The 112,871-nt window shown below is 71.7% G+C and carries 105 protein-coding genes, 2 pseudogenes and 1 riboswitch (1 of these 108 running past the window's edge); of the genes and pseudogenes, 35 read left to right on the forward strand and 72 right to left on the reverse strand.

Features of this window, described 5'->3' with window-relative positions; genetic code table 11:
* Positions 1–151 precede the first annotated feature (151 nt).
* Positions 152–1,057 (reverse strand): peptidase inhibitor family I36 protein, encoded by a 906-nt coding sequence (locus ACIF8S_RS25085; RefSeq protein WP_400001885.1) that lies wholly within the window; start codon positions 1,055–1,057, stop codon positions 152–154.
* Between the two features lie 120 nt (positions 1,058–1,177).
* Between ACIF8S_RS25085 and ACIF8S_RS25090 the strand changes: the two genes are divergently transcribed.
* The 3 genes from ACIF8S_RS25090 to ACIF8S_RS25100 all read left to right on the forward strand — a co-directional run bounded on the left by ACIF8S_RS25090 (position 1,178) and on the right by ACIF8S_RS25100 (position 3,770).
* On the forward strand, positions 1,178–2,032 hold the full coding sequence (locus ACIF8S_RS25090; RefSeq protein ID WP_400001887.1) for an SDR family oxidoreductase: 855 nt from the start codon (positions 1,178–1,180) through the stop codon (positions 2,030–2,032).
* Between the two features lie 182 nt (positions 2,033–2,214).
* Positions 2,215–3,249: an EamA family transporter RarD gene (gene rarD / locus ACIF8S_RS25095; protein ID WP_400001889.1), complete on the forward strand. Its 1,035-nt coding sequence runs from the start codon at positions 2,215–2,217 to the stop codon at positions 3,247–3,249.
* 47 nt (positions 3,250–3,296) lie between these two features.
* On the forward strand, positions 3,297–3,770 hold the full coding sequence (locus tag ACIF8S_RS25100; protein ID WP_400001891.1) for a VOC family protein: 474 nt from the start codon (positions 3,297–3,299) through the stop codon (positions 3,768–3,770).
* Between the two features lie 22 nt (positions 3,771–3,792).
* Here the strand turns inward: ACIF8S_RS25100 and ACIF8S_RS25105 are convergent, their stop codons facing one another.
* Positions 3,793–5,310, reverse strand: coding sequence for a tetratricopeptide repeat protein (locus tag ACIF8S_RS25105; RefSeq protein ID WP_400001892.1), 1,518 nt, complete (start codon positions 5,308–5,310; stop codon positions 3,793–3,795).
* A gap of 159 nt (positions 5,311–5,469) precedes the next feature.
* On the opposite strand from ACIF8S_RS25105, the gene ACIF8S_RS25110 reads away from it, so the two are divergent.
* The 3 genes from ACIF8S_RS25110 to ACIF8S_RS25120 all read left to right on the forward strand — a co-directional run bounded on the left by ACIF8S_RS25110 (position 5,470) and on the right by ACIF8S_RS25120 (position 7,941).
* Entirely contained in the window at positions 5,470–5,979 is a 510-nt protein-coding gene (locus ACIF8S_RS25110; protein WP_400001893.1) for a DUF6668 family protein, read from the forward strand.
* Positions 5,976–7,130 (forward strand): amidase, encoded by a 1,155-nt coding sequence (locus ACIF8S_RS25115; protein WP_400001895.1) that lies wholly within the window; start codon positions 5,976–5,978, stop codon positions 7,128–7,130. The genes ACIF8S_RS25110 and ACIF8S_RS25115 overlap by 4 nt, the downstream gene beginning before the upstream one ends.
* Positions 7,131–7,356: 226 nt before the next feature.
* A complete protein-coding gene (locus tag ACIF8S_RS25120; protein WP_400002121.1) occupies positions 7,357–7,941 on the forward strand; it encodes a flavodoxin family protein in 585 nt (194 codons plus the stop codon).
* A 13-nt stretch (positions 7,942–7,954) separates the two neighbouring features.
* On the opposite strand, the gene ACIF8S_RS25125 is transcribed toward ACIF8S_RS25120, so the two are convergent.
* From ACIF8S_RS25125 to ACIF8S_RS25145, 5 genes are all read right to left on the reverse strand, one after another.
* Positions 7,955–8,545 carry a hypothetical protein gene (locus ACIF8S_RS25125; protein WP_400001897.1) on the reverse strand — a complete coding sequence of 197 codons (591 nt, stop codon included), beginning with the start codon at positions 8,543–8,545 and terminating at the stop codon, positions 7,955–7,957.
* 76 nt (positions 8,546–8,621) lie between these two features.
* Positions 8,622–9,488 carry an ABC transporter permease gene (locus ACIF8S_RS25130; RefSeq protein ID WP_400001899.1) on the reverse strand — a complete coding sequence of 289 codons (867 nt, stop codon included), beginning with the start codon at positions 9,486–9,488 and terminating at the stop codon, positions 8,622–8,624.
* Positions 9,475–10,605 carry an ABC transporter ATP-binding protein gene (locus ACIF8S_RS25135; protein WP_400001900.1) on the reverse strand — a complete coding sequence of 377 codons (1,131 nt, stop codon included), beginning with the start codon at positions 10,603–10,605 and terminating at the stop codon, positions 9,475–9,477. The genes ACIF8S_RS25130 and ACIF8S_RS25135 overlap by 14 nt, the downstream gene beginning before the upstream one ends.
* 42 nt (positions 10,606–10,647) lie before the next feature.
* Positions 10,648–11,886: an outer membrane lipoprotein carrier protein LolA gene (locus tag ACIF8S_RS25140; RefSeq protein WP_400001902.1), complete on the reverse strand. Its 1,239-nt coding sequence runs from the start codon at positions 11,884–11,886 to the stop codon at positions 10,648–10,650.
* 257 nt (positions 11,887–12,143) lie between these two features.
* Complete coding sequence (locus ACIF8S_RS25145; protein ID WP_215211918.1) at positions 12,144–13,154, reverse strand: polyprenyl synthetase family protein; 1,011 nt, start codon at positions 13,152–13,154, stop codon at positions 12,144–12,146.
* A 525-nt stretch (positions 13,155–13,679) separates the two neighbouring features.
* A riboswitch (cyclic di-AMP (ydaO/yuaA leader) is annotated at positions 13,680–13,849 on the forward strand.
* A 5-nt stretch (positions 13,850–13,854) separates the two neighbouring features.
* On the opposite strand from ACIF8S_RS25145, the gene ACIF8S_RS25150 reads away from it, so the two are divergent.
* Positions 13,855–14,331 carry a transglycosylase SLT domain-containing protein gene (locus ACIF8S_RS25150; protein WP_024883110.1) on the forward strand — a complete coding sequence of 159 codons (477 nt, stop codon included), beginning with the start codon at positions 13,855–13,857 and terminating at the stop codon, positions 14,329–14,331.
* Here ACIF8S_RS25150 and ACIF8S_RS25155 read toward each other — a convergent pair.
* Positions 14,295–15,167, reverse strand: a complete 873-nt coding sequence (locus ACIF8S_RS25155) for an HAD family hydrolase (protein ID WP_400001904.1) — start codon at positions 15,165–15,167, stop codon at positions 14,295–14,297. The genes ACIF8S_RS25150 and ACIF8S_RS25155 overlap by 37 nt on opposite strands.
* 315 nt (positions 15,168–15,482) lie before the next feature.
* Here ACIF8S_RS25155 and fahA point away from each other — a divergent pair, with 315 nt between their 5' ends.
* Together fahA and ACIF8S_RS25165 are read left to right on the forward strand one after the other, a co-directional pair.
* Positions 15,483–16,697: a fumarylacetoacetase gene (fahA, locus tag ACIF8S_RS25160; protein ID WP_400001906.1), complete on the forward strand. Its 1,215-nt coding sequence runs from the start codon at positions 15,483–15,485 to the stop codon at positions 16,695–16,697.
* 155 nt (positions 16,698–16,852) lie between these two features.
* Positions 16,853–17,791 carry a M56 family metallopeptidase gene (locus ACIF8S_RS25165; protein ID WP_400001908.1) on the forward strand — a complete coding sequence of 313 codons (939 nt, stop codon included), beginning with the start codon at positions 16,853–16,855 and terminating at the stop codon, positions 17,789–17,791.
* Positions 17,792–17,854: 63 nt separating this feature from the next.
* On the opposite strand, the gene recQ is transcribed toward ACIF8S_RS25165, so the two are convergent.
* The 15 genes from recQ to ACIF8S_RS25240 all read right to left on the reverse strand — a co-directional run bounded on the left by recQ (position 17,855) and on the right by ACIF8S_RS25240 (position 36,065).
* Positions 17,855–19,840 carry a DNA helicase RecQ gene (gene recQ / locus ACIF8S_RS25170; protein WP_400001910.1) on the reverse strand — a complete coding sequence of 662 codons (1,986 nt, stop codon included), beginning with the start codon at positions 19,838–19,840 and terminating at the stop codon, positions 17,855–17,857.
* A gap of 186 nt (positions 19,841–20,026) precedes the next feature.
* Positions 20,027–21,679, reverse strand: coding sequence for an NADH-quinone oxidoreductase subunit NuoN (gene nuoN / locus ACIF8S_RS25175; RefSeq protein WP_400001912.1), 1,653 nt, complete (start codon positions 21,677–21,679; stop codon positions 20,027–20,029).
* A complete protein-coding gene (locus tag ACIF8S_RS25180) occupies positions 21,676–23,247 on the reverse strand; it encodes an NADH-quinone oxidoreductase subunit M (RefSeq protein WP_400001914.1) in 1,572 nt (523 codons plus the stop codon). Before ACIF8S_RS25180 ends, nuoN begins: the two co-directional genes overlap by 4 nt.
* 5 nt (positions 23,248–23,252) lie before the next feature.
* The gene (gene nuoL / locus ACIF8S_RS25185; protein WP_400001916.1) at positions 23,253–25,217 is read right to left on the reverse strand and encodes an NADH-quinone oxidoreductase subunit L; all 1,965 of its coding nucleotides are present in this window, start codon (positions 25,215–25,217) and stop codon (positions 23,253–23,255) included.
* Between the two features lie 14 nt (positions 25,218–25,231).
* Complete coding sequence (gene nuoK / locus ACIF8S_RS25190; RefSeq protein ID WP_004927567.1) at positions 25,232–25,531, reverse strand: NADH-quinone oxidoreductase subunit NuoK; 300 nt, start codon at positions 25,529–25,531, stop codon at positions 25,232–25,234.
* Complete coding sequence (locus ACIF8S_RS25195) at positions 25,528–26,370, reverse strand: NADH-quinone oxidoreductase subunit J (protein WP_400001918.1); 843 nt, start codon at positions 26,368–26,370, stop codon at positions 25,528–25,530. The genes nuoK and ACIF8S_RS25195 overlap by 4 nt, the downstream gene beginning before the upstream one ends.
* Positions 26,367–27,008: an NADH-quinone oxidoreductase subunit NuoI gene (nuoI, locus tag ACIF8S_RS25200; protein ID WP_349791318.1), complete on the reverse strand. Its 642-nt coding sequence runs from the start codon at positions 27,006–27,008 to the stop codon at positions 26,367–26,369. Before nuoI ends, ACIF8S_RS25195 begins: the two co-directional genes overlap by 4 nt.
* Positions 27,001–28,374, reverse strand: coding sequence for an NADH-quinone oxidoreductase subunit NuoH (nuoH, locus tag ACIF8S_RS25205; RefSeq protein WP_349791316.1), 1,374 nt, complete (start codon positions 28,372–28,374; stop codon positions 27,001–27,003). The genes nuoI and nuoH overlap by 8 nt, the downstream gene beginning before the upstream one ends.
* Positions 28,371–30,875 (reverse strand): NADH-quinone oxidoreductase subunit G, encoded by a 2,505-nt coding sequence (locus ACIF8S_RS25210; protein WP_400001920.1) that lies wholly within the window; start codon positions 30,873–30,875, stop codon positions 28,371–28,373. Before ACIF8S_RS25210 ends, nuoH begins: the two co-directional genes overlap by 4 nt.
* A complete protein-coding gene (gene nuoF, locus ACIF8S_RS25215; RefSeq protein ID WP_400001922.1) occupies positions 30,872–32,218 on the reverse strand; it encodes an NADH-quinone oxidoreductase subunit NuoF in 1,347 nt (448 codons plus the stop codon). Before nuoF ends, ACIF8S_RS25210 begins: the two co-directional genes overlap by 4 nt.
* Positions 32,218–33,078 carry an NADH-quinone oxidoreductase subunit NuoE gene (gene nuoE, locus ACIF8S_RS25220; RefSeq protein ID WP_033272533.1) on the reverse strand — a complete coding sequence of 287 codons (861 nt, stop codon included), beginning with the start codon at positions 33,076–33,078 and terminating at the stop codon, positions 32,218–32,220. The genes nuoF and nuoE overlap by 1 nt, the downstream gene beginning before the upstream one ends.
* Entirely contained in the window at positions 33,075–34,394 is a 1,320-nt protein-coding gene (locus ACIF8S_RS25225; RefSeq protein WP_400001923.1) for an NADH-quinone oxidoreductase subunit D, read from the reverse strand. The genes nuoE and ACIF8S_RS25225 overlap by 4 nt, the downstream gene beginning before the upstream one ends.
* Positions 34,391–35,140: an NADH-quinone oxidoreductase subunit C gene (locus ACIF8S_RS25230; protein ID WP_400001924.1), complete on the reverse strand. Its 750-nt coding sequence runs from the start codon at positions 35,138–35,140 to the stop codon at positions 34,391–34,393. Before ACIF8S_RS25230 ends, ACIF8S_RS25225 begins: the two co-directional genes overlap by 4 nt.
* A complete protein-coding gene (locus ACIF8S_RS25235) occupies positions 35,137–35,691 on the reverse strand; it encodes an NADH-quinone oxidoreductase subunit B family protein (protein ID WP_006133126.1) in 555 nt (184 codons plus the stop codon). The genes ACIF8S_RS25230 and ACIF8S_RS25235 overlap by 4 nt, the downstream gene beginning before the upstream one ends.
* Positions 35,692–35,705: 14 nt before the next feature.
* On the reverse strand, positions 35,706–36,065 hold the full coding sequence (locus ACIF8S_RS25240) for an NADH-quinone oxidoreductase subunit A (RefSeq protein ID WP_003974383.1): 360 nt from the start codon (positions 36,063–36,065) through the stop codon (positions 35,706–35,708).
* Between the two features lie 839 nt (positions 36,066–36,904).
* On the opposite strand from ACIF8S_RS25240, the gene ACIF8S_RS25245 reads away from it, so the two are divergent.
* Positions 36,905–37,732, forward strand: coding sequence for a C40 family peptidase (locus ACIF8S_RS25245; protein WP_400001926.1), 828 nt, complete (start codon positions 36,905–36,907; stop codon positions 37,730–37,732).
* Positions 37,733–38,057: 325 nt separating this feature from the next.
* Here the strand turns inward: ACIF8S_RS25245 and ACIF8S_RS25250 are convergent, their stop codons facing one another.
* Both ACIF8S_RS25250 and ACIF8S_RS25255 read right to left on the reverse strand, forming a co-directional pair.
* Complete coding sequence (locus ACIF8S_RS25250; protein ID WP_400001928.1) at positions 38,058–39,755, reverse strand: hypothetical protein; 1,698 nt, start codon at positions 39,753–39,755, stop codon at positions 38,058–38,060.
* Between the two features lie 147 nt (positions 39,756–39,902).
* Positions 39,903–41,186 carry a geranylgeranyl reductase family protein gene (locus ACIF8S_RS25255; protein WP_400001930.1) on the reverse strand — a complete coding sequence of 428 codons (1,284 nt, stop codon included), beginning with the start codon at positions 41,184–41,186 and terminating at the stop codon, positions 39,903–39,905.
* A 98-nt stretch (positions 41,187–41,284) separates the two neighbouring features.
* On the opposite strand from ACIF8S_RS25255, the gene ACIF8S_RS25260 reads away from it, so the two are divergent.
* Together ACIF8S_RS25260 and ACIF8S_RS25265 are read left to right on the forward strand one after the other, a co-directional pair.
* Positions 41,285–41,791 carry a GNAT family N-acetyltransferase gene (locus ACIF8S_RS25260; protein WP_400001932.1) on the forward strand — a complete coding sequence of 169 codons (507 nt, stop codon included), beginning with the start codon at positions 41,285–41,287 and terminating at the stop codon, positions 41,789–41,791.
* 123 nt (positions 41,792–41,914) lie between these two features.
* On the forward strand, positions 41,915–42,268 hold the full coding sequence (locus ACIF8S_RS25265; RefSeq protein ID WP_145829828.1) for a PASTA domain-containing protein: 354 nt from the start codon (positions 41,915–41,917) through the stop codon (positions 42,266–42,268).
* Here ACIF8S_RS25265 and ACIF8S_RS25270 read toward each other — a convergent pair.
* Positions 42,255–42,950 carry a demethylmenaquinone methyltransferase gene (locus tag ACIF8S_RS25270; RefSeq protein WP_349791299.1) on the reverse strand — a complete coding sequence of 232 codons (696 nt, stop codon included), beginning with the start codon at positions 42,948–42,950 and terminating at the stop codon, positions 42,255–42,257. The two genes, ACIF8S_RS25265 and ACIF8S_RS25270, sit on opposite strands and share 14 nt — an antisense overlap.
* A 255-nt stretch (positions 42,951–43,205) precedes the next feature.
* Between ACIF8S_RS25270 and ACIF8S_RS25275 the strand changes: the two genes are divergently transcribed.
* Complete coding sequence (locus ACIF8S_RS25275) at positions 43,206–44,195, forward strand: chitinase (RefSeq protein WP_400002122.1); 990 nt, start codon at positions 43,206–43,208, stop codon at positions 44,193–44,195.
* A gap of 18 nt (positions 44,196–44,213) precedes the next feature.
* On the opposite strand, the gene ACIF8S_RS25280 is transcribed toward ACIF8S_RS25275, so the two are convergent.
* The 4 genes from ACIF8S_RS25280 to ACIF8S_RS25295 all read right to left on the reverse strand — a co-directional run bounded on the left by ACIF8S_RS25280 (position 44,214) and on the right by ACIF8S_RS25295 (position 49,824).
* Positions 44,214–44,813 (reverse strand): imidazolonepropionase-like domain-containing protein, encoded by a 600-nt coding sequence (locus ACIF8S_RS25280; protein ID WP_400001934.1) that lies wholly within the window; start codon positions 44,811–44,813, stop codon positions 44,214–44,216.
* A gap of 7 nt (positions 44,814–44,820) precedes the next feature.
* A complete protein-coding gene (mqnC, locus tag ACIF8S_RS25285) occupies positions 44,821–46,020 on the reverse strand; it encodes a cyclic dehypoxanthinyl futalosine synthase (RefSeq protein ID WP_400001936.1) in 1,200 nt (399 codons plus the stop codon).
* A 68-nt stretch (positions 46,021–46,088) separates the two neighbouring features.
* Positions 46,089–46,826: a prepilin peptidase gene (locus tag ACIF8S_RS25290; protein WP_400001938.1), complete on the reverse strand. Its 738-nt coding sequence runs from the start codon at positions 46,824–46,826 to the stop codon at positions 46,089–46,091.
* Positions 46,827–46,839: 13 nt separating this feature from the next.
* Complete coding sequence (locus ACIF8S_RS25295; RefSeq protein WP_400001940.1) at positions 46,840–49,824, reverse strand: BTAD domain-containing putative transcriptional regulator; 2,985 nt, start codon at positions 49,822–49,824, stop codon at positions 46,840–46,842.
* Between the two features lie 532 nt (positions 49,825–50,356).
* On the opposite strand from ACIF8S_RS25295, the gene ACIF8S_RS25300 reads away from it, so the two are divergent.
* Positions 50,357–50,707, forward strand: a complete 351-nt coding sequence (locus tag ACIF8S_RS25300; protein ID WP_400001942.1) for a hypothetical protein — start codon at positions 50,357–50,359, stop codon at positions 50,705–50,707.
* A gap of 30 nt (positions 50,708–50,737) precedes the next feature.
* Here the strand turns inward: ACIF8S_RS25300 and ACIF8S_RS25305 are convergent, their stop codons facing one another.
* The 14 genes from ACIF8S_RS25305 to ACIF8S_RS25370 form a co-directional block, all read right to left on the reverse strand.
* Complete coding sequence (locus ACIF8S_RS25305; RefSeq protein ID WP_215211892.1) at positions 50,738–50,971, reverse strand: hypothetical protein; 234 nt, start codon at positions 50,969–50,971, stop codon at positions 50,738–50,740.
* A 361-nt stretch (positions 50,972–51,332) separates the two neighbouring features.
* On the reverse strand, positions 51,333–51,527 hold the full coding sequence (locus ACIF8S_RS25310; protein ID WP_400001943.1) for a hypothetical protein: 195 nt from the start codon (positions 51,525–51,527) through the stop codon (positions 51,333–51,335).
* Positions 51,528–51,535: 8 nt separating this feature from the next.
* Entirely contained in the window at positions 51,536–51,805 is a 270-nt protein-coding gene (locus tag ACIF8S_RS25315) for a hypothetical protein (RefSeq protein ID WP_400001944.1), read from the reverse strand.
* A 270-nt stretch (positions 51,806–52,075) separates the two neighbouring features.
* The gene (locus tag ACIF8S_RS25320) at positions 52,076–53,392 is read right to left on the reverse strand and encodes a hypothetical protein (protein WP_400001945.1); all 1,317 of its coding nucleotides are present in this window, start codon (positions 53,390–53,392) and stop codon (positions 52,076–52,078) included.
* Complete coding sequence (locus tag ACIF8S_RS25325; protein ID WP_400001946.1) at positions 53,389–53,910, reverse strand: hypothetical protein; 522 nt, start codon at positions 53,908–53,910, stop codon at positions 53,389–53,391. The genes ACIF8S_RS25320 and ACIF8S_RS25325 overlap by 4 nt, the downstream gene beginning before the upstream one ends.
* A 153-nt stretch (positions 53,911–54,063) precedes the next feature.
* Positions 54,064–54,555 carry a Tad domain-containing protein gene (locus ACIF8S_RS25330; protein ID WP_400001947.1) on the reverse strand — a complete coding sequence of 164 codons (492 nt, stop codon included), beginning with the start codon at positions 54,553–54,555 and terminating at the stop codon, positions 54,064–54,066.
* Between the two features lie 14 nt (positions 54,556–54,569).
* Complete coding sequence (locus ACIF8S_RS25335) at positions 54,570–55,016, reverse strand: TadE/TadG family type IV pilus assembly protein (RefSeq protein ID WP_349791277.1); 447 nt, start codon at positions 55,014–55,016, stop codon at positions 54,570–54,572.
* Complete coding sequence (locus tag ACIF8S_RS25340; protein WP_400001948.1) at positions 55,016–55,465, reverse strand: TadE family protein; 450 nt, start codon at positions 55,463–55,465, stop codon at positions 55,016–55,018. The genes ACIF8S_RS25335 and ACIF8S_RS25340 overlap by 1 nt, the downstream gene beginning before the upstream one ends.
* Before the next feature lie 23 nt (positions 55,466–55,488).
* Positions 55,489–55,740, reverse strand: coding sequence for a hypothetical protein (locus tag ACIF8S_RS25345; RefSeq protein ID WP_215211883.1), 252 nt, complete (start codon positions 55,738–55,740; stop codon positions 55,489–55,491).
* 85 nt (positions 55,741–55,825) lie between these two features.
* On the reverse strand, positions 55,826–56,755 hold the full coding sequence (locus ACIF8S_RS25350; RefSeq protein ID WP_400001949.1) for a type II secretion system F family protein: 930 nt from the start codon (positions 56,753–56,755) through the stop codon (positions 55,826–55,828).
* Positions 56,752–57,708: a type II secretion system F family protein gene (locus ACIF8S_RS25355; protein ID WP_400002124.1), complete on the reverse strand. Its 957-nt coding sequence runs from the start codon at positions 57,706–57,708 to the stop codon at positions 56,752–56,754. Before ACIF8S_RS25355 ends, ACIF8S_RS25350 begins: the two co-directional genes overlap by 4 nt.
* A gap of 106 nt (positions 57,709–57,814) precedes the next feature.
* Positions 57,815–59,122 (reverse strand): CpaF family protein, encoded by a 1,308-nt coding sequence (locus ACIF8S_RS25360; protein ID WP_024883069.1) that lies wholly within the window; start codon positions 59,120–59,122, stop codon positions 57,815–57,817.
* Complete coding sequence (locus ACIF8S_RS25365; RefSeq protein WP_400001950.1) at positions 59,119–59,985, reverse strand: hypothetical protein; 867 nt, start codon at positions 59,983–59,985, stop codon at positions 59,119–59,121. Before ACIF8S_RS25365 ends, ACIF8S_RS25360 begins: the two co-directional genes overlap by 4 nt.
* Before the next feature lie 17 nt (positions 59,986–60,002).
* Positions 60,003–60,731, reverse strand: coding sequence for a hypothetical protein (locus tag ACIF8S_RS25370; RefSeq protein WP_400001951.1), 729 nt, complete (start codon positions 60,729–60,731; stop codon positions 60,003–60,005).
* A 585-nt stretch (positions 60,732–61,316) separates the two neighbouring features.
* Between ACIF8S_RS25370 and ACIF8S_RS25375 the strand changes: the two genes are divergently transcribed.
* From ACIF8S_RS25375 to ACIF8S_RS25410, 8 genes are all read left to right on the forward strand, one after another.
* Positions 61,317–62,237: a hypothetical protein gene (locus ACIF8S_RS25375; RefSeq protein ID WP_400001952.1), complete on the forward strand. Its 921-nt coding sequence runs from the start codon at positions 61,317–61,319 to the stop codon at positions 62,235–62,237.
* A gap of 53 nt (positions 62,238–62,290) precedes the next feature.
* Positions 62,291–63,007, forward strand: coding sequence for a hypothetical protein (locus ACIF8S_RS25380; RefSeq protein ID WP_400001954.1), 717 nt, complete (start codon positions 62,291–62,293; stop codon positions 63,005–63,007).
* A gap of 362 nt (positions 63,008–63,369) precedes the next feature.
* Positions 63,370–64,038, forward strand: coding sequence for a hypothetical protein (locus tag ACIF8S_RS25385; RefSeq protein WP_400001956.1), 669 nt, complete (start codon positions 63,370–63,372; stop codon positions 64,036–64,038).
* Entirely contained in the window at positions 64,035–65,114 is a 1,080-nt protein-coding gene (locus ACIF8S_RS25390) for a hypothetical protein (RefSeq protein ID WP_400001958.1), read from the forward strand. Before ACIF8S_RS25385 ends, ACIF8S_RS25390 begins: the two co-directional genes overlap by 4 nt.
* Positions 65,115–65,170: 56 nt before the next feature.
* Positions 65,171–65,476: a hypothetical protein gene (locus ACIF8S_RS25395; protein ID WP_400001959.1), complete on the forward strand. Its 306-nt coding sequence runs from the start codon at positions 65,171–65,173 to the stop codon at positions 65,474–65,476.
* Positions 65,473–66,810: a putative T7SS-secreted protein gene (locus ACIF8S_RS25400; protein ID WP_400001961.1), complete on the forward strand. Its 1,338-nt coding sequence runs from the start codon at positions 65,473–65,475 to the stop codon at positions 66,808–66,810. The genes ACIF8S_RS25395 and ACIF8S_RS25400 overlap by 4 nt, the downstream gene beginning before the upstream one ends.
* Positions 66,811–67,205: 395 nt before the next feature.
* Positions 67,206–67,841 carry a hypothetical protein gene (locus tag ACIF8S_RS25405; RefSeq protein ID WP_400001963.1) on the forward strand — a complete coding sequence of 212 codons (636 nt, stop codon included), beginning with the start codon at positions 67,206–67,208 and terminating at the stop codon, positions 67,839–67,841.
* Positions 67,838–68,431, forward strand: coding sequence for a hypothetical protein (locus tag ACIF8S_RS25410; RefSeq protein WP_400001965.1), 594 nt, complete (start codon positions 67,838–67,840; stop codon positions 68,429–68,431). Before ACIF8S_RS25405 ends, ACIF8S_RS25410 begins: the two co-directional genes overlap by 4 nt.
* Before the next feature lie 819 nt (positions 68,432–69,250).
* On the opposite strand, the gene ACIF8S_RS25415 is transcribed toward ACIF8S_RS25410, so the two are convergent.
* A complete protein-coding gene (locus ACIF8S_RS25415) occupies positions 69,251–69,550 on the reverse strand; it encodes a WXG100 family type VII secretion target (protein ID WP_006133193.1) in 300 nt (99 codons plus the stop codon).
* Positions 69,551–69,877: 327 nt separating this feature from the next.
* Between ACIF8S_RS25415 and ACIF8S_RS25420 the strand changes: the two genes are divergently transcribed.
* Entirely contained in the window at positions 69,878–74,572 is a 4,695-nt protein-coding gene (locus ACIF8S_RS25420; RefSeq protein ID WP_400001966.1) for an FtsK/SpoIIIE domain-containing protein, read from the forward strand.
* A gap of 126 nt (positions 74,573–74,698) precedes the next feature.
* On the opposite strand, the gene ACIF8S_RS25425 is transcribed toward ACIF8S_RS25420, so the two are convergent.
* The 3 genes from ACIF8S_RS25425 to ACIF8S_RS25435 form a co-directional block, all read right to left on the reverse strand.
* A complete protein-coding gene (locus ACIF8S_RS25425; RefSeq protein ID WP_400001968.1) occupies positions 74,699–75,184 on the reverse strand; it encodes a hypothetical protein in 486 nt (161 codons plus the stop codon).
* On the reverse strand, positions 75,160–76,677 hold the full coding sequence (locus ACIF8S_RS25430; protein ID WP_400001970.1) for a serine/threonine-protein kinase: 1,518 nt from the start codon (positions 76,675–76,677) through the stop codon (positions 75,160–75,162). The genes ACIF8S_RS25425 and ACIF8S_RS25430 overlap by 25 nt, the downstream gene beginning before the upstream one ends.
* Before the next feature lie 135 nt (positions 76,678–76,812).
* On the reverse strand, positions 76,813–77,661 hold the full coding sequence (locus ACIF8S_RS25435; protein WP_400001972.1) for a menaquinone biosynthetic enzyme MqnA/MqnD family protein: 849 nt from the start codon (positions 77,659–77,661) through the stop codon (positions 76,813–76,815).
* 332 nt (positions 77,662–77,993) lie between these two features.
* On the opposite strand from ACIF8S_RS25435, the gene ACIF8S_RS25440 reads away from it, so the two are divergent.
* Positions 77,994–78,197, forward strand: a complete 204-nt coding sequence (locus ACIF8S_RS25440) for a cold-shock protein (RefSeq protein WP_006133199.1) — start codon at positions 77,994–77,996, stop codon at positions 78,195–78,197.
* Positions 78,198–78,471: 274 nt separating this feature from the next.
* On the opposite strand, the gene ACIF8S_RS25445 is transcribed toward ACIF8S_RS25440, so the two are convergent.
* The gene (locus ACIF8S_RS25445) at positions 78,472–79,038 is read right to left on the reverse strand and encodes a helix-turn-helix domain-containing protein (RefSeq protein WP_400001974.1); all 567 of its coding nucleotides are present in this window, start codon (positions 79,036–79,038) and stop codon (positions 78,472–78,474) included.
* 68 nt (positions 79,039–79,106) lie between these two features.
* Between ACIF8S_RS25445 and ACIF8S_RS25450 the strand changes: the two genes are divergently transcribed.
* The 3 genes from ACIF8S_RS25450 (at position 79,107) to ACIF8S_RS25460 (ending at position 80,927) form a co-directional block, all read left to right on the forward strand.
* Positions 79,107–79,850, forward strand: coding sequence for an AzlC family ABC transporter permease (locus ACIF8S_RS25450; RefSeq protein ID WP_400001976.1), 744 nt, complete (start codon positions 79,107–79,109; stop codon positions 79,848–79,850).
* On the forward strand, positions 79,847–80,161 hold the full coding sequence (locus tag ACIF8S_RS25455) for an AzlD domain-containing protein (RefSeq protein ID WP_215211863.1): 315 nt from the start codon (positions 79,847–79,849) through the stop codon (positions 80,159–80,161). Before ACIF8S_RS25450 ends, ACIF8S_RS25455 begins: the two co-directional genes overlap by 4 nt.
* 82 nt (positions 80,162–80,243) lie before the next feature.
* Complete coding sequence (locus ACIF8S_RS25460) at positions 80,244–80,927, forward strand: class I SAM-dependent methyltransferase (protein WP_400001978.1); 684 nt, start codon at positions 80,244–80,246, stop codon at positions 80,925–80,927.
* Between the two features lie 3 nt (positions 80,928–80,930).
* Here the strand turns inward: ACIF8S_RS25460 and ACIF8S_RS25465 are convergent, their stop codons facing one another.
* Positions 80,931–82,853, reverse strand: a complete 1,923-nt coding sequence (locus ACIF8S_RS25465) for an AMP-dependent synthetase/ligase (RefSeq protein WP_400001980.1) — start codon at positions 82,851–82,853, stop codon at positions 80,931–80,933.
* A 322-nt stretch (positions 82,854–83,175) separates the two neighbouring features.
* Entirely contained in the window at positions 83,176–84,462 is a 1,287-nt protein-coding gene (locus tag ACIF8S_RS25470) for an acetyl-CoA C-acetyltransferase (RefSeq protein WP_400001981.1), read from the reverse strand.
* Positions 84,463–84,563: 101 nt separating this feature from the next.
* Here ACIF8S_RS25470 and ACIF8S_RS25475 point away from each other — a divergent pair, with 101 nt between their 5' ends.
* Positions 84,564–85,871 carry a 3-oxoacyl-ACP reductase gene (locus ACIF8S_RS25475; protein WP_400001983.1) on the forward strand — a complete coding sequence of 436 codons (1,308 nt, stop codon included), beginning with the start codon at positions 84,564–84,566 and terminating at the stop codon, positions 85,869–85,871.
* A 5-nt stretch (positions 85,872–85,876) separates the two neighbouring features.
* A complete protein-coding gene (locus ACIF8S_RS25480; RefSeq protein WP_400002125.1) occupies positions 85,877–86,746 on the forward strand; it encodes a MaoC/PaaZ C-terminal domain-containing protein in 870 nt (289 codons plus the stop codon).
* Here the strand turns inward: ACIF8S_RS25480 and ACIF8S_RS25485 are convergent.
* From ACIF8S_RS25485 to ACIF8S_RS25535, 11 genes and pseudogenes are all read right to left on the reverse strand, one after another.
* Positions 86,716–87,432 (reverse strand): TetR/AcrR family transcriptional regulator, encoded by a 717-nt coding sequence (locus ACIF8S_RS25485; protein ID WP_400001985.1) that lies wholly within the window; start codon positions 87,430–87,432, stop codon positions 86,716–86,718. The genes ACIF8S_RS25480 and ACIF8S_RS25485 overlap by 31 nt on opposite strands.
* Positions 87,433–87,455: 23 nt before the next feature.
* On the reverse strand, positions 87,456–88,781 hold the full coding sequence (locus ACIF8S_RS25490) for an SPFH domain-containing protein (protein ID WP_400001987.1): 1,326 nt from the start codon (positions 88,779–88,781) through the stop codon (positions 87,456–87,458).
* A complete protein-coding gene (locus ACIF8S_RS25495; RefSeq protein ID WP_400001989.1) occupies positions 88,778–90,460 on the reverse strand; it encodes an SPFH domain-containing protein in 1,683 nt (560 codons plus the stop codon). The genes ACIF8S_RS25490 and ACIF8S_RS25495 overlap by 4 nt, the downstream gene beginning before the upstream one ends.
* Before the next feature lie 166 nt (positions 90,461–90,626).
* Positions 90,627–91,946: a dicarboxylate/amino acid:cation symporter gene (locus tag ACIF8S_RS25500; RefSeq protein WP_400001991.1), complete on the reverse strand. Its 1,320-nt coding sequence runs from the start codon at positions 91,944–91,946 to the stop codon at positions 90,627–90,629.
* Positions 91,947–92,004: 58 nt separating this feature from the next.
* On the reverse strand, positions 92,005–92,106 hold the full coding sequence (locus ACIF8S_RS25505; protein ID WP_311709939.1) for a putative leader peptide: 102 nt from the start codon (positions 92,104–92,106) through the stop codon (positions 92,005–92,007).
* A 152-nt stretch (positions 92,107–92,258) separates the two neighbouring features.
* The gene (locus ACIF8S_RS25510; RefSeq protein WP_400002127.1) at positions 92,259–92,564 is read right to left on the reverse strand and encodes a DUF4229 domain-containing protein; all 306 of its coding nucleotides are present in this window, start codon (positions 92,562–92,564) and stop codon (positions 92,259–92,261) included.
* 119 nt (positions 92,565–92,683) lie between these two features.
* Positions 92,684–93,208: a GNAT family N-acetyltransferase gene (locus ACIF8S_RS25515; protein ID WP_400001993.1), complete on the reverse strand. Its 525-nt coding sequence runs from the start codon at positions 93,206–93,208 to the stop codon at positions 92,684–92,686.
* Between the two features lie 16 nt (positions 93,209–93,224).
* Positions 93,225–93,862, reverse strand: a pseudogene (locus tag ACIF8S_RS25520) (UdgX family uracil-DNA binding protein).
* A 497-nt stretch (positions 93,863–94,359) separates the two neighbouring features.
* A complete protein-coding gene (gene mqnE / locus ACIF8S_RS25525) occupies positions 94,360–95,523 on the reverse strand; it encodes an aminofutalosine synthase MqnE (RefSeq protein WP_145829674.1) in 1,164 nt (387 codons plus the stop codon).
* A gap of 49 nt (positions 95,524–95,572) precedes the next feature.
* Positions 95,573–96,031 (reverse strand): Lrp/AsnC family transcriptional regulator, encoded by a 459-nt coding sequence (locus ACIF8S_RS25530; RefSeq protein WP_024883040.1) that lies wholly within the window; start codon positions 96,029–96,031, stop codon positions 95,573–95,575.
* A 100-nt stretch (positions 96,032–96,131) separates the two neighbouring features.
* Positions 96,132–96,818 carry a UbiX family flavin prenyltransferase gene (locus ACIF8S_RS25535; protein WP_400001995.1) on the reverse strand — a complete coding sequence of 229 codons (687 nt, stop codon included), beginning with the start codon at positions 96,816–96,818 and terminating at the stop codon, positions 96,132–96,134.
* 92 nt (positions 96,819–96,910) lie between these two features.
* On the opposite strand from ACIF8S_RS25535, the gene ACIF8S_RS25540 reads away from it, so the two are divergent.
* Together ACIF8S_RS25540 and ACIF8S_RS25545 are read left to right on the forward strand one after the other, a co-directional pair.
* Entirely contained in the window at positions 96,911–97,516 is a 606-nt protein-coding gene (locus ACIF8S_RS25540) for a rhomboid family intramembrane serine protease (RefSeq protein ID WP_400001997.1), read from the forward strand.
* A gap of 188 nt (positions 97,517–97,704) precedes the next feature.
* Positions 97,705–97,890, forward strand: a pseudogene (locus ACIF8S_RS25545) (aldo/keto reductase); the annotation flags it as partial.
* 8 nt (positions 97,891–97,898) lie between these two features.
* On the opposite strand, the gene mqnP reads toward ACIF8S_RS25545, so the two are convergent.
* Entirely contained in the window at positions 97,899–98,804 is a 906-nt protein-coding gene (gene mqnP / locus ACIF8S_RS25550) for a menaquinone biosynthesis prenyltransferase MqnP (RefSeq protein WP_400001998.1), read from the reverse strand.
* A complete protein-coding gene (locus ACIF8S_RS25555; protein ID WP_400002000.1) occupies positions 98,801–100,258 on the reverse strand; it encodes a menaquinone biosynthesis decarboxylase in 1,458 nt (485 codons plus the stop codon). The genes mqnP and ACIF8S_RS25555 overlap by 4 nt, the downstream gene beginning before the upstream one ends.
* A gap of 67 nt (positions 100,259–100,325) precedes the next feature.
* Between ACIF8S_RS25555 and ACIF8S_RS25560 the strand changes: the two genes are divergently transcribed.
* The 3 genes from ACIF8S_RS25560 to ACIF8S_RS25570 all read left to right on the forward strand — a co-directional run bounded on the left by ACIF8S_RS25560 (position 100,326) and on the right by ACIF8S_RS25570 (position 102,628).
* Complete coding sequence (locus tag ACIF8S_RS25560) at positions 100,326–100,658, forward strand: PLD nuclease N-terminal domain-containing protein (RefSeq protein WP_400002001.1); 333 nt, start codon at positions 100,326–100,328, stop codon at positions 100,656–100,658.
* A gap of 91 nt (positions 100,659–100,749) precedes the next feature.
* Positions 100,750–102,015: a hypothetical protein gene (locus tag ACIF8S_RS25565; RefSeq protein ID WP_400002003.1), complete on the forward strand. Its 1,266-nt coding sequence runs from the start codon at positions 100,750–100,752 to the stop codon at positions 102,013–102,015.
* A gap of 163 nt (positions 102,016–102,178) precedes the next feature.
* Entirely contained in the window at positions 102,179–102,628 is a 450-nt protein-coding gene (locus ACIF8S_RS25570; protein WP_400002005.1) for a nucleoside deaminase, read from the forward strand.
* 66 nt (positions 102,629–102,694) lie between these two features.
* Here the strand turns inward: ACIF8S_RS25570 and ccsB are convergent, their stop codons facing one another.
* From ccsB to hemL, 7 genes are all read right to left on the reverse strand, one after another.
* Positions 102,695–103,804 (reverse strand): c-type cytochrome biogenesis protein CcsB, encoded by a 1,110-nt coding sequence (gene ccsB, locus ACIF8S_RS25575; protein ID WP_400002007.1) that lies wholly within the window; start codon positions 103,802–103,804, stop codon positions 102,695–102,697.
* The gene (locus tag ACIF8S_RS25580; protein WP_400002009.1) at positions 103,801–105,579 is read right to left on the reverse strand and encodes a cytochrome c biogenesis protein ResB; all 1,779 of its coding nucleotides are present in this window, start codon (positions 105,577–105,579) and stop codon (positions 103,801–103,803) included. Before ACIF8S_RS25580 ends, ccsB begins: the two co-directional genes overlap by 4 nt.
* A 3-nt stretch (positions 105,580–105,582) precedes the next feature.
* On the reverse strand, positions 105,583–106,356 hold the full coding sequence (locus tag ACIF8S_RS25585; RefSeq protein WP_215213359.1) for a cytochrome c biogenesis protein CcdA: 774 nt from the start codon (positions 106,354–106,356) through the stop codon (positions 105,583–105,585).
* Position 106,357: 1 nt separating this feature from the next.
* Positions 106,358–107,017, reverse strand: a complete 660-nt coding sequence (locus ACIF8S_RS25590) for a TlpA family protein disulfide reductase (protein WP_400002011.1) — start codon at positions 107,015–107,017, stop codon at positions 106,358–106,360.
* A 77-nt stretch (positions 107,018–107,094) separates the two neighbouring features.
* A complete protein-coding gene (locus ACIF8S_RS25595; RefSeq protein WP_400002129.1) occupies positions 107,095–108,372 on the reverse strand; it encodes a hypothetical protein in 1,278 nt (425 codons plus the stop codon).
* Positions 108,373–108,527: 155 nt separating this feature from the next.
* Complete coding sequence (locus ACIF8S_RS25600; protein ID WP_349791352.1) at positions 108,528–109,175, reverse strand: histidine phosphatase family protein; 648 nt, start codon at positions 109,173–109,175, stop codon at positions 108,528–108,530.
* Positions 109,176–109,222: 47 nt separating this feature from the next.
* Positions 109,223–110,539, reverse strand: coding sequence for a glutamate-1-semialdehyde 2,1-aminomutase (hemL, locus tag ACIF8S_RS25605; protein ID WP_400002013.1), 1,317 nt, complete (start codon positions 110,537–110,539; stop codon positions 109,223–109,225).
* Between the two features lie 328 nt (positions 110,540–110,867).
* Here hemL and ACIF8S_RS25610 point away from each other — a divergent pair, with 328 nt between their 5' ends.
* Positions 110,868–111,476: a hypothetical protein gene (locus ACIF8S_RS25610; RefSeq protein ID WP_400002015.1), complete on the forward strand. Its 609-nt coding sequence runs from the start codon at positions 110,868–110,870 to the stop codon at positions 111,474–111,476.
* Between the two features lie 95 nt (positions 111,477–111,571).
* Here the strand turns inward: ACIF8S_RS25610 and ACIF8S_RS25615 are convergent, their stop codons facing one another.
* A protein-coding gene (locus ACIF8S_RS25615) for an NAD(P)-binding domain-containing protein (protein ID WP_400002017.1) crosses the window boundary here: on the reverse strand, positions 111,572–112,871 show its 3' portion. Its footprint extends 98 nt past the window's final position; 1,300 of the gene's 1,398 nt are visible here — the last part of the coding sequence; its start codon lies off the right edge, out of view; the stop codon is at positions 111,572–111,574.

Consider the following 112,871-nt stretch of genomic DNA (forward strand, 5'->3'; position numbering starts at 1 on the left):
TCTCCCCCCCCGCCCCCCCCCCCGCCAGGGGCCCCCCCCCCCCCCCCCCCCCCGCAACCCCCCGGGGGGCCGCCGGGGGCCCCCCCCCCCGGGGGGGGGCCCCCGGCCCCCCGGGGGGGGGCGGGGCCCCCCCCGCGTCAGCCGGGTGCGCTCAGCAGAAGTCGCTGAGGCCCCACCACTCGCTGTGGGTCCGCTGGGGTCCGTACAGGGTTCCGCCGGCCCGGCCGCGGTAGGTGATCAACTGGCCCGGATGGCCCTCGACGCCGTAGATCCTGTACTTCTCGTTGGTCACGGTGGCCAGGTCGGGTCGCCCGTCGCCGCTGAAGTCACCGACCGGGATCAGGTGCTCCATCGTCTTCCAGCCGCCGCTGCCGACGAGCCGGCGGGCGCCGAGCCGGGCGGTGGAGGTGCCCGGGTACAGCCACAGCTTGCCGGTGGCCTTCTCCCGGGCGACGACGTCCTCGCGGCCGTCGCCGCTGAAGTCGCCGTGCCGGGTCAGGGTGTCCATGGCGTTCCAGCCGCCCGCGCCGATGAGCCGCCCGGTGTCGTCGCCCGGGGTGAACCAGAGGCGCCCGACCATGTCACGGGTGATGACGTCGGCCCGGCGGTCGCCGTTCATGTCGCCGAAGCCGGCGGCCGTGGGGGACGGCTCGGAGTACCAGCCCGGGTAGGCGGGCCGGTCGCACTCACGCTCGGTGCGGACGAACCTGATGGAGCTGATCGTCGCTGTAGGGGAGCTGCTGTACTCGCCAGGCGTGTTCGGGTTTTGAGGGAAGTAGCCACCCCACGAGTCGTAGTTCAAGTCGTCGTACAGGCAGGCGATCAGGCTCGTGCGGTTGACATACGAACGGATCTTGTCGTCCCAGCTGCCCAGGCCCGCGACGTCCTTGTTCGTCTTCCACATCGAGCCCCTGGTGCTCTCGCCCGACCACCCGCAGAAGTAGCCGGACGGGCAGTCGTAGGAGCTCGCCGCCGCCGGGGCGGAAGTGCGTCCGCTCCTTGCACCCCCCGATGCGACGGCCCCCGGCTGACTGCCTGGGCCGAGCGGCGGCTGCACGCGCGAGCGTGATCGTAGAGCAACGCCGGCAGCCCCACGCGCCCCTGGGCGTACACTTTCCAAAAGTTAGCGCCTGCCGTACAGTTAGTGCCAAGCCACCCCCTGAGGAGTTGTCGCATCATGAGCATCGTCGTCACCGGAGCCAGCGGGAAGCTCGGCCGTCACGTCGTGGAGCAGCTGCTGGAGAAGGTCCCCGCGGAGCAGGTCACCGCCGTCGTCCGCAGCCCGGAGAAGGTGGCGGATCTCGCGGAGCGCGGGGTGCGGGTCGCGGTCGCCGACTACAACGCCCCGGAGACCTTCGACGGCCTCTTCGCGGCCGGCGACAAGGTCCTGCTGATCTCGGGCAACGAGTTCGACAAGGGCAGGGTGCGGCAGCACACGGGCGTCATCGACGCCGCCAAGGCGGCCGGTGTCGCGCTGCTCGCCTACACCAGCGCCCCCGGCACCCTGAAGGCCGCGCTCGCCGACGACCACCGCGGCACCGAGCGGGCGCTGCTCGACTCGGGCGTGCCGTACGTGCTGCTGCGCAACGGCTGGTACCACGAGAACTACACCGAGAACCTGGCCCCGGTGCTGGAACACGACGCGGTACTCGCGGCGGCCGGCGAGGGCCGGGTCTCCTCCGCCTCCCGGGCCGACTACGCGGCTGCCGCCGTCGCCGTGCTGACCGGCGAGGGTCACGAGAACACGACGTACGAGCTGGGCGGCGACGAGGCGTGGAGCTTCGCCGAGTACGCGGCCGAGCTGAGCCGGCAGACCGGCCGGGAGATCTCCTACAACCCGGTCACGACCGAGGCGCTCACCGGCATCCTGGCCGGTGCCGGGGTCCCCGAGCCGGTGGCGGCCGTCCTCGCGGGCGTCGACGCCTCGATCGCCGAGGGTGAGCTGGTGGTCGAGAGCGGCGACCTGTCCCGGCTGGCCGGCCGACCGACCACGCCGATCGGCGAGGCGATCGCCGTCGCGCTGAAGGGCTGATCCCCGGGCCGCGAGGGCTCGGGTCCGCGCGGGAGGCCGGCCACCCCCACAAGTCATGACCGTATGCCGGTACGGACATGACACGTGGGGGTGTCCGGCGTTACCGTCGTCCGGTGGGTCCGCGCGCGCGTCTGCGGGCCCCGGTCGTCTTGGGGACGCGTCGGACACAGAAGGAGGGGCCCGTGACCGGGAAGCCGGCCGCAGAGCGGCGCATAGGACTGCTGAACGGCTTCGCGGCGTACGGGATGTGGGGGCTCGTCCCCCTGTTCTGGCCCCTGCTGAAGCCCGCGGGAGCGGTGGAGATCCTGGCCCACCGGATGGTGTGGTCCCTGGTCTTCGTGGCCGCCGCGCTGCTGGCCGTCCGCCGCTGGGCGTGGATCGGCGAGCTGCTGCGGCAGCCGCGCAAGCTGGCGCTCGTCACGGTGGCCGCCGCGGTCATCACCGTGAACTGGGGCGTCTACATCTGGTCCGTGAACTCCGGGCACGTCGTCGAGGCGTCCCTCGGCTACTTCATCAACCCGCTGGTCACCATCGCGATGGGCGTCCTGTTGCTGAAGGAACGCCTGCGGCCCGCCCAGTGGGCCGCGGTCGGCGTCGGCGCCCTGGCGGTCGTCGTCCTCACCGTCGGCTACGGCCGGCCGCCGTGGATCTCGCTGTGCCTCGCCTTCTCCTTCGCCGTCTACGGACTGGTGAAGAAGAAGGTCAACCTGGGCGGCGTCGAGTCGCTGGCCGCCGAGACCGCGATCCAGTTCCTGCCCGCGCTGGGTTACCTGGTGTGGCTGAGCACCCAGGGTGACGCGACCTTCGCCGCCGAGGGCGCGGGACACGCGCTGCTGCTCGCCGCGACCGGCGTCGTCACCGCCATTCCCCTGGTCTGCTTCGGCGCCGCGGCGATCCGCGTCCCCCTGTCGACGCTGGGTCTGCTGCAGTACCTGGCCCCCGTCTTCCAGTTCGTGCTCGGCATCCTCTACTTCAAGGAGGCCATGCCGCCCGAGCGCTGGGCCGGGTTCGCCCTGGTGTGGCTGGCGCTCACCCTGCTCACCTGGGACGCGCTGCGCACCGCCCGCCGCGCCGCCCGTGCCCTCGCCGGGCGGACGGCCGCCGCGCGCGAGGCGGCCGCACGCGAGGCCACCGCCGAGCCGGGCGCCGGCGGGTCCGTGCCCGTCGCCGCGCCGCTCTCCGAGGCGGAGGCCAAGGCGCTGGAGACCAAGCCGTAGACGCGTGGCGAACCGGCTCTGTCAGTGCGGCGCCCTATAACGGGCGCATGACGCAGACACCCACTCCGGCCACGCCGGTGCACTGGAAGCTCGTTGTGGATGCGGCCGACCCGCACACCCAGGCCGGCTTCTGGGCCGCCGCCCTGCACTACGTGGTCGAGGACAACAGCGCGCTCATCGAGAAGCTGCTCGCGGCGGGGGCCGTGCCCGAGGCACTCACCGTCGAGTCGCACGGCCGCCGCGCCTGGCGTGACCTGACCGCCGTACGGCACCCCGACGACCCCTTCGAGGAGGAGAGCGGCACCGGGCGCGGACGGCGGCTGCTGTTCCAGCGGGTGCCCGAGAAGAAGACGGTCAAGAACCGCCTCCACATCGACCTGCACCCCGGTGGCGACCGCCGCGACGAGGAGCAGGCCCGGCTGGAGGGGCTCGGCGCCCGGGTGCTGCGGCGGGTGGACGAGCCCGGCGGGAGCTGGGTCGTGATGGCGGACCCGGAGGGGAACGAGTTCTGCCTGCACTAGCCGGCTCCCCGGTGCGGGCGGCTCAGTCCTTCCGGGCGCGGACGCCGGCGCGGGCGGTCAGACGGTCCATGCGGGCGCGGGCGGACTCCAGCTCGTCCGCCTCGTCGGCGGCGGGTCCGCCCTCGGCGGCGAGCTCGGTCCACAGCGCCGTCAGCTCGTGGCCCAGCTCCAGGCCGAGCAGCGGGTCGCGCACCCCGCGCCACGCGGTGGCGGCGCTGCGGACGTTGCCGTACGCGGCCTCCGCGTCGCCCGCGCGGCGGCAGACCACGGCGAGGTCCATGGAGAGCCGGAAGGCGCGCAGGGGCTCACCGGCCAGGTAGGCGATGTACGCGGTCAGCTCGCGCAGCCGCAGCACCTCCGGGTGCTCCGCACCGAGGGTCCGCGAGGCCTGCGCCACGGTCTCGTCGGCCAGGCCGGCCGCCGTGTCGATCCTGCCCGCCCGGACGGCCTCGTTGATCCGCTCCAGGGGTGCGGCGAGGGGGCTGCCCGCGGGGGCGGCGGGCTCGTCGCCGAGCACGGCCTCCGCGACGGCGTCGAAGCCGCGTGGCGGGGTGGGCCGGGCGTCCGGGTCGGCGTCGAGCACGAGGTCGGTGGGCGCGCCCCGGCCGAGAACCGGCGCCGGGGCCTCCTTGGCCGGCTGGGGCGCCGGCTCCATGGACGGCGGCGGTCCGAACGCGCCCGTCGGGGGCGCGACCGTGCCGGGCGGGGTGCCGGGGGGCACGGGCCCGGCCACCGTCCGCAGCCGGAACGTGGGCGGGGAGTCGAGGGGTTTCTCGGTCCGGGGGACCGGGCGCAGCGGGAAGGTGGGGGTGGCGTCCCGTAGAGGACCGGGGGCGGCCGGGGCGTCGGCCTCCGCGCCCGGGCGCAGAAGACGCGTCGGCGGATCGCCGGCCTGGGGCTGCGGCGCGGGTGAGGGGGAGGCCGGGCCCCGGGTGGAGGTGCGGGCGGGATCCGGGGCGGCGGCCCCCGTGAGGTCGGGGGCAGGACCCCGCGTCGGGTCCGGGGAAGCGAACCCGGAAGGGCCCGGGGCAGGCCCGGAAAGATCCGGGGCAGGCCCGGAAAGATCCGGGGCAGGCCCGGAAAGATCCGGGGCAGGCCCGGAAAGATCCGGGGCGGGCCCGGAAGGATCCGGGGCAGGCCCGGAAAGATCCGGGGTTTGGGGCCGGGCCCCGGTTATGTCGGGGGCGGGCTCCCCTCGCGTCGGCTGTGTCGTGCCGGCCCGGTGGCCGCCCTGGGCGGCGCGCAGCGCCGTCGGCCGGTCCGTGAAACGGCTGGAGCCGTCCGGGGCGACCAGGAGCGGGACGACGTACCCGATGCGCTCGTCGCGCACGGTGGCGATCACGGCGTGCCCCGAGGCAACGGCGATGCGGTGCAGGCGGTCCAGCACCGCCTGCTGGATCTCCTCGCCGGGTCCCGCGATCACCCGCACCCCGTCGACCGAGGCTCCCGGCTCGCCCGACCCGTCGGCCGGGACACGGACGTCGACCGGCACCGCGGCCTGCTGCTGTTCTCGCTTCTTCTCGCGGCTGAGTCGAGTCATCGTTCCCTCATTCGGGTCGTACACCTACCGTCGAGTCTGTCCGCTCGCCCGCGCTCTGCACGTCACCGCGTTGTCACAGGCTCGTCCCAACGGCAGAGGGCCCCACTTCCGTGCGGGCGGCGGGGCATGGACGATCGGGCCGGCGAGCAGGAGAGGGACATGCGGGAAGGCACGGGACAGGGACCGGAGATCTGGCTGCGGAGGCCGGTGGCGGCACCGGAGGCGGAGGGCCCGCCGGGGCCCGCGCATGCCCGGGCGACGGCCCGGAGCTTCTCCTGGATCGGTCTGCACGGCGGCGCGGGGGTCTCCACACTCGCCGCGGTCTACGGCGGTCACGACGGCGGACGTGCCTGGCCCGCGCCATCCGCCCCGCGGTCGGTGCTGCTCGTCGCCCGGACGCACGCGGCCGGGCTGGACGCGGTGCTGCCGGCCGTCGGCCTGTTCCGGCGCGGCGATGCGCCGGACGGGCTCGGCCTGGACGCCGTGGTCCTGGTGGCGGACGCGCCGGGACGGCTCCCGCGTCCCCTCGCGCAGAGGGTGCGGCGGATCGAGTCGGTGATCGACGTGTACCGGGTGCCGTGGGTGCCGGACTGGCGCCTCGGCGACCTGGGCGGCCGGCTGCCCCGTGAGACGGAGCCGCTGGCCCGTCTCACGGGCGCCGTGCGGTGAGCGGGGACGGCGCCCGGGAGATCGCGGCCGCCGTACGGGAAGGCTCACGCAGGGCCGTGGACGTGGTCGCGGAGGCGCTCGCGCGGATCGGGCGGGCCGACCCGGTGCTGTGCGCGTTCGTCGAGGTGTGGGACGAGGAGGCACCGCGGCGGGCGGAGGAGGTGGACGCGCGGGTCGCCGCCGGTGAGGACCTCCCGCTGGCCGGGGTGCCGGTCGCGGTCAAGGGGCGGCGGGGACTGCGGGCGGCGGGGCCGTTGCTCAGGGCCGGCGCGGTCGCCGTGGGCGCCACTTCGGTGCCGGGTCCGGGGACGCCCTGGCAGACCTGGGGGCTCGGGGCGGGCGGCCGTACCGTCAATCCGTGGCGGGGGGACCGTACGCCCGGTGGCTCCTCGGCGGGGGCGGCGGTGGCGGTGGCGGCCGGGCTGGTGCCGTTGGCGACGGGCTCGGACGGTGCGGGGTCGGTGCGCGTCCCGGCGGCGTGGTGCGGGGTGCTGGGCCTGAAGGTCACGGGCGGCCGGTTCCCCTCACCCGACCGTACGGGCCTGGCCGCTCCCCGGGTCCTCACCCGCACGGCGGGGGACGCGGAGGCGTGGTGGCGGCTGGTGTCGGGGCGGGCCGGACCGTCCGCCCCGCCGCCGTTCCCCGTCACCGCTGTCTGGTCCCCCGACCTGGGCTTCGCGTCGCCCGACGCCGAGCCCGTCGCCCTGGCCCGGCAGGCGGTCGGCCGGCTCGTCGACGCCGGGGTGGTACGCCTCGTACGGCCCCCGCGGGCCCCGCTGCTCCTCGACCCCGGACCGGCCTGGCTCGCCCTGCGCACCCCGGGCGCCGACCTCACCGACGCCCACCGGGTCCGGGCGGCCGACGACGAGCGTCTGCGCGCCCTCTTCACCCGCGCCGACCTGCTCCTCACCCCCACGGCGCCCACCGCGCCGCACGGCCACGACGGCCCCGGTGACGTGTACTCGACCGCGCTCACCTGGGCGTTCAACCTCAGCGGTCACCCCGCGCTGAGCGTCCCGGCCGGCTTCGGCACCGACGGCTGCCCTGCGGGACTCCACCTGGTGGCACCGCACGACCGGGAGGACCTGCTGCTCTCGGTGGCGGTGGAGGCGGAGAGGCGGGGGGCGGTCGAACCGCTGAGGACGCCGTAGCGGAGGCGGGGAGTCCGGGCCACGAGGGGCGTGACGCGCCTCGTGGCCCGGCAGAGGCGGGGAGTCCGGGCCACGAGGCGCGTGGCGGAGGAGCCGGCCCGGCAGCGGATGCCCGCCGCCTCGACCGCCCGGTTCCCGCCCCTTGGACAATTACTTGCATGTGCATAAGATGCAGAGGCTTGTTACTGGCGAACGCCGACTATGTGGGGGTTGACTGACGATGCCCGTGACCCGCCGTTTCCTGTTCGTCCTGGGCAGTGCCCGCCGGGACGGCAACTCCGCACTGCTCGCCCGCCGGGCCGCCGAACAGCTGCCCCCGGACGTGGAACAGCGGTGGATCGACCTCACCGCGCACCGACTGCCCGAGTTCGAGGACCTGCGTCACGACAGCGACCACGTCCGCCCGACCGGGGGCACCACCGCCCTGCTGCTGGACGCCACGCTCGCGGCGACGGACCTGGTGATCGTCTCCCCGCTGTACTGGTACTCGGTGTCGGCGCCTACCAAGCGCTATCTGGACCACTGGGCGGGCTGGCTGCGCACCCCCGGCCTCGGCTTCAAGGCCACGATGGCGGGCCGCACCCTCTGGGGCGTCACCGCGCTCGCGCACGAGGAGCCCGAGGTCGCCGACCCCCTGGTCGGCACGCTCAACAACTCGGCCGCGTACATGGGGATGCGGTTCGGCGGGGTGCTGCTCGGCAACGGCAGCAAGCCGGGGGACGTGCTCAGGGACACGCGGGCGCTGGCGCGGGCCAAGACGTTCTTCGCACAGGACGCCCCCCTCGCCCGCTTCCCGTACGAGGCCGGCTGACTCCGGCGCCGTCTCACCAGCCGAGCTGTTCCTCGCCCAGGACCTCGCTGCCGATGTGGGCGGCGAGTTCCTGGGCGAGGGGCAGGTCTCCCCACTTGGTCACATGGACGAAGACGGTGTGCTCCTCCGTCCAGTCGCCCCTCTGGGCCTCGTCACCGTGGAACAGGACCTGGATGCCGTCGTACTTCGAGGGCCAGTCCACATCCGCGTCCGAGTCGTCCGGCCAGCGGCCGTGCCACTCGACGTAGGCCATGCCGTCGCCCAGCGCGGCCAGGATCCCGGCCTCCACGCGCTCCCGCTCGACGTACTCGTAGAAGGTCAGCGGCAGGTGTTCCGCCAGTGCCGCGTCGTCCAGTGCCGTCACGTCGAGGTCGAACCGGAGGTAGTCACCGGTCGCCGGATCGGTCCGGTTCCCCGAGTAGTCGAAGGGCAGTCCGGGAGCGATCGCGGCGATCTCCCGCACCTCACGGACCGTGGCCGGTTCGGCGAACAGCCACACCTTGTCCTCGACGTTTTTCAGCAGCGCGCACAACCGCATGGCCTGCCGGAACGCCTCGCTCGCGTCGGTGGTCCGCAGGACGGGGTAGGCCCGTGAATTGCCCATGGGTCGAACCGTCACACAAACCGGCCCGCACGTGCCAGCGCTTTCCCTACACGGTGACGTCCTTCGCCGTGACGTCCTACGCCGTGACGTCCTTCGTCGTGAACCGCGCCCAGGCCGCCGAGCCGAAGACGGCGGCGTAGAGGGCTTGGAGGCCGAGGTTCTTGGTCAGGTCGTCCCAGTGGACCGGCTCGCGCATCAGGTCGGCGAAGGACAGCCAGTAGTGGGAGAAGAGGTAGGGGTGGAGGGCGTGCAGCTGGGGGATCTGGTCGACGATCTGCACGGTGATCAGCAGCCCGACGGTGGTCGCCATCGCCGCGATGCCGCTGTTGGTCAGCGTGGAGACGAACAGGCCGAGTGCCGCCAGACCGATCAGTGAGACGGCGACGACCAGGGCGATCAGGAGGGCGCGGAGCAGTCCCTCGGAGAAGCTGATCCGGGTGCCGGAGATGGTCGTGAGGTCACCCAGCGGGAACAGCAGCGCGCCGGTGATCAGCGCCGAGACGGCGACCACGAGGGTGGCCACCAGACAGAAGGCCATGACCGTCGCGTACTTGGTGAGCAGCAGGCGGCTACGGCCGGCGGGGGCCACCAGCAGGTAGCGCAGGGTGCCGGCGGACGCCTCGCCGGCGACGGCGTCGCCCGCGACCACCCCGACGGCCATGGGCAGGAAGAACGGCAGGGTGGCGGCGAGCGCGGTGAAGACCAGGAACAGTCCGTTGTTGGTGATCTGCGAGATGAACGCCGGTCCTCCGCCACCACCGCCCGCCGACGAGCCGTCCCCGGTCTCGATCCGCACGGCGATGCCGACCAGTACCGGCACGGCCGCCAGCACGCCCAGCAGGGCGAGGGTCCGCCAGCGCCGGAAGGTGGTGAGCAGTTCGCTGCGGAACAGCCCGAGGGTCCACAGCGGGTTCACCCTCCGTACCGCTTCAGCCCGCGACATCGAAGCCCTCCCCGGTCAGCGCCACGAACGCGTCCTCCAGCGAAGCCCGTTCGACCCCGAAGCCGCGCACCCGGACGCCTGCCGTCACCAGCGCCGCGTTCACCTCGGCGAGGTCACGCCCGGGCACCTCGCCGGTCACCCGCTCCCCGTCCACGACGACGTCACCCACCCCCTGCTCCTTCAGCACCCGGGTGGCGTCCGGCGCGTCCGGTGTGGTCACGACCAGCCGGGCGCGGGCACCCGCGGCCAGGTCGGCGACCGGGCCCTGGGTGATCAGCCGGCCCCGGGCCATCACCGCGACGTGCGTGCAGACCTGCTCGATCTCGTCGAGGAGGTGGGAGGAGAGAAAGACGGTCGTCCCGTCGGTGGCCAGCTCGCGGACGAGCGCGCGGATCTCCCGCATGCCCTGCGGGTCGAGGCCGTTGGTCGGTTCGTCCAGCACCAGCAGCCGGCGCGGTCGCAGCAGGGCGGCCGCGAGACCGAGGCGCTGCTTCATGCCGAGCGAGTACGCCCGCGCCTTCCTGCCGGCCGCGGCCGTGAGTCCCACCCGGTCCAGGGCGGCGGCCACCCGGGCCTTCCGGGTGCGCGGGTCGGCGGTGGGGTCGGCGGCGTCGAGGCGCAGGAGGTTGTCCCGGCCGGAGAGGAAGCCGTAGAGGGCGGGGCCCTCGATGAGGGCCCCGATGTGGGGCAGGACGGCGCGCGCGGAACGGGGCATGGGCCGCCCCAGCACGTGCGCCGTCCCGGAGGTCGGCTCGATCAGGCCCATCAGCATGCGGATGGTGGTGGTCTTGCCGGAGCCGTTGGGGCCGAGGAAGCCGAAGACGCTGCCCGCCGGGACGGTCAGGCGCAGGTCGTCGACGGCGAGCTGTCCGCCGCGGTAGCGCTTGGTCAGTCCGCGGGTGACGACGACGCCGTCACCCGCGGCCCACCCCTCGCCGGCCTGCTCCGTTCCGGACGCCCCGTCGCGCGTCGGCTCCGTGGCGGGTGTCCTGTCGCGCGTCGGCTCCGTTCCGGACGCCCCGTCGCGCGTCGGCTCCGTGGCGGGTGTCCTGTCGCGCGTCGGCTCCGTTCCGGACGCCCCGTCGCGCGTCGGCTCCGTGGCGGACGTCCCGTCCATCGGCTTCCCCGTTCCCCTCGCCGCGTCGCTGGGTGCGGGTACCTACTTCCCCGCGTCGGCCGCCTTCACCAGCGCGTCCTTGGTGACGGTACCCACGTAGACCTTGCCGTCCTCGGTGATCAGGGCGTTGACCAGGCGGGTGCCGAACACCGTGCCGGTGCCGAAGTCGCCCTTGACCTCCTCGCCGAGCGAGCCGAGGAAACCGCCGAGGTCGCCGCCCGCCTCCGCGGTGGGCAGGCCGGCCCCGCTGCCGGTGTCGAAGGTGGCGACGGTGTTCCAGCCCTCACCGAGCATCGTCAGCCCGTCGAAGCCCTTGGCCAGGTCCTCCTCGGCCTTCGGGGGCTTCGGGCCGCGCTCCGGCTTCCCGAAGTGGCCGCGCTCGCGCTCCTGTTCGTCGCCCTCGGTCACCTTGGCGCCCTTCGGCGGGGTGAAGTCGAACGTGGAGGCGTCCGGGCGGTCGAAGCTCACCTTGGTGAAGCCGACGTCCACGACGGCCGCGCCGCCGCTCGACGGGGTGAGCGTGAACTTCAGCGGCAGGCCCGTCTCGTGGTCCACCGCGATGCTGATGGCGGCGACCGTGGAGCCGGACCCCTTGGGTTCGACGACGAGCTTGTACGCGTCCCGGCCGGCCACCTGGGCGGTGCCGTCGACCTTCACGGACGTGGTGTCGTCGACCGCCTTCAGCGCCTCCTCCGCGAAGTCCCGCGGGGTGGCCGGGGGCCGCGCCTCGCCGCGCCCGCCGGGAGCGTCCGCGTCGTCCACGGTGGCGTGGTAGACCTCGTTGGAGCCGCTGTCGTAGCCCCAGACGTCCTTGCCGTCGTGGATGAGGCTGTACTCCGCCGCGTTCTCCAGCAGGGAGAGCTTCTGGCGGTCCGGGCCGTCGGCCGCGACCCGCAGGGTGTGCATGCCGGAGGCCAGCTCGGTGAGCCGGCCGGACGGGTCGGCGGAGGAGCCGCCCTCCTCCCCGGAGCCGACCGCGCCGGACAGCAGACCGCTCTCCAGCCCGCCGAGGTCCGGCAGTCCGAGGTCGGTGGTGATCTTCACGGTGCCGGACAGGTGCTCCACGTCCGACTGCGCGATCTTCTCGATGAGCTGGGCGGCGGTGATCTCCGGCAGATCCGGGTCACCGGAGTCGGCGAGCGCCGGGACGAGTCCGATCGTCGCGGCCGCCACGCCCATCACGGTGACAGGGACGACGTACCGGGCGGCCCTGCGCCGCAGCGTGCGCGGCTCCTCGGCCTCTCCCGCGGTCGTCTTGTCGTCGGATGCGTACGGTGCCATGTGTGCCCTCCGTCGTCGGCGGCGGCTTCCGTCTCGTGTCCTCACACCAGTCTCGGCCCGAGCCGCCATTCTCACCCGAACCGGTGAGAAGTGGTGTTGTCCGTCGTGTTCCATCTGACCAAACCCCGACGGCGGAATCGTCAGACCGCGGGCTCAACTGCGCGTACTGCTGCGGTATGACACGGGACGACGGTGCCTCACCCGCCCCGTAGGGGTCACCCGGGTGCGGAAGGCGTACGGGGCCGTACGGGCGCCGGTCAGCCGGCCCGGTGCACGACCGCGTCGCACAGCTCGACCAGCGCTGCCTTGGCGGGACCGTCGGGCAGCGGGGCGAGCGCGGCGCGCGCCTCCTCGGCGTAGCGCACGGTGTCCCGGCGGGCCTGCTCCAGGGCGGGGTGGGCGCGCAGCAGCCGCAGCGCCTCGGCGTGCCGGGCGTCGTCGGTGAGGTCGGAGTCGAGCAGCTCGCACAGGGCGACGTCCTCGGCCAGCCCCAGCCGGGCCGTCCGCTCGCGCAGCCGCAGCACGGGCAGGGTGGCGATGCCCTCGCGCAGGTCCGTGCCGGGGGTCTTGCCCGACTCGTGGGAGTCCGAGGCGATGTCCAGGACGTCGTCGGCGAGCTGGAAGGCGACGCCGAGCCGCTCGCCGTACTGGGTGAGGACGTCCACCACCGTCTCGTCGGCGCCGGACATCATCGCGCCGAACCGGCAGGAGACCGCCACCAGGGAGCCGGTCTTGCCGCCGAGCACGTCCAGGTAGTGGTCGACCGGGTCGCGTCCGTCCTGGGGGCCCGCGGTCTCCAGGATCTGTCCGGTGACCAGCCGCTCGAACGCCTCGGCCTGCACCCGCACGGCCTCCGGGCCGAGGTCGGCCAGGATGTGCGAGGCGCGGGCGAAGAGGAAGTCGCCGGTGAGTACGGCGACCGAGTTGCCCCAGCGGGCGTTGGCGCTCGCGACCCCGCGCCGCACCTCGGCCTCGTCCATCACGTCGTCGTGGTACAGCGTGGCCAGGTGGGTCAGCTCCACCACCACGGCCGACGGCACCACACCGGGGGCGTAGGGGTCGCCGAAGCGGGCGGCGAGCATCACGAGCAGCGGACGGAACCGCTTGCCTCCGGCCCGCACCAGATGCTGGGCGGCCTCCGTGATGAACGGCACCTCACTCTTGGTGGCCTCGAGCAGCCCTTCCTCGACAGCCGTCAATCCGGCCTGGACATCGGCTTCCAGAGCCTGGTCCCGCACGCTCAGCCCGAACGGCCCGACGACGGTCACGAGGGGTCTCCTGTCTGCTGGTGTCTGCTGGCGGTTACACGGTTTGTCGATAGGTCGCTGCCACCACTCGAGTCAGCGTATCCGGTCACCTTTCGATCACCGCCAGGGCCCGGGGTCACAAGCAGGGCGATAGGGGATCAGAAGCGGAGTGTTTTTGATCGGCTGATAGCAACGGACATTCCTCTGTTTCCCGGACACAGTGACCGGTGAACCATCCTGCCCGCCCTGACGTCCGATTTGCCGTCATTGCTGTGCGAATTCCTGTACGCCACAAATGCGCTCACGTCCCCCGTCCCGTGAGGTGAGTCACGCGTGAGCACGTCGGCCGGCCACGCGCCCACGGCGTCGTCATCCCGCCCCACGCAACGGAGTTGACGCTTGGCGATCGCAAAGGATCAAGCGCGCAAAACCACCCACCTCAAGATCAAACGGTGTCTTGCGTGAGCGTCGCACTTGTTCCCGACATGTGCTCTCGCATACGTTCCGGGCCTGCCGGGTGGACGCCTAGTCCTGCCGCCACCCGCATCACACCCGACGACGAACTCACGCACGGCAGGAGCGGGGGACCCAGGTAAGCCGCCGTACCGGACATCGCGCCGGGACGGCTCGGGGTGAAGCCATGCCCGCAGGGGCACGGCCGGGCACTCTCCTCGCCCGAACCCGACAGCTCACCTCGCAGGCGTAGGAGAGGAACCCAGACATGCCCGTCATCGCTTCGTCCCGCCGCCGCCTCGTCCGCTCCCTCGCCGTCGCCGGCACCGGGGTCGCCGTGGTCGCGCTGCCGCTGTTCGGCGCCACCGGCGCCTCCGCCGCGACCACGACCCAGGCCACGACCGCCGCCTCCACGACCGCGTACCCGGAGAACCTCGACGGCTGGATCCGCGAGGCGATGGACGTCATGGCGCAGAACGGCATCCCGGGCTCCTACGACTCCATCCACCGCAACATCATGCGGGAGTCGTCCGGCAACCCGGCCGCCATCAACCTGTGGGACTCCAACGCCGCCATGGGCACCCCGTCGAAGGGCCTGCTGCAGGTCATCGACCCGACCTTCCAGGCGTACCACGTGCCCGGCACGGCCTTCGACCCGTTCGACCCGGTCGCCAACATCGCCGCGGCCTGCAACTACGCCGCCGACCGCTACGGCTCGATCGACAACGTCTTCGGCGCGTACTGAGCCGACCGCTGACGGCCGACCCCGGCCGTCCGCCCGAACAGTCGCTCGAGGACGACGGCCACGCCGTCGTCCTCGTTCGACAGGGTGACCTCGTCGGCCACCGCCTTGAGCTCGGGGTGCGCGTTGGCCATGGCGACGCCGTGGCCCGCCCACCGGAACATGGGGACGTCGTTCGGCATGTCGCCGAAGGCGACCGTGTCCTCGGGACGCAGCCCCAGGTGCTCGGCGGCCAGCGCCAGACCGGTCGCCTTGGTGACCCCGCACGGCTGGAGCTCCACCGTCCCCGGCCCCGACATGGTCACCGTGGCCAGCGAGCCCACCACGGACCGGGCCGCCGCCGCCAACGCGTCGTCCGAGAGCCGCGGATGGCGCAGCAGCACCTTGCTGATCGGCCGCGCCCACAGGTCGTCGCGCCGCTCCACCGGAACCGACGGGAGCGTCGGATGCGGCATCCGGTAGCCCGGTTCGATCAGCGTCAGCCCGTCGACCCCGTCCTGGTCGACCGCGGCGTACACCTCACCCACCTCGGCCTCGATCTTGCCGAGCGCGGTCTCCGCCAGCTCCCGGTCCAGCCGGACCGACCACAGCATCCGGTCCGTCCCGGCGTCGTAGACCTGCGCCCCCTGTCCGCACACCGCGAGTCCGGTGCAGCCGAGGTCGCCGAGCAGCGACCGCACTCTGGGGGCCGGGCGGCCCGTCACCACGAGGTGCCGGACGCCGGCGCGCTCCGCCCGCGCGAGGGCGGCGAGGGCGCGGTCGGAAAGGGTGTCGTCACCGCGCAGCAGCGTCCCGTCCAGGTCGGTGGCGATGAGAGAACAATCGGTGGGTGCGGCCATGATCAGAGAATACGGACAAGAGGACCGTCCGATTCACCGCGCCCGTATGCCCTCGCTTCGGGTGCCGTTTCCCTTCTTTCGGCGCCCGATCGGGACCGGTTGAGAACCGTTTCCCCGATGGGTCGGAACACGGTGCGCCGCCTGACGTTCCGGTGTCCCTCGCGTCGGTGCGGGCCGGGCGGATCCGGGACGCCCGCCCGGCAGGCCACGGACGTCGCCGAATTAACAGGGACTCACCCGGACGCGACCCCGTAACGTGTGGCACGGCCACGGACACGTGGCCCACCCGCGCACACGAAAGCGAGGCAGCACCCGATGCCCCCCTTCGATGTCCCCGAGGGCGATCCCTTCGGCCCGCACAACCTGCCGTACGGCGTGTTCTCGCCCCCCGGTTCGGCGGACCGCACCGTGGGCGTCCGGCTGGGCGACCACGTCCTCGACGCCGGCGCGGCGGCACACGCCCTGGGCTCCCCCTACGCCTCCCTGCTCGCCCGCCCCACCCTCAACCCGCTGTTGGCGGCGGGCCGTACGGCCTGGTCGGACGTGCGGCGCGCGCTCACCGCGTGGGTGACGGTCCCGGCGCACCGGGAGACCGTCGAGCGGTTCTTCCACCCGCTGTCCGACGTCACCCTGCACCTGCCGTTCGAGGTCGCGGACTACGTCGACTTCTACGCCTCGGAGAACCACGCCCGCAACGTCGGACAGATCTTCCGCCCCGACGCGGCCGACTCCCTGACCCCCAACTGGAAGCACCTGCCGATCGGTTACCACGGCCGCTCCGGCACCGTCGTGGTGTCCGGCACCGACGTCGTACGCCCCTCGGGGCAGCGCAAGGCGCCCACCGACACCGCCCCGGTCTTCGGCCCCTCCGTCCGGCTGGACATCGAGGCCGAGGTCGGTTTCGTCGTGGGTGTGCCGTCCGAGCAGGGCAGCAGCGTGCCGCTCGGCGCCTACCGCGACCACGTGTTCGGCCTCTGCCTGCTCAACGACTGGTCCGCCCGCGACATCCAGGCCTGGGAGTACGTGCCCCTCGGCCCCTTCCTGGGCAAGTCCTTCGCCACCTCGGTGTCGGCGTGGATCACCCCGCTGGACGCCCTGGAGGAGGCCCGCGTCGCCCCGCCCGCCCGCACCCACGAGCTGCTGCCCTACCTGGACGACGCGCAGGAGGATCCCGGCGGCTACGACCTGCGCATCACCGTGACCGTCAACGGCCACGACGTCTCCGAGTGCCCCTTCTCCACCATGTACTGGACGGCCGCCCAGCAGCTCGCCCACATGACGGTGAACGGCGCCTCCCTGCGCACCGGTGACCTCTACGGCTCCGGCACGGTCAGCGGCCCCACCGAGCGGGAGCGCGGTTCGCTGCTGGAGCTGACCTGGAACGGCCGTGACCCGCTCGAACTCCCGGACGGCAAGCGAACGTTCCTGGAGGACGGTGACGTGGTGACGCTGTCCGCCTGGGCGCCCGGTCCGGACGGTGTGCGGGTGGGCCTCGGCGAGGTCACGGGACGGGTGGTCCCGGCGCCCTGACCCCTGCGGCCCTACCGAGGCCCGCAACCACGCTGACTCGCACCGCCCTTCGCCGTCATACTTGGCGTCGGGCGGTGCGTCGTTCTCCATGCCGCGCGGCCCGCACCACCGCACGTCCCGAGCCGCTTCTTCCGACAGGATCCGGAGCCCGTGGCATGACGTACTGCCTGCTCCTGCTGAGCGTGGTCGCCGTGACGGCCGCCGTGCCCGTCCCCCGCGTGCTGACCAGGGCCAAGTGGCCGGAACGGGAGCCGGTGGTCGCCCTGTGGGTGTGGCAGTGCCTGGTCGCCACCGTGCTGCTGTGCTGTCTGACCGCGCTGGCGCTGGGCGCCGCGGCCGTCTTCGGCACGGTCCGCGCCCAGCTCTTCGCGCCCGCTCCGCCCGCCGTGACCGCCGCCTACGACCTGTCCGCCGTCTCGCCGTGGACGACCGTGCTCACCGTGCTGCTGGCGTCCGGCGCGGCGTGGACCACGGCCATGCTGGGGCGCGAGCTGGTCGAGGCCCGCCGCCGGCGCTTCCGTGCCCGGGAGCACCTGCGCGACCGCGCGCCCGACCTGCCCGCGGGGCTCCCCGAGGGGCGGGGCCCCTTGCTGGTGCTGGAGGAGGAGTATCCCGACGCCTGGTGGATGCCGGGCAGCCCGCCCCAGCTCATCGTCACCACCGGCGCCCTGCAGCGCCTCACCGACCACCAGCTGGACGCCGTCCTCACCCATGAGCGCGGCCACGCCCGGGCCCGCCACGACTGGCTGCTGCACCTGTCGACGGCTTTGGCGACGGGTTTCCCGCGCGTCCCGCTGTTCGCCCACTTCTGCGAGCAGACCCACCGGCTGGTGGAGCTGTCCGCCGACGACACGGCCTCCCGCCGCTGCGGCCATCTCACCACCGCGCTCGCGCTGATCGAGCTCAACCAGCACCGGGGCGTGCTGTCCTGTGCCTCCAGCCACCGCCTGCTCGGCGAGCGCGTCGACCGCCTCCTGGAGCCGCCGCCCCGCCTGGACCGCCGCCACCGCGCCCTGACGACGGCCGCGGCGGCCCTGGTCCCCTTCGTCCCCCTCCTGATCACCTTCGCCCCGGGGCTCACGGCGCTGCCGTAGCCGACGTGCCGCCAAGCGGCTGACGGCCGCCGCGGTGTCGGGTGGCCGGATGGCCAGGGCCGCTCAGGACCAGTCGGGTTCCTCGTCGGGCCAGTCGTCCGGGGCCTCCTCGTGGACGTCGGGCACGGCGGCGGGCGCGGCGGTGGCGTCCGGTGCAGGGGTCGGTGCCGGTGCCGGTGCCGACAGTCCCGCCAGCACGGCCACCACCCCTTCCCCGTACGTCGCCCGCTTCTTCTCGCCCACGCCGCTGATCCCGCCCAGCTCCGCCACCGAGGTGGGCCACGCCGTGACGATGTCCCGCAGCGTGGCGTCGTGGAAGATGACGTACGCCGGGACGCCCTGTTCCTTGGCCTGCTCGGCCCGCCAGGCGCGCAGCGCCTCGAACGCGGGCCGAAGGGCCTCGGGCAGCTCCGCCGCGGCGGCCTTGGCCTTGCGTTCGCCCCGGCTGGCCGCGCCCTTCGCCGGCGCCGGCTTCTCGGGTTCCTTGCGCAGCGGCACCTCCCGCTCCCGCCGCAGCACCGCCCCGCTGGCCTCGGTCAGCACCAGCGTGCCGTAGTCCCCCTCGACCGCGAGGAGTCCCTGGGCGAGCAACTGGCGGACCACACCGCGCCATTGCGCCTCGCTCAGCTCGCCGCCGATCCCGAACACGGAGAGCTGGTCGTGGTCGAACTGGATGACCTTGGCGGAGCGCCGGCCCAGCAGGATGTCCACGATCTGCACGGCGCCGAACTTCTGCCCGCGCTCGCGCTGCAGCCGCACCACCGTGGACAGCACCTTCTGCGCCGCCACCGTGCCGTCCCAGGTCTCGGGCGGGGCCAGGCAGGTGTCGCAGTTGCCGCAGTTCTCCCCGCCCGGCTCCTGGCCGAAGTAGGCGAGGAGCTGTCCGCGCCGGCACCGCACGGTCTCGCACAGGGCGAGCATGGCGTCCAGGTGCTGATTGGCCCGCCGCCGGAACGCCTCGTCGCCCTCGCCGGACTGGATCAGCTTGCGCTGCTGGATGACGTCGTTGAGCCCGTAGGCCATCCACGCCGTCGACGGCAGTCCGTCGCGGCCCGCGCGGCCGGTCTCCTGGTAGTAGCCCTCGACCGACTTGGGCAGGTCGAGGTGGGCGACGAAGCGGACGTCCGGCTTGTCGATGCCCATGCCGAAGGCGATGGTCGCCACCACGACCAGCCCCTCCTCCCGCAGGAACCGCGCCTGGTGCGCGTGACGCGTCCCCGCGTCGAGCCCCGCGTGGTACGGCACCGCCTCGATGCCGTTGCGCGCGAGGAACTCGGCGGTCTTGTCCACCGAGTTGCGCGAGAGGCAGTACACGATGCCCGCGTCCCCCGCGTGCTCCTCGCGCAGGAAGGCCAGCAGCTGCTTGCGCGGGTCGGCCTTGGGCACGATGCGGTACTGGATGTTGGGCCGGTCGAAACTGGCGACGAAGTGCCGGGCGTCGGGCATGCCCAGCCGCTCGGTGATCTCCCGGTGGGTGGCGTCCGTGGCGGTCGCCGTGAGGGCGATCCGGGGGACGTCCGGCCACCGCTCCCCCAGCACGGACAGCGTGAGGTAGTCCGGCCGGAAGTCGTGGCCCCACTGGGAGACGCAGTGCGCCTCGTCGATGGCGAAGACGGAGATCTTGCCGCGGGAGAGGAGATCGAGGCTGCTGTCCAGGCGCAGCCGCTCCGGCGCCAGATACAGCAGGTCGAGCTCACCGGCGAGGAACTCGGCCTCGACGGTCCGCCGCTCGTCGAAGTCCTGCGTGGAGTTCATGAAGCCGGCCCGCACGCCGAGCGCCCCCAGCGCGTCGACCTGGTCCTGCATCAGCGCGATCAGCGGGGAGACGACCACGCCCGTGCCGGGCCTGACCAGGGCCGGGATCTGGTAGCAGAGCGACTTGCCGCCGCCGGTCGGCATCAGCACGACCGCGTCGCCGCCCGCGATCACATGGTCGACGACGGCTTCCTGCTCGCCGCGGAAGGCCTCGTAGCCGAAGACCCGGTGCAGCGCCGCCAGCGCCCCACTGTCCGTCACTGTCATCCCGGCGACACCGCCCGTCCCGTACATCCCGTACCCCGCGGCCGTCCCTCGACCACTGCGTCCACCTTAGGCGCCCGCACCGACAGCCCCGGAGTTGTCCACAGGCCCGCACGGAACGCTCCGTCCCGGAGCGGAACGTGACCGGGAACGACCGCGGCCCGGCACCCCGCCGAGGGGTACCGGGCCGCGCCAGTCGTCCGGCGGGCGTGCGCCTCAGCGCACGAACACCCCCGCGTCCCCGGCCAGCTCCAGGAAGTACTGCGGTGCCACACCGAGCACCACCGTGACCGCCACGCCGACCCCGATCGCCGTCATCGTCAGCGGCGACGGCACCGCGACGGTCGGGCCCTCGGGGCGCGGCTCGCTGAAGAACATCAGCACGATGACGCGGATGTAGAAGAACGCCGCGACCGCGGACGAGATCACACCGATCACGACCAGCGGGGCCGCCCCGCCCTCCGCCGCCGCCTTGAACACGGCGAACTTCCCGGCGAAGCCCGAGGTCAGCGGGATGCCCGCGAAGGCCAGCAGGAACACCGCGAACACCGCCGCCACCAGCGGGGAGCGCCGGCCCAGGCCCGCCCACTTGGACAGGTGGGTCGCCTCGCCGCCGGCGTCCCGGACCAGCGTGACCACGGCGAAGGCGCCGATCGTCACGAAGGAGTAGGCCGCCAGGTAGAACAGCACCGACGAGATGCCCGACGGCGTGGCCGCGATGACACCCGCGAGGATGAAGCCCGCGTGCGCGATCGAGGAGTAGGCCAGCAGCCGCTTGATGTCGGTCTGGGTGATCGCCACGATCGCGCCGGCCAGCATGGTGACGATGGCAACGCCCCACATGACCGGCCGCCAGTCCCAGCGCAGGCCCGGCAGCACCACGTACAGCAGGCGCAGCAGGGCGCCGAAGGCCGCGACCTTGGTGGCCGCCGCCATGAAGCCGGTGACCGGTGTGGGGGCGCCCTGGTAGACGTCGGGCGTCCACATGTGGAAGGGCACCGCGCCGACCTTGAACAGCAGGCCCATGACCAGCAACGCGGCACCGATCAGCAGCAGCGCGTCGTTGCCCATGGTGTCGGCGAGCGCCGGGGTGATCTCCGGCACCGTGCCGTCGACGACCTGCGCGATCGTCGCGTACGACATGGAGCCCGCGTAGCCGTACAGCAGGGCGATGCCGAACAGCGTGAACGCGGAGGCGAACGCGCCGAGCAGGAAGTACTTGACCGCCGCCTCCTGCGACATCAGCCGCTTGCGGCGGGCCAGCGCGCACAGCAGGTACAGCGGGAGGGAGAGGACCTCCAGGGCCACGAACAGCGTCAGCAGGTCGTTGGCCGCCGGGAAGACCAGCATGCCCGCGACCGCGAAGAGCAGCAGCGGGAACACCTCGGTGGTGGTGAACCCGGCCTTGACGGCCCGTTTCTCGGCGTCGCTGCCGGGGACGGCCGCGGCCTGCGCGGCGAAGGAGTCGACGCGGTTGCCGTGCGCCTCCGGGTCGAGCCGGCGCTCGGCGAAGGTGAACAGGCCCACCAGCGCCGTCAGCAGGATGGTGCCCTGCAGGAAGAGCGCCGGCCCGTCGACGGCGATGGCGCCCATCGCCGCGATGCCCGCCTTGGTGGTGGCGTACCCGTCCGCGGCGAGCGCCACCACGGCGGCGAACGCTGCGGCCAGCGCCACCACGGCGACGAACATCTGCGCGTAGTACCGGGACCTGCGCGGCACGAACGCCTCGACCAGCACCCCGACGAGCGCCGCGCCGACGACGATCAGGGTGGGGGCGAGCTGCCCGTACTCGATCTTGGGTGCGTCGATCTTGGCGATCGGATCGGCCGCGGTTGTCCACAGGCTGTGGACGGCTGCTGTTGCGCTCACTTGGCCGCCTCCACCTCGGGCTGGGGGTCCTTCTTCTGTACGTCGGACATGGTGTGCTCCACCGCCGGGTTCACGACGTCCGTGACGGGCTTCGGGTAGACGCCCAGGAACACCAGCAGCACGACCAGCGGCGCCACCACCGCGATCTCCCGGACCCGCAGGTCGGGCATCGCGGCGACCTCCGGCTTCACCGGGCCGGTCATCGTCCGCTGGTACAGGACGAGGGTGTAGAGCGCGGCGAGCACGATGCCGAAGGTGGCGATGATGCCGATCGCCGGATAGCGCGTGAACGTGCCGACCAGGACCAGGAACTCACTGACGAAGGGCGCGAGCCCCGGCAGCGAGAGGGTCGCCAGGCCCCCGATCAGGAAGGTGCCGGCGAGCACCGGGGCCACCTTCTGCACACCGCCGAAGTCGGCGATGAGCCGCGAGCCGCGCCGGGAGATCAGGAACCCGGCGATCAGCATCAGCACGGCGGTCGAGATGCCGTGGTTGACCATGTAGAGCGTCGCCCCGGACTGGCCCTGGCTGGTCATCGCGAAGATGCCCATCACGATGAAGCCGAAGTGGGAGATCGAGGCGTAGGCGATCAGCCGCTTGATGTCGCGCTGGCCGACGGCGAGCAGCGCGCCGTAGATGATGCTGATCACCGCCAGCACCAGGATCACCGGGGTCGCCCACTTGCTGGCCTCCGGGAAGAGCTGGAGGCAGAAGCGCAGCATCGCGAAGGTGCCCACCTTGTCGACGACCGCCGTGATCAGCACGGCGACCGGCGCGGTGGACTCCTGCATGGCGTTGGGCAGCCAGGTGTGCAGCGGCCACAGCGGCGCCTTCACCGCGAAGGCGAAGAAGAAGCCGAGGAACAGCCAGCGCTCCGTGCTGGTCGCCATCTCCAGCTCGCCGTTCGCGCGGGCCTGCGCGATCTCGGTGAGGGAGAAGTTCCCGGCGACCACGTACAGCCCGATCACCGCGGCCAGCATGATCAGACCGCCGGCCAGGTTGTACAGCAGGAACTTCACCGCCGCGTACGACCGCTGGGTCGCCGCCTTCTCCTCGCCGTCCTTGTGCGCACGGTCCCCGAAGCCGCCGATGAGGAAGTACATCGGGATGAGCATGGCTTCGAAGAAAATGTAGAAGAGGAAGACGTCGGTGGCCTCGAAGGAGATGATCACCATCGCCTCGACGGCCAGGATCAGGGCGAAGAAGCCCTGCGTCGGCCGCCACCGCCTGCTGCCGGTCTCCAGCGGGTCGGCGTCGTGCCAGCCCGCCAGCACGATGAACGGGATCAGCAGGGCGGTCAGCGCGATCAACGCCACCGCGATGCCGTCCACGCCCAGTTCGTAGCGGACGCCGAAGTCGGCGATCCAGGAGTGGGACTCGGTGAGCTGGTAGCGGTCGCCGTCCGGGTCGAAGCGGACCAGGACGGTGATCGCGAGGGCGAGGGTGGCCAGCGAGAACAGCAGGGCCAGCCATTTGGCGGCCGTGCGCTTCGCGGCCGGTACGGCGGCCGTGGCGATCGCCCCGATGGCCGGGAGCGCCGCCGTCGCTGTCAGGAGAGGAAAGGACATCGGTATCAGACCGCCCTCATCAGCAGGGTCGCGGCGACGAGGACCGCCGTGCCGCCGAACATCGAGACCGCGTAGGACCGCGCGAAGCCGTTCTGCAGCCTGCGCATCCGCCCGGACAGGCCGCCCACGGAGGCCGCCGTGCCGTTGACGACGCCGTCGACCAGGGTGTGGTCGACGTACACCAGCGAGCGGGTGAGGTGCTCGCCGCCGCGGACCAGGACCACGTGGTTGAAGTCGTCCTGGAGCAGGTCGCGGCGGGCGGCCCGGGTGAGCAGCGAACCGCGCGGGGCGACGGCCGGCACCGGGCGCCGTCCGTACTGCGCCCAGGCGATCGCCACGCCGATGACCATGACCGCGACCGTGGACAGCGTCACCGTCAGCGCGCTGACCGGCGGGTGCCCGTGGGCGTGCCCGGTGACCGGCTCCAGCCAGTGCACGAAGCGGTCGCCGATGCTGAAGAACGCGCCGCCCGCGACCGATCCGACGGCCAGCACGATCATCGGGACGGTCATCGACTTCGGCGACTCGTGCGGGTGCGGCGGTTCGTACTCCCCGCGCGTCTCGGCGGCCGGCTCGACGTCCGGGGCGGCCGGGGACGGCGTGGGCGCGTTGCGCCAGCGCTCCTCACCGAAGAACGTCATCAACATCACGCGCGTCATGTAGTACGCGGTGATGGCCGCGCCCAGCAGGGCGCAGGCGCCGAGGATCCAGCCCTCCGTGCCGCCCTTGGCGAACGCCGCCTCGATGATCTTGTCCTTGGAGAAGAAACCCGACAGCCCCGGGAAGCCGATGATCGCGAGGTAGCCGAGCCCGAAGGTGACGAACGTGACCGGCATGTACTTCCTGAGGCCGCCGTAACGGCGCATGTCGACCTCGTCGTTCATGCCGTGCATGACCGAGCCGGCGCCGAGGAAGAGGCCGGCCTTGAAGAAGCCGTGCGTCACCAGGTGCATGATCGCGAAGACGTAGCCGATCGGGCCGAGGCCCGCGGCCAGCACCATGTAGCCGATCTGCGACATGGTCGAACCGGCCAGCGCCTTCTTGATGTCGTCCTTGGCGCAACCGACGATCGCACCGAACAGCAGCGTGACCGCGCCGACGATGGTGACCACCAGCTGGGCGTCCGGGGCGCCGTTGAAGACGGCCGCGGACCGGACGATCAGGTAGACGCCCGCGGTCACCATGGTCGCGGCGTGGATGAGGGCCGAGACCGGGGTCGGGCCCTCCATCGCGTCCCCGAGCCAGGACTGCAGCGGCACCTGGGCGGACTTGCCGCACGCGGCGAGCAGCAGCATCAGGGCGATCGCGGTCAGCTTGCCCTCGCCCGCCTCACCGGCGAGACCGGCCTCCCCGTGGCCGCCGAGCACCGGCCCGAAGGCGAAGGTGCCGAACCACAGGAACATCAGCATGATCCCGATCGACAGGCCCATGTCTCCGACGCGGTTGACCAGGAAGGCCTTCTTCGCGGCGGTGGCCGCGCTGGGCTTGTGCTGCCAGAAGCCGATCAGCAGGTAGGAGGCGAGACCGACGCCCTCCCAGCCGACGTACAGCAGCAGGTAGTTGTCGGCGAGGACCAGGATCAGCATCGCCGCGAGGAAGAGGTTCAGGTAGCCGAAGAAGCGGCGGCGCCGCTCGTCGTGCTCCATGTACCCGACGGAGTAGAGGTGGATCAGCGAGCCGACGCCCGTGATCAGCAGCACGAACGTCATCGACAGCTGGTCGAGCCGGAAGGCGACGTCCGCCTGGAAGCCCTCCACCGGGATCCAGCTGAACAGGTGCTGCGTAAGGGTGCGTTCCTCGGCGCCCTTGCCCAGCAGGTCGCTGAAGAGCACCAGGCCGAGGGCGAACGAGACGGCGGCCAGTGCCGTGCCGATCCAGTGGCCGACGGCGTCCAGCCGGCGTCCGCCGCACAGCAGGACCGCCGCTCCGAGCAGGGGCGCCGCCACCAGCAGCGCAATCAGGTTCTCCACGATTCAGCAGCCCCTCACAGCTTCATCAGGCTGGCGTCGTCGACCGAGGCCGAGTGGCGGGAACGGAACAGGGACACGATGATCGCCAGCCCCACCACGACCTCCGCGGCGGCGACGACCATCGTGAAGAACGCGATGATCTGGCCGTCGAGGTTGCCGTGCATGCGGGAGAAGGCGACGAACGCGAGGTTGCAGGCGTTGAGCATCAGCTCGACGCACATGAACACGACGATCGCGTTGCGCCGGATCAGCACACCGGTGGCGCCGATGGTGAACAGCAGCGCCGCCAGGTACAGGTAGTTGACGGGATTCACTTCGACGCCTCCTCGGCCCGCTTGAAGTTCGGCGGATCGATCGCCCGGCGCTCCAGGCGCTCCTCCGCGCGCTGCTCCATCGCCCGCAGGTCGTTGATCGCCTCCTGCGACACGTCACGGACCTGGCCGCGGTCCCGCAGCGTCTGGCTGACGGTGAGGTCCGAGGGGGTGCCGTCGGGCAGCAGGCCCGCGATGTCCACCGCGTTGTGCCGGGCGTAGACGCCGGGAGCGGGCAGCGGCGGCAGGTACGTGCCCTCGCGGACGCGCTGCTCGGCCATCTCCCGCTGGGTCCTGGCCCGCTCGGTGCGCTCCCGGTGGGTGAGCACCATGGCGCCGACGGCGGCCGTGATGAGCAGGGCGCCGGTGATCTCGAAGGCGAACACGTACTTGGTGAACAGCAGGGAGGCGAGCCCCTGCACGTTCCCGCCGGAGTTCGCCTCGCCGATGCCGTTGAACTCGTTCAGCGAGGCGTTGCCGATGCCGCCCACCAGCAGGACGCCGAAGCCGAGGCCGCACAGCAGGGCCAGCCAGCGCTGGCCCTTGATGGTCTCCTTCAGGGAGTCCGCGGCCGTGACGCCGACCAGCATCACCACGAACAGGAACAGCATCATGATCGCGCCGGTGTAGACGACGATCTGTACGACGCCCAGGAAGTAGGCGCCGTTGGCCAGGTAGAACACGGCCAGGATGATCATGGTGCCGGCCAGGCAGAGCGCGCTGTGCACGGCCCGCCGCATGAAGACGGTGCACAGCGCGCCGATCACGGCGACGGTGCCCAGCACCCAGAACTGGAAGGCCTCTCCGGTGGAGGTGGAGTAGGCGGCGAGCTGCCCGGTCATCGCCCGACCACCTTCTCCGACGCGGGCTCCTCGGGACCGAAGGTCGAGTCGGCCTCCTGCACCACTTCGCCCTTGGAGTGGGCGACCTGGGGCTCGGTACCGGGCGCGGCCTCGGTCACCAGGCCCCGGTAGTAGTCCTGTTCGTCGGTGCCCGGGTACATGGCGTGCGGGGAGTCGACCATGCCCTCCTCCAGGCCCGCGAGCAGCTGCTCCTTGGTGTAGATGAGGTTGGCGCGGCTGGAGTCGGCCAGCTCGAACTCGTTGGTCATCGTCAGCGCGCGCGTGGGGCACGCCTCGATGCACAGGCCGCACAGGATGCAGCGGGCGTAGTTGATCTGGTAGACGCGGCCGTACCGCTCGCCCGGCGAGTAGCGCTCCTCCTCGGTGTTGTCCGCGCCCTCCACGTAGATCGCGTCGGCGGGACAGGCCCAGGCGCACAGCTCGCAGCCGACGCACTTCTCCAGGCCGTCCGGATGGCGGTTGAGCTGGTGCCGTCCGTGGAAGCGCGGAGCGGTGGTCTTCTGCTGCTCCGGGTACTGCTCGGTGAGCCGCTTCTTGAACATGGCCTTGAAGGTCACGCCGAAGCCGGCCGCCGGGTTCATGAAACCGGGCTTGGTGTCCTTCGGTTCCTCAGCCATCGGACGCCTCCTTTCCATCCGTCGATCCGCCCTGGGATTCGTCACTGTGAGTATCGGGTCCGCCACTGACAACGAGCTCCCGCTCCCGGCGCGGACGGCGTCGCGGCACCGGCGGCAGCTCCTGCCCGGGCAGCGGCGGCACGGGGAACCCGCCCGCCATCGGGTCGAAGGGAGGCTGGTCGACGGGCTCCCCGGTGTCCTGGCCCCGGCCGCGGAACATGTCCGCGACGAAGGAGAGCAGCAGCAGAACGAGGACGGCGCCGGCGATGTAGAGCGCGATGTCGGCGAAGTCGTAGTTCTCGTTGCGCAGCGCCCGCACGGTGGCGACCGCCATCAGCCACACCAGGGAGACCGGGATGAGGACCTTCCAGCCGAGCTTCATCAGCTGGTCGTAGCGGACGCGCGGGAGCGTGCCGCGCAGCCAGACGAAGCCGAACAGCAGGGTCAGCAGCTTGCCGGTGAACCAGAGCATCGGCCACCAGCCGTGGTTGGCGCCCTCCCAGAAGGTGCTGACCGGCCAGGGAGCCCGCCACCCGCCCAGGAACAGGGTCACCGCGACCGCCGAGACGGTCACCATGTTGATGTACTCGGCGAGCATGAACATCGCGAACTTGATCGACGAGTACTCGGTGTTGAAGCCGCCGACCAGGTCGCCCTCGGACTCCGGCATGTCGAACGGGGCGCGGTTGGTCTCGCCGACCATCGTCACGATGTAGATCAGGAACGACACCGGCAGCAGCAGCACGTACCAGCGGTCGGCCTGCGCCTCGACGATCGTCGACGTCGACATCGACCCCGAGTAGAGGAAGACGGAGGCGAACGCGGCGCCCATGGCGATCTCGTAGGAGATCATCTGCGCGCAGGAGCGCAGGCCGCCGAGGAGCGGGTAGGTGGAGCCGGAGCTCCAGCCCGCCAGGACGATGCCGTAGATGCCGACCGAGGCGACCGCGAGGATGTAGAGCGCCGCGATCGGCAGGTCGGTGAGCTGCATCGTGGTGCGCTGGCCGAAGATCGAGATCTCGTTGCCGGCCGGGCCGAAGGGGATCACCGCGAACGCCATGAAGGCCGGGATCGCGGCGACGACCGGCGCGAGGACGTAGACCGCCTTGTCCGCGCGCTTGACGATGACGTCTTCCTTCAGCATCAGCTTCACGCCGTCGGCGAGCGACTGGAGCATGCCCCAGGGGCCGTGCCGGTTGGGGCCGACGCGCAGCTGCATCCAGGCGACGACCTTGCGCTCCATGACGATGGAGAGCAGCACGGTCACCATCAGGAAGGCGAAGCAGAACACCGCCTTGACGAGGATCAGCCACCAGGGATCGCGGCCGAACATCGAGAGGTCTTCAGCGGCGAGGTACGGGCTCATGCCTCCACCTCCTGGGGAGCCTCACCGGCGAGGGTCGCCGGGCCGATGCGGACGAGGGAGCCGGGAAGTGCCCCGGTGCCGGAAGCGACCCCGCCGTCCGTGGAGTTGAGCGGGAGCCAGACCACCCGGTCGGGCATTTCGGTGACGGACAGGGTCAGTTCGAGGGTCCCGGCGGTGCCGGTCACCGCGAGGGTGTCGCCGTCCTTGACGCCGACCTCGGCGGCCGTGGCGGCCGACAGCCGGGCGTGGGCGGCGTGCCGGGTGCCCGCCAGCGCCTCGTCGCCCTGCTGGAGCACGCCCAGGTCGAGCAGGAGCCGGTGCCCGGCCAGCACCGCCTCGCCGGCGGCCGGCCGGGGCAGGGCGCCCGCGGTCTCCACCGGGTCGGCGGCGCGCGGGCCGTCCCACACGCCGAGCCGGTCGATCTCCGAGCGGACGGTGCGCAGGTCCGGCAGGCCCAGGTGGACGTCCATGGCGTCGGCGAGCATCTGCAGCACGCGCGCGTCGGTGGGCGGGAGCCGCCGGGTCATCTGGTCCGGCTTGAGCGCCGCCTCGAACAGCCGCACCCTGCCCTCCCAGTTGAGGAAGGTGCCCGCCTTCTCCGCGACCGCGGCGACCGGCAGGACCACGTCGGCGAGTTCGGTGACCTCACCGGGCCGCAGTTCCAGGGAGACCACGAACCCGGCCTCGGCGAGCGCGGCACGCGCGCGGGCCGGGTCGGGCAGGTCGGTGACCTCCACGCCCGCCACCAGCAGCGCCTGCAGCTCGCCGCGGGCGGCCGCCTCGACGATCTGGGCGGTGTCCCGGCCGTAGCGGTGCGGCAGTTCGGCGACGCCCCAGAGGGCCGCCACCTCCTCGCGGGCGCGCGGGTCGGTCGCCGGGCGCCCGCCCGGCAGCAGCGACGGCAGCGCGCCCGCCTCGATCGCGCCCCGCTCCCCGGCCCGGCGCGGGATCCACACCAGCCGGGCGCCGGTCGCGGTGGCGAACCGTACGGCCGCGGTGAGCCCGCCGCGTACGGCGGCCAGCCGCTCGCCGACGACGACGACCGCGCCCTCGGCGCGCAGCGCCTCGGCGGCCACGGCCCCGTCGCCCTCCAGGCCGACTCCGCTCGCCAGCGCGTCCAGCCACTCGGTCTCGGTGCCGGGGGCCGCCGGCAGCAGCGTGCCGCCGGCCTTGGTGAGACCGCGCGTGGCGTGCGTGGCCAGGGCGAAGGTGCGCTGCCCGTGTCCACGCCAGGCCTTGCGCAGCCGCAGGAAGACGCCCGGTGCCTCCTCCTCGGACTCGAACCCGACCAGCAGGACGGCCGGGGCCTTCTCCAGGGAGGTGTAGGTGACACCGCTGCCGTCCAGGTCGCGGCCCCGTCCCGCGACGCGCGCGGCGAGGAAGTCGGCCTCCTCGGGGCTGTGCGCCCGCGCCCGGAAGTCGATGTCGTTGGTGGCGAGCGCGACCCGGGCGAACTTGCTGTACGCGTAGGCGTCCTCGACGGTCAGCCGGCCGCCGGTCAGCACGCCCGTGCGGCCCCGGGAGGCCAGCAGGCCCTGCGCCGCGATCTGCAGGGCGTCCGGCCACGACGCCGGTTCCAGGTCACCCTCCGCGTTGCGCACCAGCGGGGTGCCGAGACGGTCCCGCTGCTGGGCGTACCGGAACGCGAAGCGGCCCTTGTCGCAGATCCACTCCTCGTTGACCTCGGGGTCGTCGGCGGCGAGCCGCCGCATGACCTTGCCGCGCCGGTGGTCGGTGCGGGTGGCGCAGCCGCCCGAGCAGTGCTCGCACACCGACGGCGAGGAGATCAGGTCGAACGGGCGGGAGCGGAACCGGTACGCGGCCGAGGTCAGCGCGCCTACGGGGCAGATCTGGATGGTGTTGCCGGAGAAGTACGACTCGAAGGGGTCGCCCTCGCCGGTGCCGACCTGCTGCAGCGCGCCCCGCTCGACCAGCTCGATCATCGGGTCGCCCGCGATCTGGTTGGAGAACCGGGTGCAGCGGGCGCACAGCACGCACCGCTCACGGTCCAGCAGCACCTGCGTGGAGATCGCGACGGGCTTCTCGTAGGTGCGCTTCTTGCCCTCGAAGCGGGACTCGGCGTTGCCGTGCGACATCGCCTGGTTCTGCAGCGGGCACTCGCCGCCCTTGTCGCAGACCGGGCAGTCCAGCGGGTGGTTGATGAGCAGCAGCTCCATCACACCCTTCTGGGCCTTCTCCGCGACCGGGGAGGAGAGCTGCGTCTTCACCACCATCCCGTCGGTGCAGGTGATGGTGCAGGACGCCATGGGCTTGCGCTGGCCCTCGACCTCCACGATGCACTGGCGGCAGGCGCCGGCGGGCGCGAGCAGCGGGTGGTCGCAGAACCGGGGGATCTCGATGCCGAGCTGCTCGGCGGCCCGGATGACCAGGGTGCCCTTGGGCACGCTGATCTCGGCGCCGTCGATGGTCAGCGTCACGAGGTCCTCGGGCGGGACCGCCGCCTCTCCCCCGCCGGAGGGAGCGTTGGTGGTCACAGTCATGCGTGCACCTCCGTACGGTCGGCCCAGGCCGTCGACGCGGCCGGGTCGAAGGGGCAGCCACGGCCCGTGATGTGCTGCTCGTACTCCTCGCGGAAGTACTTCAGCGAGGAGAAGATCGGCGAGGCGGCGCCGTCGCCGAGGGCGCAGAAGGACTTGCCGTTGATGTTGTCGGCGATGTCGTTCAGCTTGTCGAGGTCGGACATCTGTCCCTTGCCGGCCTCGATGTCGCGCAACAGCTGGACCAGCCAGTACGTGCCCTCGCGGCAGGGGGTGCACTTGCCGCAGGACTCGTGGGCGTAGAACTCGGTCCAGCGGGTGACGGCGCGGACCACGCAGGTGGTCTCGTCGAAGCACTGCAGTGCCTTGGTGCCGAGCATGGAGCCCGCGGCGCCGACGCCCTCGTAGTCGAGCGGGACGTCGAGATGCTCGTCGGTGAACATCGGGGTGGACGAGCCGCCCGGCGTCCAGAACTTCAGCCGGTGGCCCGGCCGCATCCCGCCGCTCATGTCGAGCAGCTGGCGCAGGGTGATGCCCAGCGGCGCCTCGTACTGGCCGGGGCTCGCGACGTGGCCGCTGAGCGAGTAGAGCGTGAAGCCCGGGGACTTCTCGCTGCCCATCGACCGGAACCAGTCCTTGCCCCGGTTCATGATGGCGGGAACCGACGCGATGGACTCCACGTTGTTCACCACGGTGGGGCACGCGTAGAGGCCCGCGACGGCGGGGAAGGGCGGACGCAGGCGGGGCTGGCCCCGGCGGCCCTCCAGCGAGTCGAGCAGCGCGGTCTCCTCACCGCAGATGTACGCGCCCGCGCCCGCGTGCACGGTGAGTTCGAGGTCGAGTCCGCTGCCCAGGATGTTCTCGCCGAGGAAGCCGGCCTCCTTGGCCTCGCGCACGGCCTCGTGCAGCCGCCGCAGGACGGGGACGACCTCACCGCGCAGGTAGACGAAGGCGTGCGACGACCTGATGGCGTGGCAGGCGATGACGATGCCCTCGATGAGGCTGTGCGGGTTGGCGAAGAGCAGCGGGATGTCCTTGCAGGTCCCGGGCTCCGACTCGTCGGCGTTGACGACGAGGTAGTGGGGCTTGCCGTCGCCCTGCGGGATGAACTGCCACTTCATGCCCGTCGGGAAGCCGGCGCCGCCGCGTCCGCGCAGTCCGGACTCCTTGACGTACGCGATGACGTCGTCCGGTGACATGGCGAGCGCCTTGCGCAGCCCCTCGTACCCGTCGTGCCGCCGGTAGACGTCGAGCGTCCACGACTTGTCCTCGTCCCAGAAGGCCGACAGCACCGGTGAGAGCAGCTTCTCCGGGCTGGTGTCCTTCAGTTCGGGTGCCAAGGTCATCACTCCCCCTCCTCGGCGGCAGGTCCTGACGGGTGGGCCGGGTCGGAGGCCGCCGTGTCCTGCGGTGCGTCGTGCGAGCTGAGGTGCTCGGTGGGCGACGGCTCGTGCGGCGGGGCGTCCTGCGGCGCCTCGCCGCGCGGGTGCACCACGCGCGCGGGGGCGGCCTCGCCCTTGGCGAGCTTCAGGCCGATCAGGGAGGCGGGCCCCGCGCTGCCGGTGGCCTCGACGGCGCCCTCGCGCTCGTCGGGGAAGCCGGCCAGGATGCGGGCGGTCTCCTTGAACGTGCACAGCGGCGCGCCGCGGGTGGGCGCGACCGGACGCCCCTCGCGCAGGTCGTCGACCATGCGCTTGGCGCTCTCGGGGGTCTGGTTGTCGAAGAACTCCCAGTTGACCATCACCACGGGCGCGTAGTCGCAGGCCGCGTTGCACTCGATGTGCTCCAGGGTGACCTTGCCGTCGGCGGTGGTCTCGCCGTTGCCGACGCCCAGGTGCTCCTGGAGCTCCTCGAAGATCGCGTCGCCGCCCATCACCGCGCACAGGGTGTTGGTGCACACCCCGACCTGGTAGTCGCCGCTCGGGCGGCGCCGGTACATGGTGTAGAAGGTGGCGACCGCGGTCACCTCGGCCGTGGTCAGGCCGAGCATGTCGGCGCAGAACCGCATGCCGGTGCGCGTGACGTGCCCCTCCTCGGCCTGCACCAGGTGCAGCATCGGCAGGAGGGCGGACCGGGAGTCCGGGTAGCGGGCGACGATCGCGCGCGCGTCGGTCTCCAGCCGGGCCCGGACGTCGTCCGGGTAGGCGGGTGCGGGCAGTTCCGGCATGCCCAGGCTGACGCCCCGCTCGGAAGAAGAGGTGGTCACCGGTCGACGCCTCCCATCACGGGGTCGATGGACGCGACGGCGACGATGACGTCGGCGACCTGGCCGCCCTCGCACATCGCCGCCATGGCCTGAAGGTTGGTGAAGGACGGGTCGCGGAAGTGGACCCGGTAGGGGCGGGTGCCGCCGTCGGAGACGACGTGCACGCCGAGTTCGCCCTTGGGTGACTCCACGGCCGCGTACGCCTGGCCCGGCGGGACCCGGAAGCCCTCGGTGACCAGCTTGAAGTGGTGGATCAGGGCCTCCATGGAGGTGCCCATGATCTGCTTGATGTGGTCGAGGGAGTTGCCGAGTCCGTCGGGTCCCAGGGCGAGCTGGGCGGGCCAGGCGATCTTCTTGTCCTCGACCATGACCGGTCCGGGCTGGAGCCGGTCCAGGCACTGCTCGACGATGCGCAGCGACTGGCGCATCTCCTCCAGCCGGATCAGGAAGCGGCCGTAGGAGTCGCAGGTGTCGGCGGTCGGGACGTCGAAGTCGTACGTCTCGTAGCCGCAGTACGGCTGCGCCTTGCGCAGGTCGTGCGGCAGGCCGGTGGAGCGCAGCACCGGGCCGGTGGCGCCGAGGGCCATGCAGCCGGCCAGGTCCAGGTACCCCACGTCCTGCATGCGGGCCTTGAAGATGGGGTTCCCGGTGGCGAGCTTGTCGTACTCGGGGAGGTTCTTCCGCATCTTCTTGACGAACTCGCGGATCTGGTCGACCGCGCCGGGCGGCAGGTCCTGGGCGAGTCCGCCGGGCCGGATGTACGCGTGGTTCATCCGCAGGCCGGTGATCAGCTCGTAGATGTCGAGGATGAGTTCACGGTCACGGAATCCGTAGATCATGATCGTGGTGGCGCCGAGCTCCATGCCGCCGGTGGCGATGCACACCAGGTGGGAGGAGAGCCGGTTGAGCTCCATGAGGAGCACCCGGATGATCGTGGCGCGGTCGGGCACCTGGTCCTCGATGCCCAGCAGTTTCTCGACCGCGAGGCAGTACGCCGTCTCGTTGAAGAACGGCGTCAGGTAGTCCATGCGCGTCACGAAGGTGGTGCCCTGGGTCCACGTCCGGTACTCGAGGTTCTTCTCGATGCCGGTGTGGAGGTAGCCGATGCCGCAGCGGGCCTCGGTGACGGTCTCGCCGTCGATCTCGAGGATCAGCCGGAGCACTCCGTGGGTGGACGGGTGCTGCGGGCCCATGTTGACGACGATCCGCTCGTCGTCGGCCTTGGCCGCGGTCTCGACGACCTCGTCCCAGTCGCCGCCGGTGACGGTGTAGACGGTGCCCTCGGTGGTCTCGCGAGGGTTTGCGTGCGTGCTCACGAGTACGACCTCCGCTGGTCCGGAGCCGGGATCTGGGCGCCCTTGTACTCGACGGGGATGCCGCCGAGGGGATAGTCCTTGCGCTGCGGGTGGCCCTGCCAGTCGTCCGGCATCATGATCCGGGTCAGGGCCGGGTGACCGTCGAAGACGATGCCGAAGAAGTCGTACGCCTCGCGCTCGTGCCAGTCGTTCGTCGGGTAGACGGAGAACAGCGACGGGATGTGCGGGTCGCTGTCCGGTGCGCCGACCTCCAGGCGGATCACCCGGTTGTGGGTGATCGAGCGCAGGTGGTAGACGGCGTGCAGCTCGCGCCCCTTGTCGTCCGGGTAGTGCACGCCGCTGACGCCGGTGCACAGTTCGAACCGCAGCGCGGGGTCGTCGCGCAGGGTCTTCGCCACCCGCACGAGGTGCTCGCGCTCGATGTGGAACGTGATCTCGTCGCGGTCGACGACCGTCCTCTCGATGGCGTTCTCCGGGAGCAGGTCCTGCTCCTCCAGCGCCCCCTCCAGCTCGTCGGCGACCTCGTCGAACCAGCCGCCGTAGGGGCGGGCCGCCGGTCCCGGGAGCCGGACCGAGCGGACCAGGCCGCCGTAACCGGAGGTGTCGCCGCCGTTGTTGGCGCCGAACATGCCGCGCTGGACGCGGATCTGCTCGCCGCCCTCACCGCGCTGGCCGGGGAGGTTCTCGGCGGAGAGTTCCTTCTCCGGGTTCACGTCGTCACCCGCGGTGTTGTTCGCGTCGCTCATCGCAGCAGCCCCTTCATCTCGATCGTGGGCAGGGCCTTGAGCGCCGCCTCCTCCGCCTCGCGGGCCGCCTCCTCGGCGTTCACGCCGAGCTTGGAGCTCTGGATCTTCTGGTGGAGCTTGAGGATGGCGTCCATCAGCATCTCGGGGCGGGGCGGACAGCCGGGCAGGTAGATGTCGACCGGGACGACGTGGTCGACGCCCTGGACGATCGCGTAGTTGTTGAACATGCCGCCCGAGGAGGCGCAGACCCCCATGGAGATCACCCACTTCGGGTTCGGCATCTGGTCGTAGACCTGCCGGAGCACCGGCGCCATCTTCTGGCTGACCCGCCCGGCGACGATCATGAGGTCCGCCTGCCGCGGCGAGCCGCGGAAGACCTCCATGCCGAAGCGCGCCAGGTCGTAGCGGCCCGCGCCGGTGGTCATCATCTCGATGGCACAGCAGGCGAGGCCGAACGTGGCGGGGAAGACGGACGACTTGCGCACCCAGCCCGCGGCCTGCTCGACGGTGGTCAGCAGGAATCCGCTCGGCAGCTTTTCTTCGAGTCCCATGACTTAGTGGCCCCTCAGTCCCATTCCAGGCCGCCGCGCCGCCATACGTACGCGTACGCGACGAAGACGGTGAGCACGAAGAGCAGCATCTCCACGAGCCCGAAAATCCCCAGGGCGTCGAAGGTGACGGCCCAGGGGTAGAGGAAGACGATCTCGATATCGAAGATGATGAAGAGCATCGCCGTCAGGTAGTACTTGATGGGGAAGCGCCCGCCGCCGGCCGGCGTGGGGGTCGGCTCGATGCCGCACTCGTAGGCCTCGAGCTTCGCCCGGTTGTACCGCTTCGGACCGATCAGCGTGGCCATGACCACGGAGAAGATCGCAAAGCCTGCCCCGAGGGCTCCCAGTACGAGGATGGGCGCATACGCGTTCACCGCTCCTCGCTCCTCTCAGTCGGCACTGACTGCTGGCGGTTGTGCAGTGGGCCCGTCCGCCTCATCAGCCCCTCGAACCACGCCCGCCCCGGCGAAGATCGAGAACATGTGAAGCAGGTCACAAGCCCAACCGCTCCGCATCTTATGCCTGTGGGTCTGTGATCTGCGACACGGGGTATTGCACAAGCTTTGTGATCTCCACCACCTGACGAACGATCATGAAGTCGGATGAGCAGTGATCTTCACACGCCAAGCGTCCGCGTGATCACCAAAGGTGACATCTTGACCGGTCGATGCAGCTCAGAGGGGTACCGGAGGAGGCGTCTCCATATCAAGACGATTCCTCTGCATGCAAATTGGTGTTGGACGCGATCGCTTGATAGAGGACGCGTTCACACATGAGGGGGGTCGCGAGGCGCGATGTGGACGTGTGCACGCGTTCACGAAGTCCGGACCGCGCCCCGATTGCCCAACACCCCCGCCGCGCGGCCGACTCGGGCGGGGCAAACCGGGCACTTCACCTCATGAAGGCGCCTCAGGAGCCGCGAACCGGACAAGCGGTCCGCACGGATGTGCTCGCCGGCCCGCCGGACGCCCTGACGACCCCAATCGTTCCGTGACCTCCGTCACACTTCTGAGAGGCCCTCAGGAACGGGGCTTGGCCAACCAACCCAACCAGTGGTAAGCGGGGAGCAATTCGGGCGTAACGATGAAAGTACGTGATCACGGCCCGGTCACGGCCGCCCGCAATGTCCGTTGTGGCGTCAATGGGGAGGGACGCGCGGGGAATTTGGGCGCCTGATTGAACAACTGTGGCGCAGCACACGTTTCTTGAAGATATGAAGCAGCCCCTGGTACCGGTTGTTCCCATGTCCCACACCGCTCACATACGCAGCCACCGGAAACCCCGCCGCACCGCGCCCTCCACGATCGCGATGCGGGCCGGAGTTGCCGGTGGCGTCCTCAGCACCCTGGCAGTGGCCGGGGCGTCGGGTTCGGCGAACGCCGCCGAGCCGGTGACGCAGACCCTCGAACTGCCCACCCTGACGGCCGACCTGGCCGCCCAGGTCGCCCAGTCCGCGGACGCCACCCAGCAGGCGGCCGCGAACTACCAGCTGCAGGCCGAGCGCGACGCGGCGGCCGAACTGGCCGCCAAGCAGGCCAAGGCGGACCTCGCGGAGGCCAAGAAGAAGGCCGAGGCCAGGAAGAAGGCGGCCGAGGAGGCCCGCGCGGCAGCCGCCGAGCGCGCCGCCCGCGACGCCGAGCGCCCCTCGCTCACCACGCAGAGCGCGACCGTCTCCGCGCCGGCCAGCGGCAGCGTCGCGACGGTCATCGCCTTCCTCCAGGCGCAGGTGGGCGACGCCTACGTCATGGGTGCCACGGGCCCCAACGCCTGGGACTGCTCCAGCCTGGTGCAGGCCGCGTTCAAGCAGGTCGGTGTGGACCTGCCGCGCGTCTCCCAGGACCAGTCGATGGTGGGCACCGACATCCCGCTGTCGCAGGTCGAGGTCGGCGACATCCTCTACTGGGGCGGCAAGGGTTCCGCGTACCACGTGGGTGTCTACATCGGGAACGGCCAGTACCTGGACGCCGCCAACCCCTCGAAGGGCGTCGTCATCCAGGACCTCTCCGGCTACCCGGCGTCGGGTGCCGTGCGCGTGCTCTGAGCCGCGCCCCACGGACGGAAGGGCCGCTGCCTCACGGAGGCGGCGGCCCTCCGCGTGCCGCCGGACGGGCCCGCACGGGACGCCGTCCCTGGCGGTGACCGCGCAGGACGCCACCGCGGTGGCCGCGCACGACCGCACGGCGGGGCAAGATCACCGTAATGCCGGAATTGCACCCTGCGTGGCGTGCGTTGGCCGCGCGCGGAACACCATCGCGACCCCGCCGGGCCCGTGACGGGGCCCTCACGGGGCCCCGGACACGCGACGGGGGCCGGAGTCCGGCGCCGCGGACTCCGGCCCCCACAGGGGCGTCACAGCGACCCGCGCGTCAGACGGCCGCCCCTCCCTCGCGCCGTGCGCGGCGGCGCTGGTGCGCCACGACGCCCGCGCCGAGTCCCAGCGCGAGCAGTGCGGCGCCGCCGAGCAGACCCACGCCCTGAGTGCCGGTGAACGCCAGACCGCCGCCGGTGCCGCCGCCCGCCGCGCCGCCGGAGGTGCCGTTCGTCCCGTTCGTCCCGCTGTCCGGTCCGCCGGAGCCGCCCTCGTCACCGGTGCCGGGCGCGGACGGGCCGGCCGACGGGCCGCCGTCGGACCCGCCCGCGCCGCCGTCGCCCGGCGCGTCAGGCGCGTCAGGGGCGTTCAGCACGATCCACGCGGTGTCGTTCGCGGGGTCGGAGTCGTAGGGGTTGTCCCACTCCGGCAGCGCCACCTTGCCCTTGGCGCCCTCCACGACCCGGTCGACGCGCAGTGCGAACGGGAAGGTGAGCCGGGCGTCCTCCAGCAGCGGGGTCGGCGCCCAGCAGATGTAGCCGGGCTCGCTGCCGTCGACGCCGGCGGGCGTGCACCGCTCCGGCGTCTTGGTGAACGTCGACCCCTCGGGCGGGACCACCGTGAAGGAGAACGGTTCCCCGCCGGACCGCAGGGCGCCGATCCAGGCCGGCCCGTTGTTGCGGAAGCCGATCTCCACCGCGACCGTGTCCCCGGCCGCGCCGGACGCGGAGGCGCCGGTGAGCTCCAGGTCGTAGCTGTTGGTCTTCGGCAGGTCCAGCTCGGCGTACCTGACGTACTGCGCGGGGTCGGCGTCCCCGGCCCGCTCCAGCGCCAGGTCCGGTCCGCTGCCCTGCCGGCGCCGCTCACCCCGGTGCAGGGTCTTCTCCTCGCCCGGCTCCAGCGGCCGGAACGAGTACGAGAAGATGTCGTTCAGCGCGAAGTCCGCGGTCCGCACCCGCACCTGCCGGGACAGCGTGTACGCCGTTCCCGCGTCGAGGGTGTCGGGGAAGGTGCAGAGCACCTCGGTGCGCTGCCGCAGCAGGTCCCCGGTGTTCACCTCGGACGACGAGCAGTTGCCGTAGGGGTCGGGGAAGGACAGTCCGCGCGAGCCGAGCAGCCGCAGCACCGTGCCCTCGGCCGGCAGCCCGCCGACGTTCATCACGCCCAGCGGAAGCTCGAAGTCCTCGCCGGCCTTCAGGCCGTCCGGCGCGGAGAGTTCGCGGTTCAGCAGCTCGGGCCCGCCGACGCGCACGTCGATCGTGAGCGGCCGGAACTCCAGGCCCTCCCCCTCGCCGGTGACGACGATCTTCCCGGTGTCCCCGGCCTCGCTGTCGTCGGCGAGGTCCAGCCTGATCCCGCCGACCCGGTTGAAGTCCGTGCCCGCGTACAGGTCGTAGCCCGAGCAGATGGCGACCAGGCCGTCGGCGTCGCAGGGCAGGTCGGCCTTCGCGACGCCCTTCAGCCCGCGGGCGTCGATGCGGATCGTGTAGTCCCCGAGGTGCACCGGCGGGACCTCACCGTCGCCCTCGAACGGCGTGCCGGGGGCGTCGAGCCGCAGGTCGACCTGCGGCTCGGTGGGGTCGCCGTTGTCCGAGTGGAGGGACAGGTCCACCCGGTCCTCGCCCGTGATCACCACCGGGAGCGGGGCGTCGGCCGCGTGGGCCGCGCCCTGGACTCCGACGGCGGCCAGCGCCGTGGCGCCCACCGCTCCCAGTGCCGCGAGCCGCGCGCGCAGCCGTCTCGCCTGCTGTGTCATGGATGGCTCTTTCGTCGAACGGGACGTGCCCGACTGGGTCACGTCCCGTTCGACACCGCCCGGAGTCGATCAGTTGTTCACGGACGCGTCACGCGACGATCACGATCGGACACCGTGCCCGGCCATGCCGGACATGCCCGCCGCCGGTCACGCCTTGGGGGCGACCTTGCTCAGGCCGTTGATGATGCGGTCCATCGCGTCGCCGCCCGTCGGGTCGGTCAGGTTGGCGAGCAGCTTCAGCGTGAACTTCATCAGCATCGGGTGCGTCAGGCCGCGCTGGGCGGCGATCTGCATGACCTTCGGGTTGCCGATGAGCTTCACGAAGGCGCGGCCGAGCGTGTAGTAGCCGCCGTAGGTGTCCTTCAGGACGCGCGGGTAACGCTGAAGGGCGATCTCCCGCTGGGCCGGGGTGGCCCGCGCGTGGGCCTGCACGATGACGTCGGCGGCGATCTGCCCGGACTCCATCGCGTAGGCGATGCCCTCGCCGTTGAACGGGTTGACCAGGCCGCCCGCGTCGCCGACGAGCAACAGCCCGCGCGTGTAGTGCGGCTGGCGGTTGAAGGCCATGGGGAGCGCGGCGCCGCGGATCGGGCCGGTCATGTTGTCCGGGGTGTAGCCCCAGTCCTCCGGCATGGACGCGCACCAGGCCTTGAGGACCTCGCGCCAGTCCAGCTCCTTGAAGGAGTCGGAGGTGTTGAGCACGCCGAGGCCGACGTTGGAGGTGCCGTCGCCCATGCCGAAGATCCAGCCGTAGCCGGGCAGCAGCCGGTCCTGCGGGCCGCGGCGGTCCCACAGCTCCAGCCAGGACTCCAGGTAGTCGTCGTCGTGGCGGGGCGAGGTGAAGTACGTGCGCACGGCGACGCCCATCGGGCGGTCCTCGCGCCGGTGCAGGCCCATGGCGAGGGACAGCCGGGTGGAGTTGCCGTCGGCGGCCACCACCAGCGGGGCGTGGAAGGTGACCTCCCGCTTGTCCTCGCCGAGCTTGGCCTTCACGCCCGTGATGCGGCCGGTGCGGTCGTCGATGAGCGGCGCACCCACGTTGCACCGCTCGTGGAGCCGGGCGCCCGCCTTCTGGGCCTGCCGGGCGAGCTGCTCGTCGAAGTCGTCGCGCTTGCGGACGAGTCCGTAGTCCGGGAAGGAGGCGAGTTCCGGCCAGTCGAGCTGGAGGCGGACGCCGCCGCCGATGATGCGCAGGCCCTTGTTGCGCAGCCAGCCGGCCTCCTCGGAGATGTCGATGCCCATCGCCACGAGCTGCTTGGTGGCGCGCGGGGTCAGGCCGTCGCCGCAGACCTTCTCCCGGGGGAACTCGGTCTTCTCCAGCAGGAGCACGTCGAGTCCGGACCGGGCCAGGTGGTAGGCGGTGGTGGAGCCGGCTGGCCCCGCGCCGACGACGATCACATCGGCGGTGTTGTCGGAGAGGGGCTCGGTCACGGCGGGATCTCCCCAAGGTTCGAAATCTTCGTGCCGACCGGCACTGGACACAGGCAGTCTATTCAGCGGACGTGATCACCCGGCTGAAGGGCTGCCCCGTGAACCGAGCTCTCCCCGCTGTACGGCTGCGAGTCCCCACCGACGAGGACGCCGTCACCTGGCACCGCATCTTCGACGACCCGGACGTGATGGAGTTCCACGGCGGGAAGGCGGCGGAGCTGTCGGTCTACGAGGAACTCACCGCGCGCCAGCGCCGGCACGACGCCGAACGGGGCTTCTGCCTGTGGAGCATGCTCGACGACACGGGCCGGGTCATCGGCTTCACCGGCGCCCAGCCCTGGCCGCACGCGTGGGGCCCGGCCGGTGAGGTCGAGATCGGCTGGCGGCTCGCCCGGGAGCACTGGGGCAAGGGGTACGTCACGGCGGCGGCCGTGGAGACGCTGGAGCGGGTGCGCGCGACGGGTCTGCGGCACGTGGTGGCGATGGTGGACACCCGCAACGCCCGGTCCGCGGCGGTCACCCAGCGGCTGGGCATGCGTCTCGCCGAGACGTTCACCTCGCCGACGTCACGGCGGGAGGGCCACTGCTACCGGCTCGACCTCTGACCGCGCCACGCCCACCGCTGCGTCACTCCCGGTAGTCGATTGTCACGGAACGCCACAGAATGCTTCCGTCGGGCGCGCCACCGGCCTACCCTGCCGGTACCGCTGGGGGTGACGTCCGTGCGTATGACACCCGAGAGTTCCAGGACGTCCGGGGTGCGCGTGCCGCGCCTGGTCGGCCTGATGGCCGTGGACGCGCGCGAGTCGGCGCGGGCCAGGGGCCTGTCCGTCGAGGCGCCCGGCCGGCCGGACTTCCGCCACGCCGTCGTGGACTACGTGGTCCGCCAGTACCCGCAGCCCGGCACCGAGGTGCCCCGCCACTCCGTGGTGCACGTGTGGCTGGACTTCGGCGAGGGCGAGGGAGGCGGCGGGGTGCGCGAGCCGCGCGGCCCGCTGCCGCCGCCGGGCGGACTCCGGTGCGAACGGGACGAACCCGGCGCCGGGGCCGCCGCGCGTGTCGTGGTGCTCAGCTCTCCTTGAAGCCCCGGTGCAGCGCCACCACACCGCCGGTGAGGTCGCGCCACGCCACCTTGGACCAGCCGGCCCGCTGGAGCCGTCCGGCCAGTCCCGCCTGGTCCGGCCAGGCACGGATGGACTCGGCGAGGTACACGTAGGCGTCCGGGTTGGACGACACCGCGCGGGCGACCGGCGGCAGCGCCCGCATCAGGTACTCGGTGTAGACCGTGCGGAACGGCGCCCACGTCGGGTGCGAGAACTCGCAGATGACGATCCGCCCGCCGGGCCGGGTCACCCGGTGCATCTCGCGCAGCGCCGCGTCGAAGTCCTGCACGTTGCGCAGGCCGAAGGAGATGGTGACGGCGTCGAACACGTCGTCCTTGAAGGGCAGCCGCGTCGCGTCGCCCGCCGTGTACGGCAGCCAGGCGTTGTTCCGCTTGCCGACCCGGAGCATGCCCTGGGAGAAGTCGCAGGGCACGACGTAGGCGCCGGTGCGGGCGAACGGCATCGACGAGGTGCCGGTGCCGGCCGCCAGGTCCAGGACCTTCTGCGCGGGCCGCGCGTCGACCGCCTTCGCGACCTCCTTGCGCCAGCGCCGGTCCTGTCCGAGGGACAGCACGTCGTTGGTCAGGTCGTACCGTTCCGCGACGTCGTCGAACATCGAGGCGACTTCGTGCGGCTGCTTGTCCAGGGATGCGCGGGTCACGCGCCCATTCTTGCAGCCCGCCCGTCCGGCGGAGGCGTCGGCTCGTCCCGGGCCGTACGGCGTCCCCGCCGGCGGCCGGTCCCACGTCCCGCCCGTCGCCGCGCCCGCGTACCCTGTGGGTCCCCCGAGGAATCACACGAACCGGGCCGTCCGCCGAGAATCACCGAAATCCGGGTGTACATCCTCAGAAACCGCACAGACTCGTGTGCCATGGTGACCCCCCTCCGACGTCGTCTCATGAACGGAACGAACCCGATGCGCGGTCCGCTGTCCTCCGCTGCCGGGTTCGCCCTCCTCGCCTCGCTGGCCCTGGCCGGCGTGGGCTGCTCCGCCGGGGACGACGCGGCGGACGCGAACTCGGGGTCTGCCGCGCCGGCCCCCGCGTACGCGCCCTACGTCAACGCCTCCACCGCCTCCGGCACCGACGCGGCGGGCTCCCCCACGACGTACAACCTGGCGTTCGTCATCTCCTCCGACGGCGGCTGCACCCCGGCCTGGGACGGCGTCCAGGACGTCGACGACGCGCAGGTGACCTCCCGGATCGCCGGGCTCACCCGGTCCGGCGCCGATGTGCGGGTCTCCTTCGGCGGCGCCCACGGTGACGAACTGGCGGCCGCCTGCGACACCCCCGAGGACCTGGCCGAGGCGTACGGCGCGGCACTGGACGCGGCCGGTTCCACCCGCGCCGACTTCGACATCGAGGGCGACGAACTCGCCGACTCCGCCTCCGTGGACCGGCGTTCGCAGGCGATCGCCCTCCTCCAGGAGGAACGCGAGGATCTGGAGGTGACGTTCACCCTCCCGGTCATGCCGTCCGGCCTCGACGACGAGGGACTGGAGCTGCTGGAGTCGGCGAACGACCACGGCGTCCAGGTCGCCACCGTCAACCTCATGACGATGAACTACGCCGAGTCCTACGACGGCGACATGGGCGACTACGCCCTCACCGCCGCCCGGTCGGCGCACGCCCAGCTCCGGGACGTCTTCGGCCTGTCGGATGCGGCGGCCTGGCGGGGCATGGCACTCACCCCGATGCTCGGCGTCAACGACGTGAAGGGCGAGACGTTCACGCTTCAGGACGCGGCGCAGGTCCGCGCCTTCGCCGAGGACAAGGGCGTGGCGTGGCTGTCGGCGTGGTCGGCGTTCCGGGACCGCCCCTGCGAGAAGGACGCCGACGACCCGCTGACGGACTGCAGCGGGGTGGAGCAGGAGGACGGCGCGTTCGGCGAGACGCTCGCGGGCTGAGGACCGGCCGGCCGGCGGTCAGCGCCGCCGGTGCACCAGACGTCCGGCCACGACGGTCGCCACGCACGTGGACGCGCCCTCGCGGACCAGGGCGTCGCGGTCGGGCACGTCGAACACCGCGAACCGCGCGGGCTTCCCCACGGCGAGAGACGGCAGCAGCACCAGCGGCACCGGGGACAGTGCCGGAGTCCCGGGCAGTGCGGCCGGACGCCCCGCCAGGGCGATCCCGGCCCTGCGCACCGCGTCCAGGGCCTCGCGGCTGCGCAGTTCACCGGCGACCGCGACCGTGCCGTGCGCCAGCAGGCGCTGCACCCCGCGGCGCGCGCTGGCGCCCCGCGCGGAGGGCCCGGAGGCGAGCAGGGCCCGCGCGCGCAGCCCGAACAGCGGCTCGGTACCCAGCCGGTCCGCCTCACGCGGGTCGGGGTGGTAGGCCTGCTCCAGCAGTTCCGGGCCGTAGGGGTTGAGCAGTCCGGGCGTCATGATGCCGGGCCACCGCCGCAGCCGGGCGTCCGGGTGGGCGGCGGCCAGCTCCTCGTGCGGGCCGACGGCCGCGACGAGCGCGCCGTCGACCAGGACGGCCGTCCCGGGCGAGGCGTCGGCGACGTGAAGGGTCAGCACCGGCGCGTCAGTTGGCGGGAAGGAGCTTCAGCTCCGGGTGGGCCGTGCCGCCCTCGAGGGCGGTGGAGGAGATGTGCGAGACCACCCGCTCGTCGACGGGGTCGTTCGCCGGGTCGTCGTGCACGACGAGGTGCTCGTACGTCGTCGAGCGCTGCGCCGGGACCCGGCCCGCCTTGCGGATCAGGTCGATGATCTCCAGCCGGTTGGAGCGGTGCTTGGCGCCGGCGGAGGAGACCACGTTCTCCTCGAGCATGATCGAGCCGAGGTCGTCCGCGCCGTAGTGCAGGGAGAGCTGGCCGACCTCCTTGCCGGTGGTCAGCCAGGAGCCCTGGATGTGCGCCACGTTGTCCAGGAAGATCCGGGCGATGGCGATCATCCGCAGGTACTCGAAGAGCGTCGCCTGCGTACGGCCCTTCAGGTGGTTGTTCTCCGGCTGGTAGGTGTACGGGATGAACGCGCGGAAGCCGCCCGTGCGGTCCTGCACGTCCCGGATCATCCGCAGGTGCTCGATCCGCTCGGCGTTGGTCTCGCCGGTGCCCATCAGCATGGTGGAGGTGGATTCCACGCCCAGGTTGTGGGCGATCTCCATGATCTCCAGCCAGCGCTCGCCGGACTCCTTCAGCGGGGCGATCGCCTTGCGCGGGCGCTCCGGGAGCAGTTCCGCGCCGGCGCCGGCGAAGGAGTCGAGACCGGCCGCGTGGATCCGCGTGATCGCCTCCTCGACGCTCACCTTCGAGATCCGCGCCATGTGCTCGACCTCGCTCGCCCCCAGGCTGTGGATGACGAGCTGCGGGAACTCCTTCTTGATGGCCGCGAAGTGCTTCTCGTAGTACTCGACGCCGTAGTCCGGGTGGTGGCCGCCCTGGAACATGATCTGCGTGCCGCCCAGCTCGACCGTCTCCGCGCAGCGGCGCAGGATGTCGTCGAGGTCGCGGGTCCAGCCCTTGGCGGTGTCCTTGGGGGCCGCGTAGAACGCGCAGAACCTGCACGCCGTGACACACACGTTCGTGTAGTTGATGTTCCGCTCGATGATGTACGTGGCGATGTGCTCGGTGCCCGCGTAGCGGCGCCGGCGGACGGCGTCGGCGGCGGCACCCAGCGCGTGCAGCGGGGCGTCCCGGTAGAGGACCAGGGCCTCTTCGGGGGTGATCCGCCCACCGGCGGCGGCACGGTCGAGGACGGGCTGAAGGTCGGCCTTCTCGGTCACCGGTGTCCCTTTCGCAGGGGTGTGGACGGACGGAATCAGCGTACGTCAGCCGGTTGCGCCCGTTGACGTCAGGCCGCGTACGCGCCCATCAGCAGCCCCGCGAAGGCCCCGCCGATCAGGAACGGGCCGAACGGGATGGACGTCTTGCGCCCCGCCTTCCGGGCGACCACCAGCGCCCCGCCGTACAGCGCCCCGCACAGGAACCCGGCGAGGGTGCCGAGCAGCACGGTGGGCCAGCCGTACCAGCCGAGGACCGCGCCCGCCCCGAGCGCCAGCTTCACGTCACCGAAGCCCATCCCGGACGGGTTGACCAGGAACAGCACGAAGTAGCCCGCGCCGAGCGCGAGCGCGCCCAGCAGGGCGTCCGTCCACTCCCCCGCGTGCTCGGGCACCAGCGCGGTCAGGCCCAGCAGCACGAGGGCGGTGGCCGCGAACGGCAGGGTGAGCGGGTCGGGCAGCCGCTGCACCCGGAGGTCCACGGTCGCGAGCAGCACGCCGGCGGGCGCCAGCAGCAGCCACACCGCCAGCTCGGGGCGGGTCCCGGTGGCCGCCGCGAGGGCGGCGCACACCAGCGCGGTGACCGTGGCGGGCACGGCGGCGCCCTTGCCGTACGGCGTCCCCCCGCAGCCCCGGCAGCGGGCCGGTCCGAGCCAGCCGGTGAGCGGGTGCCCGCCCGGGCACGCCGTGCGCCACGCCTCCCCGGCCGGGACGGAGAACCGGTGTGCCGCGCGGGGCAGCACCGCGCCGGCCGCCGCGCCCCACAGGGCGGCGACGGCGATCAGCGCGACCTCCAGGCCGTCGGTCATCCCGTCCGGCCGCTCAGCCGGCCGCCGCGACAGCGTCGCGCCACGTCGGCAGCAGTTCGTCGAGCAGCGCCTCGGTGCGCGGCGGCAGCCCGCGGGCACCGCCGCGGGCGACCAGGTCGGACGCCAGGGCGGTGAGCCGCGCCGGGTCGTCGAGGGCGTGGGTGGCGCGCAGCAGCTCGTTCCACAGCCGCTCGTCGGCCGGAGCGGTGCGCAGCGCGGCGTTCAGCGCCTCGATGGCCTTCTCGGCGCGGCCCTTCTCCAGGTGGAACTCGGCGAGTGCCAGCCCGGTGTCCGCGACGAGCAGCGGCAGCTGCGCGTCGACGATCTCGTGGGTGAGCCAGCGGTAGCGGCCCTCGGGCCGGTCCGCGAGAAGCGGGCCGCGCACCAGCACCAGGGCGTCGGTGAGCAGCCGCCCGCGCACCGCCCGGCTGTCGACGCCCTTGCCCTGCGTCGCCTCGTGGTACAGCGAGCGCAGCACGTCCAGGTCGGAGACCACGGACTTGGCGAGGGTCAGCCGGCCGGTGTCGTCGGTGCGCAGTCGCGGGCTGCCGTCGGGGTCGGTGCCGAGCCAGTCCCGCAGCCGGCCGATCAGCGCCTCGCGCACGTCGTCGGTGACGCCGCGCGGCCACAGCGCGGAGGACAGCACCCGCGGGTGGACGCCCTCGCGGTGCAGGAGCAGCAGCGCCAGCGCCTCGTGCAGCAGCGCGCTACGCTCGCCGTCGGGCGTCTCCAGACCGATGATCTCGTACGTCCCGACCAGGCGCGCGTACACGGCGGGCCGGCCCTGCTCGCTGATGTCGACGAGGAACGGCGGCGTGCTGCCGGGCCCGTCGGGGCTGCGCTCCGGGTCGGACTCGGTGAACAGCTCGACCACCGCGCGCTGTTGCGCGGCGGGCAGCAGCTGCGCGTCGAGTTCCAGACCGAGCAGCGGGGCGAGCAGCTTGCCCGCGCCGGTGATCTCCATCTCCCAGGCGGCGCCCGGCAGATCGCCGCTTCCGGTGCCGACGAGGTAGCCGATGCCGAGACGACTGGCGTCCGCGGCGAGTTCGGCGAGCGTCATGGCGTCGTCGGGGGACGGCTCGGCGGCGAGCAGCACCAGGTGCGGGGCCCAACGGGTGTGCTGCGCCGGGCCGGTACGGCCGGTCAGCACGGAGTCGTGCCCGGCCGCGCCGAGCGCGCCGCGCCGCTGCCGGGTCTCCGCCTCCATCGTCTCGATCAGCGCCTCGATGCCGTCGAGGTGGCGCAGCCGGCTGGGCGCGAGGGCGGTGAGGTCCTCGCCGAACCCGACGAGGGTGATGGTCATGCGGTCCGACCAGCCGTTGGTGGCCAGCTCGGCGGCGACGGACGCGAACACGGCCGCCCGGTCCTCCTCACGGCCGCTCAGCGACACGATGCCGGGGACCGACTCCAGGTTGAGCAGCAGCCGGGAGTCGTCCATGGTGCCGAGGCTGACCAGGCCGGGGTACGGCGCGGCGGTGTCGACGTCCTCGTAACTCCCGGCGTCGGCGCGGGCCAGCATCCAGAACGTCTGGTCCTGCCCGAGCTGCCAGGGCGCCGGCGGCTTCCCGGACGGCTGGGCGAGCTGGAGGTGCAGGTCGCCGTTGCTGAGCCAGGCCGCGTACACGGTGGGCAGCGGGCGGGACTCGGCGGCCAGCGACGCGGCGAGCCCGCGCAGCGACCGGTCCAGCAGCCGTACGCCCTCGGGGTCGGCGCCGACCAGCAGCGCGTCCTGGACGTCGAGGGCGTCGCCGGTGGGCGTCGGCGGCTCCATGCCGCGCCGCCCGCCGATGCCGCCGAACGCCGACTGCCACAGCGCCTGCCGGCGCCGGTGCCCGAGCGCCCCGAGCAGGCCGGCGGCCAGCAGCGGGGCGGCGAGCAGCGCCTCGGGCAGCCCGAACGACGAGGAGTCCTGGGCGGGCGTGGCGACCTGCTCCGGCGCGGGGCGTCGCAGGTCGGCGTGGCCGGTCCCGCCTGCGGGCGCGGGCCGCTGCTCGGGCACGTTCACCTGGGCGGTGCCGCCGCCGCTGCCGCTGCCCTGCGCGTGGTCGCCGCCGCTGCCCTGCGCCTGGTCGCCGCCGCCGGACGCGCCGTCGCCGGTCTTCGCGTAGTCGCTGATCTGCTGCCGTACCTCGGGCGACACCTCGGGGGCGTCGTCCGGCATCTCGACGAGGTCGCCGCCGCGGGCGTCGCCGGGCATCTCCATGATCCAGCCGGGGCGGATCAGACTGGCTTCGTTCAGCCGCGACCCGTCGGGCTGCACACGGTCCTTGTTCAGCTCGAAGATCTCCTTGTACCGGCGTCCGTCGCCGAGGTGCCGCTCGGCGATCTCCCACAGCGAGTCGTGGTGCCGGCCCTCGGGCGGCTGGATCCGGTAGAACTTCGTGTCGCCCTGCTTGTTGGCGGCGGGAGCCGCCTCGGTGTGCGAGGCCTGCTCGGCGACCGCGGCGGCGGTACCGGCCGCCTGCTCCTGCTGCTGGGCGAAGAGACCGGGCGTCTGCTGGGCGGCGGCCACGGTGGGCCGCTGGTTGTCGTCGTAGGTCTGGCCGAGCTGCGCGAGCGAGGGCGTGAAGCTGGCGGCGGTCGCGCCGACCAGCAGCAACGCCGCGACGAGCTGCCGGGCGAGCAGCTGGCTGGGCCCGGCGCCGGGCACCCGCCCCGGCACGCCGACCCCGGACAGCGCGGCCTTCATCTCCACCAGCACGCACGCGGTGAACTGCGCCCAGGCGAGCCAGACGATGAACGTCAGGATGGAGAGGAAGGTCGAGACGGAGATGTCCTGCTTGAGCCACTCCATCGGCTCGAACGTGTCGGGGAACGGCCAGCCCGCCGTCATCGCCAGCGCGAGCGGCACGCCGACGAGCAGCACGAGCAGCGCCACGAACGCGAGGAACGCCTTGACGAGGTCCCCGAACGACCGCCGCCGCACCCGTACCGGCTGCGGCGTCCTGTTCCTCGGAGCCGTCGAGCTCGACGGGCTGTCACTGCGGCGTCGCGGCATGGCGGGTGTCCTGAGGTGTGGGGAGAAGGGTCCTTGAGGCTAGGGGGATCTTATTGACTCGAATGGCCGCAGTCGAAGGGTCCCGCCCGTCTCCGCTCCGCCGGCCCTCCCTCCTCGCCCCGCACACTCCGCACAGCCCCCACACAACCCCCCAATGCCTCACAAAGACCCCTGACAGCTTCGGTGGCAGCTACACACAGCCGACACCAGGGGGAACCGTCCGTGACCCACCGGGCCTTCGCGCTCACCGCAGCGGCATGACAGGGACGCAGCACGGGCAGCCCTGCCGTCCTGTCGGCTGCTTCGCCGAGCCGGCGCCCGGATGGGGGCTGCACGAGGACGGGTCGGCCAAGGACGCCGTCAGGTCCTCGGACGAGCCGGACCAGCCGGGGATCGTGGCGTACCTGCGGAGCGGGACGGGGATCCGGACATCCTGCCCCGGCTCCTGCGCCACGGCCAGGGCTGGACGCCCGGCCCCGCCTGAGCCGTACCCTGCTGAAGGTGAGGGTCGGCCACCGGCTACCGAGGGGGAATGCACGTGGGTGAGGGAAAAAGCGATCTCGCGCTTCCGTTGTCGGATCTCGAGGATTACGGGCGGCGATTGCGGTCGCTGAAGAAGCGGATGAACCACACCAAGAAGCTCTTCGACTCGTACAAGGACGACATCGGTGACGGCGGCGTCAACGACGCCCTTTCCGACTTCGAGTCGAACTGGGAGGACGGCCGTGAGGACATCACCCAGCAACTCGACGCGCTCGCGGGCATGTCCGACGCCGTGGTCCGTGAGTTCAACAAGCTCGAGGACGAACTCACCAAGCAGGTCAACGAGAAGATGAAGGTCGAGGACAAGCGCCCCAGGAAAGGCGGCGGGGCCGAGAAGTGAACTTCCCGGCCCCGGCCTCGTGACGCCGGCTCAGTACAGCGTCGCGTGCAGGTGGGCGTCCACCGCGACGCCCTGCGGGGAGAGCGAGACGCCCACACCCGCGGTGAGGCCTATGTTCCCGGCCTCGACGTGGACACCGAGGGCGCCCGCCTCCGCGTGGACGCCGAGGTCGAGGCCGGCGCCGCCGCCCGCCTGGCCGCCGGAGACGAGGTCCAGGTCGGCGTCGGAGAGTTCGGCGGTGTCCACCCGGGGGGCAAGATTCATGGGGGCGCGTTTCCCTTCGTGTCGGACGTTGCGTCGCTCGGTGTCCGCCGATTTCCGTCACGGAATGCGGAATGGTCCGCGGCGCCGGACAGCGATCGCTTCACCGATCAAAGCACGCGCGCACTCCCCCGACCAGCGGCGTTCGTCGAGCGGCTCGCTCCGGAGCGCCGAACACGTCACAGGTGTGACGGGAGCGGTGAGGAAAAGGCGCGGCTTCTTCACGTCCGGCCCCCGGTGACCGGCCACGCACCGGTCACCGCCCGGCGAAAAGGCGGTTCACGTCACCGCCACGAGAAGCAGCCGTGAATTCTGTGCCGATTTCCGGGTTTCTTCGGTCAGGGCTTCGAAGCCGTTCGGGCCGTCACAGCGTCAGCGTCCGCGCGATGGAGTCCACGATGCCCTCCAGCGGTTCGTCGAGGACCGGTCCGGTCCAGGACACCATCGGCGTGACGGCGGCGTCCGTCGTCGGCGGGCGCACGCCGTGGAAGAGCGTGCGGACGACCGGCCGCGGTCCGAACGGCCGCTTGCGCTCCTCGACGGACAGGTCGTCGGTCATCGGCGGGATCACTCCGTCCAGGTCAGCGAGGAGGCGATGGCGTCGAAGAGGCCGGCCGTGCCGTCGGCGACGGGTGCCAGCGGCGTCGAGAAGGTCAGCAGCAGGTACTGGGCGGTGCCGGGAACCGGCACGTGGTACTCGACCGAGACGGACGCGCGGTGCCCGTCCTGCCGCTCCCGCTCCGTCGGCCGCGTGGCGGACCGGACCCGTACGGCCGTGCCCGCCGCCAGGTCCTGCGGTGTCAGCGGCTCGGGGCCGCGCAGCGGGGCCAGGCTCACCAGCAGCGAGGCCGGGACGGTCAGCGGTCCCGCCTCCTGGAAGCTGGTACAGCTCGATCCCGCCGCCCTCGTAGGCCTCGGCGGCCCGACGGCGGAGATCCGCGCGCATCTCCTCCTTGAGGTGCGGCGCGTTGTCGACGCCCCGGAAGCGGCGCTCCACCAGCGCGTCGACCGACGTGTCCCGCTGCTCGGGGCCGAGCAGGATCCGGAACCACCCGTCGGGCAGCAACAGCTGGTAGTCGGACGGCGGTTCGGCGGTCTCGGGGCCGGTCATCGTCGGGCCTCCTCAGGTGTGCGCTCCGCGGCCGGCCGGTCGAGGACCAGCCGGCCGCGCAGTTCATGCACGGCGTACGGCACGGCCTGCAGGACGAGGCCGAGCGCCCCGGCGGCCACCGCGACGGCCCCGGCTCCGGGCGCCGTGTCGGCGACGCGGACGCCCTGGACGACGGAGAAGAGCGAGCCGAAGGCCATGACGGCGGCGGACGACACCCCCGCCGCCGTACCGGGGAAGCGGGCGGCCCGGCGGGCATCCGTGCCGGTCCGGGGCAGCAGGCCGGTGCCAAGGACGGGCCCCTTGAGCCAGGTCCGCCTGCCGCCGAGGCGCCGTTCGGAGACCGTCAGCCCGGTGGCACGGCACAGCCGCGACCATCCCCCGGCGCCGTTGCCCCCGCCGAACCACAGGTCCCACGGAAGCACCGCCCGCACCTGCTCACCGGGGCCCCGCAGTTCCACCCCGACGGGGCGGCCGGTCCCGTCGGTCACCCGGACCAGCCGGGTCACCGCGTGCGGGCCGGAACGGGCGAACCAGTGCTCCTGGCCGCCCAGGTCGCGCAGCACCAGGTCGCGGTCCTGCACCCGCAGCTCGGTGTCCCGCAGGAAGCGGACCGTGGCCCCGGCCCCCGGCGCCGGGCTGGGCACGACGCGTCCGACGACCGTCACCCGGCGGCGGCCCGCCCGCAGGCGCGTCCAGCCGCGCAGCGCCAGGCGGGCCACGGGCCCGCACAGGGCGGTCAGGGCGAGCAGCAGCACCAGCCAACCGGGCGCGGTGCCGGAGAAGACGACCACGGTGAACGCGGAGAACCACAGCGTCCCGGCGACGGCCCGCACGCACCAGTACCACAGCGGGAAGGCAGGCCCGGGCCCGAGCGGGACACCCGAACTCCTCGGCCTACGGCCGTCGTTCCGGTTGCCCGTGATGTGCAGCGGCACGCCCGCGGCCTTCAGCAGCCCGGCCACGCCCGACCGCTCCAGCAACTGTTCACCCCGCACGGACCCCGGCGGGAGCGCGGGCGCCTCCGGCAGCCACTCCTCGACGGCGACACGGGCGACCGGTACCCCGTCCGCACCCAGCAACCGCACCTCGCCCCACGCGCCCGGCCGGCCCGGCTCCTGCCGTGCGGCGTCCCCGCCCGGCGCGTCGACGAACTCCGCGCGGACGACACCGCCCTCGCCGACGGGGACCCGGCGGGTACGGCCGCGGGCGCGCAGGACGAGCGCGCCGTCCTCCACGGACAGCCGGGACCCGTGACACCGTTCCAGACCGGGACCGCGCCCGCCGGCCGGCCGGAGAACGGGCTCGTCGCTCATGGGGTGACCCGGTCCGCCGGCGAGGTCACCGCACAGTAGGCGCCCTCCGCCCCGGCGACGACACCGGCGGCCGTCGCCCCCGCCCAGACGTCGGTCCGGCCGGTGAAGTTGCTCAGCGCGCTGCTGACCGCGGGGACCTCGCGGCCGGCCGGGGCGATGCCGTCGAGCCCGGCGGCCGCCCGGGCGAGGTCCGGGTCCAGCGTGCCCGCGGAGCGCGGGGCGGCCATGCCGCTCAGCCCCTCGCGCCGGCCCTCCCGGGAGAACGCGTTGCGTACGGATGTCACACCGTCGACCGTATCCCGGTACATCGCGGTGGGGCTGAAGCCCTCCTTGATGTTGCTCCAGTTCGGCAGCTTGCCCTTGGGCATGGTGGCCATCGCCCGGGCCGCGTCCTTGCCGCGCACCGACCCCTGCGCACCGCGGTTGGCGAGGTTCCACGCCTTGTTGTCCTTCATGCCGGACCGCACGGCGTTCCTGTGGAGGTTGCTGCGGGCCAGCGCCTTGCTGCCCGCGGCCACCCTTGGCGCCGGCCATCGCGGCCCGCCCGAGGCCGAAGGTGGCCACGCCCACGGCGTCCAGGATCACGGACTTCCAACTTCCCTCACGTCAGCACCAGGTCGGTCGCCAGCGGCCGCGCGACCGTTCCGCACGCCCGGTCCGTGCGGCCGTTCTCAGCCGACCTCGTTCTCCGCGACCGCCTGGCCGTGCACGACCACGTCGCCGCCGTAGAACATCCCCGTGAAGACGGGGGCGTAGGTGAGCTGGACCTCGACCTCGACCGCGTCGACGGTCGCCGTGACGCAGTGGGTGCCCGCGATGTCCGCGCCCGACATGTCCATCTCGCGGGCGAAGGCCTTCACGCGGGCGTCGCAGTTCTCGTAGTTGATCGGCGCCGGGCCGCCCTCGTTGTCGTAGAGCGCCTCGCGGTCGATGTCCTGGGCGGCGTACCGGGCCGCCTGCTCCGCGATGTCCGCCGCGCGCTCCCGCTTGGAGATGGACATGCCGCCGTCGATGACGAAGGCCGCCAGCGACAGGAACACCAGCGCGAAGATGATGACCGCGCCGGCGCCCGAGCCGCGGTCGTCCAGCCGTGCGCCGCGCTGCTCCAGCCAGGTCCGGGCGCGCCCGCTCACGCCGCCGGGCACGGGCACAGGCACAGGCATGGGTGCGGGTGCCGTCACGCCGTCCTCCGGTACGGGTCGAGCGGCGAGCTGAAGCTCGCGGTCAGGGTGGTCGGGATGTCCAGGCCCAGCATGGCGAGGCCCCGCACCTCGCAGCTCACCTGGACGCTGAAGAGGGTGTCCGGCTCGAAGCCGGGGCTGGTCTGGACGACGGTCACCGGGCCCGAGCAGACGTCCTGGAGGTTCGCCTCCGCCGCCGCCCGCGCCTCGGCCATCGCGGTGGCGTGGTCCTTCTGGATCGACCCCGCGCGGGCCGCGTCCCGTGCCGCGCCGTCCAGCGCGCCCCGCCCGTCGACCAGTTGACCGAAGCCCACCAGGACGAGGATGAAGAGGATCATCACCGGCGCGAGGATGACCACCTCGACCGTGGACAGCCCCCGGTCGCGGGAGGGGTCTTCCGCGACCGCCCGCAGCCGTCCGCGCACGGCGGAGAGCGGACCCATCAGTTCTCCCCCTCCTGCACGAACCGTTCCACCGGACCCACCGACTGGGCGTGCACCGTGAGGTCCAGGCCCGGGAACACCGTCGGGATGCGGGCGGTGATCTCGACACCGACCGTGTTCTGCTCCGGCTGGAGCATCTTCACGTCCGGGGCGATCACCAGCTGCGGGCCCAGCTGCCGGATGTAGCTGTCCACCACGTCGCGTGCCTCGCCCCGCCAGCCGCCGGGCTCGGCGTCCGCCGTCGCCCGCGCCTTGCGCGCACCCGCCTGCGCCGCCGCCTGCGCGACGTGATCGGCGAAGAAGTACAGCGCGAACTGCACCGTCGCGAAGATCATGAAGAACAGGATCGGCGTCAGGAACACGAACTCGATCGCGGTCATGCCGGAATCGCCGCGGGTGGAGGCGGCCTCCACCCGTCGGCGTACCCAGCTGCGTACGCGCACCGGCATCCCCGTGAGAGACGTGTCGGCCGTCAGCAGGTACCGCTCGCGTTGGCGCCCTCGATACAGTCGCCGACCTTCTCGGCGCCGTCCTTCAGCGCGGTGTTGATGACCGCGGCCACCACGCCCACGATCGCCACGACGACGGCCGAGATGATGACCCACTCCACCGCGGAGGCACCGCGGTCCAGTTCGCCGGAGCGCGCCCGCTCGACGCGGGCCCGCATGAAGGTGACCAGGAAGTCGACGGCGGGAATGCCGGTGTGGAAGGTACGTCCGTTCATGACGCGTTGTCCTCTCGAATTCGGTTCACGGAAGTTCTGACGTACGGCGCGCGGTCCGTGGTTCGCGGATCACTGGTCCGGGATCTCACACCTGGAACACCCGCATCGCCGCCGGGAAGATCAGGAACACGAGGAACCCCGCGCACAGCAGCAGCTGCGCCACGAGCATCGACTGGGACTTCTCACCCGCGCTGCCCTCGATCTCGGCGAGTTCGCGGTGCCGCATGGTCTCGGCGCGCGAGGCGAGGGACTCCCGCACCTTCGCGCCGTCGTCGGCGACCAGCGCCAGCGAGGCCGAGAGGTCCTTGAGCTCCTCCACGCCCAGCTCCTCGCCGAGCTGGCCCAGCGCCTGCCACTGGCTGACGCCGGTGATGCGGGCGTCGGCGAGGGCGCTGCGGATGCGCCGCGCCGCCCAGCCGTCGGACACCTCCGCGGCGGCCATCAGCGCCTCCGGCAGACCCCGGCCGCCGGCCAGGCTCATCGACACCAGGTCCAGGTACGCGCCGATCACCCGGCGCAGGTCGCGCCGCTTCTCCGCGGCGTCCCGGCGGACCTCCAGGTCGGGCAGGACGAAGAACAGCACCGCGCACAGCAGCGCCAGCCACACCGGGATGGCCGGGCTGCTGCCGAAGCCCAGCTGCCAGACGATGGCGAACAGGAACGGCCCGAAGAACAGACCGGCCACCGCCAGCAGCACCTTGGTCGCCAGGAACTTCTCCCAGCTGCGCTCCAGCACGGCGAGGTCGGCCCGCAGCGACCGCTGCTCCCACCCCTGCTGCTGGTAGAACTCGGCCACCTTGAGGCCCACCTGGGCCCGCAGCGAGCCGAAGCGCCCGGTCTCCTGCGCGGCCGGCCGCGCCGACTCGTACGCCGAGCCGCGCGCCCGCATCGCGTCGATCCGGGCGACCTGGGAGAGGGCGCTGCGCCGGGTCGGCATCAGCGCCCGGACCAGGGCGTAGATCCCCAGTCCGACGACCGCGCCGACGACCACCGGCATCGTCAGTCCGTCACTCATCGGCGTACCCCCTCTTCCGGCTGGAACGGCGACGCCTGCGCGGGTGCGGCGCCGGGGGTGCGCGGACGCACCAGCCGCACCGACGACTCGTCGCGCACCAGGAAGCGTTCGGGCGTCTCGATGGTGGACAGCTTGCGCAACCACCAGAAGCCCAGCGCGAACAGCCCGCACACGCAGACGAGCACGAGCTGGCCGACGGCCGTGCCGTACGGCTCGACGAAGTCGCGGTTGAAGACGGACAGTCCGAGCACGAACGCGACGGACACGGCGACCACGATCTGCACCGAGCGCCGGGTGGAGGCGCGCTGCGCCATCACCCGCTGGCGCATGTCGACCTCCTCGCGCGCCGACTTCGCCAGCGCGCCGAGCACCTGCCGCAGACCGGGGCCGCGCAGCCGGGCGTTGAGGATGAGGGCGGCGACGATGATGTCGGCGGAGGCGTCGTCGATCTCGTCGGCGAGCTGCTGCAGCGCCTCGGGCAGCGGGGTGCGGGCGCGCAGCCGGTCGACCAGGGCGTCCAGGTGCGGGCGCAGCACGGGGGCCGCGGCCCGCGCGGACGCCGGGATGGCCTGCTCCAGGCCCACCGCGCCGGCGATGGTGTCGCGCAACGACTCCGTCCAGGAGGCGAGGGCCTCCACGCGCCGCATGGCGGCCCGCTCCTCGCCGGCGCCGCCGAACAGGCGGTCCCAGAAGAAGACGAGGACGGCGGCGGCGGCGCCGGCCACCGCCCAGCGGGTCATCAGCAGCACGGCGAGCCCGACGAGCGCGGCCAGCGAACCGCGCCGGCCGGCGAACCGCAGCAGCTCGTTCGCCCGCTCGCTCGCCTTCTGCTTCTCGTGCTCGGGCTTGGCGGGCAGACCCCTTACGGCGACGGCGAACAGGGCGAGGCCGCCGCCGACGGCGACGCCGCTGGCGAGGGCGTACAGCACGGTGGTGGAGAACAGTCCGCCCATGGAGCCGAGCGAGCCGAGCGCGGCCAGGTCCGTGGTGGCGGGACCGGGGGTGGTCACCGGCGCGGTGGAGAGCGTGACGGCGGTCAGGGGCACGGTGGTCATCGGCTCACCCCCACGTTCCGCTGGGGCGGTAGCCGTAGGCCATCAGTTCCTCCAGGCAGGCTATGGGGGCGTGCGCGGTGACCCGGCCGTCGGGCGTCTCCGCGAACACCTCGCTGGACAGCACGCGTCCGTCGACGCCGTTGACCTCGCGCACCGAGGTGACCATGCGCTGGAGGCGGCCGCCGCTCTGGAACTCGTTGCGCCGCTGGATGAAGACGACGAAGTTCACCGCGCCCGCGATGAGCAACTGGCTGGCCTCGATGGGCAGCCGCTCCGAGGCCTGCAGGGCGTACGTGGAGATGCGGTTGAAGACCTCGCTGGAGCTGTTGGCGTGGATCGTGGACAGCGAGCCGTCGTTGCCCTGGGACATCGCGTTCAGCATGGTCACGATCTCGTCGCCGAGCACCTCACCGACGATGACGCGGGAGGGGTTCATGCGCAGCGACCGGCGCACCAGCTCCGCCATCGAAATGGCGCCCTGCCCCTCGGAGTTGGGCAGCCGCTCCTCGAACGCCACCACGTTGGGGTGCAGGTCGGGGAAGGTGTCGAGCCCCAGCTCCAGCGCGCGCTCCACGGTGATGAGGCGCTCCTGCGGCGGGATCTCGTTGGCGAGGGCCCGCAGCAGCGTGGTCTTACCGGCGTTGGTGGCGCCGGCGATCATGATGTTCTTGCGGGCGCGGACCGCGCAGGCGAGGAAGTGCCCCAACTCGGGGGTCAGCGTGCCGTTGCCGACCAGGTCGGAGATGAAGACCTTGCCCATGCGGGCCCGGCGGATGGACAGCGCGGGCCGGCGGGCCACGTCCATGACGGCCGACAGACGCGAGCCGTCCGGCAGCCGCAGGTCGAGCTGCGGGTTGGCGGAGTCGAAGGGCCGGGAGGACAGACCGGAGTACGCGCCGAGCACCTGGATCAGCTCGATGAGCTCCTCGTCGGTCTCGGCGACCGGCTCCCCGCGGGTCTCGCGCCCGTCGGAGTAGCCGACGAACACCTGGTCGCAGCCGTTGATGTCGATGTTCTCGACCTCGGGGTCGTCGAGCAGCGGCTGAAGCCGGCCCACCCCGAACAGCGCCGCGTGCACGGCGGCCGCGTACTGCTCCTCGGTCTCCGCGTCCAGCGGTGTACGCCCCGCGTTGATCTCGGAGCGGGCGTACTCCTCGAGGATCTGGGCTATGACGGCACGGGCGTACTGCCGCTCGTCCTCGGTGGACATCGGCGTGACGCCGTTGACCTGGTCGAGGCGGCGCTGCTCGGCGATCCGGTCACCGGCGTCCTGCCGGAACCGCTTGACCAGGGAGTGGTCGACAGCGGTCATCGCCCGGCTCCGTGACCCTGGGGCGGCTGCCCGGCGTGGGCCTGCTGGGCCTGCGCCTGGGCGGTCCAGGCGGCGCCGTACTGCTGGTACACGTCGGCCGTCACCTTGCGCGCCGAGCGGATCAGCAGCGACTTGTCGAGCCGTCCGCGCCGGCGTCCGGCGAGCTGCTCGGCGCCGGCCGGGTCGTCGGCGAGGGTGCCGACCACGCGGGCGCCGGTCTGGGCGTGCACGAGCATGTCGTTGACCTGGCCGGCCAGCTTGGCGGCGTTGCCCGGGTCGGCGACCAGGACGACGCCGATCACCGGGTTGTTCAGGCTCGCGGCGCCGCGCGGGCCGCCGTGCAGCTTGCCGGCCAGCGCGGCCGCCCGGTCCCTCACCCGGGCCAGCGCCTCGGGCTCGGTGCGGGAGATCAGCAGCACCAGGGAGGCGTGCGGGAACAGCTCCGCGGCCGGGGTGTCGCCGCTGATGCGTCCGCAGTCGGCGATGACGTCGGCGGGCGCGTTGGGCGAGTCGGCGAGAGAGGCGAAGGCGTGCCCGAGGGTGGGCCACAGCCCGGCGAGACCGGCGGCCTGCTCGGCGATGCCGAGCCCGACGAGCACTTCGAGTCCGCCGCTCAACGGCTGGACGTGGTCCCACAGTTGGTCGGGCACCAGGCCGCGCCGCGCGGTGGCGGCGATGGAGAGCATGCCGGTGTTGGGGTTGAGCGGACCGCCGTGCGCGGCGGCGCTGCGGTACACGAGGTCACCGCCCGCCGGGTCGGTCTCGGCGAGCAGCACGCGCCGCGGCCAGACCGCCGCGAGGGCGACGGCCGCGGTCGTGACGCCGGGAGAACCCTTGTCGGCGGCGAGGGCGATGAGGGCCATGGGTCGGGTGCCGCCTTCTAGTTGCCAGGAACGAGGACGAGCGCCACCTCGCCGTTGGAGGCGGCCTGGGTGAGCGCCGCGGCCTGCGCGCTGTCGACGAGGAGCGTCACGGGCCGGTTGCTGCTGCTGACGAAGTCGTCGCCCTTGGTCTCCTGGACGTAGTTCACGACCGCCTTGTCCACGATCAAGGTGTCGCCGCCGGAGGAACCGGAGGAACCGCCGTCGCCGTCACCGCCCGACCCGGACCGCGAGGTCCCGCCGACCCGGTACGCGGCCACCGTGGCGCCCGACTTCAGACCGGCCGGGTACTGGCCCTCCTTGAGGGACAGGCCGACGAGGGCCTTCCCGTCCGGGACCTTGGCCTCCTCGCCGAACATCTCGCCGACGGCGACCACACCGCCCGGGATGGTGGTGACGGCCTTCAGCTTCTTCAGGGCGCCGAGCTGCGCGTACTTGACGTAGTGGATGCCGGGGTCCTCGGCGACCATCACCGACGTGGTGTTGCTGTCGGTGACCGCCTGTCCGGCCGGGATCTCCTCGGTGATCTTGACGACCTCGATCCGGTCACCGGCCTGCAGCACGAGCATGGTGGCGCCGAGCGCGCCCACCAGGATCAGCAGCACGGCCAGCGCGGCGAGGGCCGGCTTGCGCTCGCGGGGCGGAGTCGGAAGCCGGTCACCGACCGGCGGTTGAGCCGGAGCCGCGGAACGACCCGCGCCCGCCCCCGTACGCTCCTGGATCTTCACGCAGCCGCTCCCCGTACACCCAAGATGATGTCTGCCAAGTTCCCTGTGATTCCGGACACTTCACCCGCCTCCGCTCGCGCGCGGACATGCGGGACGCGTGGGGCTTAGTCGCCCTGATGCGGGCGAATAACCAACGCGTACGTGAGTGTCAAGCCATCGCACCGTATCAGCCGGGCATACGGCCCTCAAGACGGAAGCGACCTCACCCGGCTCGCCGCACACACCGTTGTTCAGCTGCAATTTCACCGTTGAACAACCCAGTCGGCAGCGGCCGGTGAGACGGCGCTCCTGCTGTGCGGACGCGAAGCCCCAACTGTGCGCGCTGCCTCGGCCGCGAAGCCGCTTCCTCACCCACCGCACACCTCTCCCCCACGAATCGCTCACGGGGGCTGTCGGAGGGGCGTGCCATGATCGTGCTCCGGCACGGTGACCGGCCGGTCGCCGAGGGCGACGGATGTCACACGGTTGAGCACCGGAGGAGCGGGTCCTGGGATGGGGGTCGGTACCGGCGTCGGCACCGGAGCCGGCGGAGGTTGCCGGGGGCGGGACGTACGGGGAAACGTGGGAACACGGGGAGCTTCGAGGATGACGGGGACACAGGCGGTGAGGCCCCCGCTGGGGGGCGCGGCACTGGCGGCGGACGCGCGCCTGCTGGAGAAGGTGCGCGGGGTGAGCGCGCGCACCGGCGTCGATTACACGGACGACGCGGCGCTGAGCGAGCTGCTCGTACGGCACCGGCGTGCCGTGGACGGGGCGAGCCGCGGCCCCGTCGGCTGGATCGGCGGCCTTGCCCTGGTGACGGGCGTGATGTGGCCGTTCGTGGGTCACATGGTCCCGGCCATGGCCGGCAACCCGCTGCTCGCCTACGCCCCTGCGGGCCCGCTGCTGATCGTGGCGGTGGCGTGCCTCACCCTGGTCCGCGTCCGCTGGAAACGCGCCGTGCTGCACAAGGAGCTGGCGGGCTACCGCGAGGTTCTGGGCCTCGCCCGGGCCCACGGCATCGAGCCTGCCTACGTGCCGCCGTGGCTGGAGGGCCGCAACAGGGGCGGAGACGGCAGGGGCGCCGCGCCGATACCGAGGTACGCACCGGTGGAGCGGGTGGGTGCGCCGGACGCACCTGGTGATGCCTCCAGTAATGCCTCGGAAGAACGCACCGGTAGGCCGCCGGCCGCGACGGTGCCGCCCTCGAAACCAGACGCGGTGGCGGCGTACGAGCGCATCGCCGACGAGGGCGGCTGGCACGACGAGGTGGGCTGCCTGCTGCTGCTCGCCGGTGTGATCGGCGCCGCCGTGGCGGTGACCTCGGGCACGCCGCTCGGCCTCGCCGCACTGGTGCTGATTCCGCTCGCCGTCGTCGTCTGGGTCAAGGGCCACCGCCAGGGAACGGCGAAGGCGGACCTGCGGACGGAGGCGGAGGCGTACGCCAGAGCGGTGGTCGCGGCCCGGGCGGCGGGCGTGGACACCCCGGACCTGTCGCCGCAACTGCGCGCGCTGCTCGACGACTGACATCGCTCGTCATCCCCCCCACACACACTCAGGTTTCAGAGGAGCCCCCCACCGTGAACCGTTCCACCCCTGCCCTGGCCCTGCTCTGCCTCGCCGCGCTCACGGCGTGCGGCGAAGGCGGGGAGACCGAGGACTCCACCGGCGAGCCCCGACCCTCCGCGACCCGCAGCGAGCAGCCCGCTCCCGCCGAACGGCTGGCGGGGCTCATGGTCACCCCCGCCGAGGTGAAGGGGTTCACGCTGCAGGACTACGACGACGAGTTCGCCATCGCCAAGTCGTCGGCCGAGTTGTCGGCGGACCAGCCCGCCTGCACGCCACTGGGGCTCGCGCTGAACCAACTGCCGCTCGGCGCGCCGCAGGCGGATCTCACGCGCGTCCTGATGCCCGAGACCGAGGGGCTGAATAGCGCCCACACGTACATCACGCTCACCACGTACGCGCCCGGCAAGGCGCGGGCCGTCCTGGCGGACGTGAAAAAGGGCCTTACCGCCTGCGGCGACGGCTTCACGGCCAAGGGCGACAACGGCAGCAGCGTGTACGACTCCATCGCACAGGAGGACACCGCCCCGGCCGGCGACGACACCGTCGGCTTCACGGCCACGATGTCGTTCCGGGGCGTGTCCCACACGCTTCACACTCAGGTCGTCCGCGCCGGTGACGTCGTGGGCGTCTACTTCTCCGCCAACGGCCTGGCCATCGCCAACGCCCGCACGAGCGACGCGAAGCTGCCGCCGGTGGTGGTGAAGGCGCAGAACGCGAAGCTGGGATGAGCGTGTGTTGCTCGCCTTCACGCCGCTCATGCCGCCTGCTCGCAGCTCCACCCGCCTGGCGGAGCGCACCGGAGCACCCGGCGGGGTCGCGGAGTTCGTGGCCGCCGTCCGCCGCCGTCTTCGCACTGGCATTGGGAAACAGACGGCTGCACAGACTCGTTCAGTTGCTCACACTGAGGTCTCTGAGGGGACGGTACGAGCGAAGTGACCTGCACGTATTGGCCGTACGCCCCGACTGCCCCCGTTCGGACCGGCCCCGCCGCAATCGCACCGTTCGCGGGACCCTTCGCCCTGGCGAAACCGGAAACCGCACCGATACCGTCATTGCCCTCGACTGCACTTCTTTCTCACGGGGAGCCACTGTGAAGCGCCGCACCTTGCCCACCGCCGCCGCGTTCGCCGCCGCGACAGCCTTGCTCCTCACGGCTTGCGGCGGCGGGGACGACGGCTCCGCCGACAACGACAAGATCGCCGGAACCGGCCGGGGCACAGTCACACCCATCCCATCCGCAACGTCAGGTACGTCGTCGGAGACCAAGCCAGATGGAGTGGATGTCACCCTGCCGGGGGACATGAACCTGGTCTTCGACTGGGAGAAGCCGAGCAAGAAGAACGAGGCTGCCGCGATGGAAGACGCTGCGAACTTCATGCGAGCCATCTACCGCGGTGTGGACAAGGGAACGGCCGAGGACGCAGCGGTGCTGGCCTACTCCACGGGTGGAGGTAGGCACTACGCGGAGACACAGATCGAAAGCAGAGTCGACGGCGGCTGGACTGCGACCGGAACCCGGCGTCACTACCAGGCCACCACCCGGTCGGCCCCCACAGGCACAGCAGTAGAGGTCGCTTTTTGTGTGGACTCAAGCAAGTTCTTCGGAGAAGAAATCAAAACCGGAAAGGTACTGAAGACCAAGCCCAGCCTTGAGGACTTCGACTACTTCAAGATCATCATGGTGAAGCACCCGACAGGCAAGGACCTGTGGCAGGCGTCGGAGGTCTACGTCGAGGGGAAGGCAGCGAAGTGTCAGTGAGCCGAAAACAGCGCACTGCCCTCGGCGCAGGCATCCTGGCGCTGGTCTTCTTCATCCCTCCTCTCACACAGAGCGCCTATGCGGCTGAGCCGGTCAAGAACACGGGAGGCGCAGGAACAGAGCAAACCGGTGGAGGAGACGACACCGGCATCTACGCCGCCGCCCGCATCACGTACTCCGGTTCCGTGGCCGCGAACGGCGGCACCGGCAACGTGACGTCCATCAACGTCAACTGGACGCCTCCACCCTGCTGGTACGCCCCGTACCTCGGTGCCAAGGACTTCAAAAAGAAGATGTCCAAGGACATCGAGAGCCAGTTGAATACGCCTGGCATCGGCGGCACCGCCGGTGCCTCGCTCACCCAGCTGAAGCGTCACTACGAGGACGACTTCGGCTGGACCGACACCCCCGGCTACAAGGACTACAACGTCGAGAAGGACGGCGAGGGCATGTTCTGGGCCGGCGTCGAGAATCCGAGCGAACCCGATGTGCTGAAGCGCGGCTCCTGCACCGACCTCCCCTTCTGGGTGGAGAACGGCGAAGCACCACCCCCGCGGTACGAGCAGGCGATCAGGCCCGAGATTCTCGCGGCCCTGGCCTACCAGCACATGGAGTTGCCCGACACCAAGGTCAGCCTCGCGCCGGAGCAGACCACCAAGGTGAACCTGCCCACCTGGGCATGGCTGGACAAGGCCGTGTTCGACGAAGCGCAGGCGACCGCGGCCCTCAACGTCCCGGGCTTCAACATCCAGGCGACGACGACGGCGAGGCCGGTCTCACTGACCCTCGAGCCCGGCACCGACGACGCCGTGACCTACCCCGCCTCGGGCGAGTGCACGATCAACGACGATGGCTCGATCGGAGAGCCGTACGCGAGAGGCAAGGCCCACCGGAACCCGCCCTGCGGCATCAAGTACCTCCGCTCGTCGGGCGACGGCACCTACAACCTCCAGGCCACGATCACGTGGGACATCTCGTGGACCGGCACCGGCGGCGCCGGCGGCGACCTCCCCGACGGCACCTTCGCCAACGGCCAGGCCGTCACCGTCCAGGAGATCCAAGCCGTCAATCGCTAGGCCTTCCCAGTACCTAGGCACCACCAGTGACGTCCTCACAGGAGACCAGCAGAGCCATGGCAGGCGATTCAGATCTCATCGTCAACATCGACCTCCTTGTCGAATCGGAGTCCGCCCTGAGCAAGATCCAGAAGGATCTCAAAGAGATAGGAAGCAGAAAGGACGATATGCGCCCCTACTGGGGGAGCAGCGAAATAAGCGGCGCAATGGGTAAGTTTGTGGACAATTGGGACGACTATCGCGGGAAAATGCTCGAAAGCCTGAGCAGTGTAGGGAAGCTCGTCACCAACACCATCAACGGCTTCACCGGAGCTGACGCTGCCCTCGCGAAGGAACTGAGAAAAGCGAGGAAAGGTAAGTGAGCGCTTCCTCCAAACCGCGCCCTCGAGACTGGCATCCGCTCGCCGAGTCCGACCCTGTTCCGGGAGATCCGGAAGAGATCCGCGACGAAGTTACGCACATGAGGAGCGTGGCGACCACGCTCCGAGACCAAGCCGAGCGCCTACGCAAGATCAAAAATGACGACGAGCTAAAGGGAAAGTACGCAGGTAAACTACGCGAGGAATCTAATGTACTCGAAAAGCATCTTCGTGAGGTCGCCAGTCGCTACGAGCGGGTCCACGTCCATCTGAAAAAATGGGCCACCGAACTCGAGGCATTTCAGGAGGATGCCGACAAGGTCCTCGCCGGCGCGAAAAAGGAGCAGGAGCGACTCGAAGCCGAAAAGAGCAAAGAGGACGCCAACACAGAAGGCACGCCAAAAGCCTCAGTCAGTGACACTGAAGGTGACCCACTCCATGAGTACCGGGTCAAACTCAGCGGCATCGTGGGAGACCGTGACGACCGCGCAGCGCACTACGCCGGCAAGATCCGTGACGAAATCGACGACATTATCGAGGACAGCTTCTGGGACAACATCAAAGGATGGATCCACGACAACATCGATAAGATCAAGTGGGTCCTTGACGCTCTAGGCTGGGCAGCCTCTGTCCTAGGCACGCTCGCGCCATTCCTAGCTTTCATCCCCATTATCGGGCCCTTTATCGCCGGGCTCGCCGTCGGACTTTCCCTCTTCATCGCAGCATCCCGTTTCGTCCTTTTCCTTGCCGGAGAAGCAAGTTTGACGGAAGTGCTGATGGACTGCGTCGGACTGGTTGCCTTTGCTGCGGGCACGAAGATGCTCGCTAAGCTGAAGACGGCGAGCAAGGCCGTCAAAACGGCTTCTAAGGAGCAGCGGACGCAGCGGCTCAAGGAAGCACTGCGCGTTAACAGGTCTGTGCGAAACGAAATCACTCGCGTCATGGCGACGACCAGCGATGATGGACTCCGGGAGTTCGGACGTCAGGCGCTGAACCGCATGCGGAAAGAGATGTCCCAGAATGCTGGGCGCGTTGCCGACGAAATGCCTGTGCGTCCCAGCCACCTCGAGCAACTCGGGTTCGGGGATGCTGAGGCACGCTCCCTCATCAACGGCATCCGTCGGAACGCTGACACCTTTCCCGACGCTGCTGCAGCCGCGGGAAGGTCGGAGACCTACTACAAGGTTGCGGTGGGTAGCGCAGTTACGGGCGCGACCGCCGATGTCGCCGACAAGGCTCTCGGCGAGAGCCCTGTTTTTCCGGACAAACCGTTCAATGAAACTTACGAGAACTTCAAGGGTGAAACCGGAATGCTGCCAGAGGACACTCATTGGTAGCTGATCGCAAGGAAGAAGCATCATGACTCCAAACCTACGAACCCGAGGTATCGGTCGCCGGGGGGTGGGGCCGACCGCGCTGGCAAAGCTATGTCTCATCATTGGGGTTTCCTCCATCTTCCTGGTGATGATCGCAGGAGCTCTTCCGCCCTCTGCAAAGGATGCCGTCTACTGGGTTCAGCGCATCATTGTGGCTGCGGCCATCCTGACTCTGCTAGCGCTCTTCTTCAGACATCCGATGCCGTCCCGACGCCCTGAAGGCCTTACGGAAGTTTTCATTTACTCGCCCGGCCTCTTTCTGGCCGCTTGGGTAACCGGCGTTTGGGCGGGCGTCTTTGCGGCTCCCCTAATCCCCCTGCTCGCCCTTGGGGCATGGATGACAGAGAGACTCCGTCGTGACTGAACAGAGCTTGACGCGATCAGCAGTGCCCACCGGCTTCAACCTGGTACTTCCGCCCGGGTGGGGGAAGGTAGACCTCCATGAGGAGGTCGTGAACGATTCGATTCTGGCCCTCGTTGACAGATCCATCGATCAGCTGCCGAAAGATCTCCCCAGAGATGACGTAAGCAAAGTACGAATGGAACTCTTCAAGCAACTGAGGAAGGCGGCGAGAAAAGCCAGTAGAGCAAACGGAATGATGCTCTATCTCCCTGTGGAACGGGTCCGCGGCAGTGTAGTTCCAGCATCTTTTGTCGTGTCGGAACCTATTAACGCAACCGGTGCCGGATTCCACTCGAATCAAGTGATCAACGGCGTGGTAGCAGAGCGAGGAGGAAGCGAAACCGTAACTGTCGACGGATCAGCCGCGACCAGAGTGGAGCGGGTTGTACAGCCTCCGGAAGGATCCGAGATCGAGTTCCCCTCCCGGCGTGTCGAGTACATACTCCCCCTGCCTGGCAGTCCGTTCCCTCGCTGGTTGGCGGTTACATTCAGCACGGTCGGCGACGGAAAGCCCAACAGTGATTACTCCTCCGCCCTCGTCGACCTGTTCGATGCTGTCATGATGACTTTCCGTTGGAGTTACGCGTGATTTTCTTCGAGACCGAAGCAGATCCTACCGAGTGGTTCCTCATGCCACTTCACTGGACGAATCTCCATCAAGCTGAGATCGACGAGTGGTCGGCTACCTGCGCTGAGATCATGTACCGACGCCACAAGAAGTGGTGGCGAAGCCCCAACCGTGATGTTATGGCGCACAGTTTCCGAATGCTGGTCGAAGCACATCCGCACCCCAGCATTCCAGCGCACCAAGTGTTCCTTTACGGCGGCGACCCGCGCAGAGTACCGCAACCCTTCTATGCCTTGGTCGTGCAACCGGAAGACGGAGACCGGGATAAGGAGCTTCGCAGCGTCGTCCAAGCGTCCGAAACGAGTCCGAACCGCCCACCCGACGTGGTGAAGTTTGACTCCGATCGGATAGGGCCGGGGCTGCGTTGCCTTCGGTACTTCGGTGACGAAGACGGCTTGGGGGTATCCCTGAATTACGGCTGGTGGTCCGAGGAACACCAACTGTTCGCCTCGATCCGAACGGTGACTGACGAAGTCGCCTGGTTGGCCACAAACCTGGATGTCTTCGATGACTTCGCCCGCAGTATCTGGCTTAATCCCAATCCAGAATGACCCAGCTCAGACGGAATGCAGAGGGCGGAGGCTTCTCCGCCTGAGTTCTCAGCGCACCGCGGCTTCTGTTCCGTCAGCGGGGGGTGTCTGACGTGCCACGCAAGGGGCTTGCATCTACACCAAGGCCGGCGACGGGTGCACGATCGACAGTACTTCGCACGCTCCTGCGGATGCCCCCCAGGATGCGCTCATCGTTCGACCGCGGCCGACGAGAGTGTGGCCACTGGGCGTGCTCGGTGCGGTACTCGGGACACCCACGTTCCCCACTACGCTGGCGCGGTCACGCCAGTGGCTTCTACTCACGACCGGGAGGGGACCGTCCTGGCGGCCCCACTGCGGCGCGATGCGCCGAGCGTCCTGTCATACAACGGGCAGCTGATCAGCATTTCGGCCAGCGAGGGCACCAGTGCCACCGGGGGTCACGCACGACCAAGGTGTAGCCGCCGGTGCAGAGGCTTGCCTGACGGAGGTACGCGTTGCGCGGCGGTATTCCTGCAAGGCGCACCACAGGTCCGGCCGGCCGCGACAACGGCTCGGTTTCCGTCGACTGCTCCATCAGGCTGTCTCACTCGCCCTCCGGCCGAAGGTCTGGCGCCGGGGAACTTGCCTGCGCTCCCGTGCTCGCCTCCCCCTCCTCCTCAGCGTGCCTGACGTCCTCGGCGCCTTCGTCGGCCACTGTCCGGGACGGTGGAGTTCCGGCGTGCTTCTGCGGGCAGCCACCGTCGGTTCGCCTTCAAGTGGTGCACAAGACGGACCGGTGGGGCGAGCAGCCGTGCCCGCCCCACCGACCGGCGTGTAACCGCACCCAGCACCCAGAAGCTACTTCCGCGCCGCCTTCGCCAGCTCGTCGTCGATCTGCTCGAACTTGTCCGCCGCCATGGTCAGGTAGTCCCCCATGCCGTCCAGACCGTCCAGCGTGGTCTTCGCGCCGTTGGTGAACTCGTCGAAGTTCTCGTCGAAGGCCTTGGAGGAGCTCTTCGTGACGTAGCCGGAGTTGACCAGGTTGTTGATGTACTTGCGGAGGCCGTCCAGCTTCTCCTGAAGCTTTTCCTTCTCCTTCACGACATGCTTGGCAGCTTCCCGCATGTCCTGATATGTGATGTCAAGGTCTTTGGCCATGAAGCCGCTTCCTCTCGCAACGCCGCAGGGCCAACCCCCGTGGCTCCCTTGTTTGCGGAACTACCGGCCTGCCGTCGCGCCCCCTGCGGCTCAGGGGCCGCCGTGGCCCACCGGTGTCTCCGTCCGCTCTTGCGGCAGAAGCTTACGGGGGTGAACTCGGCTGCCACATCCCCACCTTGTGAAGGCAGCGTTCACAAGTCGTGTATGCCGTTGCTGCCGGGAATGCGGCCCGCTCCCCGACTGCCTTCGACGGCCGCGGAGCCGATATCGTCGGCGGGACTGTGAGCCGCGGGGTGGAAGCGGCCACAGGGCCTGGGGAGGACAAGCGTGCGCCTGACTCTGACCGTCGTCGATCCGTACGGCGGGGACGCCGCCGATGTCGTACTCGATGCCGATCCCGAGTCGACCGTCGGGGACATCGCGCGCGAGCTGGCCTCGCAGGTCGGGGCCGCCGGCGCCCAGGTCATCCCGATCGGGCATCAGGGGCAGGCGCCCGCCGGGAACGCGCCACTAGTGTACGTCGACGGGTACGCCGTCGACTCCTCCGCCACCGTCGTCGGGTCGCCCCTGCGTGACGGGGCCGTCGTGTCCCTCCAGGACCCCTCCGGATGTCTCCCCGGTGAGCCCACCGGGCTCGTCGAGCTGCGTATCGTCGGCGGGCCGGCCTCCGGGTTCGTGCACCGGCTCGGCGTCGGACGCTACGAGATCGGCAGCGGCGCTGCCTCCTACGTCCGGGTCGACGACCCCGAGGTCGAGGCCCGCGCGCTGACCCTTTCCGTCGCCACCGACGGCACCTGCCAGGTCGTGGTGCACGGCGACGACGCCGACGTCACCCTCGACGGCAAGCCCATCGCCGAAGCCCAGCAGGACGCCCAGGACGGCGGCGACGACAGCACGGGCGAGGACAAGGACGGCAAGCGCAGGAAGAAGGCCAGGAAGGCCAAGAAGAAGAAGGCGCGTGCGGACGGCGGCGAGACCCCGGCGCGTCGCGGTGAGCGCTTCGACTGGCCGCTCGGCGGTCAGATCGGCCTCGGCAACACCCTGCTGGAGCTGACCCGTTACACCCCGCCCAACGCAGCCCTGAAGTGGTCCGACGACGGCGTCGGCCTCGACTACAACCGGCCGCCCCGCCTTCGCCGGCCGGAGCGGCAGACCACCTTCCGGCTGCCCTCCAAGCCCCGCGAGTACGAGGCCCGGCCGCTGCCCTGGCTGATGGCGCTGACGCCGCTCGTCGGCGCGGTCGTCATGGTGACGATCTTCCAGCGCTGGTACTACCTGATCATGGCGGGGCTCAGCCCCATCCTCCTCTTCGCCAACTACTTCAACGACAAGAAGCATGGGCGCAAGTCCCACGCCAAGCAGGTCAAGGAGTACGAGGAGCAGAAGGAGCGGATCGAGAAGGACGCCCAGGACGCGCTGGTCCAGGAGCGCAACGATCGCCGGCACGCCATCCCCGACCCGGCGACCGTGCTGTCGATGGGCACCGGGCCGCGCACCCGGCTGTGGGAGCGGCGGCGTACCGACCGCGACCATCTGCTGCTGCGGTTCGGCACCGGACGCCTGCCGTCCGAGGTGGTGCTGGACGACCCCGAGCAGGACGACCACCGGCGCCAGGTGACCTGGAAGATCGAGGACGCCCCCGTCGCGCTGAACCTGCGGTCGCTCGGTGTCATCGGCGTCGCCGGGCCGGGTGACTCGGCGCGGGCGCTGGGGCGGTGGGCCGTCGGCCAGGCCGCCGCGCTGCACAGCCCGATGGACGTGCAGTTCTACGTGCTGAGCGAGAACTCCGCGCAGCCGTCCTGGGACTGGGTGCGGTGGCTGCCGCACGCCCGCCCCTCCGGCGGCCAGGACGTGAACGTCCTCATAGGCACCGACGCCGAGACGGTCGGCGCCCGCATCGGCGAGCTGACGCAGATCCTCGACGCCCGTAAGAAGGCCGCCGAGCAGAACCGGTCCCAGGGCACGACGTTCAGCGACCCCGACATCGTGGTCGTCTGGGACGGCTCGCGGCGGCTGCGGTCGCTGCCCGGCGTGGTGCGGCTGCTCCGCGAGGGCCCCTCGGTGTCCATGTACGCCCTGTGCCTGGATGCCGAGGAGCGGTTCCTGCCCGGCGAGTGCCAGGCCTTCGTCGTCGCCGAGCCCCGCCCGGAGGAGCTGGAGCAGCAGCAGGCCGACCGCGCGGCCCAGCCGGCCGTGGCCGGTGGCTTCCCCTCCTTCCAGGCCTGGCACAGCAGCTCCCCGGAGCCCGGCCGCGCCCAGCAGGCGCCCGACAAGCTGCGGCTGCGCGTCGAGGAGGCCGGCGCCGAGCGCATCAAGGACGTACGACCGGACTTCGTCACCCCCGCCTGGTGCCTGCGCCTCGCCCGCTCCCTGTCCCCGCTGCGCGACATCAGCGGGGAGACCGAGGACTCGGCGCTGCCCGGGTCCAGCCGGCTGCTGGACGTCCTCCAGCTGGAGCCGCCGACTAGTGACGCGATCGCCGCGCGCTGGCGCATGGGCGGGCAGTCGACGCTCGCGGTCATCGGTGAGTCGTACGACGGGCCGTTCGGCATCGACATGCGCAAGGACGGTCCGCACGGCCTGATCGCCGGTACGACCGGTTCGGGCAAGTCCGAGCTGCTGCAGACGATCGTCGCGGCGCTGGCCGTCGCCAACACCCCCGAGAACATGACGTTCGTCCTCGTCGACTACAAGGGCGGCTCGGCGTTCAAGGACTGCGTCAAACTCCCGCACACCGTCGGCATGGTGACCGACCTCGACGCCCATCTGGTGGAGCGCGCCCTGGAGTCGCTGGGCGCCGAGCTGAAGCGGCGCGAGCACATCCTGGCCGCCGCCGACGCCAAGGACATCGAGGACTACCAGGACCTGGTGCGGCGCGACCCCTCGCACCCGCCGGTGCCGCGGCTGCTCATCGTGATCGACGAGTTCGCCTCAATGGTGCGTGACCTGCCGGATTTCGTCACCGGCCTGGTGAACATCGCCCAGCGAGGACGTTCCCTCGGCATCCACCTGCTGCTCGCCACCCAGCGGCCGAGCGGTGTCGTCTCCCCCGAGATCCGCGCCAACACCAACCTGCGCATCGCCCTGCGCGTGACGGACGCCGGTGAGTCGACGGACGTCATCGACTCCCCCGAGGCCGGTCACATCTCCAAGAGCACTCCCGGCCGTGCCTACGCCCGGCTGGGACACGCCTCGCTCGTGCCGTTCCAGTCGGGACGGGTCGGCGGCCGGCGGCCCGGCGCGGCCGACCCGGCGGCCCTCGCACCCTGGGTGGGCCCGCTGACCTGGGAGGACCTGGGGCGGGCGGCGCTCACCAAGCCGAAGTCCGAGGCGCGTGAGGACGAGGAGATCACCGACCTGAAGGTGCTGGTCGACGCGGTCCGCGACGCCAACCGCACGCTCGGCATCCCCGCCCAGCACAGCCCGTGGCTGCCCGCCCTGGACGAGACGCTGCTGCTCGACGACGTCGAGGTGCCGGCGTACGCACCCGCGCCGGGCACGCTGCCGCCGGCGCCGTTCGGTGTCGAGGACCTGCCGTCCGACCAGGCCCGCCGTCCGGTCGTCGTCGACTTCTCCTCCTTCGGTCACCTGATGATCGGCGGTGCCCCGCGCAGCGGCCGGTCGCAGGTGCTGCGCACCATCGCGGGCTCGCTGGCCCGCACCCACTCCGTGGCGGACGTGCATCTGTACGGCATCGACTGCGGCAACGGCGCTCTCAACGCGCTGACCCGGCTGCCGCACTGCGGGGCGGTCGTCGGGCGCAACCAGACCGAGCGGGTGATCCGGCTCGTCAACCGTCTCAAGGGCGAACTGTCGCGCCGCCAGGACCTGTTGGCGGACGCCGGCTTCGCGGACATCGGGGAGCAGCGGGCCGCGGTCGCCGAGGACGAGCGGCTGCCGCACATCGTGGTGCTGCTGGACCGCTGGGAGGGCTGGGTGCCCACGCTCGGCGAGATCGACCACGGCTCGCTGACCGACGAACTGCAGACGATGATGCGGGAGGGCGCGAGCGTCGGCATCCACCTGGTGCTGACCGGCGACCGGACGCTGCTGGTGGGCCGGATCGCGAGCCTCACGGAGGACAAGTACGGTCTGCGGCTGGCCGACCGCAGCGACTTCTCCTCGCTGGGCATCCCCACCCGCAAGGTGCCGGAGGAGATCCCGCCGGGCCGCGCCTTCCGCAACGAGTCCGGTACGGAGACGCAGTTCGCGCTGCTCGCCGAGGACACCACCGGTCAGGGACAGGCGGCGGCGTTGACCGCCATCGGTGAGGCGGCGGCCGCACGGGACGCCGAAGTGCCGCGCACACGGCGGCCGTTCCGGGTGGACAGCCTGCCGAGCCGGATCGCCTTCTCCGAGGCGTGGGAGATGCGCGACCCGGAGGCGTCGCGGTCCAAGTTGTACGGCCTGGCCGGCATCGGCGGCGACGAGATCGTCGGCTTCGGTCCCGATCTCGCCGACGGCGTACCGGCGTTCGTGATCGCGGGCCCGGCCAAATCGGGCCGCTCCACCGTGCTGATGAACTTCGCCCAGTCGTTCCTGGCGCAGGGGACCCGCCTGGTGATCGCCGCCCCGCGCCAGTCGCCGCTGCGGCAGCTGGACGGTGCGGAGGGCGTGCTGAAGGTGTTCACCGGCGACGACATCGACGAGGACGAGTTCGAGGAGCTGGTCGACGAGGCGTCCCGGGAGGAGCCGATCGCCGTGCTCGTCGACGACGGCGAGATCCTCGAGGACTGCGACGCCGAGAGCCAGTTGAAGAAGCTGGTCTCCCGGGGCGCCGAACGCGGACTCGCCCTCGTCATCGCCGGTGACGAGGAGGACGTGTGCAGCGGCTTCTCCGGCTGGCAGGTCGACGCGAAGAAGGCGCGGCGGGGCATCCTGCTCTCCCCGCAGGAGACCTCCAGCGGGGACCTCATCGGCGTCCGGCTGTCCCGCGGGATGGTCGGCGGACAGATCGCCCCGGGCAAGGGCATGCTGCACCTCGGTGACGGCGAACTGCGGACGGTCGTCGTCCCGGGCTGAGCGAGGTCCGGGCGGAAGGGGGGCCGCGCGGAAGGGGGCCCGGGCGGAAGGGGGGCCCGCGCGGAACGGGCCCCGCGCGGAACGGGGCCCGCGCGGAACGAGGCCCCGCGCCGAACGAGGGCCCGGCTACTCGATCTTCGAGAGCCGGGCCTTCGGCGACCCCGACTCCTTGCTGTCGGACTCGTAGACCAGGTCGTCGCCGGCCGGGGTGAGGCGGACGGTGTGGCGGGCCTGGTTGCAGACGTCCCGGTTGGTGCCTGCGCCCACGGAGGTCGTGACGATCCGCCGGCCGGTGACCTCCTTCAGGGTCAGGACGTCGTCGCAGGTCCCGCCGAAGATGTCCGTGTGCCGCAGGGTGCCCACCCGCTCGCCGACCCGCGCCTGCGTGAGGGTGACGCGGAACGTGCCGAGCGGGATGGAGATGCTGTCGCGTGAGACGGCCTGTCCCTCCCAGGTGCCGAGGTAGGCGGCGGGCACGGTGCCGGAGGGCCGGGCGGCGGAGGGCCGGGCGCCGCTCGGGCCCTCGCCGGAGTCCGCGCCCCGCGAGGCTCCCGGCAACAGGTCGAACACGAACACGGAGCCGACGGTCACCGCGGCCAGCGCGCCCGCCACCGCGAGGGCGACCGTGCAGCTGACCCGTCTGCCCCGGCCCCCGGCACCGGGCGTGGAGGCCGCCGAGACGGAGACGGACAGCCTGCCCGGGTCGCCGGCGCCCCGGTCCCCCGGCTGGGTGGGCGGGTGCGGGGTACCGGCCCCGGCCGGTCCGTGATCCGGGGCGTGGCGCGGCTCCGGCACTCCGGTGTCCGTCTTCCCCCGTCCGGGGGCGGCAGGACGGGTGGCATGACGGGCGGCGGCCCGAAGGTGCCGGTGACGGGCCCGGACCACGACGGTCCGCCCGCCGGTGCGCCGGGAGCCGGGCCGGACGCACCGGTCGGGTTTCCGGGAGCCGGGACGGACACGCCCGCCGCGGTTCCGTCTCCGGACGCCGGCCCACCTGCGGACGGACCGGAAGCCGCCGCAGGCCCGCCCGGCGTAGCCCCGGAGGACGGGACGGGCCCTCCACCGGCCAACGGCCCCCGGGCCGCCGCCCCCTGCGCCCCGCCCGGCACCGTGTGTTCGCCGACCGACGGGCTGCTGAAGCCCACCGGGCCCGACGCCGCAGCGTCCGCCGGTCCGCCCGCCGCCTCCAGGTTGAGCAGGCTCACCGCGGACCGGCTCACCTGTTCCACCAGGGCGCCCGGCAGCCAGCCGCCCGACACCAGACGGGCCGCGCCGCCCTCGGGGGCGAGGCGCCGGGTGATCTCGGCCGGTGACGGGCGGGCGGCGGGGTCCTTGCCGAGGCAGGCCTCGGTCAGCTCGCGCAGGTCACCGGTGAGCCCGTCCAGCTCGGGCGGCTCGTGCACCACCCGGTAGAGCAGCGCCGCCGAGGAGTCGCCGGGGAAGGGCGGTGCGCCCGTCGCCGCGTACGCGAGGACCGCGCCGAGGGAGAAGACGTCCGCGGCGCCGGTCACGCCCTTGCCGAGGATCTGCTCGGGTGACATGTAGCCGGGTGAGCCGATCGACACGCCGGTGGAGGTGAGGGACGCCGTGCCTCCCCCGGACTTCGTCCGGGAGGTGCCCCCGGTGGCCCGCGCGATGCCGAAGTCGATCAGCAGCGGGCCGTCGAGGGTGAGGAGCACGTTGGACGGCTTCACGTCCCGGTGCACCAGGCCCAGGCCGTGCACCGCCGTCAGCGCCTCGGCCAGCCCGGCGCCCAGGGTCCGTACGGTGTGCTCGGGCAGCGGGCCGACGTCCGTGACGGCCGCCGTGACGGAGGGGCCGGCCGCGTAGGCGGTGGCGACCCAGGGGACCCGTGCGTCGGGGTCGGCGTCCAGGACGGACCCGGTCCAGGCGCCGCCCACCCGGCGCGCCGCGTCCACCTCGCGCCGGAAGCGGGCGCGGAACTCCTCGTCCAGGGCGAAGTGGGGGTGCACGATCTTCACCGCGACGGTGCGGCCCCCGGCGCTGCGGCCCAGGTAGACCCGGCCCATGCCGCCCGAGCCGAGCCGGCCGAGCAGCCGGTAGGGCCCCACGACCGTGGGTTCGTCAGCATCGAGCGGCCGCATGGCGCCACCCCTCCCCCGTCGTCACGCCCCTACGCCGTTGTCACCCCGCAGCGTAGTGGCCTGCCCCGGCGGAGGACCCGGACCGGCCGGACGGCGTCCGACGGCCGCGGGCGGGCGGCCGTCGGAGCCGTCACGTCACGGGCGCAGCAGTTCCACCCGTACGTCCGCCGGGAAGCCCGTCGTCGGGCCGACCCTGCGGGCGAACTCCGCGACCGCCGCCAGCTGCGGGGCGCCGAAGCGGAAGTCGAGGGTGGTGAAGTACTGGGCCAGGGTCTTCTCGTCGAAGGCCTCCCAGCGGGCCGCCTGCTCGGCCACCTTGTCCACCTCGTCCAGGGAGAGGTTGCGGGAGGCGAGGAAGGCCTCGTGCACCTTGCGGGTGAGTGCCGGCTCGCGCTCCACGTACTCCTTGCGGGCCGCCCAGACGGCGAAGACGAACGGCAGGCCCGTCCACTCCTTCCACAGCGCGCCCAGGTCGTGCACGTCGAGGCCGTAGCGGGGGCCGTCGACCATGTTGGCGCGCAGGGCCGCGTCGCCGATGAGGACGGCCGCGTCCGCCTCCTGCATCATCAGGCTCAGGTCGGGCGGGCAGGTGTAGTAGTCGGGCTGCACTCCGTACCGTTCGGCGAGGAGGAGCTGGGCGAGCCGCACGGAGGTGCGGGAGGTCGACCCGAGAGCGACCCGCGCCCCGTCCAGCCGGTCCAGCGGGACCTGCGAGACGATCACGCAGGACATCACCGGGCCGTCGCAGCCGACGGCGATGTCGGGGAAGGCGACGAGCTGGTCCGCGTGCTTGAGGTACTCGACCAGGGTGATGGGCCCGATGTCGAGGTCGCCCTGCACCAGCTGCTCGCTGAGCTTCTCCGGGGTGTCCTTCGTCAGCTCGAAGTCGAGGAGCGTGCCCGTTCTCGCGAGCCCCCAGTACAGGGGCAGGCAGTTCAGGAACTGGATGTGGCCGACGCGCGGCCGGGTGCGAGGATTGTCCACATCGTGAGGCTAGACCTTGTCCCGGCCGGCGCAGCCGTCGCCCCCGCCCGTCGCGCGCCATCCGGACGCCGCAATTTCGGTCAGGTCGAACGCACTGGCGTGACGAGCGGGGCCTGCAAACATTCGGGTGACGTGATCTTGGCCTCTATTGCGATCGGGCCCCTGCGTGCTAGGCTCGTCGCAAGTTGCAGTTTGGTTTCCCTTGCAGTACAGAGCCTGCGGAGCATGTGACCGCGGGCTCTCGTCGTTCTCAGACGGATGCAGTTGTGCGGAATAGTCTTCACACTTGCTGGTTCTGGAGCAGGGCAACCCTTTGGGCCCAAGGAGGGCTTATGGCTACCGGAACCGTGAAGTGGTTCAACGCCGAAAAGGGCTTCGGATTCATCGCCCAGGAGGGCGGCGGCCCCGACGTCTTCGTCCACTACTCCGCGATCAACGCGACCGGCTTCCGGTCCCTCGAGGAGAACCAGCAGGTCACCTTCGACGTCACGCAGGGCCCGAAGGGCCCGCAGGCGGAGAACGTCACCCCGGCCTGACCCTGATCCTCCGATCCGGGAACGACTAGCAGTACCCAAGGAGCCCCACGCCGCGAGGCGAAAGGGGCTCCTGCCTTTTCTCCCGAGCCGGCCGGGGGCATCCCTGACCACCTCCGCCTGATGACCTCCGCCTGATCACCTCGCCTGGCCCCCTTCGACCCCCGGAACGTCTGGGATACGGCCCGGTGAATGCCCGGCGAATTCTCGCCGCACGCCTCCGGGGTTCTCGCCGGACGCCCCAAGAGCCGGCCCATTCGCCCCCGCGCGTCCCTGCTCAGACGTGCTGCATGATCAGCACGAATTTCGTCCCGGGCTCCAGCGCCTCATAGCCGTGCCGCACATCCCCGCGATACGCCATGTAGTCCCCGGGGCCGAGTTCCACCTCCTCCCCCTCCGGACCCGCCTTCACCCGTCCGGCGCTCACCACGATGTGCTCCACCGTCCCCGGAATGTGCGGGTCCGAGGCGCGGACGGCCCCCGGTTCCACATCCACCGCGTAGATGTCGCGCCGCGCGCCGGGCGGACTCGCCGACAGCAGGGCCGCCACATAGCTCGACCGGTCGGAGCGCACGGCCGGACCCTCCCCCGCCCTGATCACCTGGACCGCGGGCGCCGGAGGCTCCACCAGCGCGCTGAACGGCACCCCCAGCGCCACCGCCAGCGCCCAGAGGGTCTCCATGCTCGGATTGCCGCCCGCCCCCTCCAGCTGGGACAGCGTGGACTTGGCGATGCCGGCGCGTTTGGCCAGCTCGGACAGGGAGAGACCGGCGCGGGTGCGCTCACGGCGCAGGGCGGCGGCGATCCAGTCGAGGGGCAGGCGGGACGGCGTGCCGTCGGTCATGTCGTTCGCTCCAGAAGGCTGATCGTTCGGCTTGACGAACGCTAAGGCGTCTGTTCATTGTAGAAAACATGCGTTCGGTGCAGCGAACAACCTCACCCGATCCCGATTCCGGCCCCGGTTCCCGTTCCCGTTCCGGTTCGGCGGCCGTCGACGCGGGCCTGCTCAGAGACGTGGCCCTGGTGTGCCTCGCCGGGGGTGTCGTCGGCGTGTCGTTCGGGGCGATCGCGGTCGCCGGGGGGCTGCCGGTGTGGGTGCCGGTGGTGATGTCCCTGGTGGTGTACGCGGGGTCCGCCCAGTTCAGCGCGGTGGGCGTGCTGCTGGCCGGGGGCGGCCCGGTCGCGGCGGCGGCCACGGGACTGCTGCTCAACACCCGGACGGCGGCATACGGTCTCGCGGTCGCCGAGCACATCGGGCGCGGCAGACTCGCCCGTCTGGTCGGAGCGCACCTGGTGACCGACGAGACCGTCGCCTTCACCCTCGCCCAGCAGGACCCCGCCCGACGCCGGGCGACGTTCTGGGTGTCGGGGGTCGGCCTGTTCGCCGTGTGGAACGCGTGCGTGGCGGCGGGCGCCCTGGCCGGCAGCGCGCTCGGCGACACGGCCCGGTACGGCCTGGACGCGGCCTTCCCCGCCGTCCTGGCCGCGCTGGTGCTGCCCAGCCTGCGCGAGGACGCCGGCGTCCGCCGGGCCGCCCTGGCCGGTGCCGCCGTCGCCCTGGCGCTGGCCCCGGCGGTCCCCGCGGGCGTGCCCGTACTGGCGGCGCTCGCGGGACTGCTCCTGCACGGACGCGGGCGGAAGGAGTCACGGTCGTGAGCGGGACGGTCGGGATGGTGCTCGCGCTGGCGGTGGGGACGTACGCCTTCCGGCTGGTGGGGCCCGCGCTGCACGGGCGGGTGGAACTGCCCGACCGGGTGCGGGTGCTCCTGTCCGCCGGTGCGGTGGTCCTGCTGGTGGCGCTGCTGGCGACGGGGGCGCTGACCGAGGGCGGGGGGTTCGCCGGGTGGGCCCGCCCGGCCGGGGTCGCGGTGGGCGGGGTGCTGGCGTGGCGCCGGGCGCCCTTCGTCCTGGTCGTCCTCGGCGCGGCGGCGACGACGGCGGTGCTGCGGGCCGTCGGGGTGGCGTAGCCGGAAGGGACGCGGCCCTCGGCGGGGGCGGGCCACGCTCGCCCTGAGGGATTGTCAGTGGGGGCCGGTAGCGTCCGGACCCATGACCACCAGCCGACCCGCGGACACCGATCAGCCGGAGCACGTCCTCGCCACCCGCGCCTTCTACGACGCGATCGCCGAGGACTACGCCGTGATGTTCCGGGACCTCCCCGCCGCCACACCGCTGGACCGGGCCCTGCTGGCCGGGTTCGCCGAGCTGGTCGGGAAGGGCGCCCGGGTGGCCGACGTGGGATGCGGTCCCGGCCGGGTGACCGGATACCTCGCCTCGCTCGGGCTGGACGTCCACGGCGTCGACCTGTCCTCGTCGATGCTGGCGATCGCCCGCCGGGAGAACCCCGGGCTGCGCTTCGAGCAGGGCTCGATGCTCGGCCTCGACCTGCCCGACGGCGCCCTCGCCGGCCTCGTCTCCTGGTACTCCACGATCCACACCCCGCCGGAGCACCTGCCCGCCGTGTACGCCGAGTTCCGCCGGGTGCTGGCGCCCGGCGGCCATCTGCTGGTGGCGTTCCAGATGGGTGACGAGCCGCGTCGGCACGAGCGGCCGTGGGGGCACCCCGTCACGCTCGACTTCCGCCGGATGAGACCGGAGCGGATCGCGGAGCTGATGGAGGCGGCCGGCTTCGCCCTCGTGCAGCGGACCGTCCGGGAGGCCGACACCCGGCAGGGCGAGCCCACCCCGCAGGCCTTCCTGATCGCCCGCGCGCCGGGCGGACCCGCCTCCTGACCGTCACCTCGCGTACAGCGCCTCCACGTCGTCCGCGAAGTCCCGCAGGATCTCCTCGCGCCGCAGCTTCATCGAGGGCGTCAGATGGCCGGCTTCCTCGGTGAAGTCCTCCGGCAGGACCGCGAAGCGCCGGATGGACTCCGGGCGGGACAGCATCTTGTTGGCCTCGTCGACGGCGCGCTGGAGAATCGCCAGCAGCTCCTCGTCGTCGACGAGGAGCCGCGCCGGGACCGGGTGCTTGCCGTTCATGCGGCGCCAGTGGGTGACGCCGTCGAGGTCGAGGGTGATCAGGGCGGACACGTAGGGGCGGTCGTCGCCGAGGATCATGACCTGGGAGATCAGGGGGTGGGAGCGGAGCCAGTTCTCCAGCGGTGCCGGGGCGACGCTCTTGCCGCCCGCGGTGATGATCAGCTCCTTCTTGCGGCCGGTGATGGTCAGGTAGCCCTCGTCGTCCAGCTCGCCCAGGTCGCCCGTCGCGAACCAGCCGTCCCGGGTGGCCGGCACGACTCCGCCCGCCTGCGGGTCCCAGTAGCCGCGCAGCACGTGTTCGCCCGTCACCAGGACCTCGCCGTCCGCCGCGATGCGGATCCTCGTGCCGGGCAGCGGCCAGCCCACCGTGCCCAGCCGGGGCTGGAGCGGGGGCGTCACGGTCGAGGCGCCGGTGGTCTCGGTGAGTCCGTAGCCCTCGAAGATCTCGATGCCGGCGCCGGCGAAGAAGGCGGCGAGGCTGCGGCCCAGCGGGGAGCCGCCGCAGATGGCGTAGCGGACCTTGCCGCCCATGGCGTTGCGGATCTTCCGGTAGACCAGCGGGTCGTAGAAGGCGCGGGCCGTCCTCAGGGAGCGGGAGGGGCCGCCTCCGGTGCCGGTCTGGCGGGCCTCCAGGGCCTCGCCGTAGCGGCGGGCCACCGCCGCCGCGCGGTCGAAGGTGGACTGCCGGCCGCCCGACTCTGCCTTGGCGCGGGCGCTGTTGAAGACCTTCTCCAGCATGTACGGGATGGTGAGCAGGCAGGTGGGGCGGAAGCTCGCCAGGTCCGGCAGCAGGTCCTCGGCGGCGAGGCTGGGCGCGTGTCCGAGGCGCACCCGGGCCCGTACGCAGGCGATGGCGACCATCCGGCCGAACACGTGGGACATGGGCAGGAACAGCAGCACCGAGGCCTCGTCGTCCGTCCGGTCGCGGAAGACGGGGTAGAGCAGCTCGACGGCGTTGTCGACCTCGGCGAAGAAGTTGCCGTGGGTGAGGGCGCAGCCCTTGGGGCGGCCGGTGGTGCCGGAGGTGTAGACGAGGGTGGCGAGGGTGTCGGGGCCGAGCATGCCCCGGCGCACCTCGACCTCGTGGTCGGGTATGTGGCTGCCGGCGTCCGCGAGGGCGTCGACGTGGCCCTTCTCCATGACCCACACGTGCCGCAGGTCGGGCAGGTGCGGGAGTTCCGGGCCGAGCGCGGCGGCCTGGGCGGAGGTCTCGGTGATCACGGCGACGGCGCCGGAGTCCTGCAGGATCCAGCGGGCCTGGTAGGCGGACGACGTGGGGTAGACGGGCACGGTGACGAGGCCGGCGGCCCACGCGGCGAAGTCGAGGACCGTCCACTCGTAGACGGTGCGGGCCATGACGGCGATGCGGTCGCCCGGCATCAGGCCTTCGGCGACGAGTCCCTTCGCGGCGGCGAGGACCTCGGCGGCGAAGCCTTCCGCCGTGACGTCGCGCCAGGAGCCGTCGGCCGTCTTGCGGCTGAGGACGACGTCCCCGGGTGCCGCGCTCGCGTTGTCGAAGGGCAGGTCGGCGAGGGACCCGTGCCGCACCGGCTGCGCGAACGGCGGTACGGACGCCTCCCGGACGGCCCCGTCCAGCCGCCGGGTGGCCGGCCTGACCAGGACGGGCGCCCCGTGGACGTCGTCGTCGAGAGCGGTGGCGTGGTGCGGGGTGGACACGGGCGGCTCCTGGGGCGTGCAGGCGAACTGCGGGGCCACGGCGTGCCTCGCACGCCGAGGCGCTCACCGGTGGTGTCCGCGGCTCGGCCGCCACCGGTCGGTGCGGGGATCGTACGGCCCTGGCGTGAGGGGTACGTGCGGGTCCGGCAAGGGTCCGGGATCAAGCGTGTGCAGTGTCGGGGGTTACGTGAGGGTCACTCAGGTATGCCCCCTGCGGGCCGGAGCGGGGTTACGTGACGGTCTCAGGCATGCCCCCTACGGGCCGGAGCAGGGTTACGTGACGGTCTCAGGCATGCCCCGGACAAGGCCGCGGCGATCCTGCTCAGGGCCGCTCCAGGATCGCCGTGACGCCCTGCCCGCCGGCCGCGCAGACCGAGATGAGCCCGCGGCCGGGTGCGTCCCGTTCGGCGAGGAGCGTGGCGAGGGTCGCCACGATGCGGGCGCCGGTGGCGGCGAAGGGGTGTCCGGTGGCCAGGGACGACCCGGCCACGTTCAGCCGGGACCGGTCGACGGGCGGCAGGCCGCGCTTCTCCCAGGCGGCCAGGGTGGCCAGTACCTGGGAGGCGAACGCCTCGTGCACCTCGATCAGGTCGAAGTCGTCCAGGCCCAGCCCGGCCCGCTCCAGCATGCGCGGGACCGCGTACGCCGGTGCCATCAGCAGGCCGTCCTCGCCGTCGACGACGTCGCCGCGCACGAAGTCCACTGCCGCGGTCTCGTGCGCGGTGAGGTAGGCCAGCGGTTCCAGGCCCCGCTGCTCGGCCCACTCCTCGCTCGCCAGCAGCACGACGGCGGCGCCGTCGGTGAGCGGGGTGGAGTTGCCCGCCGTCATGGTGGGCTCGGGCCCGTCGAGACCGAACACCGGCTTGAGCGTGGCGAGTTTCTCCACCGTGGAGCCGGGGCGCAGGTTCTGGTCGCGGGCCAGGCCGCGGAAGGGCACCACCAGGTCCTGGAACAGTCCGCGTTCGTACGCCGCCGCCAGCCGCTGGTGGCTGGTGGCCGCCAGCTCGTCCTGCGCCTCCCGGCCGATGCCCCAGGCGCGTGCCGTCACGGCGGCGTGCTCGCCCATGGACAGCGCGGTGCGCGGCTCGGCGTTGCGCGGGATGTCGGGGACGAGGTGGCCGGGGCGCACCTTGGCGAGCGCCTTGAGGCGGGCGCCGAGCGACTTCGCGCGGCGCGCCTCCAGCAGCACCTTGCGCAGGTCGTCGTTGACGCCGAGGGGTGCGTCGCTCGCGGTGTCGGAGCCGCCGGCGATCGCGGCCTCGGTCTGGCCGAGGGCGATCTTGTTGGCGGCGGCGATCACCGCCTGGAGTCCGGTGCCGCAGGCCTGTTGGATGTCGTAGGCGGGGGTGCGGGGGTCCAGGCGTGAGCCGAGGACCGTCTCCCGGGCGAGGTTGAAGTCACGGCTGTGCTTGAGGACCGCGCCGGCGACGAACTCGCCGACCGCGCCCGGCTGTTCGAGACCGTACCGCTCGACGAGGCCGTCCAGGGCCGTGGTGAGCATCTCCTGGTTGGAGGCGGTGGCGTAGGGCCCGTCGGAGCGGGCGAACGGGACGCGGCTGCCGCCGATGACCGCGACGCGCCGCGCGGCGGCTGGTTCCAGGGTGCTCATCTCGACCTGCTCCTCAACCGTGACATAGGCTTACCTCCGGTAACCTTACTCCAGAGTAAGCACTGAGTGAGCCCCCTCGCACGCACACCTGGGAGTCCCCGATGGCCGACCGCTATCTGAGCTTCACCGGCACCGCGCCGGGCCGCTTCCTCACGCGCCGGCTGGGACTGCCCCGGCCCGCCCCGCTGCGCCGCTGGTCGGCGGAGCGGCCGGCCCTGGACGGCGGGCTGCTCCACCTCACCGCGGGTACCTCCCGCCTCGGCCTCGCCCCCGTCCTCGCCCGCACCGGACTCCCCACGGACGAGGCCGCGGGGAAGCCCGCCGCCGTCGTCCTGGACGCCACCGGGGTGCGGACGGTCGACGACCTCGCCGAGGTGCACGCCGCCCTGCACCCCGTCGTGCGCTCGGTCGCCGAGAGCGGCCGGATCGTGGTGCTCGGCGCCCCGCTCGACCCCGCCGACCACCATCAGGCCGCCGCCCAGCAGGCGTTGGAGGGCTTCACCCGCTCGCTCGGCAAGGAGACCGGCGGCGGCAGGACCGTGAACCTGGTCCGCCTCACCCACGCGGACGCGGCCGAGTCCACCCTGCGCTTCCTGCTCTCCCCCAAGTCCGCCTACGTCAGCGGCCAGGTCGTCACCGTCGGCGACCAGGAGAGCCCCGCCGCCGAGGACGCCGACCGCCCGCTGACCGGACGCACCGCCCTGGTGACGGGCGCCGCGCGGGGCATCGGCGAGGCCGTCGCCGAGACCCTGGCCCGGGACGGCGCGGAGGTGGTCGTCCTCGACGTGCCGCAGGCCGAGCAGGACGCCCGCCGGGTGGCCGAGCGGATCGGCGGCAGCGTGCTGCTGCTCGACATGACCGCCGCCGACGCGGGCGCCCGGATCGCCGAGGCACTCCCCGGCGGACTGGACGTGCTGGTCCACAACGCGGGCATCACCCGCGACCGCAGGCTGGTCAACATGCCGAAGGACCGCTGGAGTTCGGTGCTGGACGTGAACCTCGGCAGCGTGCTGCGCACCACCGACGCGCTGCTGGAGGCCGGGGCGCTCCGGCGCGACGGCCGGATCGTCGCCACCGCCTCCATCGCGGGCATCGCCGGGAACGCCGGCCAGACCAACTACGGCGCGAGCAAGGCCGGCATCACGGGGCTGGTCCGCGCCCTCGCGCCCCGCGCGCTCGCCGAGCACGGGGTGACGGTGAACGCGGTCGCGCCCGGCTTCATCGAGACCAAGATGACGGCCGCCGTCCCCCTGTTCATCCGGGAGGCCGGGCGCCGGATGAACTCCCTGGCCCAGGGCGGTCTGCCCGTCGACGTCGCCGAGACCACCGCCTGGCTCGCCCACCCCGGGTCGGGCGCGGTCAACGGCCAGGTCGTGCGCGTCTGCGGCCAGAGCCTGCTGGGGGCGTGACCGCCATGACACCGCCCCCCTCGGACCGCGCCGAGGCCGTCCTCACCCGCCCCCCGGCCCTCACCCCGCTGCTCGCCCGCGGCGCGGTGCTGTCACCGTTCCGCCGCCCGAGCCCGGCCGCCGCGCACCCGCGCACCCGGCTGGTGCTCCCCGGCCTGCGCGCCGACCCCGCCCGGCTCACCGCGTACGAGAGGGTGTGCGGCTTCCCGGACGGCCCGGGCACACTGCCGGTGACGTATCCGCACGTGCTGGGCTTCCCGCTCGCCATGCGGCTGATGAGCGCCCGGGACTTCCCGCTCCCGCTGCTCGGGCTCGTCCACACGTCGATCGACGTCACCCGGCACCGCGCGACGCCGTCCGCCGACGCCTACGACCTGAGCGTGCACGTCGACGGGCTGGTCCCGCACCGGCGCGGCACCGAGGCCGCCGTGGTCACGGAGCTGCGGGCGGACGGGGAGGTCGTGTGGGAGTCACGCAGCACCTACCTGGCCCGGCACCGGACCACGGCCACGCCCCCGAAGGACCCCGCGGGGACACGGGACGACGCCGAAGCGCTCCCCGCCGTCGCGGAGTGGCAGCTCGCCGGGGACCTGGGCCGCCGCTACGGCGCCGCGTCCGGTGACCGCAACCCGATCCACCTGCACCCGCTCACCGCGCGCCTCTTCGGCTTCCCCCGCGCCATCGCCCACGGCATGTGGACCGTCGCCCGCTGTCTCGCCACGCACGGCACCCCGGACGCGGCGACCGTACGGGCGGACTTCCGCGCCCCGGTACTGCTGCCCGGCACGGTGACCTACGCGGCGCACGGCGGGCGGTTCGCCCTGCGCGGGGGCCGCGGCCGGGTTCACCTCACCGGTGAGGTCAGCCCGCTCTGAGGCCCGGGAGCGTCCGCGTCTCCAATGCCCCCGGGGTCCCCGGTGGCGTCGGGCGGCGACCAGTGCCGCCCGGCCATCAGGTCGCCCAGGCCGGCCCACGCGAAGTTCATCAGCGTGGTCGCCGCCTGCCGGGCGGTGACCCCGGGGGTGACGTTGGCCCAGTCGGCCAGCGACTCGGCGGCCCCGACCAGCGCCTCGGCCAGCCCGGACACCTCGGCCTCGCGCAGGTCCGGGTCCCGGTGGGCCTCCCGCGCGGCGGCCAGGATGAGCTGCGTCACGAACGCGACGATCTCCGCGCGCATCGCCGCGACCTCGGCGGCGAACACCTCGCCGTGCGTGCGCGCCTGGAGGTGCAGCACCGCCCAGCCGTCGGGGTGCCGCGCGGTGTGCGTGAAGAACGCGGTCAGGCCCGACCAGAGCTGCCGGTCGGCCGGCAGCTCGGGCCGGGCCCCGGCGCGGACCGCCTCGGTCAGCGCCCTGGCCTCACGGCGGATGCACGCGGTAAACAGGTCCTCCTTGGAATTGAGGTACAGGTACACCAACGGCTTGGACACGCCCGCCAGTTCGGCGATCTCGTCCATCGACGCGGCCATGTACCCCCGGTGACCGAAGGTCCGTACGGCTGCGTCCAGCATCTGCTGTTCACGGACCGCACGCGGCATCCGCTTCGTCTTCACGGCACCCATGGGACACAGCGTACGGTCCGCCGCTACCGCGGGTCGTGGCCGCCGTCCTCCGCCGGACGGAGCGCGCCGCCGGTCACCGGCAGCTCGCCCGCCGTCAGCCGCGGCAGCAGCTGCGCGGTGAACAGCGTGGACAACGCCGAGGTGTCGGTGCCGCCGTCGGTGCGCACCACGACCGGACGCGGGGCCTTGCCGGCCAGTCCGGCGCCCACTTCGAGCCGCCTGCGGGCCAGTTCGTACTGGAGCACCGCCCGGTTGTCGCGGTAGGCCTTGGCGAGGGCCTGCTGGGCGCGGGCCTCGTTCTCGGCGGCGATGAGACCGCTGCGGCCCCGCGTCTCGATCTCGAAGCGCACCCGCTGGGCCTCGGTCTCCTGCCGCTCCAGCAGCTGGGCGACCTCCTCACGGGCCCGGTTCAGCGCGGCCCGCACCTCGACGATCCGGGCGTCGCGGATCTTCTTGGCCCGCTCGATGTCCATGCCCAGGCTGTCGATGCGGCGCTTGCGGATCAGGCCCCACTCCTGCTCGTAGGCGGTGCTCTCCTTGGCGACCTGCTCCCGGGTGGCCAGGTGCTGCTGGTACTGCGCCGGCAGCTGCACGTCGGGGATGTTGCAGCCGGTGATGCGCACGCCGTAGCGGGACAGCTGGTGGTTCAGCAGGTCCTGCATGTCGGCGACGTCGGAGCCGCGCAGGTCGTAGGCGCGCTCGGTACGCACCCGGCGGGCCCGCTGCCGGATCGCGTCCTGCACGGCGCTGGACAGCACCAGGTCGAAGTTGCCCGCGCCGATCGTCCGGACGAACAGCACCGCGTCGGTGATGCGGAACTTCAGGAAGAACTCGATCGAGCGCAGCGGCACGTTCTCCTGCGTGGGGCAGGCCATGACGGGCGCCGAGTACGGGATCTCGGTGGCCGTGTCGACGACGAAGTCGACCCGCGACCAGGGGTGCCACAGGTAGTGCCGGCCCGCGTCCAGGGTGCGCACGACGGCGCCGTACCGGGTGAGCACGCCGTTGGTGCCCTGCTCGATCTCGACGATCGAGGAGCGCCACCACCACAGCCCGCCGGCCACCAGCAGCAGGACACCGACGGTGTAGGAGAACGTGGCCAGGGCGCCTGCGGCCATGCCACCGAGCCCGTCGGAGCCGGACTCCTTCAGGGTGAGCGTCACGCCGGACAGCAGGGCGTAGGCGCCGGCCCAGAGCGGCAGCATCCACCACAGCCTGCGGCGGTGCTTGGGAATGATGACCGGCAGCAGGGTGCCGGCCTCGCCGCCGCGCAGCAGGCGGGCGATGTCACCCCAGGGCGCGACGGCCTCGGAGATGACCGAACGACGGTGAAGGCGGGCGGCACTCACGGCTGGACCTCCTCGGCGGACCCGGACACATCGGCTGCTTCGGCGCCCTCGGGGGCAGCGCTCGTCACGCCCGCCTCCGGCACCTCGGGCACCGTCGGCCGCTCGGCCGCCAGCAGCGCGCCGATCTCCTCCTCGCGGGCGGCGATCCGCGCGGACACCTCCGCCAGCCGTTCCCGTACGGCGGCCATCTCGCCCTCGCCGAACAGTTCCCCGCCGCGCTCGCCGACCAGCTCGCGCGCCAGCTCGAGGAAGTCGATCCCGGCGGCCCCGGTGCCGTCGGCGCCGCCGATGCGCACCAGGCGCGGCAGGTGGTCGGCGACCTGCTCCAGGGTGTCGAGCACCTGCTGCTGATAGCGGTACTCGAGGATCTCGGGCGCCTCCGCGGCGGTCACCGCGCGGATGTCGAGGGCCTGCGCCTCCAGCAGGGCCGCGTTGGCCTTGGCCTCCGACTCGGCCTGCACGTAGCGCTGGCGCGCCAGCGCCTCGGCGCGGTTGGTCTCACGCTCCACGGCGGTGTCCATCTGCGCCTGGTACTGGGCGATGTCGGCCTGGATCGCGGACAGCGTCTCCTGGCTGGACGCGAGCTCGCGGTTCAGGTCGCCCTCGTCCTGCTCCTTGCGCAGCTGGAGCGCGTACTCGTGGGTGTACGCCTCCTTGGCCATGCGGACCATCTCGGGCGCGGCCAGGTCCATCCGGTAGCGGCGGTCGGCGGGCTCGGCGTGCGTGATGTTCGCGTTGGTCAGCTCCACCGCGGGACGGAACTGCTGGTTGAGCTGTTCCAGCAGCCGGCCGCTGTCCTCGCCGACCATGTCGTAGATGCCGGCCGCCTCCTGCTCGTAGATCAGGCTGCGGATGGTCTCGCTGACCGCGTTGCCGAGCTTCTCCTCGAAGCCGCGCACCGCGCCGAGCGTGTAGACGAACTCCACCGGGTCGCTGATCCGGAACTGGATGAACAGGTCGATGGACGCCTTCACGCCGCCCTTGGTGGGGGCCTCCCGCACGGGTGCGTTGAACGGGTACTCGCGGGTGGTGTTGACGATGTACGACACCCGCTTCCAGGGGCTGAGCAGGGTCACCCGGCCGGGGCCGACGACCTTCTCCAGCTTGCCGAACCGGGTGATCATCGCCTGGCAGCCGTCCGGCACCATGACCAGGCCCTGCCGCCACCACACGAAGGCGACGGCGGCCACCGCGATCACCCAGTAGTGCAGCCCGAACACCGGCTGGGTCACGCTCCAGCCGCCGGCCGCCGAGGAGACCGACGTGCCCACGATCCCGATCACCAGCAGCGACAGCACCGGCAGCATGGACATCAGGGAGCGGCCCTTGGGCATCACCATCGGGTAGATGGCGTGCACGGTCTCGCCGTCCTCCCGCAGCTGCTCGCTGCGGCTCAGCGCCTCGCCGGCCTCGTCCAGCGACACGGTCTTCTGCCGCATCACCGTGTCGACGGAGCTGCCGTCCTGCTCCCGGGCGGCCGGGAAGTCGGCCGGATCCATGCCGTCGCCCTGGGCGGGCCACTCCTCGTGCTCGTCCCCGCTGTCCTGGCGCGAAGCGCTCTGTGACGTGCCGCCGCCGGTGCGGCGGCGCAGTTCGTCACGGGCCGCGGCGCGCGGATCCGCGCCGCCGACGACCGACTGAGCGACGTTGCGTAGGCTTTGCGCCCGCGTACGTGCCACGGGGTCCCCCTTCGCCTGTGGTGCTGTTCCCGCGGTTCGCTGCGGGAAATGTGTGTGGTCCTGCGATCACACACCACCACGGCGCCCCGCGTAAGGGGCGCTCCCCAGCAACGGTCACCACGCACTCGTTGCCGGAAAGCGCCCCCTGCACGCCGGTGCGGGACGGTCAGGCCGCCGCGGGGACCCGCCGGGGCTCCTCGTCGGCAGGGATCTCGTCGACCGCGGAGGCGTGGACCGACTCGTACGCGTCACGGTCGAGCAGGCCCTCGCGGGCGGAGACGACGACCGGGATCAGGGCCTGGCCGGCGACGTTCGTCGCGGTGCGGATCATGTCCAGGATCGGGTCGATGGCGAGCAGCAGGCCCACGCCCTCCATCGGCAGACCGAGGGTGGACAGGGTGAGGGTCAGCATGACGGTGGCGCCGGTGAGGCCGGCCGTGGCGGCGGAGCCCACCACCGAGACGAACGCGATCAGCAGGTAATCGCCCACGCCCAGCGGCACGTCGAAGATCTGCGCGACGAAGATCGCGGCGATGGCCGGGTAGATGGCGGCGCAGCCGTCCATCTTCGTGGTGGCACCGAACGGCACGGCGAAGGAGGCGTACTCCTTGGGCACGCCCAGGCGCTCGGTGACCTTCTGCGTCAGCGGCATGGTGCCGACCGAGGAGCGGGAGACGAACGCGAGCTGGATCGCGGGCCAGGCGCCCTTGGAGAACTGCACCGGGTTGACCTTGGCGGCGGTCGCCAGCAGCGCCGGGTAGACGCCGAAGAGGACGATCAGGCAGCCGACGTAGATGTCGGCGGTGAAGGTGGCGTACTTGCCGATCAGGTCCCAGCCGTAGGTGGCGATGGCGTTGCCGATGAGTCCGACGGTGCCGAGCGGGGCGAGGCGGATGACCCACCACAGCGCCTTCTGCAGCAGCTCCAGGACGGACTCGCTCAGGGTGAGGATGGGCTGGGCCTTCTCACCGAGCTGGAGGGCGGCGATACCGGCGACGACGGCCATGAACACGATCTGCAGCACGTTCAGTTCGGTGAACGGCGTGATCACGTCGGTCGGCACGATGCCGGTGAGGAAGTCGATCCAGGAGCCGGTCTTCTCCGGAACCTTGCCGTCGGCCGGGGTGAGGCCGGTGCCCGCACCCGGGTTGGTGACCAGGCCGATGACCAGGCCGATCGCCACCGCGATCAGCGAGGTGACCATGAACCACAGGAGGGTCCGCGAGGCCAGCCGGGCCGCGTTGTTGACCTTCCGCAGGTTGGTGATGGAGACCAGGATCGCGAAGAAGACCAGCGGCGCGACGGCGAGCTTCAGCAGGCCGATGAAGGTGCCGCCGACCTTCTCCAGGGCGGTGACCAGCCAGGAGAGGTCCTGGCTGCGGGCGAGCCAGCCGAGCAGGACGCCCAGGACGAGGCCGGCGAGTATCTGGGCCCAGAAGGGCACGCGGACAGGCAGCTTTGACTGCGTGTTCGAGGACACGGACATGCTCCGGAAGGGGGGAAGGCGTGGGGAGGTGTCGGGACTCGGGTGGGGGGGCGGAACGTCAGGGACGACAGTTCGCGGCGGTGACCCGGCAGAGGTCCACGTGCAGGCGTGCCACGAGCGGAACACTCCGGGGCGTGGGGAACACGGCTGCTGACTTCACCAGAAGACCGTAACACCTGAACTTTGAGGTGCTCAAAGCCTTGCTTTGGAAGGCGTGAGGGCACAGACACGCACATAACGCAAAGCGCCCCGGGTTCCCGTCGATGCGGGAGCCCGGGGCGCCGACGATGCGGTGCGCGGGTGTGAGGGACGTTACGAGGTCTGTGCCTGACCCTGGGCGCGGGCCGTGTCGTCGGCCGCGTCCTCCTGGGTGCGGTTGGCGTCCAGGTTGGCCTTGGCGCGCTCCACCCGCCGCACGATCCGCTCGGAGGCCCGGTCCCGCTCCTTGCGGAGCACGACGAAGCTGATCGGGGCGGAGATCAGCAGCGCGAGCAGCACGACCCACAGGCCGTTGGAGTCGCCGAGACCGCGCGGCGCGACACCGGAGTAGACAAGGCCCCAGGCGACCAGGAGGCAGCCCGCGAAGACCCCGAGGCGCATCAGCGTGTAGCGGAGCATCTCATCCACTCTTCCGTGCGTACGGTCAGAAACGTCCCCGAGGGGACGACGTCCAGTGAAGCACGTCCGGCGGCCGATCTTTCGGCGGGGTACGGCGTCGTGGCGGATCCGTACGGGGCTCAGGTCAGCGGCAGCAGCATGATCACGTCGTCCCGGTCGTCGCCGGGCGCCACGCGGATCGCGCCCGGGACCCTGCCGACCTCCTTGTATCCGCAGGAGGCGTAGAAGCGCTCCAGGCCGAGGCCGCCGCGGCAGGCGAGGCGGATCGCCTCCACCCCGTCTTGGGTGCGGGCGGACCGCTCGGCGGCGGCGAGCAGGTCGCGGCCGTACCCCTTGCCCTGGTGACGGGGGTGGACCATCACCGTGTACAGCCAGATCCAGTGGGTCATCAGGGGGTGGGTGTTGCGGGTGAGGAACGCCGTGGCGGCGACCTCGCCCTCCTCGTCGTGCCCCACGAGCAGCCGGGAGCGGCCCTCCGCCATGTCGGCGAACTGCCGCAGCAGGGCGGGGCGTATGTCCTCCCGCGTCACCGGCGGTACGAAGCCGACGGCGCCGCCCGCGTCGGTGACGTCGGCCCAGAGGTCGAGGATGCCGTCGCGGAGTGGGGGTGTGACCTCGGGGTCCAGGGTAAAAGTAAGGGGCATGAAGCGAGTCTAACTATTACTCCAGCGCCCGCGCAGCCACTTCCAGGTCGGAGACAAGCCCCTGGTACGCGCCGTCGCGGTCGTCGGCGCGCAGCATGGCCGAGGGGTGCACGGTGGGGACCAGGCGCCGCCGGTGGCCGTGGATCTCCTCCTCCAGCACCGTGCCGCGCACGTGTGTGACCGGAACGAGGAGCCGAGCAGTGCCTTTCCGGCGGTCGCGCCGAGGACGACGATCAGCTCGGGCTCGACGACCCTGAGTTCGGCGGCGAGCCAGGGGGCGCAGGCGGCGGACTCGCGGAGGGTCGGCGCCTTGTGGATACGGCGCTTACGAGGCTCGGCCTGGGTGAACTTGAAGTGCTTCACGGCGTTGGTGACGTAGGCGTCGGCGGGGTCCAGGCCGGCGTCGGCGAGGGCACGGTCGAGCAGGTGCCCTGCGGGGCCGACGAAGGGGGTGCCGCGGCGGTCCTCCTGGTCGCCGGGCTGCTCCCCGACGAGCATGAGGCGGGCGGTGGCCTTGCCGGTGCCGAAGACCGTTTGTGTGGCGTCGCGGTGGAGGGGGCAGCCTCGGCAGGTGGCGGCGGCCTTCCTCAGTGCGGGGAGTCCGCCACGGGCGGGCAGGAAGGGGGCGGCTGTGTAGGCGTCCTCGGTCACCATGCGGAGCGGGTACCCCGCGGGGGGCGGCGGCACCATCGCCGGGTGCGGCCCGGCAGCCGTTCGCGCAGTTCCCCGCGCCCCTGAGGGGGATGGGGGTTCTCAACCATGCCGGGTGCGGGTGGGCATGGGTTGCTCGCGCCGTTCCCCGCGCCCCTAGGGGGTGGGGGCCTCGGACGGCATGCCGGGTGCGGGTAGGCGTCGGTTGCTCGCGCCGTTCCCCGCGCCCCTAGGGGGTGGGGGCCTCGGACGGCATGCCGGGTGCGGGTGGGCATGGGTTGCTCGCGCCGTTCCCCGCGCCCCTAGGGGGTGGGGGCCTCGGACGGCATGCCGGGTGCGGGTGGGCGTCGGTTGCTCGCGCCGTTCCCCGCGCCCCTGGGGGGTTGGCTGTGGAGCGAGGGGCGGCGGCGCACACCTAGGGGCGCGGGGAACTGCGCGACCGGCCCACCACCCCTCCGCGGACGGCGTCGGACCAGAGCCCCCCACCCCCGGAGCGACCTTCAGACCCGCATCGGCTGAGGCGACTCCCGGCGCGCCGGATCCGGCCCGTCGTACTCACGGATGATCTCGTACCGCGTGTTCCGCTCCACGGGCCGGAAGCCCGCGTCCCGGATCAGATCCAGCAGATCCTCACGCGTCAGCTTGTTCGGCGTGCCGAAGTTGTCCGCGTCATGGGTGATCTTGTACTCGACGACCGACCCGTCCATGTCGTCCGCCCCGTGCTGCAGCGCCAGCTGCGCCGTCTGCACGCCGTGCATCACCCAGAACACCTTGACGTGCGGCACGTTGTCGAACAGCAGCCGCGACACGGCGAACGTCTTCAGCGCCTCCGCCCCCGTCGCCATCTGCGTCCGCGCCTGCAGCCGGTTGCGGATCTTGCCGTCCTTCATGTCCACGAAGTCGTGCTGGTACCGCAGCGGGATGAACACCTGGAAGCCGCCGGTCTCGTCCTGCAGCTCACGCAGCCGCAGCACGTGGTCGACCCGGTGCCGGGGCTCCTCGATGTGGCCGTACAGCATGGTGCTCGGGGTCTTCAGACCCTTCTCGTGCGCCAGCCGGTGGATGCGGGACCAGTCCTCCCAGTGGGTCCTGTGGTCCACGATGTGCTGCCGGACCTCCCAGTCGAAGATCTCCGCGCCACCACCCGTAAGGGATTCGAGCCCCGCGTCGATGAGTTCGTCGAGGATCTCGCTCGCGCTCAGCCCCGAGATCGTCTCGAAGTGGTGGATCTCGGTGGCGGTGAACGCCTTCAGCGAGACCTCCGGCAGCGCCGCCTTCAGCTCCCGCAGCGACCGCGGGTAGTAGCGCCACGGCAGGTTCGGGTGCAGCCCGTTGACGATGTGCAGCTCGGTGAGGTTCTCCGACCGCATCTCCTCGGCGAGCTTCACCGCCTCCTCGATGCGCATCGTGTACGCGTCCTTCTCCCCCGGCTTGCGCTGGAAGGAGCAGTACGCGCACGACGCCGTGCACACGTTCGTCATGTTGAGGTGGCGGTTGACGTTGAAGTGCACGACGTCGCCGTTCTTCCGCGTCCGCACCTCGTGCGCCAGCCCGCCGAGCCAGGCCAGGTCGTCCGACTCGTAGAGCGCGATGCCGTCCTCGCGGGTCAGCCGCTCACCGGAGCGGACCTTCTCCTCCAGCTCGCGCTTGAGCCCGACGTCCATGCCGTTACCTCTTTCCCAGAAGACAGACCCGCACCACCGTACGCCCCGGTCAGTCGACCTCCTCGGGCAGCTCACCGACGCGGTTCTCCCACTTGGTGGAGAGCACGATGGTGGTGCGGGTGCGGGAGACGCCCTTGGTGCCGGACAGCCGGCGGATGATCCGCTCCAGGCCGTCCACGTCGGTGGCGCGCACCTTGAGCATGAACGAGTCGTCGCCGGCGATGAACCAGCAGTCCTCGATCTCCTGCAGGTCCTTCAGCCGCTGCGCCACGTCCTCGTGGTCGGCGGCGTCGGACAGCGAGATGCCGATGAGGGCGGTCACCCCGAGGCCGAGCGAGGGGGCGTCCACCGTGGCGCGGTAGCCGGTGATGACGCCGGCCGCCTCCAGCCGGTTGATGCGGTCGGTGACGCTGGGTCCCGACAGACCGACGAGGCGCCCCAGCTCCGCGTAGGAGGCCCGGCCGTTCTCCCGCAGGGCCTGGATGAGCTGCCTGTCCACCGCGTCCATCGAATCGATGCCTTCCACTGAAGAGGTACGAAGTTTCCGAGAGGTGGTGCCGTGTGGTGCCGTCGCGGCCGGCGGGCGTGCCGGGCCGCGGTCGGGCGGGTCAGTCGTCCGCGCGGGTTCCGCCGCCGAGTTCGCCCTTCCAGCGGCGGTACAGGGTGTGAGGGACGCCCGCCGCGTCGAGTACGCGTCCGGCGACGAAGTCCACCAGGTCCTGGATGTGCGTCGCGCCCGCGTAGAAGGCCGGTGAGGCGGGCAGTACGGTCGCGCCCGCGTCGTCCAGCGTCACCAGGTGCCGCAGCGTCTGGCCGTTCAGCGGGGTCTCCCGTACGGCCACGACCAGCGGGCGCCCCTCCTTGAGGGTCACGCTCGCCGCCCGCTGCAGCAGGTCCTTGGACAGCCCGAGCGCCACCCCGGCGACGCTCGCCGTGGAGGCGGGCACGATCAGCATGCCCTTGCTCGGATACGACCCCGAGGACGGCCCGGCCGCGAGGTCGCCGGCGGCCCAGTACCGTACGCCGTCGAGGTCGACGGAGAAGGTGTCCGGCTTGCCGTCCGCCCCCCGGGAGAGCCATTCCCGCAGGTCGTCGCGCCAATGGGCGTCCCGGAAGGCGATCTTGGTCTCGTCCAGCAGGGTGAGCCGGGAGGCCCGGCTGACGACGAGGTCGACGCTCTCCCCCGCGGCGAGCAGCCCCCGCAGCACCGCGGCGGCGTAGGGAGTGCCGGAGGCGCCCGAGACCCCTACGATCCAAGGCGTACGCCGCGTCTCTCCTGGCTTGGCTGGGTTCACGGGACCGAGCCTATCCAAAGTCGCAGGGCGGGAACCGGGCCAGGGTGCCCGGGCGTTCTCTCTCACAACGGCCCGGCGACGGGGGGTGGACGATGACGGACACGCGTCCTGCGTGGTCACGGGGCGAGCGGGTGCGGGCCGCCGCCGTGCTGATGGCCGGCTGGGTGGCGCTGCTGTGGGTGCTCGAGGTCGTCGACGTCGCCACCGGGCACGCGCTGGACGGCTACGGCGTCGTGCCGCGCACCCCGTCCGAGCTGGTGGACGTGGTCCCGTCGGCGTTCATCCACTTCGGCTTCTCCCATGTGGCGGCGAACAGCGTGCCGCTGCTGGTGCTGGGCTTCCTCGCCGCGCTCGGCGGGATACGCCGGTTCCTCGCCGTGTGCGCGCTGATCGTCGTCGCGGACGGCCTGGGCGTATGGCTGATATCCCCGGAGGGCACCAACACCGCGGGCGCGTCCGGCCTGATCTTCGGCCTGTTCGGCTATCTGCTGGTCAGCGGCTTCGTCGAGCGGCGCCCGCTGGGCATCGCGGCCGGCGTCCTGGTGGCGGCGGTCTGGGGCGGCTCGATCCTCGCGGGCCTCGCGCCCACCCAGTCCGGCGTCAGCTGGCAGGGCCACCTGATCGGCCTGGCCGCGGGCGTCGCAGCGGCCTTCCTCCTCCGCCGCCGCCCCTCCAAGCCCCTCGAACCGGCCCTTTAGAGCGCGCTCGCCGCGGCGCCTACCCGTCATGTCCAACGGCTGCGCGAGGGCTCTTGGTTCCGGATCCGCGTGTGACGTTTCGCCCAGCCCGCCGGGCTGTCGCGGCGCCCTGTGACGGCCCCATACTCCGGGACCTGACGGGTCGGCGGACAAGGGGGCACGGTGAGCGCAGCGGCGGCAGCGGCAGGGACGTCGCCCGCGCCCACGACGCGACACCGGCTCAGGTACGGATCGCCTGGACCCTGCACCGCGGACCGCACGTGCTGGCCATCCCCGGTACGGCGAATGCGGCGCACCTGGCGGAGAACGTCGCCGCCGGAGGCCTGCGTCTGACCGACGGCGAGCTGGCCCTCCTGAACGGACCAGCGCTGTAGACCGCCCGTTACACCGTCAGCCCGCGCACCAGCAGATCCAGCAGCGCGCACACGAACAGGGCGATGCCGATGAAGCCGTTGACGCTGAAGAACGCGCGGTTGAGGCGGGTCAGGTCGTGCGGGCGGACGATGGTGTGCTCGTAGACGAAGGCGCCGGCCACGATCAGCAGGCCGAGCCAGAAGAAGGCGCCGGCGTCGGTGAGCACCGCGTACCAGGCGAACAGGGCCGTCGTCACGGTGTGGCAGGCGCGGGCGCCCCAGATCGCCGCGGGGATGCCGAAGCGGGCCGGGACGGACTTCACGCCGATCTCCCGGTCGGTGTCGACGTCCTGGCAGGCGTAGATGAGGTCGAAGCCGCCGATCCAGATGCCGACCGCGAGGCCGAGGACGACCGCCTCCCAGGACCAGGAGCCGGAGATCGCCAGCCAGCCGCCGACCGGGCCCATGGCCTGCGCGAGACCGAGGATGGCCTGTGGGAAGTTGGTGAACCGCTTGCCGTACGGATAGACCACCATCGGGATCACCGCGACGGGGGCGAGCGCCAGGCACAGCGGGTTGAGCAGGGCCGCCGCGCCCAGGAACACGGCGAGGGCGATCAGCGCGCCGGTCCAGGCGTGCTTGACCGACATGGCGCCGGTGACGAGTTCGCGCTGCGCGGTGCGCGGGTTACGGGCGTCGATCTCGCGGTCGATGATGCGGTTGGCGGCCATCGCGAAGGTGCGCAGGCCGACCATGGCGACGGTGACCAGCAGCAGCCGGCCCCAGTGGATGTTCTGGTCCCACTCGTACATCGCCGTGAGCGCGGCGATGTAGGCGAAGGGCAGCGCGAACACCGAGTGCTCGATCATCACCAGCCGCAGGAACGCCTTGGTGCGTCCCGGCTGCTGCGGGAGGGCGGCGGAGGCCGAGGTCACAGTCCGTACTCCTTCCAGCGGCGGTCGACCTTCGACGCCGTCTCCGGGTCGGACTCGACCATGTCGGGCCAGCCGCCGTCCCGGGTGTACCCCTCCTCGGGCCACTTCCGCGTCGCGTCGATGCCCGCCTTGCCGCCCCAGAACTGCTGGTACGACGCGTGGTCGAGATGGTCGACGGGGCCCTCGACGACCGTGAGGTCACGGGAGTAGTCGGTGTTGCCCAGCGCCCGCCAGGCCACCTCGTGCAGGTCGTGCACGTCGCAGTCGGAGTCGACGACCACGATCAGCTTGGTCAGCGACATCATGTGCGCGCCCCAGATGGCGTGCATCACCTTCTGCGCGTGCTTCGGGTACTTCTTGTCGATCGAGACGATCGCGCAGTTGTGGAAGCCGCCCGACTCGGGGAGGTGGTAGTCCACGATGTCCGGGACGATGATCTTCAGCAGCGGGAGGAAGAACCGCTCCGTGGCGCGGCCAAGCGGGCCGTCCTCCGTCGGCGGGCGGCCGACCACGATCGACTGCAGCAGCGGACGCTTCCGCATCGTCACGCAGTCGATCGTCAGCGCGGGGAAGGGCTCCTGCGGGGTGTAGAAGCCGGTGTGGTCGCCGAACGGCCCCTCGGGCAGCATCTCCCCGGGCTCCAGCCAGCCCTCGATCACGACCTCCGCCTGCGCGGGCACCTGCAGCGGGACCGTCTTGCAGTCGACCATCTCGATCCGCTTGCCCTGGAGGAACCCGGCGAACAGGTACTCGTCGATGTCGCCGGGCAGCGGGGCGGTGGAGGCGTACGTCACGGCCGGCGGGCAGCCGAAGGCGATGGCGACCGGCAGCCGTTCACCGCGCCGCGCGGCCACCTGGTAGTGGTTGCGGCTGTCCTTGTGAATCTGCCAGTGCATGCCGATGGTGCGCCTGTCGTGGCGCTGGAGGCGGTACAGCCCGAGGTTGCGGACGCCGCTCTCCGGGTCCTTGGTGTGGGTGAGGCCGAGGTTGAAGAAGGAGCCGCCGTCCTTGGGCCAGGTGAAGAGCGCCGGGAGCTGCTCCAGGTCCACGTCGTCGCCGGTGAGGACGACCTCGTGCACGGGCGCGTCGGACGACTTCACCTTCTTCGGCGGCACGTGCGTCATCGCGCCGAGCTTCCCGAACGCCTCGCGCACCCCGACGAAGCCGTGCGGCAGCTCGGGCTTGAGCAGCCCGCCGATCTTCTCCCCGATCTCCGCGTACGACTTCAGTCCGAGCGCCTTCAGCAGCCGGCGGTCGGTGCCGTAGACGTTCATGGCGAGGGGCATCGAGGAGCCGCGCACGTTCTCGAAGAGCAGGGCGGGACCGCCGGCCTTGTTCACCCGGTCGACGATCTCACCGACCTCCAGATGCGGGTCGACCTCGGCCTTGATGCGCTTGAGGTCACCCTCGCGCTCCAGCGCCCTGAGCAGGGAGCGAAGATCGTCGTAAGCCATGGGGTCCAGTATCCCCGAGCGGCTACGCTGGACTCGTACCGCCCACCGCTTTCGCTGGAGAGGCCCCATGCTTCGGGTGCTGATGTTCCTCGTGCCACTGGCCCTGAGCGTCTACGCGTTCATCGACTGCATCAGCACGAAGGACGAGGACATCCGTCACATGCCCAAGCCGCTGTGGGCGATCCTCGTGCTGTTGTTCCCGCTGGTCGGGTCGATCTCCTGGCTCATCGCCGGCAAGAAGCGGCAGCCCGCCGGCGCGGGCGGTTCCGCCTGGGGCGGGAGCGGCGGCCGCCGTCAGTGGGTCGCCCCGGACGACAACCCGGACTTCCTGAAGTCCCTCGACGAGGACAAGAAGGGGGACCGCGAACGGGACCCGGACGAAGACCCCAGGACCGACTGACGCTGCCGGGCCCCGGAAGGATCCGGGCACGTCGACTGCCGGTTCCGGCCCCTGCACCGGGCGTACACCCCCCGCCACACTGAGCCACGACGTGGTGGACGGCGTGCAGGGGGCGGCGATGCGGCGCAGGCCGATTTTCCGGTGGGTCGTGGCCGCGGGACTGCTGTTGGTCGTCCTCGGGTTCGTGGTCTGGGAGACCGGCCCGGAGTACCCGGAGCTGGAACAGGTGGAGTTCACCGTTCTGGAGGAGGAGCCCGACGGCACCTGCGCGGTCCGGTGGACCGACCCCTACGGCGCGGGGCAGCGCACGGGGCCGTACCAATGCGACCCCGACCGGGATCCTCTGCTGAAGGGCACCTCCGAGTCCGACGGGGGCTCCCTGGGCTGGGACACCGGTTTCGTGGTGGCCGAGGGCGACCTCAAGGGCGAGCTGTACGTCCCGGACATGGATGCGGCCGCCGACCGGGCGGTGGAGGTCTCCGACGCGCTGACGGTGGCCGGACTGCTGGTCACGTTCGCCGGCCTCGTCTGCGGCGGCGTCCGGACCCTGATCAGGCTCGTCGGACCGACCGGATCGGCCCCGCTCACCGTCCGGCGGGCCGAGCGCCTGCGCGAGGCGGCCCACGCGGTGGTCCGTGACCACGAGCGCGCGGTGCGCGCGGTACGGGACGCGTGGTGGCCGCTGCACGACACGCGCGTACGGGAGGAACTGGCAGCGGTCCCGGCCGGCAGGCTGCGGTGGGCCTCCGTCCCCCTCCTGCCGGTGGCGGAGCTGCAACGGCACGGCATCCGCACGGTGCGGGACGTGCTGGACGCAGGGGCGTGGGGCCTCGCGGAGACGGCGGGGCTCGGGCCGCGCACGGCGCAGAGAGTGTGGTCGGCAGCTCGGCGCCGGGCCGACGACGTGGCCGAGGACATCTGGGTGCGGCTGGACGCCGACCTGACCGGACCGGACGCGGAACGCCTGCTGACCGCGCTGCGCGTCCTGGTGCAGGCCGGCCCCGAGGCGCGGAGCGCGGTGGAGGAGGCCGGACGGCTCACCGCCGAACTCGACCGGCATCTGCTCACCGCCCTGCCCGCCGCGGGCCGGCGGCTCCGGCTCGGCACGGACCGCCACGGACGCGCGGAGGCGCGGGCGGCCGTCAGCCGGCTGCGGGACATGCTGGCCGAGGCCGAACGCGCGGGACTGCGGCAGTGGTTCGCCCAGACCTCGGTGGATCTGCTGCGCGGCGCGGACGCCGATCCGCTGGCGCTGTCCGCACGGGTGGACCTCGCGTCCCGGCCTGACGCCTACCGGGAGGAGCTGTGGCACATCGTGCGGACGAGTCCGGCGCGGAGCGCGGCGCTCACCCGGTGAACGGGTTCACGCCCGCGTCCGGTTCCGGGCGACCGAGCCGCCACTGCTGGGCCGTCCCCCTTCGGCCACTGACGGGACGCCACGTCTTACGCGCCGCAGCACCATGTGGCCGCGTGCGTACGTATGGTGAGGCTCCATCAGCCGAACGAAAGGCCCGGACATCGTGGAGAGGCAGCTCGACCGCGCCTGGCTGGCCACGGCGCTGGAGGAGGCGCGGGCCGGTCTCGCCGGGGGAGGCGTGCCGATCGGGGCCGCGTTGTACGGCGCGGACGGGACGCTGCTCGGGCGGGGGCACAACCGGCGGGTGCAGGACGGCGATCCGTCGGCGCACGCGGAGACGGCGGCCTTCCGGGCGGCGGGACGGCAGCGGTCGTACCGGGGGACGACGATGGTGACCACACTGTCGCCCTGCTGGTACTGCTCGGGACTGGTGCGGCAGTTCGGGATCGCGCGGGTGGTGATCGGGGAGGCCGACACCTTCCACGGCGGGCACGACTGGCTGGCGGAACACGGCGTGGAGGTCGTGGTCCTCGACGACCCGGAGTGCGTGGCGATGATGCGGGAGTTCGTCGCCCGGTACCCGGAGCTGTGGGGCGAGGACATCGGGAAGTGAACGCGGCGGAGGCCGCCCCGGGACTGTCGTCCGGGGCGGCCTCCGTGCGGTGCGGGTCGGGTCGGGTCAGAAACCGACCGCCTGGAGCGCGCCCAGGCCGACGTCGGCGTAGGAGTGCTTGCCGGAGACGAAGATGTTGACGCCGTAGTAGTTGAACAGCCAGCAGCCGAAGGCGAGCAGGGCCAGGTAGGCGGCCTTGCGGCCCTTCCAGCCGGCGGTGGCGCGGGCGTGCAGGTAGCCGGCGTAGGCGACCCAGGTGATGAAGGACCAGGTCTCCTTGGGGTCCCAGCCCCAGTAGCGGCCCCAGGCGTCCCCGGCCCAGATGGCGCCCGCGATGATCGTGAACGTCCACAGCGGGAACACGGCGGCGTTGACGCGGTAGGCGAACTTGTCCAGGGAGGCCGAGGCGGGCAGCCGCTCCAGGAAGGACGTCGCGAAGCTGCCGGGCTTGCCGCCGTTCGCCAGCTTGTTCTCGTACGAGTCCTTGAAGAGGTACATGATCGTCGTGAAGGCGCCGACGTAGAAGACCGCGCCGCACAGGATCGCCGTCGAGACGTGGATGTACAGCCAGTACGAGTGGAGCGCGGGGACCAGCTGGTCGCTCGCGGTGTACAGGACGGTGACGGCGAGACCGAGGTCGAGGAGGACCGACGTGGTCAGGAACAGGCCGAGCCAGCGGACGTTCTTCTTCAGCGCCAGCAGCAGGAGGTACACGCCCACCGCGGTCGTGGAGAAGGTGATGTTGAACTCGTACATGTTGCCCCACGGCGCCCGCTGCACGGACAGCGCGCGGGTGAGCACACCGCCGACGGAGAGCAGGAAGGCGAGCACGGTGAGGGAGATGGCGACGCGTCCGTAGAGGTCGCCCTTCTCGTCGCCGCCGTGCGCCCCGGGCCCGTCGGGCACGTCACGCGAGCCGGACGCGGCGCGCACCACGACCTTCGGCCGCTCCAGCACGGCGGTGCCGCCGCCCTGCTTGACGGTGACGGCGGGGGCCGTCGCCGCCGACGCCTTCGGGGTGAGCGCGGCCGCCGTGCGGGCGACCTTGCTGCGGCTGCCGAGGAGCCACTCGGCGATGTACGCGAAGAAAGCGAGGGTGTAGACCGCCATCGCGGAGTAGATCAGCACATTGCTGATCTCCGCGAGGTTCTCGTTGGTCGCGGCGGCGAGAGTCACTGCTGCTCAGCCCCTTCGGCAGGCACGGCTTGAGGGTCGGGGTCGGTGGACTTGGCGGGTCCGGATCCGCTGGGCGTTCCGGGGTCTTCGGAGGGTGTGGCGTCCGGCTCGGGGCCGGGCACGCCGGGGGCCAGGTCGTAGAGGATCCCGGCGAGCTCGCCGAGCTCCTCGGGCACCTTCGCGGACTCGCTGCGGCCGAGGCCCGCCATCTCGACGACGGTGACGCCGTCGTCGCCGCGCACCGCGCGCACCCATACGCGGCGGCGCTGGACGAACAGCGAGGCGGCCAGTCCGCCGATCGCGGCCACGGCGCCGCCGAGCGCCCAGCCGCCGCCCGGCTCCTGGACGACCTGGAAGCCGGCCCACTCCTTGATGTCCTTCTCCAAGGTGATCGAGCCGGCGCCGCCGGGGAGCGTCATGGTCTCGCCGGGGGTGAGCAGCTGCTTGAGCAGCTCCCCGTCGGCGTCCTTGAACTCCTTCATCTTGGTCTTGTCCATCTGGTACACGCTCTGCGGAATGCCGGAGTCGGCCTTCAGGTCGCCGTGGTAGGCGTTGAGCGCGAGCACCGGGTAGTCCAGCGCCGGGAACTGGGAGAGCATCGTGCCGCTCGCGGACCCGCCGAAGGTGGGCACGAAGAACGCCTGGAAGCCGAGCTGCTCCTTCTTGCCCTGCGGGTTGCGGTAGCCGTCGAGGACCTTGACGACGCCGTTGGAGGTGACGTTGTTGTCCAGCGGCAGCAGCGGCACGGCGTCCCGGTAGACGACCTCGCCCTTGCCGTCGCGGACGGTCACCACGGGCGCGTAACCGTGGCTGACGAGGTAGACCTTGGCGTCGCCGATCTCCAGCGGCTTGTTCACCTTGATGACGGCGCGCTTCTCGTCGCCGTCCGGCCCGTCGGTGTACGTCACCTCGGTCTCGTACGTGCGCGGGGTGCCCTTGTTGGGGCCGGTGCGCTCGTAGGTGCCGGTGAACTCCTTGACGTCGAAGCTGAACGGCACCAGGTCGTCGTTGGTGAAGAGGTTGCCGGACTTGAAGTCGTCGTACTGGGTGAGCGTGTTGGAGAAGCCGTCGCCCTCGACGACGATCTTGTTGCCCTCGGACTTGAACAGCTGGCCCCAGGCGAACGCGATCAGCATGACGATGAGCGCGAGATGGAACGCCAGGTTGCCGACCTCGCGCAGGTAGCCCTTCTCGGCGGCGACGGCGTCCCCGACGACATGGGCGCGGAAGCGGCGCTTCTTCAGCAGCGCGAGGGCGGCCTCGCGCACCTCCCCGGCGTCGGTCCCGGTGCGCCAGGTGGTGTGCGCGGGCAGCCGGGTCAGCCGGCGGGGCGCGCCCGGCGGGCGGCCGCGCAGCTGGCCGACGAACTGCCAGGTGCGCGGCACGATGCAGCCGATGAGCGAGATGAACAGCAGGATGTAGATCGCGGAGAACCACACCGAGCTGTAGACGTGGAACAGGCCGAGCTTGTCGTAGACGGGCGCGAGGATGTCGTGCCGCTCGCGGAAGTCGGCGACGCGGGTCTCGTCGACGCCGGTCTGCGGGATGAGCGAGCCGGGGATCGCGGCCAGCGACAGCAGCAGCAGGAGCAGCAGCGCCACGCGCATGGAGGTGAGCTGCCGCCAGAACCAGCGGGCCCAGCCGATCACGCCGAGCGCGGGCAGGTGGGGCGAGGGCGCGTCCTCCACGGGCGCGGTGGACATCTGGGAGCCGGCGGCGCCCAGGTCCTGGTCGTCGCCGGTCTTCGTGGTGTTGTCCGTCGTGGTGTCGCTCATGGGTCAGATCCCCACCGTGAAGCCGTTGGACCAGGTCTGCATCTCCGCCACGAGGCTGTCCCACGCGCCGGTGAGCAGCAGCACACCGGTCGCGATCATCATCGTGCCGCCGATGCGCATCACCCAGGCGTAGTGCCGCTTGACCCAGCCGAAGGCACCGAGCGCCTTGCGGAAGGCCACGGCGGCCAGCACGAAGGGCACGCCCAGCCCCAGACAGTACGCGACGGTCAGCACCGCGCCGCGTCCGGCGCTCTCCTGCTGTGCGGAGAGCGTGAGGACGGAGGCGAGGGTGGGCCCGATACAGGGGGTCCAGCCGATGCCGAACAGGGCGCCGAGGACGGGCGCGCCGACCAGTCCGGTGGTGGGGCGCTTGTGGAAGCGGAACTCCCGCTGGGTGAGCCAGGGCATCAGACCCATGAAGAAGACGCCCATGAGGATCATGAAGACGCCGAGGATCTTGGACAGGACGCCCGACTGCTCCTGGAGGGTCTGCCCGAAGTAGCCGAAGAAGGCGCCGCCCGAGACGAACACGACGGTGAAGCCGAGCACGAACAGGGAGGCGCCCGCGACCATCCGGCCGCGCCGGGCCTCGGCCAGGTCGGTGCCGGAGACGCCGGTGACGTAGGAGAGGTAGCCGGGGACCAGCGGCAGGACGCAGGGGGAGAAGAAGGAGACGAGCCCGCCGAGCACGGCGATGGGCAGCGCCACCAGCAGGGCGCCGTTGAGCACCGTGCCGTTGTAGCCCGTCTCCGCGGCGAGCGTGTGCAGGGCCGTCACGTCACTTCTCCGCGACGACCGGTTCGAGCATCTTCCGCAGCCGTTCCTCGTCGAGGGCGGTCAGCGAGCGGGCGGCGATCCGGCCCTCCCGGTCCAGCACCAGGGTCGAGGGGATGGCCTGCGGGTTGAGGGTGCCCTTCTCGAAGCGGAGCATCAGCTTGCCCGTCGGGTCGTACAGGCTCGGGTAGCTGATGCCGAAGTCCTTCTCGAAGGCCAGCGCGGCCGTGGTGCTGCCGTCCCGGGTGTTGATGCCGACGAACTGGACGTCCTTGCCCTCGTACGCCTTCGACACCTTCGCGAAGTACTTGGCCTCCGCGCGGCACGGGTTGCACCAGGAGCCCCAGACATTGAGGACGACGACCTTGCCCTTGTAGTCGCCGACGTCGAGCTTCTTGCCCTCCAGGGTCTCCCCGGCCAGCTCCGGCGCGGCGACGCGCTGGCCGGCGGCGACGGTGGAGATGCCGTCGGTGCCGGTGACGAAGCCCGTGTTGCCGCCCCCGCCCGAAGTGCCCCCGGAACCGCACGCGGTCAGGAGCAGTGCGGCCGCGGCGGCACCGGCGGCCAGGGTGGCTCGACGGCGGGCACGCGCGGCGCGTGCGGCGCGGTTGGAGCTCTGCGCGGCTCGGTTCGAGCGCTGGGGGGCGCGGCTGGCGGCACTCATGTGAAAAGTTTCGCATGCCCGTTCTGGGGATCTTGCGCACCCCCCTGCGCGCCCCGGTGCGGACGGAAACCCGCATCTCAGGCGGGGTCGGCGGCTCCGGTCGTGGTGGTGCCGGCGAGGTCCCGGGTGAACGCGCGCCAGCCACCTGCGGGTTCCTGGCCGACGTCCAGGGTGCGCAGCCGGTCGAGCATCGCGGGCTTCTGCACGTCCAGCCAGTCGGTGAACTGCCGGAAGGAGACGAGCCTCACGTCCTCGCCCTTCTCCTTCTCCCGCGCGATGTGCCGCAGCGCCTCCTCGACGGCGTCCATGTAGATGCCGCCGTTCCACTGCTCGAAGTGGTTGCCGACGAAGAAGGGTGCCCGGTTGGTCTCGTATGCCCGCTTGAAGCCTGATATGTACGACTGTGCCGACTGCCGTCGCCAGCCCGGGTAGTTGTGGGCCGGGGCGTTGGTCGAGTTGACCGACTGGTTGGCGAGCATGTTGTAGTCCATCGAGAGGACCTCGAAAGAGTGTCCGGGGAAAGGTATCTGCTGGAGCGGAAGGTCCCAGAGGCCCTTCTTCTTGGACGGCCAGGTCTGCCGCCCGCCGGGCGAGGAGGCGTCGTAGCGCCAGCCGAGCTCACGGGCGGTGGGCAGCAGCTGGTCCTGGCCCAGCAGACAGGGCGTCCGGCCGCCGACCAGCTCCTTGTCGTAGTCGAACGGCAGGGACTCCACGTCGGTCCACCCGGAGTTGGTCCGCCACTCCTTCACGAACGACTTCGCCTGCTCGATCTCGTCGCGCCACTGCTTCGGCGTCCAGGTGCCGACGCTGCCCGAGCCGCCGCAGAAGTGGCCGTTGAAGTGGGTGCCGATCTCGTGGCCCTCCAGCCAGGCGCGGCGGACGTTGCGCAGGGTGTCCTTGATGTGGGCGTCGGTGAGATAGCCGATGTCGGACGCGCCGCGCGGGTTGTTCGGCGGGTCGTAGAGCCGCTTCTTCGACTCGGGCAGCAGATACAGCCCCGAGAGGAAGAAGGTCATGGACGCGCCGTGCTCCTTGGCCAGGTCGAGGAAGCGCGGGAACAGCCCGTTGCCGACCTCGCCGGCGCCGTCCCAGGAGAACACGACGAACTGCGGGGGCGTCTGACCCGGCTCCAGCGGCACGGGCGCGTCGGGCTGGTGGGGCTGCCTGCCGGTCAAGGAGGTGGAGCCGTCGCCGATCGGACGGGCCGTCGCGGTCGGTCGTGGCTTCGGCGTCGTCGGGCCGTCGCCGTGCCCGGTGCGGGAACCGCCACCGGGGGTGGATCCGTCGGAGTCGGTGTGGCCGCCGCATCCGGCCAGGGAGACGGCGGCGGCGGCCCCCGCGCCGAGCCCGAGCATTCCCCTGCGGGAGAGAGTGCGCATGGCATCCCCCTTCGTCACGTCCGTGAGTGGTCACCCAGTCAGAGGACTCGACGAAGGGGGAGGTTCCCGTCAGATGCGGAGGTTTCGCAACGAAAGCCCGGTCGGGGCCGCGCACGGCGGACACACCGGCGTCACGCGCCGAAGGCCTTGCCCTGCCCCTTCACCGGCCTGGCGCCCGCCCGCAGGTGCGCGGGCACCAGGTCACGGGCCGGTTCGCTGTAACCGACGGAGACGATCGTGTCGCCGCGGTAGGTGAACGTGGTCAGCGAGGCCAGGGTGCACTGGCGGCGGCGCGGGTCGTGCCACAGCCGGCGCTTCTCCACGTAGGACCGCACGATCCAGATCGGCAGCTGGTGGCTGACCAGCACCGCCTCGTGGCCGCGCGCCGCGTCCTTCGCCGCGTCCAGCGCGCCCATCATGCGGACCACCTGGTCCACGTAGGGCTCGCCCCAGGACGGCTTGAAGGGGTTGACGACGTGCTTCCAGTTGGCCGGGCGGCGCAGCGCCCCGTCGCCGATACCGAAGGTCTTGCCCTGGAAGACGTTCTCCGCCTCGATCAGCCGCCGGTCGGTGGCGATGTCCAGGCCGTGCGCCTTGGCGATGGGCTCCGCGGTCTCCTGCGCCCGCTCCAGCGGGGACGCGCAGACGTGCACGACGTCCCGGGGAGCCAGGTGCTCGGCGACCCGGTCGGCCATGCGCCGGCCCAGCTCGGAGAGGTGGTACCCGGGCAGCCGGCCGTAGAGGACGCCGTCCGGGTTCTCGACCTCGCCGTGCCGCATCAGGTGGACGACGGTGAGGTCCTCGTTGTCGAAGATCTTCTCGGAGCTCACGCGGTGGCCTCCGCCGCTGCTCGGGCCGCCGCCGGGAGGGCGTCGGCGATGCGCTGGACGGCCCGCTCGTCGTGGGCCGTGGACACGAACCAGGACTCGAAGGACGACGGCGGCAGGTAGACGCCGTTCGCCAGCAGCGAGTGGAAGAACGCGGTGAAGCGGAACGACTCCTGCTTCTTGGCGTCCTCGTAGTCGCGCACCGGGTTCTCCGTGAAGAACACGGAGAACATGTTGGAGGCGTTCTGCAGGGTGTGCGCCACGCCCTCCTTGCTCAGCGCCTCGGTGACGAGCGACTGGATCCGCGCGGAGACCGCGTCCACCTTCTCGTACGCGGCGTCGTCGAGCAGCCGCAGCTGCGCGAGCCCGGCGGCGGTGGCGACCGGGTTCCCGGAGAGGGTGCCCGCCTGGTAGACGGGGCCGGCCGGCGCGAGGTGCGCCATCACGTCGGCGCGTCCGCCGAAGGCCGCGGCCGGGAAGCCGCCGCCCATGACCTTGCCGAAGGTCATCAGGTCGGGCCGCACGCCGTCCACGCCGTACCAGCCGGAGCGGCTGGTACGGAAGCCGGTCATCACCTCGTCGGAGATGTACAGCGCGCCGTTCTCGGCACACGCGTCCTTGAGCCCCTGGTTGAAGCCGGGCAGCGGCGGGACGACGCCCATGTTGCCGGGGGACGCCTCGGTGATCACGCAGGCGATCTCACCGGGGTGCGCGGCGAACGCGGCGCGCACGGCGTCGAGGTCGTTGTACGGCAGCACGATCGTGTCGCCGGCCTGCGCGCCGGTCACACCGGGGGTGTCGGGCAGCGCGAAGGTCGCCACGCCGGAGCCGGCGGAGGCGAGCAGCGAGTCGACGTGGCCGTGGTAGCAGCCGGCGAACTTGACCACCTTGCTGCGCCGCGTGAAACCGCGGGCGAGCCGGATCGCCGACATGGTGGCCTCGGTGCCGCTGGACACCAGCCGCACCTCCTCCAGCGGCTCGATCCGGGCGACCATCTCCTCGGCGAGCGCGACCTCGCCCTCGCCGGGGGTGCCGAAGGAGGTGCCGCGCGCGACGGCCTCCTGCACGGCGGCGATCACCTCGGGGTGCGCGTGCCCGAGGATCATCGGCCCCCAGGAGCACACGAGGTCGACGTACTCCCGCCCGTCGGCGTCGGTCAGATACGGCCCGCTGCCGGAGACCATGAACCGGGGCGTGCCGCCGACGGCGCGGAAGGCACGCACCGGTGAGTTCACACCACCGGGAGTGACGGCCGCGGCACGATCGAACAGCGCCTGCGAGGCTGGGGCTTCGTACGAATATGGCAGTTCGCTCATGACCTGCGACTTCTCCGACCTTTTCCGACGTCCCGGGTATCTCGCCGGGCTGCGGCTGCTGTGACTCGTTTCAGGGTAGGCCAGGGGCGCTCCACGGCATCCCCGCCCCGATCAGGGCGGTGATCGGGGTCCCGGATCCGCTGTGATCTGCGAAACTGGCCCCTGGTGCACACACCCCGCGCGGCCGGGGCGGGCGCGGCCCGCGAAGATCGAGCGGTCGGATGTTTCACCGCACGTTTCGGCGGGCGGCCGTGGGGGAGGTCACTGTCACGATGATCGGGTTGCGCGTCGGGGGCCACGCGTCCTAGAAAAGCAGTCGGGTGGAGATATGCATCGCGGTGGCGGACTGGGCGAGGGGACCGACGACCTGGGTCCTCGACGTGCCCGGCGGGGAAGGCACCGACGCGAGGCGGAGGAGACGGAACAGACGCGTCGTTCACTCGGCGAGCCGGAGCGGATCGGCCCACTGGACGGGGCGGGGAGCAGGAATGGTGGTCGGGTGGGGGTGACGTACAAGTACTTCGGTGCGCCGGACGGCGCCACCGCGGCCCGCGTCCCGATCTCCATGCGCCCCGAGGAGCTCGGCGGGGACGAGCTGGGCATGGGCGGCATGTTCACCAAGATCAAGCCGGAGACCATGGCCGCGATGGTCCTCACGGGCATCGAGGGCGTCCCCCTGCACAAGGTGCCGCCGCTGGAGCTGGTCGTCCTGCACCCCGACTACGCGGTCGTGAAGCTGCCCATGACGGTGGTGGACCCGCTGCGGGACATAGGGGAGGAAGCGGTCGGCGCGGCGGCCTTCATCTGGTCGACGGTCCCGGACCGCGGCGGCCCGCGCGACGCGTTCAACGTCTACCAGCTGCTCCACGAGTGGCAGGACTTCAGCCACCGGCTGCATGAGGCGGGGCATCAGCCTTACTGCCTGGTGTGGCCCTGAGCGGGGCGTCAGGCACACACGGGCCGGGCGACAGCGGGGCCGCGACCGGTCCCCTGTTCCGGTTGCGGCCCCGCTGTCGCGAGTGGTGAGCCCGGTCACGAGCCGCAGCAGCCGCCCGCCGGTGCTTCGCCGGCATCCGTGCCCACCGCCGTGGGCGCGACGAGCCGCACGAGCTGCGGTTCCGGGGCCGCACAGCATCCGCCACCGTCGGTCTGCTGGGTGGCGGGAGCATCGAACAGGCCGGCTCCGCCGCAGACTCCGGTCTCCGGGAGGGTGAGTTCCACGCGGTCCGCGGAGTCGAGGTCCCCGGCGATCGCGGCGGCGACGGAGCGGACCTGCTCGTACCCGGTCATGGCGAGGAAGGTCGGGGCGCGGCCGTAGGACTTCATGCCGACCAGGTAGACGCCCTGTTCGGGGTGGGCGAGTTCGCGGTGGCCGTGCGGGTAGACGGTGCCGCAGGAGTGCTGGTTCGGGTCGATCAGCGGGGCCAGTTCCACCGGGGCCTGAAGACGCTCGTCCAGGCCGAGGCGCAGTTCGTCCAGGAAGGACAGGTCGGGGCGGAAGCCGGTCAGCACGATCACCTCGTCCACCGGGTCGAGGCGGCGGCCGTCCTCGCCCACCAGGACGAGGCGGCCGTCGGCGGCGCGTTCGATCACCTCGGTGCGGAACCCGGTGACCGCGTCCGCGTGCCCCTTGTCGACGGCGGCCTTCGCGGCGAGGCCGAGGGCGCCGCGCGCGGGCAGCTGGTCGGCGGTGCCGCCGCCGAAGGTGGAGCCGGAGATGCCTCGGCGCAGGATCCACACCGCGTGCGTGCCGGCGCCCTCCTCGGACTCTGCCAGCTCGGCGAGGTGGGCGAGTGCGGTGAAGGCGGAGGCACCCGAGCCGATGACGGCCGTACGCCTGCCCGCGTACCGGGTGCGGACGGCCGGGTTCTTCAGGTCGGGCACGCGGTAGGTGATCCGGTCGGCCGCCGCCTCCTCGCCGAGTGCGGGCAGACCGCTGCCGCCAGCCGGGGACGGGGTGGTCCAAGTGCCGGAGGCGTCGATCACGGCGCGGGCGAAGATGCGCTCCTCACGACCGCCGGCGTACTCAACGTGCACGACGAACGGCTGCTGGTCCCGGTCGGCGTCGACGATCCGGTCACGGCCGGCGCGGGAGACACCCGTGACGGTGACCCCGGTGCGGACCCGGTCGCCGAGGGCGTCCGCGAGGGGCTGCAGATAGCGCTCGGCCCAGTCCCCGCCTGACGGATACGTCGCCGGGTCGGGGCGCGTCCAGCCGGTGGGGGCGAGGAACTTCTCGGCGGCCGGGTCGACGACCTCGCCCCACGTGGAGAACAGGCGCACGTGACTCCATTCACGCACGGCCGCACCGGCACGGCTGCCCGCCTCCAGG

It is taken from the genome of Streptomyces sp. NPDC085937 (assembly GCF_044540535.1).
Lineage (GTDB): Bacteria > Actinomycetota > Actinomycetes > Streptomycetales > Streptomycetaceae > Streptomyces.

Coding starts and splice junctions, on each gene's coding strand:
- ACIF8S_RS25090 (WP_400001887.1), top strand. CDS start 1,178: ATGAGCATCGTCGTCACCGGAGCCAGCGGGAAGCTCGGCCGTCACGTC.
- ACIF8S_RS25100 (WP_400001891.1), top strand. CDS start 3,297: ATGACGCAGACACCCACTCCGGCCACGCCGGTGCACTGGAAGCTCGTT.
- ACIF8S_RS25105 (WP_400001892.1), bottom strand. CDS start 5,310: ATGACTCGACTCAGCCGCGAGAAGAAGCGAGAACAGCAGCAGGCCGCG.
- ACIF8S_RS25110 (WP_400001893.1), top strand. CDS start 5,470: ATGCGGGAAGGCACGGGACAGGGACCGGAGATCTGGCTGCGGAGGCCG.
- ACIF8S_RS25125 (WP_400001897.1), bottom strand. CDS start 8,545: ATGGGCAATTCACGGGCCTACCCCGTCCTGCGGACCACCGACGCGAGC.
- ACIF8S_RS25130 (WP_400001899.1), bottom strand. CDS start 9,488: ATGTCGCGGGCTGAAGCGGTACGGAGGGTGAACCCGCTGTGGACCCTC.
- ACIF8S_RS25135 (WP_400001900.1), bottom strand. CDS start 10,605: ATGGACGGGACGTCCGCCACGGAGCCGACGCGCGACGGGGCGTCCGGA.
- ACIF8S_RS25140 (WP_400001902.1), bottom strand. CDS start 11,886: ATGGCACCGTACGCATCCGACGACAAGACGACCGCGGGAGAGGCCGAG.
- ACIF8S_RS25150 (WP_024883110.1), top strand. CDS start 13,855: ATGCCCGTCATCGCTTCGTCCCGCCGCCGCCTCGTCCGCTCCCTCGCC.
- ACIF8S_RS25155 (WP_400001904.1), bottom strand. CDS start 15,167: ATGGCCGCACCCACCGATTGTTCTCTCATCGCCACCGACCTGGACGGG.
- fahA (WP_400001906.1), top strand. CDS start 15,483: ATGCCCCCCTTCGATGTCCCCGAGGGCGATCCCTTCGGCCCGCACAAC.
- ACIF8S_RS25165 (WP_400001908.1), top strand. CDS start 16,853: ATGACGTACTGCCTGCTCCTGCTGAGCGTGGTCGCCGTGACGGCCGCC.
- recQ (WP_400001910.1), bottom strand. CDS start 19,840: ATGTACGGGACGGGCGGTGTCGCCGGGATGACAGTGACGGACAGTGGG.
- ACIF8S_RS25180 (WP_400001914.1), bottom strand. CDS start 23,247: ATGTCCTTTCCTCTCCTGACAGCGACGGCGGCGCTCCCGGCCATCGGG.
- ACIF8S_RS25195 (WP_400001918.1), bottom strand. CDS start 26,370: ATGACCGGGCAGCTCGCCGCCTACTCCACCTCCACCGGAGAGGCCTTC.
- nuoI (WP_349791318.1), bottom strand. CDS start 27,008: ATGGCTGAGGAACCGAAGGACACCAAGCCCGGTTTCATGAACCCGGCG.
- nuoH (WP_349791316.1), bottom strand. CDS start 28,374: ATGAGCCCGTACCTCGCCGCTGAAGACCTCTCGATGTTCGGCCGCGAT.
- ACIF8S_RS25210 (WP_400001920.1), bottom strand. CDS start 30,875: ATGACTGTGACCACCAACGCTCCCTCCGGCGGGGGAGAGGCGGCGGTC.
- nuoF (WP_400001922.1), bottom strand. CDS start 32,218: ATGACCTTGGCACCCGAACTGAAGGACACCAGCCCGGAGAAGCTGCTC.
- ACIF8S_RS25230 (WP_400001924.1), bottom strand. CDS start 35,140: ATGAGCGACGCGAACAACACCGCGGGTGACGACGTGAACCCGGAGAAG.
- ACIF8S_RS25235 (WP_006133126.1), bottom strand. CDS start 35,691: ATGGGACTCGAAGAAAAGCTGCCGAGCGGATTCCTGCTGACCACCGTC.
- ACIF8S_RS25245 (WP_400001926.1), top strand. CDS start 36,905: ATGAAGCAGCCCCTGGTACCGGTTGTTCCCATGTCCCACACCGCTCAC.
- ACIF8S_RS25250 (WP_400001928.1), bottom strand. CDS start 39,755: ATGACACAGCAGGCGAGACGGCTGCGCGCGCGGCTCGCGGCACTGGGA.
- ACIF8S_RS25265 (WP_145829828.1), top strand. CDS start 41,915: ATGACACCCGAGAGTTCCAGGACGTCCGGGGTGCGCGTGCCGCGCCTG.
- ACIF8S_RS25275 (WP_400002122.1), top strand. CDS start 43,206: ATGCGCGGTCCGCTGTCCTCCGCTGCCGGGTTCGCCCTCCTCGCCTCG.
- ACIF8S_RS25290 (WP_400001938.1), bottom strand. CDS start 46,826: ATGACCGACGGCCTGGAGGTCGCGCTGATCGCCGTCGCCGCCCTGTGG.
- ACIF8S_RS25295 (WP_400001940.1), bottom strand. CDS start 49,824: ATGCCGCGACGCCGCAGTGACAGCCCGTCGAGCTCGACGGCTCCGAGG.
- ACIF8S_RS25300 (WP_400001942.1), top strand. CDS start 50,357: ATGCACGTGGGTGAGGGAAAAAGCGATCTCGCGCTTCCGTTGTCGGAT.
- ACIF8S_RS25305 (WP_215211892.1), bottom strand. CDS start 50,971: ATGAATCTTGCCCCCCGGGTGGACACCGCCGAACTCTCCGACGCCGAC.
- ACIF8S_RS25310 (WP_400001943.1), bottom strand. CDS start 51,527: ATGACCGACGACCTGTCCGTCGAGGAGCGCAAGCGGCCGTTCGGACCG.
- ACIF8S_RS25320 (WP_400001945.1), bottom strand. CDS start 53,392: ATGAGCGACGAGCCCGTTCTCCGGCCGGCCGGCGGGCGCGGTCCCGGT.
- ACIF8S_RS25330 (WP_400001947.1), bottom strand. CDS start 54,555: ATGCCTGTGCCTGTGCCCGTGCCCGGCGGCGTGAGCGGGCGCGCCCGG.
- ACIF8S_RS25335 (WP_349791277.1), bottom strand. CDS start 55,016: ATGGGTCCGCTCTCCGCCGTGCGCGGACGGCTGCGGGCGGTCGCGGAA.
- ACIF8S_RS25340 (WP_400001948.1), bottom strand. CDS start 55,465: ATGCCGGTGCGCGTACGCAGCTGGGTACGCCGACGGGTGGAGGCCGCC.
- ACIF8S_RS25345 (WP_215211883.1), bottom strand. CDS start 55,740: ATGAACGGACGTACCTTCCACACCGGCATTCCCGCCGTCGACTTCCTG.
- ACIF8S_RS25350 (WP_400001949.1), bottom strand. CDS start 56,755: ATGAGTGACGGACTGACGATGCCGGTGGTCGTCGGCGCGGTCGTCGGA.
- ACIF8S_RS25355 (WP_400002124.1), bottom strand. CDS start 57,708: ATGGGCGGACTGTTCTCCACCACCGTGCTGTACGCCCTCGCCAGCGGC.
- ACIF8S_RS25360 (WP_024883069.1), bottom strand. CDS start 59,122: ATGACCGCTGTCGACCACTCCCTGGTCAAGCGGTTCCGGCAGGACGCC.
- ACIF8S_RS25365 (WP_400001950.1), bottom strand. CDS start 59,985: ATGGCCCTCATCGCCCTCGCCGCCGACAAGGGTTCTCCCGGCGTCACG.
- ACIF8S_RS25375 (WP_400001952.1), top strand. CDS start 61,317: ATGACGGGGACACAGGCGGTGAGGCCCCCGCTGGGGGGCGCGGCACTG.
- ACIF8S_RS25395 (WP_400001959.1), top strand. CDS start 65,171: ATGGCAGGCGATTCAGATCTCATCGTCAACATCGACCTCCTTGTCGAA.
- ACIF8S_RS25415 (WP_006133193.1), bottom strand. CDS start 69,550: ATGGCCAAAGACCTTGACATCACATATCAGGACATGCGGGAAGCTGCC.
- ACIF8S_RS25430 (WP_400001970.1), bottom strand. CDS start 76,677: ATGCGGCCGCTCGATGCTGACGAACCCACGGTCGTGGGGCCCTACCGG.
- ACIF8S_RS25440 (WP_006133199.1), top strand. CDS start 77,994: ATGGCTACCGGAACCGTGAAGTGGTTCAACGCCGAAAAGGGCTTCGGA.
- ACIF8S_RS25445 (WP_400001974.1), bottom strand. CDS start 79,038: ATGACCGACGGCACGCCGTCCCGCCTGCCCCTCGACTGGATCGCCGCC.
- ACIF8S_RS25450 (WP_400001976.1), top strand. CDS start 79,107: ATGCGTTCGGTGCAGCGAACAACCTCACCCGATCCCGATTCCGGCCCC.
- ACIF8S_RS25460 (WP_400001978.1), top strand. CDS start 80,244: ATGACCACCAGCCGACCCGCGGACACCGATCAGCCGGAGCACGTCCTC.
- ACIF8S_RS25470 (WP_400001981.1), bottom strand. CDS start 84,462: ATGAGCACCCTGGAACCAGCCGCCGCGCGGCGCGTCGCGGTCATCGGC.
- ACIF8S_RS25475 (WP_400001983.1), top strand. CDS start 84,564: ATGGCCGACCGCTATCTGAGCTTCACCGGCACCGCGCCGGGCCGCTTC.
- ACIF8S_RS25480 (WP_400002125.1), top strand. CDS start 85,877: ATGACACCGCCCCCCTCGGACCGCGCCGAGGCCGTCCTCACCCGCCCC.
- ACIF8S_RS25485 (WP_400001985.1), bottom strand. CDS start 87,432: ATGGGTGCCGTGAAGACGAAGCGGATGCCGCGTGCGGTCCGTGAACAG.
- ACIF8S_RS25500 (WP_400001991.1), bottom strand. CDS start 91,946: ATGTCCGTGTCCTCGAACACGCAGTCAAAGCTGCCTGTCCGCGTGCCC.
- ACIF8S_RS25510 (WP_400002127.1), bottom strand. CDS start 92,564: ATGCTCCGCTACACGCTGATGCGCCTCGGGGTCTTCGCGGGCTGCCTC.
- ACIF8S_RS25515 (WP_400001993.1), bottom strand. CDS start 93,208: ATGCCCCTTACTTTTACCCTGGACCCCGAGGTCACACCCCCACTCCGC.
- mqnE (WP_145829674.1), bottom strand. CDS start 95,523: ATGGACGTCGGGCTCAAGCGCGAGCTGGAGGAGAAGGTCCGCTCCGGT.
- ACIF8S_RS25530 (WP_024883040.1), bottom strand. CDS start 96,031: ATGGACGCGGTGGACAGGCAGCTCATCCAGGCCCTGCGGGAGAACGGC.
- ACIF8S_RS25540 (WP_400001997.1), top strand. CDS start 96,911: ATGACGGACACGCGTCCTGCGTGGTCACGGGGCGAGCGGGTGCGGGCC.
- ACIF8S_RS25555 (WP_400002000.1), bottom strand. CDS start 100,258: ATGGCTTACGACGATCTTCGCTCCCTGCTCAGGGCGCTGGAGCGCGAG.
- ACIF8S_RS25560 (WP_400002001.1), top strand. CDS start 100,326: ATGCTTCGGGTGCTGATGTTCCTCGTGCCACTGGCCCTGAGCGTCTAC.
- ACIF8S_RS25580 (WP_400002009.1), bottom strand. CDS start 105,579: ATGAGCGACACCACGACGGACAACACCACGAAGACCGGCGACGACCAG.
- ACIF8S_RS25590 (WP_400002011.1), bottom strand. CDS start 107,017: ATGAGTGCCGCCAGCCGCGCCCCCCAGCGCTCGAACCGAGCCGCGCAG.
- ACIF8S_RS25595 (WP_400002129.1), bottom strand. CDS start 108,372: ATGCTCGGGCTCGGCGCGGGGGCCGCCGCCGCCGTCTCCCTGGCCGGA.
- ACIF8S_RS25600 (WP_349791352.1), bottom strand. CDS start 109,175: ATGCGGCACGGCGAGGTCGAGAACCCGGACGGCGTCCTCTACGGCCGG.
- hemL (WP_400002013.1), bottom strand. CDS start 110,539: ATGAGCGAACTGCCATATTCGTACGAAGCCCCAGCCTCGCAGGCGCTG.
- ACIF8S_RS25610 (WP_400002015.1), top strand. CDS start 110,868: ATGCATCGCGGTGGCGGACTGGGCGAGGGGACCGACGACCTGGGTCCT.